Origin of the sequence: Actinomyces oris (genome assembly GCF_001937445.1) — a bacterium.
In the GTDB taxonomy this organism is placed as follows: domain Bacteria; phylum Actinomycetota; class Actinomycetes; order Actinomycetales; family Actinomycetaceae; genus Actinomyces; species Actinomyces acetigenes.
In genome coordinates this window covers 1-95,234 of the sequence record NZ_MSKS01000025.1, presented here as the reverse complement: position 1 = coordinate 95,234, position 95,234 = coordinate 1, and the positions used below count along the sequence as shown (strand labels likewise).

Annotated in this window: 72 protein-coding genes and 1 tRNA gene; 42 read left to right on the top strand and 31 right to left on the bottom strand. The window is 68.2% G+C overall.

Annotation, left to right across the window (positions count from 1 at the left end; genetic code table 11):
• The first annotated feature begins 761 nt into the window (after window positions 1-761).
• The 6 genes from BKH20_RS08140 to BKH20_RS08115 all read left to right on the top strand — a co-directional run bounded on the left by BKH20_RS08140 (window position 762) and on the right by BKH20_RS08115 (window position 8,597).
• Window positions 762-1,274: a YjdF family protein gene (locus BKH20_RS08140; RefSeq protein WP_256693100.1), complete on the top strand. Its 513-nt coding sequence runs from the start codon at window positions 762-764 to the stop codon at window positions 1,272-1,274.
• A 248-nt stretch (window positions 1,275-1,522) separates the two neighbouring features.
• Entirely contained in the window at window positions 1,523-3,409 is a 1,887-nt protein-coding gene (gene ilvD / locus BKH20_RS08135; RefSeq protein ID WP_075390633.1) for a dihydroxy-acid dehydratase, read from the top strand.
• Window positions 3,410-3,490: 81 nt separating this feature from the next.
• Entirely contained in the window at window positions 3,491-4,342 is an 852-nt protein-coding gene (locus tag BKH20_RS08130) for an ATP-binding cassette domain-containing protein (protein WP_075390632.1), read from the top strand.
• A complete protein-coding gene (locus BKH20_RS08125) occupies window positions 4,339-5,250 on the top strand; it encodes an ABC transporter ATP-binding protein (RefSeq protein ID WP_075390631.1) in 912 nt (303 codons plus the stop codon). The genes BKH20_RS08130 and BKH20_RS08125 overlap by 4 nt, the downstream gene beginning before the upstream one ends.
• 48 nt (window positions 5,251-5,298) lie before the next feature.
• Window positions 5,299-6,855, top strand: a complete 1,557-nt coding sequence (locus BKH20_RS08120) for an ABC transporter substrate-binding protein (protein ID WP_075390630.1) — start codon at window positions 5,299-5,301, stop codon at window positions 6,853-6,855.
• Window positions 6,852-8,597, top strand: a complete 1,746-nt coding sequence (locus BKH20_RS08115) for an ABC transporter permease subunit (RefSeq protein WP_256693099.1) — start codon at window positions 6,852-6,854, stop codon at window positions 8,595-8,597. Before BKH20_RS08120 ends, BKH20_RS08115 begins: the two co-directional genes overlap by 4 nt.
• A 160-nt stretch (window positions 8,598-8,757) precedes the next feature.
• Here the strand turns inward: BKH20_RS08115 and BKH20_RS08110 are convergent, their stop codons facing one another.
• Complete coding sequence (locus tag BKH20_RS08110) at window positions 8,758-9,291, bottom strand: DUF4242 domain-containing protein (protein ID WP_070661091.1); 534 nt, start codon at window positions 9,289-9,291, stop codon at window positions 8,758-8,760.
• A 459-nt stretch (window positions 9,292-9,750) separates the two neighbouring features.
• On the opposite strand from BKH20_RS08110, the gene ilvA reads away from it, so the two are divergent.
• From ilvA to BKH20_RS08095, 3 genes are all read left to right on the top strand, one after another.
• Complete coding sequence (ilvA, locus tag BKH20_RS08105; RefSeq protein WP_075390629.1) at window positions 9,751-11,316, top strand: threonine ammonia-lyase, biosynthetic; 1,566 nt, start codon at window positions 9,751-9,753, stop codon at window positions 11,314-11,316.
• 210 nt (window positions 11,317-11,526) lie between these two features.
• Window positions 11,527-12,081 carry an NADPH-dependent FMN reductase gene (locus BKH20_RS08100; protein ID WP_075390628.1) on the top strand — a complete coding sequence of 185 codons (555 nt, stop codon included), beginning with the start codon at window positions 11,527-11,529 and terminating at the stop codon, window positions 12,079-12,081.
• Between the two features lie 144 nt (window positions 12,082-12,225).
• Complete coding sequence (locus tag BKH20_RS08095) at window positions 12,226-14,220, top strand: ABC-ATPase domain-containing protein (RefSeq protein WP_075390627.1); 1,995 nt, start codon at window positions 12,226-12,228, stop codon at window positions 14,218-14,220.
• Between the two features lie 72 nt (window positions 14,221-14,292).
• Here BKH20_RS08095 and BKH20_RS08090 read toward each other — a convergent pair whose 3' ends face one another.
• From BKH20_RS08090 to trhA, 4 genes are all read right to left on the bottom strand, one after another.
• Window positions 14,293-15,021, bottom strand: a complete 729-nt coding sequence (locus BKH20_RS08090; protein WP_075390626.1) for a hypothetical protein — start codon at window positions 15,019-15,021, stop codon at window positions 14,293-14,295.
• Between the two features lie 152 nt (window positions 15,022-15,173).
• Complete coding sequence (gene msrA, locus BKH20_RS08085) at window positions 15,174-15,890, bottom strand: peptide-methionine (S)-S-oxide reductase MsrA (protein ID WP_075390625.1); 717 nt, start codon at window positions 15,888-15,890, stop codon at window positions 15,174-15,176.
• A 162-nt stretch (window positions 15,891-16,052) separates the two neighbouring features.
• Entirely contained in the window at window positions 16,053-16,538 is a 486-nt protein-coding gene (locus tag BKH20_RS08080; RefSeq protein ID WP_070661108.1) for a GreA/GreB family elongation factor, read from the bottom strand.
• A gap of 332 nt (window positions 16,539-16,870) precedes the next feature.
• Entirely contained in the window at window positions 16,871-17,581 is a 711-nt protein-coding gene (trhA, locus tag BKH20_RS08075; protein WP_075390624.1) for a PAQR family membrane homeostasis protein TrhA, read from the bottom strand.
• A gap of 366 nt (window positions 17,582-17,947) precedes the next feature.
• On the opposite strand from trhA, the gene BKH20_RS08070 reads away from it, so the two are divergent.
• On the top strand, window positions 17,948-18,772 hold the full coding sequence (locus tag BKH20_RS08070; RefSeq protein WP_075390623.1) for an undecaprenyl diphosphate synthase family protein: 825 nt from the start codon (window positions 17,948-17,950) through the stop codon (window positions 18,770-18,772).
• 208 nt (window positions 18,773-18,980) lie between these two features.
• Here the strand turns inward: BKH20_RS08070 and BKH20_RS08065 are convergent, their stop codons facing one another.
• Window positions 18,981-19,694: a FadR/GntR family transcriptional regulator gene (locus BKH20_RS08065; protein WP_075390622.1), complete on the bottom strand. Its 714-nt coding sequence runs from the start codon at window positions 19,692-19,694 to the stop codon at window positions 18,981-18,983.
• Window positions 19,695-19,820: 126 nt separating this feature from the next.
• Here BKH20_RS08065 and BKH20_RS08060 point away from each other — a divergent pair, with 126 nt between their 5' ends.
• The 4 genes from BKH20_RS08060 to BKH20_RS08045 all read left to right on the top strand — a co-directional run bounded on the left by BKH20_RS08060 (window position 19,821) and on the right by BKH20_RS08045 (window position 24,899).
• Window positions 19,821-20,348, top strand: a complete 528-nt coding sequence (locus BKH20_RS08060; protein WP_075390621.1) for a gluconokinase — start codon at window positions 19,821-19,823, stop codon at window positions 20,346-20,348.
• Between the two features lie 134 nt (window positions 20,349-20,482).
• Window positions 20,483-21,895: a GntP family permease gene (locus tag BKH20_RS08055; protein ID WP_075390620.1), complete on the top strand. Its 1,413-nt coding sequence runs from the start codon at window positions 20,483-20,485 to the stop codon at window positions 21,893-21,895.
• 338 nt (window positions 21,896-22,233) lie between these two features.
• Window positions 22,234-23,778 (top strand): DEAD/DEAH box helicase, encoded by a 1,545-nt coding sequence (locus BKH20_RS08050; protein WP_256693098.1) that lies wholly within the window; start codon window positions 22,234-22,236, stop codon window positions 23,776-23,778.
• A gap of 266 nt (window positions 23,779-24,044) precedes the next feature.
• Window positions 24,045-24,899 carry a hypothetical protein gene (locus BKH20_RS08045; protein WP_075390665.1) on the top strand — a complete coding sequence of 285 codons (855 nt, stop codon included), beginning with the start codon at window positions 24,045-24,047 and terminating at the stop codon, window positions 24,897-24,899.
• Window positions 24,900-25,239: 340 nt separating this feature from the next.
• Here the strand turns inward: BKH20_RS08045 and BKH20_RS08040 are convergent.
• Window positions 25,240-25,313 (bottom strand) — tRNA-Lys (locus BKH20_RS08040).
• A 291-nt stretch (window positions 25,314-25,604) separates the two neighbouring features.
• Here BKH20_RS08040 and BKH20_RS08035 point away from each other — a divergent pair.
• From BKH20_RS08035 to BKH20_RS08025, 3 genes are all read left to right on the top strand, one after another.
• Window positions 25,605-26,267, top strand: coding sequence for a hypothetical protein (locus BKH20_RS08035; RefSeq protein ID WP_075390619.1), 663 nt, complete (start codon window positions 25,605-25,607; stop codon window positions 26,265-26,267).
• A gap of 455 nt (window positions 26,268-26,722) precedes the next feature.
• Window positions 26,723-29,509 carry an RNA degradosome polyphosphate kinase gene (locus BKH20_RS08030; protein WP_075390618.1) on the top strand — a complete coding sequence of 929 codons (2,787 nt, stop codon included), beginning with the start codon at window positions 26,723-26,725 and terminating at the stop codon, window positions 29,507-29,509.
• Between the two features lie 12 nt (window positions 29,510-29,521).
• Window positions 29,522-30,550 (top strand): NUDIX hydrolase, encoded by a 1,029-nt coding sequence (locus tag BKH20_RS08025; RefSeq protein ID WP_075390617.1) that lies wholly within the window; start codon window positions 29,522-29,524, stop codon window positions 30,548-30,550.
• Window positions 30,551-30,665: 115 nt separating this feature from the next.
• Here the strand turns inward: BKH20_RS08025 and BKH20_RS08020 are convergent, their stop codons facing one another.
• Window positions 30,666-30,995, bottom strand: coding sequence for a cell surface protein (locus BKH20_RS08020; RefSeq protein WP_256693097.1), 330 nt, complete (start codon window positions 30,993-30,995; stop codon window positions 30,666-30,668).
• A 196-nt stretch (window positions 30,996-31,191) separates the two neighbouring features.
• Here BKH20_RS08020 and pstS point away from each other — a divergent pair, with 196 nt between their 5' ends.
• From pstS to pstB, 4 genes are all read left to right on the top strand, one after another.
• Window positions 31,192-32,265 (top strand): phosphate ABC transporter substrate-binding protein PstS, encoded by a 1,074-nt coding sequence (pstS, locus tag BKH20_RS08015; RefSeq protein ID WP_075390616.1) that lies wholly within the window; start codon window positions 31,192-31,194, stop codon window positions 32,263-32,265.
• Between the two features lie 99 nt (window positions 32,266-32,364).
• Complete coding sequence (pstC, locus tag BKH20_RS08010) at window positions 32,365-33,381, top strand: phosphate ABC transporter permease subunit PstC (RefSeq protein WP_075390615.1); 1,017 nt, start codon at window positions 32,365-32,367, stop codon at window positions 33,379-33,381.
• A gap of 1 nt (window position 33,382) precedes the next feature.
• Window positions 33,383-34,546, top strand: coding sequence for a phosphate ABC transporter permease PstA (gene pstA, locus BKH20_RS08005; protein WP_178388575.1), 1,164 nt, complete (start codon window positions 33,383-33,385; stop codon window positions 34,544-34,546).
• Between the two features lie 78 nt (window positions 34,547-34,624).
• Window positions 34,625-35,404 carry a phosphate ABC transporter ATP-binding protein PstB gene (pstB, locus tag BKH20_RS08000; protein WP_003781705.1) on the top strand — a complete coding sequence of 260 codons (780 nt, stop codon included), beginning with the start codon at window positions 34,625-34,627 and terminating at the stop codon, window positions 35,402-35,404.
• Between the two features lie 446 nt (window positions 35,405-35,850).
• On the opposite strand, the gene BKH20_RS07995 is transcribed toward pstB, so the two are convergent.
• Complete coding sequence (locus BKH20_RS07995) at window positions 35,851-36,522, bottom strand: winged helix-turn-helix domain-containing protein (protein ID WP_075390614.1); 672 nt, start codon at window positions 36,520-36,522, stop codon at window positions 35,851-35,853.
• A gap of 196 nt (window positions 36,523-36,718) precedes the next feature.
• Here BKH20_RS07995 and BKH20_RS07990 point away from each other — a divergent pair, with 196 nt between their 5' ends.
• From BKH20_RS07990 to BKH20_RS07965, 6 genes are all read left to right on the top strand, one after another.
• Entirely contained in the window at window positions 36,719-37,855 is a 1,137-nt protein-coding gene (locus BKH20_RS07990; protein WP_075390613.1) for a hypothetical protein, read from the top strand.
• Between the two features lie 303 nt (window positions 37,856-38,158).
• Window positions 38,159-38,896 (top strand): FABP family protein, encoded by a 738-nt coding sequence (locus BKH20_RS07985; protein WP_075390612.1) that lies wholly within the window; start codon window positions 38,159-38,161, stop codon window positions 38,894-38,896.
• On the top strand, window positions 38,896-40,128 hold the full coding sequence (locus BKH20_RS07980) for a YgfZ/GcvT domain-containing protein (RefSeq protein WP_075390611.1): 1,233 nt from the start codon (window positions 38,896-38,898) through the stop codon (window positions 40,126-40,128). The genes BKH20_RS07985 and BKH20_RS07980 overlap by 1 nt, the downstream gene beginning before the upstream one ends.
• Before the next feature lie 231 nt (window positions 40,129-40,359).
• Window positions 40,360-40,749: a DUF2516 family protein gene (locus BKH20_RS07975; protein ID WP_075390610.1), complete on the top strand. Its 390-nt coding sequence runs from the start codon at window positions 40,360-40,362 to the stop codon at window positions 40,747-40,749.
• Complete coding sequence (gene dtd / locus BKH20_RS07970; protein WP_075255267.1) at window positions 40,749-41,177, top strand: D-aminoacyl-tRNA deacylase; 429 nt, start codon at window positions 40,749-40,751, stop codon at window positions 41,175-41,177. Before BKH20_RS07975 ends, dtd begins: the two co-directional genes overlap by 1 nt.
• A 188-nt stretch (window positions 41,178-41,365) precedes the next feature.
• A complete protein-coding gene (locus BKH20_RS07965; RefSeq protein ID WP_075390609.1) occupies window positions 41,366-41,872 on the top strand; it encodes a DUF3995 domain-containing protein in 507 nt (168 codons plus the stop codon).
• Between the two features lie 172 nt (window positions 41,873-42,044).
• Here BKH20_RS07965 and BKH20_RS07960 read toward each other — a convergent pair whose 3' ends face one another.
• Complete coding sequence (locus tag BKH20_RS07960) at window positions 42,045-43,067, bottom strand: threonine ammonia-lyase (RefSeq protein WP_075390608.1); 1,023 nt, start codon at window positions 43,065-43,067, stop codon at window positions 42,045-42,047.
• 82 nt (window positions 43,068-43,149) lie between these two features.
• On the opposite strand from BKH20_RS07960, the gene BKH20_RS07955 reads away from it, so the two are divergent.
• The 5 genes from BKH20_RS07955 (at window position 43,150) to BKH20_RS07935 (ending at window position 48,631) form a co-directional block, all read left to right on the top strand.
• The gene (locus BKH20_RS07955) at window positions 43,150-44,073 is read left to right on the top strand and encodes a LysR family transcriptional regulator (protein ID WP_075390607.1); all 924 of its coding nucleotides are present in this window, start codon (window positions 43,150-43,152) and stop codon (window positions 44,071-44,073) included.
• A 101-nt stretch (window positions 44,074-44,174) separates the two neighbouring features.
• Window positions 44,175-45,125 (top strand): nucleoside hydrolase, encoded by a 951-nt coding sequence (locus BKH20_RS07950; RefSeq protein WP_075390663.1) that lies wholly within the window; start codon window positions 44,175-44,177, stop codon window positions 45,123-45,125.
• Window positions 45,122-46,573 (top strand): MFS transporter, encoded by a 1,452-nt coding sequence (locus tag BKH20_RS07945; protein ID WP_075390606.1) that lies wholly within the window; start codon window positions 45,122-45,124, stop codon window positions 46,571-46,573. Before BKH20_RS07950 ends, BKH20_RS07945 begins: the two co-directional genes overlap by 4 nt.
• 52 nt (window positions 46,574-46,625) lie before the next feature.
• A complete protein-coding gene (locus BKH20_RS07940; RefSeq protein WP_075390605.1) occupies window positions 46,626-47,618 on the top strand; it encodes a LacI family DNA-binding transcriptional regulator in 993 nt (330 codons plus the stop codon).
• 29 nt (window positions 47,619-47,647) lie between these two features.
• Window positions 47,648-48,631, top strand: coding sequence for a ribokinase (locus BKH20_RS07935; RefSeq protein WP_075390604.1), 984 nt, complete (start codon window positions 47,648-47,650; stop codon window positions 48,629-48,631).
• Window positions 48,632-48,733: 102 nt separating this feature from the next.
• Here the strand turns inward: BKH20_RS07935 and BKH20_RS14060 are convergent, their stop codons facing one another.
• The 9 genes from BKH20_RS14060 to BKH20_RS07895 all read right to left on the bottom strand — a co-directional run bounded on the left by BKH20_RS14060 (window position 48,734) and on the right by BKH20_RS07895 (window position 63,435).
• Window positions 48,734-49,936: a hypothetical protein gene (locus BKH20_RS14060; RefSeq protein ID WP_143224968.1), complete on the bottom strand. Its 1,203-nt coding sequence runs from the start codon at window positions 49,934-49,936 to the stop codon at window positions 48,734-48,736.
• Between the two features lie 2 nt (window positions 49,937-49,938).
• On the bottom strand, window positions 49,939-52,134 hold the full coding sequence (locus BKH20_RS14055; protein WP_143224967.1) for a hypothetical protein: 2,196 nt from the start codon (window positions 52,132-52,134) through the stop codon (window positions 49,939-49,941).
• A 165-nt stretch (window positions 52,135-52,299) separates the two neighbouring features.
• Entirely contained in the window at window positions 52,300-53,325 is a 1,026-nt protein-coding gene (locus BKH20_RS07925) for a hypothetical protein (RefSeq protein ID WP_075390602.1), read from the bottom strand.
• Between the two features lie 180 nt (window positions 53,326-53,505).
• Window positions 53,506-55,713, bottom strand: coding sequence for a hypothetical protein (locus tag BKH20_RS07920; RefSeq protein WP_075390601.1), 2,208 nt, complete (start codon window positions 55,711-55,713; stop codon window positions 53,506-53,508).
• A 70-nt stretch (window positions 55,714-55,783) separates the two neighbouring features.
• Complete coding sequence (locus tag BKH20_RS13760) at window positions 55,784-56,479, bottom strand: hypothetical protein (protein WP_256693096.1); 696 nt, start codon at window positions 56,477-56,479, stop codon at window positions 55,784-55,786.
• A 398-nt stretch (window positions 56,480-56,877) separates the two neighbouring features.
• Window positions 56,878-59,040 carry an MFS transporter gene (locus BKH20_RS07910; protein ID WP_075390600.1) on the bottom strand — a complete coding sequence of 721 codons (2,163 nt, stop codon included), beginning with the start codon at window positions 59,038-59,040 and terminating at the stop codon, window positions 56,878-56,880.
• Window positions 59,041-59,148: 108 nt separating this feature from the next.
• Window positions 59,149-60,099, bottom strand: coding sequence for a YncE family protein (locus BKH20_RS07905; protein ID WP_075390599.1), 951 nt, complete (start codon window positions 60,097-60,099; stop codon window positions 59,149-59,151).
• Window positions 60,096-62,162: a hypothetical protein gene (locus tag BKH20_RS07900; protein ID WP_075390598.1), complete on the bottom strand. Its 2,067-nt coding sequence runs from the start codon at window positions 62,160-62,162 to the stop codon at window positions 60,096-60,098. The genes BKH20_RS07905 and BKH20_RS07900 overlap by 4 nt, the downstream gene beginning before the upstream one ends.
• Before the next feature lie 19 nt (window positions 62,163-62,181).
• Entirely contained in the window at window positions 62,182-63,435 is a 1,254-nt protein-coding gene (locus BKH20_RS07895; protein ID WP_256693095.1) for a hypothetical protein, read from the bottom strand.
• Between the two features lie 148 nt (window positions 63,436-63,583).
• Between BKH20_RS07895 and BKH20_RS07890 the strand changes: the two genes are divergently transcribed.
• The 6 genes from BKH20_RS07890 (at window position 63,584) to BKH20_RS07865 (ending at window position 70,499) form a co-directional block, all read left to right on the top strand.
• Complete coding sequence (locus tag BKH20_RS07890; RefSeq protein ID WP_075390596.1) at window positions 63,584-64,303, top strand: DUF6803 family protein; 720 nt, start codon at window positions 63,584-63,586, stop codon at window positions 64,301-64,303.
• Between the two features lie 31 nt (window positions 64,304-64,334).
• Window positions 64,335-65,051: a response regulator transcription factor gene (locus BKH20_RS07885; RefSeq protein ID WP_003787392.1), complete on the top strand. Its 717-nt coding sequence runs from the start codon at window positions 64,335-64,337 to the stop codon at window positions 65,049-65,051.
• A 50-nt stretch (window positions 65,052-65,101) separates the two neighbouring features.
• On the top strand, window positions 65,102-66,157 hold the full coding sequence (locus BKH20_RS07880; RefSeq protein ID WP_075390662.1) for a sensor histidine kinase: 1,056 nt from the start codon (window positions 65,102-65,104) through the stop codon (window positions 66,155-66,157).
• Between the two features lie 57 nt (window positions 66,158-66,214).
• Window positions 66,215-67,699 carry a multicopper oxidase family protein gene (locus tag BKH20_RS07875; RefSeq protein ID WP_017177248.1) on the top strand — a complete coding sequence of 495 codons (1,485 nt, stop codon included), beginning with the start codon at window positions 66,215-66,217 and terminating at the stop codon, window positions 67,697-67,699.
• Between the two features lie 187 nt (window positions 67,700-67,886).
• Complete coding sequence (locus BKH20_RS07870) at window positions 67,887-68,141, top strand: hypothetical protein (protein WP_075390595.1); 255 nt, start codon at window positions 67,887-67,889, stop codon at window positions 68,139-68,141.
• A 45-nt stretch (window positions 68,142-68,186) separates the two neighbouring features.
• The gene (locus BKH20_RS07865) at window positions 68,187-70,499 is read left to right on the top strand and encodes a copper-transporting P-type ATPase (protein ID WP_075390594.1); all 2,313 of its coding nucleotides are present in this window, start codon (window positions 68,187-68,189) and stop codon (window positions 70,497-70,499) included.
• A 25-nt stretch (window positions 70,500-70,524) separates the two neighbouring features.
• On the opposite strand, the gene istB is transcribed toward BKH20_RS07865, so the two are convergent.
• From istB to BKH20_RS07810, 12 genes are all read right to left on the bottom strand, one after another.
• A complete protein-coding gene (gene istB, locus BKH20_RS07860) occupies window positions 70,525-71,409 on the bottom strand; it encodes an IS21-like element helper ATPase IstB (RefSeq protein ID WP_276565254.1) in 885 nt (294 codons plus the stop codon).
• Window positions 71,337-72,980 (bottom strand): IS21 family transposase, encoded by a 1,644-nt coding sequence (istA, locus tag BKH20_RS07855; protein ID WP_075390593.1) that lies wholly within the window; start codon window positions 72,978-72,980, stop codon window positions 71,337-71,339. The genes istB and istA overlap by 73 nt, the downstream gene beginning before the upstream one ends.
• A 139-nt stretch (window positions 72,981-73,119) precedes the next feature.
• Window positions 73,120-73,641 (bottom strand): hypothetical protein, encoded by a 522-nt coding sequence (locus BKH20_RS14690; protein WP_256693093.1) that lies wholly within the window; start codon window positions 73,639-73,641, stop codon window positions 73,120-73,122.
• A 129-nt stretch (window positions 73,642-73,770) separates the two neighbouring features.
• Window positions 73,771-75,225, bottom strand: coding sequence for a hypothetical protein (locus tag BKH20_RS07850; protein WP_256693092.1), 1,455 nt, complete (start codon window positions 75,223-75,225; stop codon window positions 73,771-73,773).
• A 19-nt stretch (window positions 75,226-75,244) separates the two neighbouring features.
• Complete coding sequence (locus BKH20_RS07845) at window positions 75,245-76,495, bottom strand: hypothetical protein (RefSeq protein WP_256693091.1); 1,251 nt, start codon at window positions 76,493-76,495, stop codon at window positions 75,245-75,247.
• A gap of 35 nt (window positions 76,496-76,530) precedes the next feature.
• Complete coding sequence (locus tag BKH20_RS07840; RefSeq protein ID WP_075390591.1) at window positions 76,531-78,639, bottom strand: hypothetical protein; 2,109 nt, start codon at window positions 78,637-78,639, stop codon at window positions 76,531-76,533.
• 35 nt (window positions 78,640-78,674) lie between these two features.
• Complete coding sequence (locus BKH20_RS14050; RefSeq protein WP_143224966.1) at window positions 78,675-79,817, bottom strand: hypothetical protein; 1,143 nt, start codon at window positions 79,815-79,817, stop codon at window positions 78,675-78,677.
• 32 nt (window positions 79,818-79,849) lie between these two features.
• Entirely contained in the window at window positions 79,850-81,895 is a 2,046-nt protein-coding gene (locus BKH20_RS07830; RefSeq protein ID WP_075390590.1) for a hypothetical protein, read from the bottom strand.
• A gap of 36 nt (window positions 81,896-81,931) precedes the next feature.
• Window positions 81,932-82,942, bottom strand: coding sequence for a hypothetical protein (locus BKH20_RS07825; protein WP_081381657.1), 1,011 nt, complete (start codon window positions 82,940-82,942; stop codon window positions 81,932-81,934).
• A 165-nt stretch (window positions 82,943-83,107) separates the two neighbouring features.
• A complete protein-coding gene (locus BKH20_RS07820) occupies window positions 83,108-85,261 on the bottom strand; it encodes a hypothetical protein (protein WP_075390588.1) in 2,154 nt (717 codons plus the stop codon).
• A 35-nt stretch (window positions 85,262-85,296) separates the two neighbouring features.
• Window positions 85,297-85,989 carry a hypothetical protein gene (locus BKH20_RS07815; protein WP_081381656.1) on the bottom strand — a complete coding sequence of 231 codons (693 nt, stop codon included), beginning with the start codon at window positions 85,987-85,989 and terminating at the stop codon, window positions 85,297-85,299.
• A 476-nt stretch (window positions 85,990-86,465) separates the two neighbouring features.
• Complete coding sequence (locus BKH20_RS07810; RefSeq protein WP_075390586.1) at window positions 86,466-88,568, bottom strand: hypothetical protein; 2,103 nt, start codon at window positions 88,566-88,568, stop codon at window positions 86,466-86,468.
• A 965-nt stretch (window positions 88,569-89,533) separates the two neighbouring features.
• Between BKH20_RS07810 and BKH20_RS07805 the strand changes: the two genes are divergently transcribed.
• From BKH20_RS07805 to BKH20_RS07790, 4 genes are all read left to right on the top strand, one after another.
• Window positions 89,534-90,166, top strand: a complete 633-nt coding sequence (locus BKH20_RS07805) for an SRPBCC family protein (RefSeq protein ID WP_075390585.1) — start codon at window positions 89,534-89,536, stop codon at window positions 90,164-90,166.
• A 178-nt stretch (window positions 90,167-90,344) separates the two neighbouring features.
• Window positions 90,345-92,945, top strand: a complete 2,601-nt coding sequence (locus BKH20_RS07800) for an ATP-dependent Clp protease ATP-binding subunit (protein WP_075390584.1) — start codon at window positions 90,345-90,347, stop codon at window positions 92,943-92,945.
• 652 nt (window positions 92,946-93,597) lie between these two features.
• Window positions 93,598-94,971, top strand: a complete 1,374-nt coding sequence (locus BKH20_RS07795; RefSeq protein WP_256693090.1) for a hypothetical protein — start codon at window positions 93,598-93,600, stop codon at window positions 94,969-94,971.
• On the top strand, window positions 94,968-95,234 hold a 267-nt coding region (locus BKH20_RS07790; RefSeq protein WP_218638159.1), incomplete at its 3' end, for a hypothetical protein. The genes BKH20_RS07795 and BKH20_RS07790, both read left to right, overlap by 4 nt.

Below are 95,234 nucleotides of genomic sequence, written 5' to 3'. Positions count from 1 at the left end.
CGGGCCTTCGCGCGGGCGCCGGATAGAGCTCGATGTTTGAGGTCATGACGTTGGTGACGTGTGATGGGACCCAGGTGGCGGGGGCTGGGCGCGGCAGACGACGCAGGGTCGGAGGCAGCTGTGGCGGTGGTTCCACACCGCGACGGCGCCGGGCTCTACCACCAAGAACCCCGGACTCACTCCCGCGCGGCCCGGTGTCCACAGCGCTGACATGAACAAACCCGACGTCGACACGCCCGGCGCAGATCGTTGGAATCCTGCGGTTCTTCTTCGGCGTGCGGCGCCGGTGCGTCTGTGATGTCAGCGCTGTGGACACCAGCGACCTGCCAGGACCCGTCAGGCCTCTTCCCTCGGCTCATCGTCGCCCCCAGGACGACCAGCACCATCCCGGAATCTTGTCTGAGTGAGTGTCTCAGAAGTCATGACACTCGTTGTCTCACAAGTGAGAAGCCAGCACAGCACCCCAAGATACGACCTGGCGCCCTACAGTGCGAACGCGCCTCGGTATACGGTGCCCCGGGGCTGCGATCGCTGCGATAACCTGGGGGCGGCGCGCTCGCGCCACACCCGGTAGCACGAACTGCACGGTCCGGAGGAAGTCCGGATGACGCCGTCGGGGCCGCAGGCCCCGGATCCGCCCAGACCTTGTCGTGGGCGAGCGACAACCAGGCGTTCGTCACCCCGGGGACGCCGCTTATCGGGTGTCACGGGGACTCCTGCTGCGCCGGGTGCGATCACTCGCACCCGAAGGAGCCCTCCCCATGTCGCACATGCCCGCCTCGGACAGCCGGGCCCGCGTCCCCGCCAGTATCTCGGCCCAGTTCACTCTCTACTTCGATGGCCGCTTCTGGGTCGGTGTTCTTGAGCTTCACGAACGCTGTCGTGGAGCTGACTCGAATGATCAGGTAGGCGCTGTGCGAGCTGCGCGGCACGTCTTCGGGGCCGAGCCCACCGACGTCGAGCTCTACGACTTCCTCCTGGCCCGCAGCGGTGAGCTCATTGACCGCGCCGCAGAGTCTCCTGCGGTGCCGGCCTCCCGGCCGGCGGGCTCATCGTCGGCTCGTCGCCCCAACCCCAAGCGCGTTGCCCGGCAGGCCGCCAAGGAGGCGGCCCGGACGCGCCCATCCACCGCCGCGCAGGCCGCCCTGGCCGCCGCCCGTGAGGAGACCGAGGCCCGTGCCTCCCGTGACCGGAGTCGACGTCGTCGCCAGAAGGCGGATGAGGACTGGGCTCGACGTCGTCAGCGGGCCAAGCGCCGTCACCGCGGCCGATGACGCAAGCCCGCTGTTCCGCAAATCGCGGCGGTGAGGGCGGCCCTCCGGAGACGCGGGACGACGGCCCGCGACCGCGCCGGGGCGGCCTTGGTGCGTCTCAGCGCGTCTCAGGGACAGGAAGCGGAGCGGCGCCGGGAGCCAACGAGGGCTACGCTATGGCAACACGGCGTCGTGAAGCGCTGGCCATCCCCCTGAGGCCGGCTCCTAGCGACGCCGTTCCAGTCCGTCTGCCCAAGAAGGAGCCACTCATGCCGCAGTACCGCAGCGCCACCTCCACCCACGGCCGCAACATGGCGGGCGCCCGTGCACTGTGGCGTGCCACCGGCGTCAAGGACTCCGACTTCGGCAAACCGATCATCGCCATCGCGAACTCCTTCACCCAGTTCGTCCCCGGGCACGTGGGCCTGCGCGACGTCGGGCGCCTCGTGGCCACCGAGATCGAGGCCGCCGGCGGCCTGGCCAAGGAGTTCAACACCATCGCCGTCGACGACGGCATCGCCATGGGCCACGACGGCATGCTCTACTCCCTGCCCAGCCGCGACCTCATCGCCGACTCCGTGGAGTACATGGTCAGTGCCCACTGCGCCGACGCCCTCGTATGCATCTCCAACTGCGACAAGATCACCCCCGGCATGCTCATGGCCGCCATGCGCCTCAACATCCCGACCATCTTCATCTCCGGCGGTCCCATGGAGTCGGGCAAGATGACCGCCGCCGACGGCACCACCCGCAAGCTCGACCTCATCGACGCCATGATGGACGCCGCCGACCCCACCGTCACCGACGAGACCATCAACGCCATCGAACGCCTGGCCTGCCCCACCTGCGGCTCCTGCTCGGGCATGTTCACCGCCAACTCCATGAACTGCCTCACCGAGGCCCTTGGCCTGGCCCTGCCCATGAACGGCACCCTACTGGCCACCCACGCCGACCGCGGCGAGCTCTTCAAGCGCGTCGGCCACCAGATCGTCGAGATCACCCGGGCCTACTACGAGCACGACGACGCCTCCGTCCTGCCGCGCTCCATCGCCACCAAGGCCGCCTTCGAGAACGCCATGAGCCTGGACATCGCCATGGGCGGCTCCACCAACACCGTCCTGCACCTGCTGGCCGCCGCCCAGGAGGCCGAGGTCGACTTCACCATGGCCGACATCGACCGCCTCTCGCGCAAGGTCCCCCACCTGGTCAAGGTCGCGCCGTCAACGCACCTCTACCACATCGAGGACGTCCACCGCGCCGGCGGCATCCTCGGCATCTTCGGCGAGCTCGACCGCGGTGGGCTGCTGGAAACCACCACCCCCAACGTTCTGCGCACCACCCTGGGCGAGGAGCTCGCCGCCTACGACATCGCCCGCCCCGGTCCCGACGGCGTCCCCGGCTCCCAGGTCAGCGAGGAGATCCGCACCGGCTACCTCGCCGCCCCCGCCGGTGTGCGCACCACCGAGATGTTCTCCCAGGCCTCCCGCTGGGAGTCCCTCGACACCGACCGCGCCGCCGGCTGCATCCGCGACATCGAGCACGCCTACTCCGCCGACGGCGGCCTGGCCGTCCTCTTCGGCAACATCGCCGAGAAGGGATGCATCGTCAAGACCGCCGGCGTGGACGAGTCGATCCTGACCTTCTCCGGGCCCGCCGTCGTCTTCGAGTCCCAGGAGGACGCCGTGGCCGGGATCCTCGGCAAGCAGGTGAAGGCCGGCGACGTCGTCATCATCAGCCACGAGGGACCTCGCGGCGGCCCCGGCATGCAGGAGATGCTCTACCCGACCACCTACATCAAGTCCATGCACCTGGGCAAGGAGTGTGCCCTGCTCACCGACGGGCGCTTCTCCGGGGGCACCTCCGGGCTGAGCATCGGCCACGTCTCCCCGGAGGCCGCGGCCGGCGGGCTCATCGGCCTGGTGCGCAGCGGCGACATCATCGACATCGACATCCCGCGCCGCGCCATCTCCGTGCGCCTGAGCGATGAGGAGATCGAGCGCCGCCGCGTCGAGGAGGAGGCCCGCGGCGAGGCCGCCTGGACCCCGCACGTGGACCGCCCCCGCAAGGTCTCCGCGGCGCTGCGCGCCTACGCGATGCTCGCCACCAGCGCCGACCTGGGCGCCGTGCGCGACCTCAAGCGCCTCGGGATCAAGTAGCCCGACAGGGCCGGAGGGGCCGGCCCGGGTTGACCAACTGCATAATTGAAGATCGCTGTCACTCGCGCCTAGGGTTTGCATATGACAATCGTTCTCAGATCGCTGGTGGTGCGCTCGTGCGGCACGACGCTGGTCAACGGCGTCTCCCTCCGCCTCGCCCCCGCAAGCCGGACCGCCCTGGTCGGCGCCTCCGGAGCGGGCAAGTCCCTCACCTGCGCCGCGCTCGCGGGCACCCTCCCGGCCTCGCTGGAGGTCGCCGGCTCCCTGACCGTTGAGCCCGATGACGCCGACGCAGGCAGCGACCCGCGCGCGAGCTCCGCCCCAGGAGGCGAGGCCAGCAGTGTCAACCTGCTGGGGCTGCCCGCCGCCCGCCGCCCCCGGGGCAGCCGCATCGCGCTGGTCGCACAGGACCACTCCACCGCCCTGCACCCGCTCATCGCGGTCGGCCGCCAGATCGCCCTGGCCTCCCAGGCCGCCGGACGCACCCGGGACGAGGCCCGCCAGCGCGCCTCCGACTACCTCTACGCCGTCGGGCTCGACGAGTCCTTCGCCGACCGTGTCCCCGGGCGCCTCTCCGGAGGCCAGCGCCAACGCATCAGCCTGGCCCTGGCTCTGGCCGCCGAACCCGTCCTCATCATCGCCGACGAGCCCACCACCGCCCTCGACGTCGTCGCTCGAGCCGAGATCCTCAGGCTCCTGACCTCCCTGACCAGCCTGCCCGAGGCCCCCGCCCTGCTCCTCATCACCCACGACCTGCCCGCTGCCGCCACCTGCGAGAACATCGCCGTCCTCCACGACGGCGCCATCATCGAGTCGGGGGACACCCGCTCCGTCCTGACCCGCCCCGAGCACCCGGTCACGGCCGCCATGTGCGAGGCCAGCGCCGAGGAGACCATCGACGGGGCCCTGGCCGCAGCGGGAGCCGCCGCATGAGCGGATTTGAGACCCATGGCCTGAGGCGCTCCCACCCGGGGGCGGGCGGCGAGTGGCGCGAGGTGCTGCACGGCGTGGACCTGCGCCTGGAGCCGGGGGAGAACGTGGCCCTCATCGGACGCTCGGGATGCGGCAAGACGACGCTGCTGCGCGCCCTGCTGCTGCTCGACTCCCCGGGACCGGAAGACGCCGGCGAGATCCTGCTCGACGGCGAGCTCGTGCGCCGAGGCGGCGCCCGAGCGCTGCGGGCCTTCCGACGGGCGGTGCAGTACGTGCCCCAGGACGCCGCCGCCACCCTCCACCCGCGCCGCTCGGTGCTGGCGCAGGTGAGCACCCCGCTGCGTACCTTGGGGGCAGTGCGTCATCGCGATGACGCCGATGCACGGGCTCGGCAGGTGCTGGAGAGGCTCGACATTCGCCGCGAAATCTGGGAGAGCCGGCCCCACGAGATCTCCGGCGGCCAGGCGCAGCGAGTCTCCATCGCCCGGGCCCTGGCCCTGGCCCCGCGCTACCTCCTGCTCGACGAGCCGGTCTCCGGGCTCGACCCCGCCCTGCGCCGCCAGACCCTCGACCTGCTCGCCGTCATCGAGGCCGACCCCGAAGCCGGCACAAGCGAGGCCGACCCCGACGCCAAGGCCGGCGCGAGTGGTGAGGCTGAGCCCGCCCCGGCTGCTTCCGGCGCCCGGCCCGCCCCGGCTGCTTCCGGCGCCCGGCCCGCCCCAGCCCTGCTGGTGGTGTCGCACGACCTGGCCGCCGTCGCCCGCGTCTGCCAGCGGGCCCTGGTCATGGACGGCGGCGCCATCGTCGAGGACGCCCCCATGCGCCGCCTCCTCACGCGTCCCACTCACCCGGCCACCCGCGCCCTGCACGACGCCGTCCCCACCCTGCCGACCGCTGCCACCGACTGACGACATCCCCGACCGATGACACCCCGACCCAGGCCCAAAGGAGCATCCATGTCCACGCCCGCCCCCGCCGTCACCCGCCGCCAGGTCCTCGCCGCCCTCGGCATCGGCGCCGGCGCCGCCGCCATCGCCTCCTGCTCACGCAGCTCCTCGGGCGACGGCCGCATCCGCCTGGCCATGTTCCACGCCCCCGAGAGCAAGCTCAACCCGCTCACCAACGACGGCTCCAAGCTCGTCCGCTGGTCCTGCGCCGAGAGCCTCACCACGCTCAACGCCGACGGCGACGCCCAGGAGCTGCTCGCCACCTCCTGGAAGCGTGAGGGCGAGACCACCTGGCGCCTCACCCTGCGCGAGGGCGTCACCTTCCACGACGGCACCGCCCTGAGCGCCGAGAACGCGGCCGCCGCCCTCACCTTCGCCGCCACCGCCGCCAAGCCGCCACGCGTCCTGGACGGAGTCAAGCTCACCGCGAAGGCCGACGGCAAGGACCTCCTCGTGACCACCGCGGCCCCCGACCCCCTCATGCCGCAGCGTCTGTCCAGCCCCCAGCTCGTCATTCTGTCCCCGGCCGCCTACCCCGGCTCCTCCGACGGCGCCATCGACCCTGTCGGCCACGGCACCGGCGCCTTCATCCTCAAGCAGGCCAACGGCTCCTCCGGCGCCACCCTGGAACGCAACGACACGTACTGGGGCACGAAGGCCACCGTCCCCGGCATCGACGTCACCTATGTGCCCGACGGCGCCGCCCGCGCCAACGCCCTGCGCACCGACACCGCCGACATCGTCGAGGCCGTCCCCGTCGCGCAGGCTGGCAACATCGATAAGAACCTCCTCCACGAGGTGTCCACCCCGCGCACCTCCACTCTCTACCTCAACACCCGCTCCGGTCCCTTCGCCGACCCCGCCCTGCGCGCCGCCGCCCGCAACGCCGTCGACCCCGCCGCCCTCATCAAGACCGTCTTCGAGGGCCACGCCGACTCTCCCGTCGGACTCCTGGGGCCGGCCGTACCCTGGGCCGCCGAGCTGCGCGCCTGGAAGAAGGAGACCTACCCCGGAGCCTCGGGCGCGGCCGCCACCGGCAAAGTCCCCGGCGCCACCGCCGCCGGGACCGTCCCCGCCGGCACCGCCATCACCCTGGCCTCCTACACCGACCGCCCCGAGCTCGGTGAGATGGTCCCCCTCCTGGCCCAGCAGCTCGAGGCCGCCGGTTTCAAGGTCACCCAGGACGTGCGCGAGTACAACCAGATCGAGTCCGAGGCCCTGGCCGGAAAGTTCCACGCCGTCCTCGTGTCGCGCTCCACCGTCCAGGACTCCGGCGATGCCGTCGCCTACATGACCGCCGACTTCTCCTCCTCCGGCTCCTACTCCATGAGCGGCCTGCACGATGAGAAGGTCGACGCCGCCATCTCCAAGGCCGCCGCCACGCAGCCCGGCGACGAGCGCCGCAAGGCCATCATGGCCGCCGAGCAGGCCATCCTCGTGACCGGCGCCGCCATCCCGCTCGCCCACGAGCGCGTCATCCAGGGCGAGGCCGCCGGGGTCACCGGCGCCCAGCGCGACCCGGACGAGCGCGTCCTCATCACCTCGGCCACGACCGTGAAGAAGTGAACGGCGTGCTCACCCGGGCCGCCGGGCGCCTGCGCACGGGCGACCTCGTCACCGCCGTCTCACGCCTGCTCGCCCTGGCCTGCCTCGTGGGTTTGGTGGGCGTGCTGCCGTGGCTCTCGGGCAAGGACCCTGCCCTGACGATCCTGCGCGCCACTTCCTCCGACCGGGAACCCACGCCGGAGGTCCTGGACTCCATCCGCAGGAGCATCGGGATCGACGGCGGCCCCCTCCGCGTCATCGGGCACTGGCTGGCCGGGGTGGTCCGCGGCGACCTGGGCCGCTCCTGGGTCTCGGGGGCCGACGTCGGCCCGGACGCCGTGGACGCCTTCGGGGTCTCCCTGAGCCTCATGGCCGCCGCGCTCGGCGTCGGAGTCATTGTGGCCGCCGCCCTGGTGCTGCCCGCCCTACGAGACGGGTTGCGAGGACGCCCCCGGCCCCGCGGCGGTGCTGCCTCCGCGGTCCTCATCTCCCTGCCCGAGTACGTCCTGGCCCCGATCCTCATGCTCGTCCTGGCCGTCTACCTCAGGATCCTGCCGCCCTTCGGGTGGGGCAGCCCCGAGAAGGTCATCATGCCGGCCCTCAGCCTGGGCCTGCCCACCGGCGGCTACCTCGGCGGACTCGTCTCCGACGCCGTCACCGCCACCTTCTCCGAACGTTGGGTGGCCACCTGGTCCACCGCCGGCATCCGCGGGTGGACCCTGGCCGCGGCCGTCCTGCGGCGGGCCCTGGTGCCACTGACCGGGCAGGTGGCGCTCGTCGTCGTCGCCCTGACCGGGGGAGCGGTCGCCGTGGAGAAGATCTTCGCCGTCCCCGGGCTGGGCCGCGAGCTCCTGGACGCCGCCTCCGCCCAGGACGTGCCCGCGCTCCAGGCCCAGATCCTGCTGCTGCTCGCCCTGGCGCTGGCCGCCGGCGTCATCGCCGGGGCGGCCCGACGCCTCCTCATGGGGCGGGCCGCCGGGGCGGGCGGGCTGACGGCCCCGCCCCCGGTGGAGCACCCGGGGCGGGCCGCCCGCGTCATCGCCGTTAGCGGCGCCGCCCTGCTGGCCCTCATGGTGGCCGTCGGGATTCGGCGCGACCCCTACGCCGTCGTCGCGGACAAGCTCGCAGCTCCCAGCGCCGCCCTCCCGCTGGGCGCCGACTCGCTGGGGCGCGACGTGCTGGCGCGGGTGGCTCACGGGGCCGTGTCCACCGTGAGTGGCGCCGTCATCGTCACTGTGGTCTGCTTCGTCATCGCCATGCTGGTGGGGCTGGCGCCGCGGGCGGCCACGGGGTTCATTGAGGTCGCCAACGCCGCCCCGCCGGTCCTGGCCGGGCTCATCGTCGCCGGGGTCTCCGGGCCCAGTGCCACGGGTGCCGCCATCGCCGTGGCCGGTGTCGGCTGGGCGCCTCTGGCCTCCCACGCCGCCGGGCTCGTCGCCGAGAACCGGCAGCGCCCCGACGTCCTGCTCGCCCCGGTCCTGGGGGAGGGGCGCGTGCGGATCACCCTGACCCGGGTCCTGCCCGCCGTCGTCGGCCCGCTGGCGCGCCACGCGGCCCTGAGGCTGCCCGGCAAGGCCTTGGCCCTGGCGGCCCTGGGGTTCCTCGGCCTGGGCGCCCAGAGCCCCGCACCGGAGTGGGGGCTGGTCCTGTCCGACGCGCTGCCCTACATCGAGCGGGCCCCCTGGGCCGTGGCCACGCCCGCCGCCGCCCTCGTGGTCCTGTCGATGACGTCGGTGGCCGCCTCCCGCAGCATGCGGCGATAAGACCGCAGAGACCGCAGGAGCCGCTGAGTCCTCGCGGCAGCGTTCCGGCTCCGGCCCGGCCCAGGCCAGCCGCGAGGGGCTGCGCCGTCGGGCACAGACAATGAGGCGGGCGCCAACCGCGCAATGGGGGTGGCGCCCGCCTCGTCGACGGATCGGGACCTCAGCCCTCCAGGGCGTGGAGGCGGTCGATCGGGGTGGAGACGGCCTCACGGGCGCGCACCACGGCCTCCTCGTCGGGGGCGTCGTAGAAGCACAGGCACTTGACCGTGTCCTCACGCACGTAGGTGCGCAGGAAGCTCACCTCCGGCACCTGGGCGTACTTGGGGGAGTTGGCCTTCTTGCGCGCCAGGTAGGTCTCCATGGAGATCTCCTCGGGGATGTCCCACTCCACGAGGTAGTCGGCCTTGCGGGCCAGGGCGCGTACGTCCTCCAGGTCGGCGCCCACGAGGCGGACCTCGTCGGGGCCGGTGACCTCGGCGTCGGCCGCAGCGGACCGGACGGCTTCGGTCAGGCCGGCGACGTCGTCGGAGGCGAGCTCGACGATGGTGAAGATGCGTTCGTGGCTGGCGGTGACCTGTGACTCCAGGACGGAGGCGCCGGCGGCCTCAACGGCCTGGGAGACCTGGGCGATGAGGGCCTCAGCGGCCTCGCGCGACGGGGCGGTGGGGACGAGCTCGAAGAGCTGGAGCGACATGGCGGCTCCTTTCCGTAGGGTGTGCATACCAACCTTGCGGTACGCCCGAATTATTCCCGCCGGCTCCGGTGAACTGATGACCTGCTCGCTCTGCGGACACACATAGGCGTGAGTGTTTCCAGCTATAGGCAGGAGTGGGAGGTGCTGGTTGCCAGTGCTGGTGAGAGCCTCCTTCCGGCTCTGTGTCCAGCCGTGCTCAGCGGATCTTGGCGCCCCGGGCGCGTCGGTGGGCTGAGCAAGGCTGCCTGGCGGTTTCACCGAGCCAGTTCGTGAGGCGGTCAGCCTGAGAATGTCCAAATCGGTGACAAAGACCTGAAACAGGTCCAAGGCGTCAGACAAGAACCGCATGATTCCGCGGTTCCATCAGCGGCCTGATCGAGCCGCAGGCTCCTTTGTCACCGATTTGGACATTCCGAGCCCTTCATCGTGATCGGCGGCCCGCCCGTTACGCTGTCACTCGTGAATGAGCTCGACAGCGTCAGCAGCAACGGAACCCCGGCCTGGGACAGCGCCCGCTACCTGCGGGAGATCCTCAAGGCCCCCGTCTACGAGGCGGCCGAGCACACGCCCCTGCAGGAGATGCCTGCCCTGTCGGCCCGCCTGGGCAACACCGTCGAGGTCAAGCGCGAGGACCTCCAGACCGTCCACTCCTTCAAGATCCGCGGCGCCTACAACGCCATGCGCTCCCTGAGTCAGGCCGAGCGCGAGCGCGGCGTCGTCACCGCCTCGGCCGGCAACCACGCCCAGGGCGTGGCCCGCTCCGCCGCCCTGCTGGGGATGAGCGCCATCATCGTCATGCCCACCGTCACCCCCCAGATCAAGGTCGACGCCGTTCGCGCCCTGGGCGGCGAGGTCCGCCTCCACGGGGACAACTTCGACGCCGCCAAGGCCGAGGCCACCCGCCTGGCCGAGGTCGAGGGCCTGTCCTACATCGCCCCCTTCGACGACCCCCGCGTCATCGCCGGCCAGGGCACCATCGGCCTGGAGCTCATCCAGCAGGACGCCCACCTCGACCGCGTCTTCGTGCCCGTGGGCGGCGGCGGGCTGGCCGCCGGTGTCGCCGTCCTCATCAAGCAGCTCATGCCCGGGATCAAGGTCATCGGCGTCGAGCACGAGGAGTCGGCCTGCCTCAAGGCGGCCCTGCTGGGCGGGGAGCCCATCACCCTGCACCACGTGGGACTGTTCGCCGAAGGGGTGGCCGTGCGCCGCATCGGCGAGGAGACCTTCCGCATGTGCCGGGCCCTGCTCGACGACGTCGTCACCGTCTCCTCCGACGAGACCTCCGCCGCCGTGCGCGACATCTTCGACGACGTGCGCGCCATCTCCGAGCCCTCCGGCGCCCTGGCCCTGGCGGGGCTCAAGCGCTACGTCGCCGAGCACCACCTGTCCGGCGAGCGCCTCTCCTTCGTCCTGTCCGGCGCCAACCTCAACTTCCACCAGCTGCGCTACATCTCCGAGCGCAGCGAGATCGGTGAGCAGCGCGAGGCCATCCTCGGGGTCACCATCCCCGAGGAGCAGGGCTCCTTCCTGCGCTTCGCCTCGGTCCTGGGGGCCCGCTCGGTCACCGAGTTCAACTACCGCCTCTCCGCGGCCCGCGCCGCCACCGACCCCGCCCGCATCTTCGTGGGCGTGCGCACCGCCCGCAGCCAGGAGCGCGCCGAGATCGTGGCGGACCTGGAGGAGGCCGGCTACGAGGTCATCGACCTCACCGACGACGAGCTCGCCAAGGTCCACGTGCGCTCCATGATCGGCGGGCGCGCCACCCCGGGCGTGCCCGAGCGCCTCTTCTCCTTCCTCTTCCCCGAGTCGCCCGGGGCGCTGGTCCACTTCCTTCAGGTGCTGGGGACCCGCTGGAACATCACCCTGTTCCACTACCGCACCGACGGCGCCGACTACGGCCGCATCCTGTGCGCCTTCGCGGCTGGGCCCGACGACGTCGAGTTGACCGAGCACATGGACCGCCTCGGCTACTCCTATAACGAGGAGACCGCCGACCCCGCCTTTCGCTTCTTCCTGGCCCGATAATCCGTGACGAGTTCGCGGCGCCGTCCGCCCTCACCGGAAAAGCGGGGACGGGTGGGCTGCGTTGTGGCAGGTATCATGCAATAAGGGGTCGCTCTCTCTGTCGGAATTCCCATAAGGTTATTGGTAAATCAATTGTCGCGGCCGGGTGCGCCATAGGAGTCTTCGCCTGACGCTGACCCCGCCCCGGCTCATCTCGACCAGGAGAAAAGCATGACCCGTCTTGCCGTCGTCGTCGGTTCCGTCCGCCCCAACCGCGTGGGTGGCACCATCGCCCAGTGGGTGGTCGACCAGGCCAACGAGATCGAGGGCGTTGAGGCCGAGATCGTCGACATCGCCTCCTTCAACCTGCCCCTGTTCGCCGAAGAGATCCCCCCGCGCATGGCCGTCCCCAGCGACTCGGCCGGCGCCGCCTTCGATGAGACCCTCAAGTCCTTCGACGCGCTGATCTTCGTCACCCCCGAGTACAACTTCTCCATCCCCGGCGCCCTGAAGAACGCCATCGACTTCCTCCAGCCTGGCGCCGTGGCCAACAAGGGCGTGGGCGTGGTCGGCTACTCCTACAGCGTCGGCATCCGCGCCGTCAGCCACCTCCAGCAGATCCTCCAGGGCATGGGTGCCACCGTCGTGGCCTCCAACGTGTTCCTGTCGCTCAACACCGACTTCGCCGACGGCGCCTTCTCGCCGGCCGCATTCCACGACGCCGAGGTCCCGGCCATGGTGCGCGACGTCGTCGCCCACTCCGATGCCCTGGCCTCCCTGCGCTGAGGACGTCGAGCTCGGTCGTTCGGCTGAGCCGGAGGACGCCAGTCCGTCACGTCGCCGTCGGCGGTACCTGCGGGTGCCCCGGCGGCGACGTCGTTCGTGCCGGGGCTACCGGGGCGTGGCATAGCGGGTGGGTAGGGTTTCCCCATGACTGAGCGCAGCGAGCGAGGCGGTTCCCGCCGGGACGACGGGGGCGGATACGGCGACCGCGGCTACCGGGGAGGCTCCGGCGGCGGTGGGGGCCGCGGGTACCGGGATGGCGACCGCGGCTACCGAGGCGGCTCCGGTGGCGGCCGGGGCGGAGACCGTGGTTACCGAGGCGGCTCCGGCGGCAGCCGTGGTGGTGACCGTGGCTACCGGGATGGCGAGCGCGGCCGCTCGCGCCGGGTCTATGACGACGAGCCCCGCGACGGCCTCCTGGCCGACCTCGTCGGCCACCTCCACGCCCTCGACGGACGCTCTTACGCCGCCTACAAGGCGATCGTCGGACGCTACCGGGCGCCCGCCGGCTGGTTCCTGCACATCGACCGCGTCCAGTCCGACCCCTACGCCCCGCCCACGCGCATCCACGTGGACGTGCCCGCCGACCTGCACGGCCTAGAACTGCTCGACGAGGCCGACCTGCTGGCCGACGCAGACCGCCGCCTGGCCGTGGGTGACTTCCTCACCCGCGAGCTGCACGCGGGCTTCCGCGGCACGGCGCTGTCCATCGCTTCCCCGGGCCAGGAGATCCTGCAGCGCTCCAGCATCATCCTGCGCCCCGACGAGAAGAGGGGGGGGACCGGCTGGGTGCTGGAGGTCCGCGCCCGCCTGGCCCTGCCCGCCCAGGGCCGCTCCATCCAGGGCCACGAGGCCTCCCGGATCGTGGGGCGCGACCTCGTGCGCGAGCTGGAGGAGGCCATGGACCTCACCGGTGAGCGGGGTGACCGGCTCGTGCACCACGTCGCCGCCCTCGAGGACCACCGGGCCCTGACCGCGACAGTGGCCCGCAACGGCTGGGTGGCCTTCCTCGCCGACGGCTCCGTCCTGCCGCGCCGCTCCGGGGTGAGCGACGATCCCCTGGACGGCGGCGTTCCCCTCCAGGCCCCCGAGTCCATGGCCGCCACGGTCGAGCTCCCGCACGCCGGGACGGTGCGCGGCACCGTCATCGAGGCGGGCGTCAACGTCATCGTCGGAGGCGGCTACCACGGCAAGTCCACGCTGCTGAGCGCCATCGAGCGCGGCGTCTACCCGCACGTGCCCGGGGACGGGCGCGAGCTCGTCGCCACGGTCCCCGACGCCGTCAAGGTGCGGGCCGCCGACGGGCGTGCCGTGACCGGCGTCGACCTGACCCCCTTCATCTCCCACCTGCCGGCCGGGCGCGACACCGCCTCCTTCACCACCCGCAACGCCTCGGGATCCACCTCCCAGGCCGCCTCCATCGTCGAGGCCGTCGAGGCCGGCGCCACGACGCTGCTCCTGGACGAGGACACCTCCGCCACGAACCTGCTCATCCGCGACTCGCGCATGCGCGAGCTCGTGGCCGCCGAGCGCGAGCCCATCACGCCCCTGGTGGACCGCATCACCGCGCTGTTCCGCCGGCGGGGCGTCTCCACGGTCATGGTGATGGGCGGCTCCGGGGACTACCTGGACGTGGCCGACCGGGTCCTGCTCATGGACGCCTACCACCTGCGCGACGTCACCGAGCAGGCCCGCCGGGTCGTGGCCGACCAGCCCCGGCCCCTGACCGGCCTGGAGGACTTCGCCGAGCCGCGCCAGCGCGTCCCCGAGCCTGCCCCGCCACGCACCCGCCGGGGGCCGGTGCGCACCCGCGCCCACGGCACCTCCACCCTCGTCCTGGACCGGGAGGACATCGACATCTCCGACGTCGGAGGCGTCACCGACCCGGGTCAGGCCGAGGCCATCGCCTACGCCCTGCGCGCCCTGCTGGAGCAACGCTTCGACGGGGTCTCCCCACTGCGCGAGTGCCTGGACGACCTCGAGGCCCTGCTCGATGAGGAGGGCCTGGACGCCCTGACCGACGAGCGCGAGCGGCCCGCCTTCCTCGTGCGGCCCCGCATGGTCGACGTCGCCGCGGCCGTCAGCCGCTACCGCAAGCTCGAGCTGGCCGGCCGCACACACACTTCGACCGAATCTTCATAAACGACCCGGAGCCGCGTCGATTTTGAAGTTTTGGTCGAAGTGAGCGGGCTGGCGGTGGCTGCGCGGCTCGCGCTAAGCGGCTGAGCCGGCCCGGTACTCGGTGCGGTACTCGCTGGTGCGGGTGTGGATGAGGCGGGGGATGGAGATGGTCTTGTCGAAGCTGCCGTCGCGGTAGCCGGCCTGGAGGTTGAACAGCACCATGAGCCGCAGCGCCATGGGGTTGCTTGTGCGAGCCACGCGCCGCAGCGTCGAGACGGGCATCTTGCGCAGGATGCCCGCGATCTTGCCGGCGTCACGCCAGTTGGCCCGCACCGACGGGACGTTAAGACGGTTGAGGGCCTCGACCTCGCGCAGGAAGAAGTCGGCGCCCTCCCTCTCGGCCGCGCGCCACCAGCCGGCGCGGTAAGTGGCCTCGAGCTGCTCGACGGCGTCGCACAGGGCGTCGTAGTCGACGCCGACGACCTCGGTGCGCAGCCCCTCTGCCCGGATCCGCTCCAGGGTGGCGTGTGCCAGCGGCAGGATGGCCCGGGCGACGTCGTCGACGGCGTTGTTGCGGGTGAGGCGGTCGGCCTCCGGCAGGGGCTTGCCGTCACGGGGCAGGCGCGCGTCGACCTCCTCCAGGTGCGCGACAGAGCTGCGCAGGTCGCCGGTGAGGCGGGCGGTAGAGCGTGGGACCCCCATGGCGATGAGCAGCTCGGTCGCGGCGCGCCACTGGAAGTCTGTGTCCTCAGACCAGTGGGGCTGCGAGGCCGCCCCCGCTGGAGACCGGTCCAACGGGGTGCTCGTCTGCTGGCTGCTCATCGGGGTTGAGCCTCCTGTGGTGCGCAGGGAAACAGGTCTGGGTGTCGTGGGCGCTCACAGCCGGGAGTGCTGGCCGGCGACCGGGGGACAGCATCTCAACGCAACGTGTGAGAACGCTGGTGATTGACCCGTCAATGGCTGGGGCGGCGCCCTCAGGCCAGCGCGTCTCCGGGGGCCAGGATGTCGGTCTGGGCGGGAAGGTCCGTGATGCCGACCGGGCAGGTCACCCCGTTGGGGCCGTGGTTGCAGTAGCCGCTGGGGTTCTTGTACAGGTAAGCCTGGTGGTAGTCCTCGGCCAGGTAGTAGGGGCCGCCGAACTGAGCCGGCGCGTCGTCGGCGTCCTCAATGGTGGTCACGCAGGTGCCCAGGCCCAGGCGAGTCAGCTCGCCCTGGAAGGCCTCGCGGATCCGCACGGCCGCCTCGCGCTGGGCGGGCGTCGTCGTCCACACCGCCGAGCGGTACTGGGTGCCGACGTCGTTGCCGTGGCGGTTCAGGTGCGTGGAGTCGTGGTTCTCCCAGAAGGTCTTGAGCAGGGTCTCCCCGCCCTCGCCGCAGACGGCCGGGTCGTAGACGACGCGCACCGTCTCGGCGTGACCGGTCGCCCCGGTGCACACCTCCTGGTACGTGGGGTTGGGCGTCTGGCCGCCCATGTAGCCAACCGACGTCGAGACGACGCCGTCCTGGCGCCACAGGATCCGCTCCACGCCCCAGAAGCAGCCGGCCGCTAGGTAGATGACCCGACTGCCCTCGGGCCACGGCCCGTCCAGGGGCGTCCCCAGCACCGGGTGGTCTCCGGGGGCGGGCAGGACCGGCGTCTCGCGGCCGGCCGGCGCCGATCCGCTGAGCGAGTGACGAAGGGCGTTGAGCATGAGAACACGGTACTGCGCGAGGTCCCCATTCCCGCCCGCGCTTCACTGACCGCGAGGAGTGGTCGGGGTGGAGACATCGAGCCGGGCATTTCTCGCGGTGCCCAACGGAAATTCGGTAGGGCTACGCGAAAAATGCCCGGCTCGGTGGAAGGGGAAAGGGAGTCAGACCCGCTCGACCTTGACGATCTCGGCCTGGATCTTCCGGCCGGTGGGGGCATCGTAGGAAACGGTGTCGCCCGCACGGTGCCCCATGAGGGCCTGGCCCAGTGGGGCGTCAGGGGAGAAGACCTTGACGCCGTCGGGCACGTCCGCGGTGATCTCCTGGCCGCCCAGGGCGAAGACCTGCTCCTTGCCGGCCACCTTCGCGGTGACAATGGTGCCGGCCGAGATCGAGCCGTCGTCGGCAGCCTCGCCGATCTGCGCGTTCTCCAGGGTCTCCTCGAGCTGGATGATGCGCGCCTCGTTGAGCCCCGCCTCCTCGCGGGCGGCGTGGTAGCCGGCGTTCTCCCGCAGGTCACCCTCCTGGCGAGCCGCCTCCACGCGCTGGGCGATCTCCTTGCGCTCGGTCGTCTTGCGGTGCTCGAGCTCGGCGGACAGCCGGTCGTAGGCCTCCTGGGTGAGCCAGGTTCCCTGTGACTGTTCGGACATGGGTCCTCCTTGGATGACTGGTGCTGGTCGCTCGGCAGCCGGTCGGGTTACCTTGCGACGACGATACCCGGCGGCTCCTTACAGGGCCGACCGGGTTTGAAGCGCGAGTCTACGCCGCAGCCTGAGGGAATGCTGTGTGGTTGGCGAAAGGTGCTGGAGTATTCCGGGGCTGCGCTCGGGCGGCGAGGCGGGCGAATCCGTGCCAGCCCGCCTGATCGACGTCGTTGTGAGGTTTGGGGACTCGGCGGGAAAAGTGGGCGGCTCGACGGCGTGGTGGGCCGTGCGTCGGACCGGTTGCCTCAGCGGCCGCCTCCCGCAGCCCGCCGTCCCCGCTAGCGCAGAACCGCCAGGAAGCAGGCCACGCACTGGCAGGCCCATGCGGCCACGGTGCACACGTGGAAGATCTCGTGGAAGCCGAACCAGCGCGGCGAGGGGTCGGGCGTCTTGCGGGCGTAGACGACGGCGCCCAGCGTGTAGGTCACGCCGCCGGCCACCAGCAGCCACACGACCGCGGGGCCGCCTGTCCGCCAGAACTGCGGCAGCAACCAGACCGCCACCCAGCCCAGGATGATGTAGAGGGCGGTGGTGAACCAGCGTGGGGCGTGCATCCACAGCAGGTTCGTGGCCGTGCCGATCGCGGCCCCCGCCCACACGATCCCCAGGACCAGAGTGGCCGTGCGCGTCGGCAGCAGCGCCGCCGACAGGGGCGTGTAGGTGCCGGCGATGAGCAGGTAGATGTTTGCGTGGTCGATCCGCCGCAGCGTGGCCGCGACCTTCGCCGGCCAGTGCCCGGTGCCGATGTGGTAGACGCCGGAGTTGGCGAACAGCAGCAGCGAGCACGTCAGGTAGACGGCGCAGGCCCACTTCAGGCCCGCTCCCGGGGCCAGCACCGTCAGCACGATGCAGGCCGCCAGGGCCAGTGGCGCGGTACCGGCGTGGATCCACCCGCGCAGCCTCGGCTTGACGGCGGCGATGACGCCCTTGGCGCTCGCGGACGCGGAGCGGCGCGAGGCCGGCGGCGTTGAAGGCGGTGTCGGTGACATGGGCGTGAGCGTCCTTCTGGCTGGTGTGGGCTGGGACCAGGGGCGATTCTGAACCTTACGACTCCGTAGGTTACGTGAGCGTAGGTTGTGGTGGTAGCGATCCGGACGGCGATGTGACGCGGCAGGCACGTTCGTGCGCGTCAGGAGGTCCCCGGCCGTCGTCGTGAGAGCCGGTGCGGCCTGGCGTCCAGGCATGCCTCCGTTGTGCCCCGGCAACTTTGGGTGAACCTGATGGCCGGATTTGACCTGGCTGTTAGCCGACTCGTCCAGCGCGAGAGGGGCGTCGCGCGATAGCGTTGGGGGTGGCCCCGCGCCGTCGGGCCCCGTCCCCCAACAACCCGACCGAGGAGCCCCGAGGAACACGGCATGGCAGGCGACAACCTCCTCTACGACATCTATGAGCGACGGCTGGCTGCGCGCATCGACCCGGCCACGGTGCCCCACCACGTGGGTGTCATCCTCGACGGCAACCGGCGCTGGGCCAAGTCCATGGGCTTCGGGGCCGCGCAGGGACACAAGCGCGGCGCGGACAAGATCGAGGAGTTCCTCGGGTGGGCCGAGCAGATGGGGGTCCAGGTCGTCACCCTGTGGCTGCTGAGCACCGACAACCTCTCCCGCGACCCGGCCGAGCTCTCGCCCCTGCTGGACATCATCGCCCACGCCGTCGACGAGCTCGCCGAGACCGGCCGCTGGAGCCTGCGCCTCGTGGGTGCCGTCGACCTCCTGCCCGAGCCTCTGGCCGAGCGCCTGCGCGCCGCCGTCGTCCGCTCCCGGCCGGCGAGTGCGGAGGCCTCTGGGGCAGGCGGGTCGGCGGGCGAGGCTGCCAATGCCGCGGCCGGGGACCGGCGCATGCAGGTCAATATCGCCGTCGGCTACGGGGGCCGGCAGGAGATCGCCGACGCTGTGCGCGAGCTGCTGCGCGAGCGGGCCGCCGCCGGGGCGAGCCTGGAGGAGGTGGCCGCATTGCTCAGCGAGGAGGACATCACCGAGCACCTCTACACCAAGGGTCAGCCCGACCCCGACCTGGTCATCCGTACCTCGGGTGAGCAGCGGCTCTCCGGGTTCCTGCTGTGGCAGTCGGTGCACTCCGAGTACTACTTCTGCGAGGTCAACTGGCCGGCCTTCCGGCGTGTGGACTTCCTACGGGCGCTGCGCGACTTCGCCAGTCGGGAGCGCCGCCTGGGCAGGTAGCCCGCCTCATTGTGTGGCCGTCGGGGGCGGGTTTGGGTCCTCAGGTGTCACGAATGGCGACTTTTCCGTCGGTTCTGCGGTCCTCGTTTCCGGGGCGCGCCGTAAAACCGCTGGTCACAGCGTTGGCGGGGCGCCGCATCGAGTGCTTGCACAGTGAATAGTCGCCCGTAGTGACACATTGGCCGATGCGGGCGTGCGCTGGCGGGGATCAGGCCTCGAGGAAGCCGCGCAGGCCGCGTTCGAGTAGGGCGCTGCGCACCTCGGCAACGAGGTCTCGCATGGAGGACTCCGCCGCTGTGGCGTCCCCGGTCGCGATCGCGCTGGCGACTCGCTCGTGGAGCTTGAGCGCCTCAGGTTGAGGCACTTGTACCTGGCCGGTGAGTCTGGCTCGCCCGGAGAGCACCTCCGCGACGACGTCGGTCAGCGCCTTGAAGGTGTCGTTGTGGCTGGCTTCCAGGATGAGCCGGTGGAAGGCGATGTCGTCGTCGAGGTAGGAGGCGACGTTTCCGGTGGTTCCCTTGGCTCGGATTGTGGCAGCCAGCGCCAACAGGCCGGAGCGCTGTTCCTCGGTGGCTCGGCGGGCGGCCGCTGCGGCGGCGACCGGCTCGATGGCGGCGCGCAGCTCGGTCAGGGCGCCGAGTGTGGGGCCGTGCGGGTCGGCCTCGAGCTGCCAGCGTATGAGCTGAGGCGCCAGAGCTGACCAGTGCTCGCGTGGTTGAACCGTAATGCCCACCCGACGTCGGGAGGCGACGATGCCGACGGACTCCAAGGCGTGGACGCAGTCGCGCGCCAGTGTTCGGGAGACGCCGTAGCGGGACTGGATCGCCTCCAGCGTCAGGCTCTGGCCGGGAGTCATCTCCCCGGTCACGATGGCGCGCCCGAGGGAGTCGAGGACGTCGCGACGTCGGTCGGTGGGGGACATGGATGTGCTCCCGGAGGGTGGTGCGAGATGTCTGTGGGAGATGCTATCCGACCCCTTTTAAAGGTACTATGTTTGAGGTAGATTGGTCGTATCAGTTCACGACAAAGGCGTCATCAAGGAGCAGACATGAGCCGATCCGTTGAGCACCTCGTCCTCATGGGAGTCTCCGGCTGCGGCAAGACCACGGCCGCGATCAACCTTCACAACGCACTGGGTTGGCCCGTCGCCGAGGCCGACGACTTCCACCCCAAGGTCAACATCGACAAGATGAGCCGCGGCATCGCCCTGACCGACGAGGACCGCTGGCCCTGGCTGGAGTCCATGCGCGACTGGATGAGTGAGCGCGCCGCCGACGGCGTCAAGACGATCGTCACCTGTTCCGCGCTCAAACGCTCCTATCGCGACCTGCTCTCCAGCGCGCAGGGGCGGGTCTTCTTCATTCATCTGCTCGCCCAGGCCGATGAGCTCCAGGAGCGCATGGCTCACCGTGAGGGGCACTTCATGCCCCTGAGCCTGTTGCCTTCCCAGTTCGCCGCCCTCGAGCCCCTGTCCGACGACGAGGACGGCGTCACCGTGGTCTCGCAGGCGACGCCGGAGGAGACCTTCGAGGCGATCCTCACCGCACTCGAGCAGGCCTCGTCCAACGCCGTGTGAGCATCGTTCCTTGCTGACGATCGCCGGCGTCCATGCCAACCAACCAGCGCGCCGTGCGCGGTTCTCCGGCCCGCTGAACCCGGCACACGTACACCCCGTCCTCACCCCACCTCCCAATGACAACGGAGACAACAATGACGTTCACTCTTCCAGCTCAACCGGTTGCGCTGCCGGCCGCCGACGCCGTGAGTCACACTGACAACCACGCGCAGCTCATCGCGGCCGCCCTGCTCGGCATCGCCTCGATCATCGTGCTCATCGTCTGGCGCAAGATGCACCCCTTCCTCGCACTGACACTGGGCTCAGCGGTCCTGGCCGTCGTCGCCGGCATTCCGCTGGCCGATACCTTCACCGCATTCACCAAGGGGATGGGCTCCACCATCGGCGATGTGGGCACCCTCATCGCCTTCGGGGCGATCATCGGCCGTCTCCTCATCGACTCCGGCGGTGCCGACCAGATCGTCGACACGGTTCTGGCCCGTACTCCCGGCCCTCGCCTTCCCTGGGCGATGGCGTTCATCGCCTTCGTCGTCGGCATCCCGTTGTTCTTCGAGGTCGGCATCGTTCTGCTCATCCCCGTGGTTATGATCGTCGCTCGGCGCTCCCACCAGTCCCTCATCCTGCTGGGCGTGCCCGCCCTGGCCGGTCTGTCTGCGCTCCACGGCCTCGTGCCGCCGCACCCCGGACCGCTCATTGCTATCAACGCCGTCAAGGCCGACCTGGGGCTCACCCTCGGACTGGGGCTGCTGGTCGCCGTGCCCACGGTCATCATCTCCGGACCCGTCGCGGCCCGATTGATGGCCAGGTGGGTGCCGATTGAGGCCCCCGAGCCGCTGGGGGCCTCGGACGAGGAGCATGAGGGGCTGCGTCCCTCCTTCGCGACCTCCATCATGGTGATCCTGCTGCCCGTAGGACTCATGCTTCTGCGCACCGTCGTCGAGACCCTCGTCCCCGAGGACAGCGGTAACCCGGCAGTCCACACGGCCCTGTTCGTGGGCAAGCCGATCGTCGCCCTGCTGATGACGGTTCTGGCCGCCATGTACCTCTTCGGGGCCCGCCTGGGGCTGAGTGCCGACGACGTCAGCGGGCGGGTCGGGGCCTCACTCGGGCCCATTGCTGGAATCCTGCTCATCGTCGGAGCCGGGGGAGGATTCAAGCAGACCCTCGTCGACTCAGGGATCGCCGGCATCATCGCCGCATGGATCCAGCAGGCGGCCGTGCCCGCGCTCCTGGCCGGATGGCTTGTCGCCGTCGCCGTGCGCCTGGCCACCGGGTCGGCGACAGTGGCCACCATCACCGCGGCCGGGATCATGGCGCCGTTGGCCAGCCACATGCCGCAGACCGAGGTCGCCCTCCTCGTCCTTGCGATCGGTGCCGGCTCCGTCTTCCTCTCTCACGTCAACGATGCCGGCTTCTGGCTGGTCAAAGAGTACTTCGGGATGACCGTGGGGCAGACCTTCAAGACCTGGTCGCTGATGGAGACGATCCTGTCCGTGGTCGCGATGGCCACGATCAGCCTCCTCGCACTCGCCCTGGGAGTCTTCTGAGGGGTCCTCAGTGTCACGAATGGCGACTTTTCCGTCGGTTCTGCGGCCGTCGTTTCCGGGGCGCGCCGTAAAACCGCTGGTCAGGGCGTTTCGATGCTGGCTGCGGCGAGTGCCTGCACAGTGAATAGTCGCCCGTAGTGACACATTGCGGGATCTCGGGCAGGATGGCTCCCTGGTCCGGGCGCTGCCCGGCCTGGCTGGTGCCCCGGTCCCGGCGCGCGTCGACTCACCTGACGCCTCGCGCCGTCGAGCCGCGTACGCCGGCACCTCACGCACCGACGCGCACGCCGCCTGCGACACGCGCCGGCGTGCTCGCGGTCCCAAACGACAGGATCCTCGTGGCCGCACACCGCACCTCCGCCTCACACCGCTTCGCCTTCGGGAAGATCCCGGCTGCGGGAGAGGCCACCTTCACCGACCTCGGCGTGGACTCAGACCTCGCCGCCGACCTCGACGCCCGCGGCTTCACCGCGCCCTTCCCCATCCAGGCCGCCACTCTGCCCGACACCCTCGCCGGGCGTGACGTGCTCGGTCGCGGCCGCACCGGCTCGGGCAAGACCCTGGCCTTCAGCCTGCCGCTCGTCCAGCGCCTGGCGCCGCAGGACAAGGCCCGCCCAGGCCACCCCATCGGCCTGGTCCTGGCGCCCACCCGTGAGCTCGCCCTCCAGATCGCCGAGGTCATCGAGCCCCTGGCTCGCGTCGTCGACATGGATGTGACCACCATCTTCGGTGGGGTCTCCGCCAAGCCCCAGGAGAAGGCCCTCAAGGCGGGTGTCGACGTCGTCGTCGCCTGTCCCGGCCGGCTCCTGGACCTCATGGGGCAGGGACTCGTCAGCCTCGACGAGGTCGAGATCACCGTCCTGGACGAGGCCGACCACATGGCCGACCTCGGCTTCCTGCCCAATGTCCGCCGCATCCTGCGCGCCACCCCGCAGCGCGGCCAGCGCCTGCTGTTCTCCGCGACCCTGGACAACGGCGTGGACACGCTGGTCAAGGAGTTCCTCCACGACCCGCTCCAGCACTCCGTGGACCCCTCGACCTCGCCGGTGGACGCCATGACCCACCGCGTGTGGATGGTCGCGGACAAGACCGCCAAGGACGGCATCGTGCGGCGCCTGGCCTCCGGGCAGGGGCAGCGCATCCTGTTCACCCGCACCAAGCACCTCGCCCGGCGCCTGGCCCGCAAGCTCGTCCAGGCCGGGATCCCGGCCGTCGAGCTGCAGGGCAACATGAGCCAGAACGCGCGCGAGCGCGCCATGCGGGCCTTCTCCACCAGGCAGGTGCACGTCATGGTCGCCACCGACATCGCCGCCCGGGGGATCGACGTCTCCGGCGTCGAGCTCGTGGTTCACGTCGACCCGCCCGCCGAGCACAAGGCCTACCTGCACCGCTCGGGCCGCACCGCCCGCGCCGGGGCTGCCGGGAGCGTCGTCACCCTCGTCCTGCCCGAGCAGAAGCACGATGTGCAGGTCCTGCTCAAGAAGGCGCGGATCCGCGCGGACATTGAGCGTATCCGGCCCGACGACGACGCCGTGGCCGCCCTCGTGGGGCAGGTTGCCGAGGCCGTCGCGCTGGAGGACATGCCCGAGGGTGTGGCCATCAAGGGTGGCAGCCCCAGTGGGCGGGCCTCCACCGGGCGTCCGGGCCACGGCCACGGCGAAGCGGGGCACGGCCGGTCCGGTCGCGGGGCCAAGGGTGGTCAGGGCGGCCGCGGAGGTCGCAGCGGGGGAGCGCACGGTGGACGCGGCGGGCACGCCGGGAACGGAGGGCGCGGCGCGAAGCGGCGCGGAGGGAGCAGTGAGCGGGGCTCCGGGCTGGCCTCCGGCCGGGGCGGTCGCAGCGGCGGTGGTCGTGGGCGCGGCTCCCGCGGCGAGCGGGGCTAAGAGCGGCCAGGGTAGTCAGGGCAGCCCCGCTTGAGGCGTCGCGTGAGGCGGCATTCGGCGCGCGCCCTTGGGTGTTGAAGGCGCCGTGCTCCCGCGCTGAGCCCCTATCCACCTTGGTTCGTGTCGTCGTCGGTGGTGCGATTCGGGCCTCGCGCCGACCGGGCGGAACCGGGATGCCGGTGCTACCGTCGAGTGGCTGACGGCGATCAGGAAGGTGGGTGGACAGCGTGGCGGCGCACCTTTCGCGGCGAGCCCTGACCGGCGTGATGACGGGCCTCATCCTGGCCGGCTGCGCTTCTCGGGGGGTGCAGCAAGCGGCAACGCACTCGACTCCGCCCTCGCACCTGCACTCACGCGGGGCCGGCGTTGCGCCGAGCCTGCGGCCGACGCCGGGAGACCTGTCGGTTCCTGCCGCGTTCTCCTACACCGACGACGAGGACGAGACCTCCGACTGCATCTTCTACGCGGCCACGGACGTGCCGGTCGGACTGGTCGTCTACCTCGACGGCGACGGGCAGCCCTTCCACAGTGAAGGGAATCTGGACCGGGGCGAGAGGTCCCGCGGTGGCCTGGCCGGCGCCGGGGGAGTCGTCGAGGCGGCGAGCGCTCGCGGGTACGACGTGGTCTCGGTGCGTGCTCCCGGAGACGACGGAACCTGGTGGCTGGAGGATCAGGATGGCAAGGTCCACTACCTGGAGCAGGCGCTCGACTACGTGGTCGCCGGGTGCGGCGCCACCACGGATCGAGTCTGGCTCGTGGGCTACTCCGGCGGCTCGGAGTTCATCAGCCAGTGGTTCTTCCCGGCCTACGCCGAGCGCATGGCGGGCGGGGGCTTCCTGCTTTTCGGGGGCGGCGACGCGCCTGAGGAGAAGGCGGCCTTCTCCTCAGGCGCCAAGGAACGGCTCTCGTTGAACTGGGTGACCGGAATCCGTGACGTGCCCGCCAACAGCCTCGACGGATTCGATGGCAGCGGGCACGCCCGCAACAGCCTGGCCTACTACCGATCGGCGGGCTTCGGTCACACCTGGAGCGAGTGGCCCGACGACAACCACGGCAGCATCACCGAGAAGTTCGGCAGCTACGTCGGTCGCGTGCTCGACGCCGCTGCAAGCGGAAAATGACCAAGCTGCCCGGGAGGTTGGGCGTGAGTCTCCGGAGCGGTCCGCGATCCTCAAGATGCGGTCCTCAGGGCCGGGTATGTCCTGTGGCTGCGTGAGCTGTGCTTGCATCCGGTTACTTGGGCTGGCGTCGATCATGCCCGGCTCGACATGAGCGAGTTCTCCCGTCCCCGCTGGGCGGGGCGTCCAGTCCACGTGGATCGGTGTCACCTGAGCTCACTTGATGCCATCAACCATCACGCAGCCCGAAACCATGTGCTGACAGGGCGGCAGGCTAGCGCCGCTGCCGGCGCCCCGGACGTGAAAAAGGCCCCGGTCCCTGGTGGGGCCGAGGCCGGCGGGGTACCCCCTGTGGGGCTCGAACCCACGACCTTCGGATTAAAAGTCCGCAGCTCTGACCAACTGAGCTAAGGGGGCGTGCCGACGGCCGGAAACAGAGTCCAGACGCCATCGGCAGGGGCCAGCATAGCCGGACAACCGACCGCCGTGTCGAACCGGACTCACCATCGCCCTCCGCGATCCGGATGGTCGCGCCCGCTCGGCACCGCCCACGACCCCGTCTCGTCGCCCGCCGGTGCGTCTCCCGGCTCCCTGAGCCCTCCGCGCCGCCGTCGGCCGGAAGTGAACCGGTGGGGGGCGCCCGTGCTCCCGCGAGACAATGGGTCTGCGCGTCGTCGCCGGCGCGCCCGCACCGCGTGAGGAGTCCCCATGGCCCGCCAGTTCCACCGCCCCGCCCGGCTCGACCCCGAGGCCGCCGAACAGATCGAGGGCAGCACCGACACCGCCGTCGCCTCCGAGCTCGCCCACCGCGCCGCCCAGGCGCTCATCGGCGGCTTCCCCGGCAGCGAGACCGAGGGCGACCCCATCACCCGCTCCGGCATCGTCGCCGCGGTCGCCACCAACGGCATCGACGACATTGCCGAGCTGTGGGCCGACTCCCCGGCCACTACCCTGCCCGGCACCCTGTGGCGCCTGTTCCTCGTGCGCGAGTGGATCCGCCGCGACCCCGAGCTCGTCGCCCGCCGCTACGCCACCGTCGTCGACCTCACCGAGGCCGACGACACCACGAACGCCCGCCTCGAGTCCGTCCTCAGCGAGGCGCGCCCCGTGCCCTCCCCGACCGACCTGCGCGAGCGCCTCGACGCCGTCCTGGCCGGCAGCGTCGAGGGCTCCGTCACCGAGATCGCCCCGCTGCTCAGCGCCACCGCCGGATTCCTGCGCGCCCTGGCGGCCGGCTCCAACCCCGTGTGGATCGAGGACGACACCGACGAGCTCGCCGACCGCGTCACCCGCCGCGACTCCGCCCTCCTGGCCACCGCCGACGAGCTCACCGACGCCGCCCGCCGCGCCGCCGCCGGACTCCTCGACTGAGAGGGCCTTGCGCAGGGGCTATCCGGGCGCGAGATGTCCAAATCGGTGACAAAGGCCCGAAGCAAGCCTCCGTGGACGGATCAAAACCGCATGATTCCGCGGATCTGTTGAAGCCGTGAAGAGTGCGCAAGCTCCTTTGTCACAGATTTGGACACCACCGGCACCATCGGCGAGATCATGAACGCTGCATCGCGCAGTACCCAATGTGCATCGCCGCCTCTGGGGCAGGAGAACTGGCGCTCGGATTCGGTTGCCGAACAGCCGCTGCGCGAGGACTGAATCGCCGTGAGGAATATAGGGGAGCGTGCCGCACGCGATGGGGAGGAGTGCGCAGCGGGGTCGCCTATCGGCCATGAGTCCCTAAGAACGGGCGGGAGCGGCGACGCCTCGCATCATTGCCGAACTGGGGCGGACCCCCGCCCCACAAGGCTGCCCGGACGTGGGACCATGTGGCCATGACCAACGACGCGCCCCACTCCGCCCCCACGCCGCTCTCCCGCTTCCTGGGCGGGTGGATGCGTCACCCCAACCCTCAGGAGCCCGGGCAGGTGACCGACGACGCCGAGGCGACCGAGGCTGCCGAGATTGTCGAAGCCGTGGAAGCCACGGAGGCCGCCGAGTCGGCGGTCTCGCCCGAGGCCGCGAGCGCCGACGGGCCGGCCGTTTCCGCCGAGGTCGCCGGCCCCGACGAGCCCGAGGGCGCCGAGGAGACGGTCGAGGAGGAGCACGTCATCGAGGTCGCCGACCCGCGCGACTTCGCCGACGACTCCGGCCCCCAGTACGAGGACGAGGACTTCGACGACATCGTCGACGGCGAGGAGGCCCCCGCCCCCGGCCCCATCGGCACCGCGACCCCCGCCATCGCCCCCTCCTCCATCACCTCCGCCAGCTCGCACTCGGCCCCGTCCGCCGCCGAGGCCCAGGCGACCCCGTCGACCACGGCGCCGGGGGACCGGGGCCTGCCCGCTCCCGGCAGCGACCCCCGCTCGGGCCCCGCCGCCGGCTCCGACAGCGCCCCCTCCGCTGCCTCCTCACAGAGCTCGGCCGGCGCGACCGGTGCCAGCGCCGCGGCCGACGTCGCGGCCTCGGCCGCCTCCGCCGACACCGCTCAGGCGGACCCCGAGGATCTTCTGCCGCCCCTGGAGTCCTTCAAGAACCGCTTCATCGACCGGGAGCTGACCTGGCTGGACTTCAACGAGCGCGTCCTGGAGCAGGCCGAGGACCACACCCTGCCCCTGCTGGAGCGCGCCTGGTTCCTGGCGATCTTCTCCTCCAACCTGGACGAGTTCTACATGGTGCGCGTCGCCGGGCTCATGCGCCGCATCAAGGCCGGCATCACCCCGGTGCGCGCCTCCGGCCTGGACGCCAACCAGGTCCTGGCCCAGGTCACCAGCCGTACCAAGGAGCTCACCGCCCGCCAGGCCGCCCTCTTCCAGGAGGACATCCGCCCGGCCCTGGCCGAGCGCAACGTGAAGATCCTGGGCTGGGACGAGCTCAACTCCGACCAGCAGGAGCGCCTGACCCGCTACTTCCGCCACCAGATCTACCCGGTCCTCACCCCGCTGGCGGTCGACCCCTCCCACCCCTTCCCCTACATCTCGGGCCTGTCCCTCAACCTCGCCGTCATCCTGCGCAACCCGCGCAGCGGCAAGGAGCACTTCGCCCGCATCAAGGTGCCCGACTCCCTGCCGCGTCTCATCCAGGTCCCCGGCCGCGAGCTTGACGCCGCGGACAAGGCCGCCGGCTGCGCCGTCATTCCCATCGAGATCGTCATCGGCCAGCACCTCGACCACCTCTTCCCGGGCATGGACATCCTGGAGCACCACCTCTTCCGGGTCACCCGCAACGAGGACCTCGAGGTGGAGGAGGACGACGCCGAGAACCTCCTCAAGGCCATGGAGAAGGAGCTCGAGCGGCGCCGCTTCGGCGACTGCGTGCGCCTGGAGGTGGAGGACACCATCTCCTCCTTCACCCGCCGTTACCTGGTGCGCGCCCTGGGCCTCAAGGGCGACGACGTCTTCGAGCTCCCCGCCCCCCTGGACCTGACCTGCCTCAACCAGCTCCACGACCTGGACATCCCCGACCTGAAGTACCCGCGCTTCGTGCCGGTGACGGCCGCGGGCCTGGCCGCCTACGAGTCCTCCTCCGCTCCGGACGTCTTCGCCGCCATGCGCGAGCACGACGTCCTCCTGCACCACCCCTACGACTCCTTCTCCACCTCCGTCCAGGAGTTCGTGGCCCAGGCCGCCGCCGATCCCAAGGTCCTGGCCATCAAGCAGACCCTCTACCGCACCTCCGGCGACTCCCCGATCGTGGACGCACTCATTGAGGCCGCCGAGGCCGGCAAGCAGGTCGTCGCCATCGTGGAGATCAAGGCCCGCTTCGACGAGGAGGCCAACATCTCCTGGGCCCGCAAGCTCGAGCGTGCCGGCGTCCACGTCGTCTACGGCATGGTCGGCCTCAAGACCCACTGCAAGCTGCTGCTCGTCGTGCGCCAGGAGTCCGACGGCCTGCGCCGCTACTGCCACGTCGGCACCGGCAACTACCACCCCAAGACCGCCCGCGGCTACGAGGACCTGGGGCTGCTGACCTGCGACCGCGACGTCGCCCAGGACCTGACCACCCTGTTCAACCAGCTCTCCGGCTACGCCCCGCGCGCCCGCTTCCGCCGCCTGCTCGTGGCCCCCCGTGGCCTGCGCGACGGGCTCGTGGAGCACATTGAGCAGGAGATCGCCAACCGTAAGGCCGGCCTGCCTGCCTGGATCCGCATCAAGGTCAACTCCATCGTCGACGAGACCGTCATCGACGCCCTCTACCGCGCCTCGCGCGCTGGGGTGCCGGTCGACATCGTCGTGCGCGGCATCTGCGGCCTGCGCGCCGGCGTCGAGGGCCTCAGCGAGAACATCCGGGTGCGCTCCATCCTGGGGCGCTTCCTGGAGCACTCGCGCATCTATGCTTTCGCGGCCGGCGGCCAGACCAAGCTGTTCATCGGCTCGGCCGACCTCATGCACCGCAACCTCGACCGCCGTGTCGAGGCCCTGGTGCGCATCACCGACCCCGCCATGGTCGAGGACCTCGAGTGGCTGGTCACCCACTGTGCCTCCGACGACGTCGCCTCCTGGCACCTCCAGCCCGACGGATCCTGGGAGCGTCGCCTCCTCGACGCCGAGGGCAACCGCCTCGAGGACATCCAGGACAGCCTCATGGCCCGGGCGCGCTCGCGCGTCAAGGGCCGGCACTGAGACGGCCGTGCCATGAGCCCCTCCAGCAAGAAGAACAGATCGCGCGAGACCGTGAAGGCCGCCGGCGCCCTGGTGTGGCGTGAGAACGGCAAGCACCTCGAGGTGCTCCTGGTCCACCGTCCCCGCTACGACGACTGGTCCATTCCCAAGGGCAAGGTCGAGTCTTGCGAGTCGGTGCGCACCTGTGCCGTACGTGAGGTCGCTGAGGAGACCGGCGTCCAGGTGATCCTGGGCCAGCCCCTCAGCCGCGTGCGCTACAAGATCGGCGACGGCTCGCGCAAGGAGGTCCACTACTGGGCCGCCCGCGTCGCCCCCGAGGCTTCGGCCGCCGTCGCCGCCCGTTGCGCCGTCAAGCCCGCCTCGGCCAAGGAGATCGACAGCGTCGAGTGGCTGCGCGTGGGGCAGGCCCGCAAGCGCCTGACCTACTCCTACGACCGCGACCTGCTCGGCGAGCTCGTCGACCTGTGGGAGGACGGCAAGCTCGACACCTGGACCCTGGTCCTCGTGCGCCACGGCCGCGCCGTCAAGCGCTCCGTGTGGAACCGCCCCAAGGAGCGGGACAAGGAGACCGACGAGGCCACCCGCCCCCTGACCCACGACCAGGGCGAGACCCGGGCCCGCGCCCTCGTCCCGATCCTGGCCGCCTACGGGGTCGGGCGCGTCATCACCAGCCCCTGGAAGCGCTGTGTGGACACGGTCGCCCCCTACGCCGCGGCCGCGGGCCTGGACTTGGAGACGGCTGGGGCGCTGACCGAGATGGCCCACGCCCAGAGTCCCAAGGGCGTGCGCTCCGTGGTCAAGAAGGTTCTTCGCGTGCGCGAGGAGCCGACGGCGCTGTGCACCCACCGGCCCGTCCTGCCCACCATCATGGGAGTCGTCTCCCAGTACGCCCCCGGAAAGCTCCTGCGCTCCGTGCCCGACCGGGACCCCTGGCTCAAGACCGGTGAGATCCTCGTGGTTCACATGGCCCGCCGCCCCCGCGGCAAGATCCGCGCCGTCGCCATCGAGAAGCAGCGCCCCGTCCTGTCCGAGGGCCGCTGATTCGAAAGGGGCGCAGACTCGAACCGATGTCTTCCCCGGGAGAACTATGGGCTCGCGGGTTACCGGGATTCTCCGGTAACCCGCGAGTTGATTCCCCTCCCGAGATGACGGACTGCTACTGGTGGGTGATGTGATCGTGCGGTAACGCCCCGTTGATCACATCCGGTTGCTGGGGCACGTGGCGGCGGGACCTGCGCCACGCCATGAAGACGAGGACGTCAAGGGCCAGGAGGCTCAGCAGTGAGGCGTGCGCGGCGAACCAGAACGGTGTGTCGTGGGGCAGCAGTTGGCTGGGGTCGAAGCCGTGCTCCTCGGCACGGTTGACCGCCGCGGTGTCGGCATTGCTCCACAGCACGAAGAAGTTGATGACCGAGGCGTTGAGTGCCGCCAGCACGGAGAAGAACGCGGGGCGTGAGGAGATCGTGAGGTTGCGGTCGTGGGTCATGTCGATGTCCTTCATCTGAAGCGGTCGTCTCCCCACCACCGTATCGAAATATGACCGTCCTCACGGGAGGTGTTTACCGGCCGTTTACCCCGGTCACCCGGAACCTTCATCCGGGGCGCCTATCGTGACCGCTGCCTGACAATCACCCGGTATCCGACTGGACCCCCGACCCCCTCTGACTGAGCGAGGAGAGCCTGTGCTCCTGACCCGTCGCGGCGCCCTGGGCGCCCTGAGCGCGGCCACCCTGACCGCGCTGACCGCCTGCGGGCGCGACGCCGGCGCCGCCGACCCCAACGCCTCCAGCGACCTGGTGGGGGAGATCCGCGGCGCGGGCGCCACCTCCCAGTCCGACGCGCAGGACGCCTGGATGAACACCTTCATGGGCGCCAACCTGCGCGCCACCGTCGACTACGCCGGCGGCGGCTCCGGGGCCGGGCGCACCAAGCTCGTCGAGGGCGCCATCGACTTCGCCGGCACCGACACCCCCATGACCGCCGACGAGATCAGCCGGATCGGCGGCGCCGTCGAGCTGCCCCTCTACATCTCCCCGATCGCCGTGGCCTACAACCTGCCCGGATTCACCGGCGAGTCCCACGTCAACATGACCGGCGAGGTCCTCGCCAAGGTCCTCTCCGGGGCCATCACCCGCTGGAACGACCCCGCCCTAGCCGCCCTCAACCCCGGCGCCGCCCTGCCCGACCAGCGGATCATCGTCGTGAGCCGCTCCGACGACTCCGGCACCACCAAGGCCCTGACCACCTACCTGGCCACCGTCGCCCCCAAGGCCTGGCCCCACGAGCCCGAGGAGACCTGGCCGCTGCGCGGCGGCCAGTCCGGAGACGGCACCGCCGGCATGATCCAGACCGTCTCCGCGGCCACCGGCACCATCGGCTACGCCGACGCCTCCAAGGTCCCCGCCACCCTGGGCACCGTCGCCGTCGGCTCCAACGGGGCCTACGTGCCCGTCTCCGCCAAGGCCGCGGCCACCGCCCTCGACGCCGCCACCCTGGGCGCCGAGGCCGACGAGACCCGCCTGCTCTACCAGCCCAGCCACGACGCCGAGGGCGCCTACCCCATCGTCCTGGTCTCCTACCTCGCCGCCCGCCTGCGCTACGACGACGCCCGGATCGCCGCCGTCGTCAAGGCCTACCTGCGCTTCGCCGCCTCCACCCGGGGGCAGGACGCCTCCGCCAAGGCCACCGGCTGCGCCCCCATCACCCGCCAGATGCGCGAGAAGATCAACGCCGCCATCGACAAGATCGCCGCCTGAGGCCGCCCGGCCGGCCACCCCGACGCCGCACCGAACCACATGACCAGCCAGCACCCACCCGCCCAGCCGCCGCCCCACACACCCCGAGGAGGGTCAGCCGTGGCCAGCACCACTCCACCGCCGTCGTCGCCGCCCCCAACGGGAGCCGCGACCGCCTCCAGCAGCGCCGACGACGCCATCATCCAGCCCGGCAAGGCTCCCGGGCAGACCGGCAACCGGATCTTCACCGGCCTGTCCTTCGGCGCCGGCACCTTCATCATGGTGGTGCTCGCCCTCGTGGCCGCCTTCCTCATCCGGGAGGCGCTGCCCGCCCTGACGGCCTCGCGCCAGACCCTGGAGTCGGTCTCCTTCATGCGTGACCGCAGCCTGTGGGGCTACGTGGCCCCGCTCGTCTTCGGAACGCTGCTGTCCTCGACCATCGCCCTGGGCGTCGCGGTGCCGCTGAGCATCGGGGTGGCCCTGTTCATCTCCCACTTCGCCCCGCGCCGCCTGGCCCAGGCCCTGGGCTACATGGTGGACCTGCTGGCCGCGATCCCCTCCGTGGTCTTCGGTCTGTGGGGCTTCCTGTGGCTGGTGCCCCTGCTCGACCCCATCAACACCTGGCTGAGCGACCACCTCGGCTTCATCCCGCTGTTCGCCGACTACACGGCCCCGGCCAAGAACATCACCACCGCCTCCCTGGTCCTGGCGGTCATGATCCTGCCGATCATCACCGCCACCATCCGCGAGATCTTCCTCCAGACGCCCACCCTCCAGGAGGAGGCCTCCCTGGCCCTGGGCGCCACCCGCTACGAGATGATCCGCCAGGCCGTCCTGCCGTTTGGCCGCTCCGGCATCATCTCCGCCTCCATGCTGGGGCTCGGGCGTGCCCTGGGTGAGACCATGGCCGTCCTCATGATCCTCTCACCCGGCATGGGGCTGAACCTGCGCATCCTCCAGGCGGGCCAGCACCAGACCATCGCCGCCAACATCGCCTCGCAGTTCCGCGAGGCCTACGGATTGAGCGTCAACGTGCTCATCGCCACCGGCCTGGTCCTGTTCATCATCACCTTCGCGGTCAACTCCCTGGCGCGGTGGATCATCGCGCGCCGCTCCGAGTTCTCAGGAGCCAGCTGACATGACGCCCACGAACGCCCCCGAGCCCACCGCCGGCGAGACTGGTGCCTCCGCGCCCAAGTCCCTCAAGGCCGCGCTCGCGGCCGCCGAGGCTCCGGCCGCCCCCGTCGACCCGCTGGCCGACCCTCCCTCCATCGAGGGCGTGCCCTTGACCTCCTACCGCCTGCCCGACTGGTTCATCTGGGCTGCGCTGGGAGCCGCCTTCGTCGTCGTCGGCGGGATCGGCCTGCTGGCCGGGTGGAGCATCGCCGCCGTCGTCACCCTGACCGCCCTGGTATGGGTGGTGGGCGCCACCGCCGTCTCCTGGGTGCGTGAGGGGGAGCGCTGGGGCCGCAACACCCTGGTGACCCTCCTCATCTACCTGTCCTTCGCCGTCGTCATGGTGCCGCTGGTCTCCCTGGTGTGGATGGTCCTGTCGGGCGGCTCGGCCCGCTTCGGCTACGACTTCCTGACCACTAACATGCGCGGCGCCGACGCCTCCAACGGCGGCTTCTACCACGGCATCGTCGGCACTCTCCAGATCACCGGGATCGCCACCCTTATCTCGGTGCCCCTGGGACTGTTCACCGCCGTCTTCCTCGTGGAGTACAACGGCGGCTGGATCGCGCGGGTCATCACCTTCCTCGTCGACGTCATGACCGGCATCCCCTCGATCGTGGCCGGGCTGTTCGCCTACTCGATCTTCCTCATCGTGGCCGGCCCCCGCTACCAGGCCGGCATCATCGGGGCAGTCGCCCTGAGCGTCCTCATGACGCCGGTGGTCATCCGCGGCGTGGAGGAGATGCTCAAGCTCGTCCCCTCCCACCTGCGCGAGGCCTCCTACGCGCTGGGCGTGCCCAAGTGGCTCACCATCGTCAAGGTCGTGCTGCGCACCGCGGTGGCCGGCATCACCACCTCCGTCATGATCGCCATCGCCCGCGTCATCGGCGAGACCGCCCCGCTGCTCATCACCGTGGGCCTGACGATCCGCACCAACACCAACCCGCTGGACGGCTCCATGTCCACCCTGCCGGTGCTCGTCTACGACCAGTACTCCCGCGGGGAGGCCGCCGCCATGGAGCGGGCCTGGGCCGGGGCGCTGACCCTCATCATCCTGGTCATGCTGCTCAACCTCGCCGCCCGCCTCATCTCCAAGTACTTCAGCCCCAAGGGCGGCCGGCGCTAGCCCGGCCGGAGCCGCCGGGCCACCCGCCCCCAGCGACCCCAGAGCCCTCAGCAGTCCACCTCAGGTAAAGGAACCGACGTGTCCAAGCGCATCGACGTCATCGGCGAGAACATCTACTACGGCGACTTCCTGGCCGTGAAGGACGTCAACGTCGTCATCGAGCCCAAGTCCGTCACCGCCCTCATCGGCCCCTCCGGCTGCGGGAAGTCCACCTTCCTGCGCACCCTCAACCGTATGCACGAGACCATCCCCGGCGCCCGCGTCGAGGGCCAGGTCATCGTCGACGGTGTCAACCTCTACGGGCCCGGCGTCGATGCCGTCCAGGTGCGTCGCGCCATCGGCATGGTCTTCCAGCGGCCCAATCCCTTCCCCACCATGTCCATCGCCGAGAACGTCCTGGCCGGCGTGCGCCTCAACAACCGGCGCATCAAGAAGTCCGATGCGGACGACCTGGTGGAGGCCTCCCTGCGCGGAGCCAACCTGTGGGACGAGGTCAAGGACCGCCTGGACCGTCCCGGCCTGGGCCTGTCCGGAGGCCAGCAGCAGCGCCTGTGCATCGCCCGCGCCATCGCGGTCAAGCCCGCCGTCCTGCTCATGGACGAGCCCTGCTCCGCCCTGGACCCCATCTCCACGCTCGCCATCGAGGACCTCATCTCCGAGCTCAAGACGGACTACACGATCGTCATCGTCACCCACAACATGCAGCAGGCCTCGCGCGTGAGCGACATGACCGGATTCTTCAACCTGGAGGCGACCGGCAAGCCGGGCCACCTCGTCGAGTACGACTCCACCGACAAGATCTTCTCCGCCCCCAGCCAGCAGGCCACCGAGGACTACATCTCCGGCCGCTTCGGCTGAGGATCGAGGGGTCAGGTGTCACGAATGGCGACTTTTCAGGCCGTCTGAGGCCGGTCTGAGCACCGCGGATTTACGTATGCGCAGGTCAGCGCATGACACGTTGATCCGGGAACTGGTGCCGCGCAGGTAAAAGTCGCCCGGAGTGACACTTTTGGGCGCCTTGCGCGACACGGCGGTGCGGTCACGAGAGGGAGGCGGGCGACAGGACGCTCAGGAGAGGGGGACGTCGGGCCGGAGAGCGCCAGTCGGCGCGAATGCCGCTCGCGGCGGCTTGAGTTGGAGCCCGGGGCCCGTCACGGCCCGACGCCGCATAAAAGTCTACAGGCCCGGGCTCCGGGCCGCGGCGGTGTCCACGCAGTGAATCCACACGGCGGACGGGCGCCTGGCCCGCCCTTGGCTGGATCTGCCCTGTCCGGGCCTTCCCGGTCTTCCCGGAACTGGTGCGTTCAGGCGTCCTCGGGGGCGTCCAGGCGGTAGCCGACGTTGCGCACCGTGCCGATGAGGTTGTCGTGCTCGGTGCCCAGCTTCGCGCGCAGGCGACGGATGTGCACGTCCACCGTGCGTGAGCCGCCGATGTAGTCCTCGCCCCACACCTCATGCAGGAGCGCGTCACGGGTCAGGACCCGCCCCCGGTTGGCGGCCAGGAACTTCAGCAGCTCGAACTCCTTGTAGGTCAGGTCCAGGATCGTGCCGCGCAGTCGGGCCGTGTAGGCGGTGACGTCAATGACGAGATCGCCCACGTCGATGCGGTCGTCGTCGACCTCGTCCACGACCGGGACATGGGCGCGCAGCAGCCGCAGCCGGGCCGACAGCTCGGCGGGCTTGGCGCCGGCCATGACGAAGTCGGCGGCGCCCCAGTCGATCTGCACCGCGGCGGCGCCGCCCTCCTCCACGATGAGGATGATGGGCGGGCAGTCCATGGGCCCGGTGAACAGCTGGCACAGAGCACGGGCGCGGGTCAGGTCCCCGCGGGCGTCGATCATGACGACGTCGGCGTTGTCCACCTCCGCGTAGGAGGACGGCATCGGGGGGAGGCACTCCACCGGGGAGTCGAGGAAGGCGGTTGCCGGCAGGACATCAGTGGCCTCACTCTCACGAGTGAACATGATGATCCGCATGGCTGCTCCTCCCGCGGCTCGCGATCTGGGCTCGCCGGCGCAGTCGAGCTGAGCAGCGGCGATACTGTTGGGACAAGTCAACCACACCTAGTCGCGGGTGAAATCCCCTGGGGCAACGACTGTCCGGATACTGACCACCCAGGAGGATGATGGGGCGGGGCTGGAGTGGGCGCCGCGGCCGCCCGGGTGTGGGACGATGTGTGCTGTGACTACCCACCATCGACGAGCCCAGCCGGCCGCGCGCACCCGCGGGGCCTCCCGCGGCTCGCGCGATCACTCCCCTGCCGCAGCCGTTCCGACGGCCGCCGGCGGCGTGGCGGACTGGGCCAGCGTCATCAGCACGGGTGACTCCGCCGTCTCGGCCGGGCCCGCCGAGTCGGAGCCCGCCGCACGCGCGACCGACTCGAATACCTCCGGTGAGTCGGCCAGCTCCTCCGGTGCTCCGGGAGCGGCCCGCTCAGCGGACTTAGGGGATGACGTCGACCTCACCGAGGACCTGGGCTACGCCACCCGCCGCGCCTCCAACCGCCCCAAGGAGCCGGGCCTGGTGGACCCGGCCTGGACCCGGCTCGCCTTCGCGGGCGTGGTGCCGTTGCTGCTGGCGGTCGGCTCGGTCCTGCCCGGCTGGGTGAGGCTGGCCCTCGTGGCCGTCCTGGTGCCGGCCGCCGCACAGGGCTGGCCCGCACTCGTGCGTGCCCGGCACGACCTGGGCGGCACGATCGTCATGACGATCAGTGGGCTGTCGGCCGCCGTCAGCGTCTACCTCCTCGACGACATGGGGGTGGCCGGCCTAGTCATGGCCTTCTCGATCCTGCTGGCTTTCGTCGGCCAGATGCTGCGGCGCGACGGCCGGCACAACCTGGTCGAGGACCTGTCCTCAACGGTGGCCGGCTGCCTCGTGGCGGTCTCCGGTTCGGCCTGGTGCGCTCTGGAACCGGGACTGGCCGACCCGGCCATTGTGGTGCCCACCTGCCTGGCGCTGTTCGTCGGCGCCGTCCTGACCGTCCTCAACGTGCGTGCCCGGATGCTGGAGGCCCTCACTGTCACGGTGCCGGCCCTGTTCGCCGGCGGCGCCGGCTACGTGCTGGCCTCGGCCGGCTTCTTCGGCCTGTCCCACATCAGCGCGACCGCGGCCCTGCAGAGCGCCGTGGCCTGCGTGGCCGTCGGCTTCGTGGCGGGGGTCCTCATGGCCTCGGGCAACCGCGTCCTGTGGACCCACCGGTGGGTGCCCGGCGGGCGGGCGGCGGTGGCCTCCGCGCTTGTGCCGATCCTGTCGGTCGGCGTGCCGGTCTACGCCATCGCCCGCCTCCTGGGCGGCTTCATCGCCGGCTGACGGCGGCCGCCCGGCCCAGCGAGGCCCCGAGGACGCCGCGTCACGGCGGCCGGATGTCCAAATCGGTGACAAAGAGGTTCCGAAGCCCTGCGGTCAAGCGAAGAAACCGCAGAATCATGCGGTTTCGTCTGGCGCGCTCAGCGCTCCTCGCCGCCTTTGTCACAGATTTGGACACCGAGGTGCCGATTCTGCCCGGATTTGCGGCTCCGGGATGCGGTGGACGCACGGGGCGCCGGCGGATCCGCGCGGCCCGGGCGGGCGGCGCGCGTGATGCGGCCTGGGGTGACGTCGTAGGCTGCGGGCATGGCATTCACGCTTCCTGACGACCTGGCCCCCGAGCTCTACCCGCTGGCCTGGCTGGCCGGCACCTGGCGCGGCTACGGCATCCTCACCTACGGCGAGACCGTGCCCGAGCAGGCCGTCTACCAGGAGATGACCTTCGACCACGACGGCGGCCCCTACCTGCGCCAGACCACCACCATCTGGACGGTCGATGCCACCCGCTCCAAGAACCTCGACTTCGAGATGCCCGGCCTCCAGGGCGCCTCCCTCCTGGCCCCCGCCCAGATCTGGTCCACCGAGACCATTTACTGGCGACCCGTCGGCCAGGAGCAGCCCGACGCCGCCGAGACCACCGACGACGCCGACACCAAGGGCTCCGGCGGTCCGCTCACCCCCGTCACCCGGCTCGAGCTCGTCTCGGCCGACCCCGCCGGCCACGTTGCCGTCTGGGAGGGCTGGATCCAGGGGCCGCGCGCCCAGGTCGGCACCCAGGCCGTGGGACGGGCCCGCACCGCCGTCCCCGTGGAGGAGATGACCCGCATGTTCGGGCTCGTGGGCGGCGACCTCATGTGGACCCAGGACATGGCCGCCTTCGGCCAGAGCGAGGTGACCACCTACGCCTCGGGCCGCCTCGGCCGCGTCGACGACGTGAATGACCCTGCCGCCCAGCCCGGCTCCGCCCTCGACCCGGCTGAGCCGGAGGGCGAGTCCTCCACCTCCTCCGCACCCGCCTCCGACGACGCCGAGCCAAACGCCTGATGCTCCCCTCCCCGCTGCTGACCCGCCCCGGCGCCGTCGCCTCCGCGCCGGACGACCCCGACCAGGCCGTCCCCGCCCACCTCGGCGACCCCGGCCGCGAGCAGTCCGCCCTGGTGGAGGGGCGCGCGGCCTGCGCCCTGGCGCGCGACGTCGTCACCGTCACCGGGCCGGATCGCCTGAGCTGGCTGACCACGCTGTCCAGCCAGGTGCTCACCGCCCTGGAGCCCGGCGACGGCGGCGCGGAGACGCTGCTCCTCGACGCCCAGGGGCACATCACCCACGCGCTCGCGGCCCTTGACGACGGCCGCACGCTCTGGCTCGTCACGGAGGCCGACAGTGGCGAGGCGCTGGCGACCTTCCTGGACTCCATGCGCTTCATGCTGCGCGTCGAGGTGACCGAGCAACCCGACGTCATGGCGCTGGGCGCCCTGGGGGAGGGCCTCGAGGCCCTGGCCCAGGCGGCGCGCGACACCGCGTCGGACGCCTCCGATTCACCGGAGGCACAGGCCGACGCCGCCGAGCCCCAGGGCTCACTCATCGGCCTGTGGCGCGACCCGTGGCCGGGTGTCGTCGAGGGCGGCACGAGCTACGACGTCGGAGCGGACCGGCCGCATCCCGGCCAGGGCTACCGGGCCGGCTTCGTCCTCGTGCCCGCTCGGAGCGTGGATGCCGTGGCGCAGGCCTTCCTCGCTGCGGGGGAGGGTCGGCGCCTGGCCGGCGCCCTGGCCTGGGAGGCACTGCGCATTGAGGCCGGCCGCCCCCGCTGGGCCCGAGAGGCCGACGCCCGCGCGATCCCCCACGAGCTGGACTGGCTGCGCACGGCCGTGCACCTGACGAAGGGCTGCTACCCGGGCCAGGAGACGATTGCGCGCACCCTCAACCTGGGCCGGCCTCCGCGCCGCCTCACCGTGCTCCAGCTCGACGGTCTCGTCGGCGACCTGCCCCGGCCGGGGGCGAGTGTGCGCATGGGGGAGCGGGCCGTGGGCGCCGTGACCTCCGTGGCGCGTCACCACGAGCTCGGCCCCATCGCCCTGGCTCTGCTGCGCCGGGCCGTGCCCGTGGGCGAGCAGCTGACCGTGGAGATCACCGAGGTCGACGAGGCCACCGGCAAGACCGTCCCCGTCGGGAGGGTTGACGCCGCCCAGGAGGTGCTGGTCTCCCCCGAGGGGCGCGCCCAGGCCAGTCCCTCCGAGCGGCCCGGCGCCGAGCTGCGCAAGGGCCTGCGACTCTGAGCGGTCCCGAGCCCGATCGGTTTCGGCTGTCCCGAGCCCGGGCCGGCTGCTCTGGGACCCGAGCCCGACGTCTGCCCGGTGACGGTCCGGGGGCTGTCACCCGCGGTGGCCAGTCGCTGTCGGCCCGAGGCTGACGGAACGGCTGCCGGCCGCTGCGTGAGGCGTCAACTGTTCTCGCTGGGCGTGGCCGCCTGTCTGGGCTCGGTGACCGGCGACCGGTAGCCTGGGCGCGTGAGCGTCCTCAATGCTGTGTCATTCTTTCTCGCCGAGGCGGTCAGGTGGAGCTGGATCGCCGCCCAGGTCGTCTCCCTCGTCATGGGGATCTGGGCGCTGGTCGACTCCCTGATGCGGCCGGCGGAGTACTACGCGGCAGCAGGCAAGAGCACCAAGCGATTCTGGAACGTGGTCAACGCGGTGGGCACGGCGGTTGTCGGCCTGCTCGGGGCCGCCTCGATGTTGGGCCTGCTGGGCGTGGTGGCCAGTGCCGTCTACCTGGCGGATGTGCGCCCGGCGCTGCAGGCGCTGGCGCCGGTGCGGGTGCGCTCCTCGATCCGTATTCCAGGGCGGGCCTCCCAGCGCCGGCCGGGGCATGGCGGGCGCGGCAGGAGCGCTCGTCGCTGATGCGCGCGGTGATTCAGCGGGTCAACCGGGCGGCGGTGCGGGTCGACGGCGAGGTGGTCGGCGAGATCACCCGGCCCGGCCTCATGGTCCTCGTGGGCGCCACGCACGACGACGGCCCCACCCAGGTGGCCACCGTGGCCCGCAAGATCGCGGACCTGCGGCTCCTGGAGGGCGAGCTCTCGGTGACCGACGCCGGGGCGCCCGTGCTCGTCGTCTCCCAGTTCACCCTGTACGCTGACACCCGCAAGGGCCGGCGCCCCACCTGGAACAAGGCGGCCCCCGGCGAGGTGGCCGAGCCCCTGGTGGAGGCCGTGGCCGAGGACCTGCGCGGGCGCGGCCTGGAGGTGGCCACCGGCCGCTTCGGCGCCGACATGAAGATCGACATGGAGGCCGACGGCCCGGTGACGATCCTCATCGAGGCCGAGTAGGGCCTGTTGCGAAACTGGGGTGAGGTGACCGCGTGTTCGTACCCTCTACCCCTCGAGCGCGCGCCCCAAGGTACGACCGCGACGTCGGCGAGAACCGGCCTGCCCCGGACATAGGCAACAGGACCTAGGCCGAAGGAGGCGACGACGATGCAGTACCGTGGCCGATGCGATGTTCAGAAGGCGCTGAGATGACGGGGCGCTCGCGGGCGGTGGTGGTCGCCATGATGCTGTGGTGGGCCGTCTTCGGCTGCATCAGCGTGTCCTGGGCGCTGGGCTCCCCATGGCTGGTCGACACGGTCCTTCAGGGTGAGGGGCTGCGGCTCGCTCAGGAGCGGCCCACCTGGTTCGTTGTGGTCGTCCTCGTCTCCGGATTGGTGAAGCTGGGGTTCGTCGTCTTCGGCTTCGCCCTTCTGCGCCCGGACGTCATCAGGGTGCCGCGCTGGATGCGCCTGGCCTTCGGGTGGGTCTCTGGAGCCTTGCTCATGGCCTACGGGATGGTCGGCTCGGCGCAGGCGATCCCGACGATCATGTCCGGAGAGCCGCTCTCCAGCTACGGTTGGTGGCGGCTGGTTCTGTGGATGCCTCACTTCTGGGTGGGCGGGATCCTGGTGCTGGCCGCGACGGTCGGCTACCTGCGCTGGAGCCGGCCCGTGGCGACCGGTCCTGCCGGGCACGTGGGCACTGCTGGGCGCTGACTCCCGTGGCGGCACGCCCCGGTCGGGCCGGTCGGCGCCGCCGAGGCAAGAGAAGAGGGCCGGGTATGCGCCCCCGACTGCGCTTCCCGGCCCTCACTTGAGTGTCACCCGGGCTGCCGCCTCGGCTCAACGGGGAGTGTTCCCCAAACCTTCCGATGGGTAGCGGCCCGGTTCAGCAGGTGAGGGCCACGTCGTCGGCGACGGCGGAGCGGCCGATGCCGGCGAGCTCGTCGTCGTCGGCGTTGCCGCCGGTGCAGACGATCGCGCAGGGGCCGCGGCGGGCGGGGTCGGCCATGAGCCCGGCCAGGCTCGCCGCGCCAGCACCCTCGGCCAGGGTGTGGGCGTGGGTGCACATGAGGCCGACAGCGCGCTGGATGTCGTCGTCGTCGACCAGGATGAAGTCGTCGAGGCTGCGCCCCAGCACGGACTGGGTGAGGGCGAAGCTCGCCCCGACGGCCAGGCCGGCCACGCGGGTGCGGCTGTGGACGGTGGCCGGCTTGCCGGTCTTCCAGGCACGGTGCGCGGCCGGGGCGGCGCTGGACTGGACGCCGATGACCCAGCAGCCGGGCGCCAGGACATCGCGTACGAGGCAGGCGCCGGCGGCTCCGGAGCCCGAGCCGACCGGGGCGTAGACGGTGCGCAGGTCGCGGTGGCGGCGGAAGAGCTCGAGGTAGACGGTGGCGTGCCCGAGCACGATCGCCGGCTCGTCGCCGGGGGAGACCATGCGCATCCCCTCGCTCAGGGAGAGGACGTCGGCGTGAGCGAGAGCGTCGCACATCGTGTCACCCTCGACGACGACGCGGGCACCCAGGGCGCGCACCGCGGCCACCTTGCGGGCCGGGGCACTGATCGGCACGACGACGGTGACGGGCACGTCGCTGCGCACACCCGCCCAGGCCAGGGACTGGGCGTGGTTGCCGGTGGAGGCGGTCACGATGCCGCGGATCCGCTCCTCGGGGCTGAGCGCCGCCATGAGCGCAACCCCGCCACGGACCTTGAAGGCGCCGGTGGGCTGGACATTCTCGTGCTTGACCGTGACCTCCACCCCGGCCGCGGCGTTGAGCAGCGGGTAGGACCAGGCGGGAGTCTCGGGCAGAACCCGTGAGACGGCCTCGTAGGTGCGCAGGACGGCGTCGAAGTCGAGGCCGGACTGGGTGGCGGCGGGAGCCTGGGGCAGGGTGTCGGTGACGGTCATGGTTTCATGATGCGGACAGTCGGAGTATCGGTCCAATGAATCTTTTGACGAATACCCATCGATACAGGACATACTTGGTGGTGTGATCGATGTGCAGCAGCTGCGGGCCCTCGTGGAGCTCTCCCGCCTCGGCACCGTCTCGGCCGCCGCCGATTCCCTGGGGTTCAGCCAGTCCACCGTCTCCCACCAGCTCGCCGCCCTGTCTCGCGCGACCGGCGCAGTCCTGCTGACGCGGGCCGGGCGCGGCGTGCGGCTCACCGAGGAGGGGCGGGCGCTGGCGGTGCGGGGCCAGGAGGTCCTCGACCTGCTGGAGCGTACCGAGCGTGAGGTCGTCTCCATGGCCCGCGCGGAGACGGGGCGCGTGCGCCTGGCCGCCTTCCCCTCCGCCGTGGCCTCCCTGGTGCCGGGGGTGCTCGACGTCGTCGGCCGGCAGTACCCGGGCCTGGAGGTCGAGCTCGTCGACGCCGAGCCGCCCGAGGCCCTCGACGCGCTGCGGCGCGGGCGGGTGGACGCGGCCCTGTCCTTCTCCTACGTCGACGACGACGCCGGCCAGGGCCTTCAGGCCGAGCACCTGCTCGACGACGTCCTCTACCTCGTCACCCACCCCGGCGGCATCACGCGCATCGCCGACGGTGCCCAGTGCCGGTGGGTGACCGGCTGCGCGCGCTGCCGCGAGGAGCTCCTCGCTGTGGGGCGGGCCAACGGCTTCACGCCCGAGACCGCCTACGCCTCCGACGACTACGTGGCCGTGCAGGCGCTCGTCGCCGCCGGGGTGGGGGCGGCCCTGCTGCCCGGGATGGCGTTGAGCGCCTACCGGCACGAGGGGGTCCAGGTGCGGCCGCTTGCCCGCGAGCAGCGGCGCGTCGAGGTGGTCACGCGTGCCGAGCAGCCCCGGCCGCTGGCCATCGACGTCCTGGTGGAGGCCTGCCGGACAGCGGCTCGCCGCACGAGCCTGCGCCGACCCGCGGTCAAGGGCACGGCAGCGACGCCTGACTCGCCCTCCTGAGCATGACGGTGCCAAGCATTGATTGACGTGGGTCACAGTGTTAAAGTCGAGTCACGCAATCGTTTGCGCAGCGAGGCGCTCAGCGGTGAAGGAAGGCAATGATGCAACGAAAGATTCTGCTCGACTGCGACCCGGGGCACGATGATGCGGTCGCCATGATGCTCGCCTGGGGCAATCCCTCGATCGAGCTGCTCGGTGTCACCACCGTGGGTGGGAACCAGACCCTGGACAAGGTGACTCGCAACGCGCTCAGCGTGGCCACGGTCGTGGGCATGCACGACGTCCCCATCGCCGCCGGCTGCCGGCTCCCCCTGGTCCGCCCCGTCGAGATCGCTCCGGACGTGCACGGCGACAGCGGCCTGGACGGCGTCGAGCTGCCGGAGCCCGCCGTGGAGCTCGATCCGCGCCACGGAGTGGATCTCATCATTGAGACGATCATGAGCAACGAGCCGGGCACGGTGACCCTCGTCCCCACCGGCCCGCTGACGAATATCGCCATGGCTGCCCGCAAGGAGCCCCGTATCGTCGAGCGCGTCCAGGAGGTTGTCCTCATGGGTGGGGGCTACCACGTGGGGAACTGGTCGCCGGTGGCCGAGTTCAACATCAAGGTCGATCCCGAGGCGGCCCACATCGTCTTCAATGAGAAGTGGCCGATCGTCATGGTGGGGCTCGACCTGACCCACCAGGCCTTGGCGACGGACGAGGTGGCCGAGCGCATCGCGGCGGTCCCCGGCAGCGTCTCGCAGTTCACGCTCGGCCTGTTCACCTTCTTCCGCAAGGCCTACCAGGACGCTCAGGGCTTCGAGTTCCCACCGGTTCACGACCCGTGCACGCTCGCCTACCTCATCGACCCCACGATCGTCGAGACCGTCAAGGTTCCTCTCGACGTCGAGCTCAACGGCTCGCTGACGACCGGCATGACGGTCGCGGACTTCCGGGCGCCGGCTCCCGGGGACTGCCACACCAAGGTCGCCACGCGCCTGGACGCCCCACGGTTCTGGGGCCTCGTGGTTGACGCGATCGACCGGATCCAGAAGGTGGTCGACGCATGAGCCTGGCAACGGCTGAGGCCAGGGCCTCCGGGGCGGCGGCGAAGAAGTCCGTCGGCGCCGTCATGACGGCCCTCCTGGTCGCCTGCTTCGCCTTCCAGCTCAACGCCTCCATGCTGAGCCCGGCGCTGGTGACCATGGAGAAGGAGCTCAAGACCACCGGGACCGTCATCGCGACGTCACAGACGGCCTTCTTCACGGCGGCGGCGCTCTTCGCGCTCTTCCTGCCCCGCCTGGGGGACATGATCGGCCGGCGCAGGCTGCTGACCTGGATGATGGTCCTGACCGCCGTGGGCTGCGTGATCTCGGCGCTGTCGGGAGTGCTTGGCTCGGTCGCGCTGCTCTTCGCCGGCCGCATCGTCCAGGGCGTGGCGGGGCCGACGGTGCCGCTGTGCCTCATCATTCTCAAGCAGGCCGTGCCGGATCCGAAGCGGTATGGGACGCTGCTGGGAGTCGTCACCGCCGTCAACGGTGGCATCGCCGGGATCGACGCCCTGGCCGGCGGGTTCCTCGCCGGACGCTACGGCTTCGCCTCGGTGTTCTGGGTGATGACAGCGGCCGCCGTCGCCGCGGCCCTCGCCGTCGCCCTGCTCACCGACGAGTCCCGGATCGACAACCCGACGCCGATGGACTGGCTGGGCACCAGCCTCCTGGTGGTGGCGGTCGGCTCGGCCCTCATCGCGATCGACCAGGCCGGCAAGCTCGCCCAGGCCAACTGGCTGCTCGTCCTGGGTCTCCTGGTGGTTGCCGGCGTGGCCTTCGTCGCCTTCTGGCGCCAGGAGTCGGCGAGCCGCCACCCGCTGGTGACCACCACCTACCTGAGGTCGCGCTCCACCTGGGCGCTTCTGCTCACCACCATGCTGACGATGACCGGGGTCTTCGCCATCATGAACGGCATCGTTCCCGCCCTCGGGCAGGATGCGGACTTCGGTGCCGCACTGGGGGCCGACGTCGTCTCGTTCTGGACGCTGACGCCCTACGCCCTGGCGGGACTGGTCATGGGGCCGGTCGCGGGCACTCTCGCCGGCCGCATGGGGTACCACCGGGTCCTTCGGATCGGCCTCATCGGCACGGTGGCGGGGCTCGGTCTTCTCCTCCTCGGGGTGGCGACTCCGCAGCCGTGGCTGCTGCTGGTCATCTCGATCCTCGTCGGCGTCACCTATGCGGGCATGGGCAACATCATGCTCAACGGGCTCGGCATCGAGCTCTCCCCGAAGGACAACCCCGGCTACCTTCCTGGCCTCAACGCCGGGGCCTTCAACCTGGGCGCCGGGATCTCCTTCGCGATCCTGTACGCGGTGAAGACCGCTGCGGGAGACGTGGGACGAGGAGCCTACGTGGCCACGATCATCGCCGGTGTGGTGCTGCTTGCGCTGGCGTTCCTCGCTTCGCTGCTGATCCCCCGGGCGGCGGCCGACGGCGAGGCACCGGCCGGGCCCGCGGGGAGCTGAGAGCCTGGAGCGGCCACGGTCGCCGCTAGGACTCGCCACGAGGTGGGAGACGATGGTTACTCAGAGGGATATTGCTCGCGAGCTGGGAGTGGCGGTGTCGACCGTCTCCAGGGCCCTGAGCGACGTGCCCGGTATCCCTGAGGCGACCAAGGAGCGCGTCCGTCAGGCCGCTGAGCGGCTGGGGTACCGCAGGGATGCGCATGCCGCCTCCCTGCGGACCGGCCGCTCGGGGACGATCAGCCTTGTCGTCGGAGCCATCGACAATCCCTTCTTCGCTGAGCTGGCCCACCACGTGGAGACGCAGGCGAATCGCCTGGGGCTGCTGTTGATGATCGCCAATGGTCAGGAGGACCCGGCGGCCCAGGAGCGGGTGGCGCTGTCGATGCTCGAGCAGCGGGTCGACGGCATGATCCTGGTGCCGGTGGGGCCTCCCACGAGCGGGTTGCAGGAGCTGGTGGCGCAGACCCCGACTGTCGCCGTGGACCGGCTCCTGCCCGGGGCTGGCATCGACTCGGTCCTGGTGGATCCCCGAGGGGCAGTACGCGAGCTGGCCGGGCACCTGCGCGACGCGGGCTACCAGCGTCCGGCCGTGATCTCAGGGCCGGACGCCACCAGTACGGGCGCCGGACGCGCTCGGGTGGTCTCCGAGGAGCTGGAGGCTGCCGGATGGTCAGGTTTCCCGGTACTGTCCTCGGCACATGACGCCTCGCAGGCTCAGGAGCGTGCGGAGCGCCTCTTCGCCGACTGCCGGCCGGATGTCCTCATCTGCGGAGGCAACGTCATCACACTCGGTGCGCTGCGTGCGATGAAGCGGCTGGGAGTCGGAGTCGGCGCCGACGTCGGAGTGGCCACATTCGATGATCTTCCGTGGTTTGATCTGATGAGTCCGGCACTGACATCCATATCGAATGACATTCCACGCATGGCGGCCGAGACGGTTCGGCTGCTGCTGCAGCGGATTGAGAACCCCGATGGGGCTGTCCAGCAGGTGGTTCACGAAGCGTCGCTCAGCCTGCGTGAGTCCACCCGCGGTCCCCGTCCGTGAATCGATGCCACATGAAAGGGAGATATCTGATGCGTACGTGTGTGCGAGCCGTTCTGGGTGACGTATCCGGCGAGGTCGCCGTCTTCGGGTCCCTCAATGCTGACCTGACGGTCCGAACGGAGCGCTTTCCCAAGCCCGGTGAGACGATCAGCGGGGAGGACCTGGTGATCCTGCCGGGAGGCAAGTCCGCGAACCAGGCGGTTCAGGCCGGTCTTCTCGGCGCTCACGTGAGGATGATCGGGGCTATCGGTGCGGACGGTCACGGCGACCTGCTCATCGAGTCCCTCCAGCGCGCAGGTGTGGACACCTCCGCGGTCCAGCGCGAGGACGTGGCCACCGGCACCGCCATCATCACCGTGGACTCCGCGGGGGACAACACCATCGTGGTGTCTCCCGGTGCGAACGGGAGGGTGGATGTCTCGACGGCGCAGCGGCACCAGGATGTTATCGGTAAGGCTCGCGTGCTGGGGCTGTGCATGGAGGTCAGCCCCGATGCGGTGGAGGCCGCGGCCCGCATTGCGCACGACGCCGGCACCTGCGTGGTCTTCAACAACTCTCCGTTCCACCCGGTGCTGTCCGCCGGGCTCCTGGAGGCCATTAATGTCCTGGTCGTCAATGAGCATGAGCTCGCCGACATGCTGAAGCCGGGTGCGAGCGATGCTGCGGCCGAGCCGGCGTGCGAGCGGGCCGATGATGCCACGGACTGGGGCGATTGCGCAAGAAGGCTGGCCGCCATGGGGATCCCGTCCGCGGTGGTGACTCTGGGGGGCCGCGGGTCGATGGTGATCGAGGGGGAAGAGATCACCCCGGTCGATCCTTTCCCGGCTGATGTCGTGGATACCACCGGTGCCGGTGACTCCTTCCTGGGCACGCTGCTGGCGGCGCTCGCCGCAGGCGCCGGGCTCAAGGAGGCGGCAGGTGCGGCCTCGGCCGTCTCCGCCTTCGCGACGACCTCCGTGGGGGCGCAGGCCTCCTACGGGGACATCGCCGCAGTCGAGCAGCACTTCGGATAAGCGCGGCTCGACGAGTGAGGTGACTCGCGGCGGCCGCAGAGTGTTGACGAGCTTCGGGGAAGCGGTGGCAGGAGACTGCCCCGCCGGGCCGCCGGGCCTAGCTCATTCGTCCTTGAACTGCTCGAGGTTCTCGGTGTGCGGGTGGCCGTCATCGGTCGAGCTGAGCCAGAAGACAGGAACGTACTCGGTCTTGCCGTCATCAGTATGTACCTCGTCCTGAACGAATACTCCAGTGCCTGTGGGTGTGTCCGAGATCCAGGCTAACTTTCCGGACACGTCCACTTTTGCGCCAGTGTCGACGTGCAGAAGATTGGACTTCTCGCTAGCCTCGGCATCATGTTCTGATTCATTCGAAGAGGTGGGCACTGTTCGTATCCACCCTCCGAACACAATCTCCCTGACGTTGGGGATTGTATTCACTACATGGCCATGGATGTCTAGCTGTGTGACCGTGGTGGTGTCTGGAAATTCTGAGACGCGCCCTTGGAGTGCTGTTTCTGAAGACAGCAGTAGTGTTGTCCTGCTGGCGCCGACCAGCCACTGATCGACGGGGATCTCGGCGGCTGGATCAGATTTCTTCTCCAGTGAGAAAACATGAAGTTTACCTCGACCGGAGCCGCCGGGAAAGAAATCCTGGGCTGTCTCTACAGCGAGGGCGTTGTTCGTTAGCGCTTGTCCGAGGACCAGGTCGGGCAACTTCTCCTGGCGAACCACGTCACCCGTTCTGGCGTCAAGAACGACGACGTGAGTGCTTCGACTGTATATAGTGATGTCAGGGTAGTTCGCATTGCTTTTATAGAACGCGGTGACGTGAAGAAGTACTGATACATGCCGTCCGTCAGGGCTGGAAATCAGTGTTCCAGAAGTACGAGAATCCATCTGGTTCTCTGGGTCCGTCAAGTAAGCTGTACTGTATGTACGTGAAGGTGTTGAGTGCTGGAACGCCCTCAGTGACTTCGCCCATTGAGGATTCTTAGTCTTCGGGTCGTAACTGATGACGGTCAACGTGGATGTGTCACCTATGCTGCCGTTGTTGTGCTGGTAGGAGAAGGTGTTGATTCCTCCGAAGGCTGTTCGCAGCTCGAACTCACTGAATCTGTAGTTGTGTCGAATTTGGAGGTCATCGTGTCGAAGTTTTTTCAAGTCAAGGTCGGTTACCGTGACTCGAGGAGCTTCAGGAGCGTACTGAGTGTCGGACGGGTAAGGAGTTAATGAGAGCGCGACCAGTGACGCTGCGGCAGTGATTTGAATGAGGTGCCGGCGATTGAGAAGAACAGAAGATGCTGTACTTTCCTGTTTTTCCATACTCATTTCCCTGTCACCCCGAAGATGCGGAACGTGCTTCCTTGAGTTGGTTTGGGGTCAAGGTAGGACGCCTCGTCAGTTCTGTCGGTGACATTGAGTGCGACAATAGTGGCCCCCGGGGTGTTCATGACAATCCTGTCGGCGGGCTGGTAATCTTCGGTGATCATTTCGTGAGGGCTGTATTTAAGGCCGTCTACGTAGGAGGATGGGGGTAAGTAGGTGGTGTTCGGAGAGAGTGGGATACTAGTCTCTGGGCTCCCATCTCCGGGCTGGATGGTGATCGCAGCCATATGTGTACCCTCGTGGAATACTGATGTGAACCCGATTCGTGCTCCGGCAATCCCGGAGTGGTGGGCAGGAGTTGATACTGTCTGTGTGGAGGGGGCAAAGATGGAGGAAACTCTTGCCGCTCCTTCTTTGTTGATCGACACTTCGAAATCATCGGATGAGGTGGCGTCAGAGGGCGGGTAGGTGACGATGCATCCCGAGGCAATTGACGCGTAGGAGTTTAGTCCTGAGGTCACTCCGAGGGGAATGGCTGTGTGGGGCTCTGATTCATGTGCGGCTGAATCCAAGGAGATTGCCTCGGCGGATGCCCCGCCATTTGAGTTCATGGACTCGGTGTTGTATCTGGCTATCCATCCGCCGATTATAGGAATATAATGTCTGCTGTAGACGGGGTCGACTACGACTTCAGTAACTTCGGACGTGACGCTCGGATCTGTATCGCGGGCAACTGTCAAAGTCGCGTGAGGGACGTAGTGGTCCCCGGAGTACTCATCGTAAGAGACGCTGAGGATAAAAGTATGATGTCCGGCTGAACCCCAGTATGTGGGCGCTGCCCTTGAATCTTCTCCGTCATGAGATGAGGGCGTCCATAGTTTTGATTTGCTGTGTAGTGAGTAGGCCGTATTCCCGTCAAGGAGGGTGGAGTCTGTCAATTGAAGTGCGCCACCGGAGTTGGTTGCCTCCAGGATGATGTCGCCAGTGAGGGCATCGAACACTACTGTTCTGGATAAGATGCCATCATCGGGGTAGTCCAGAATGGCGCTTGTCTCCATTCTTGCGGCGACATACTTCCGGTCCGGGCTGACAACCAGTCTTCCTTTCTTGTCCCGTATGTCGTCGGCTAAGTAGTGGGCTCCTGGGTGTCGGTACGACCAACGGGTCGTGCCGTCGGAAGGATTGAGGGAGGTGATTCCGTCTGCGCTCAGAACAATGGGTCCTCCAACTCCTCCGACAATGTCCATGATGTTGACGAACTCTGCACTCCAGGCGGCTTCACTGTTGAGCGATGTTGGCATCGAGGGAGTTTCAATGCTGCCAGATTTTGCTGTCGTGTGTGATTCCGTCCGATGAAAGGTGGGGACTGCTGTAAGGCCGGCGAACAGCAGTGTCGGCAGGATGGCGATGCTGAGGTAGGTTGTGCGCTGTCTAGAGCTGATGCTGATCGCTGCAGTTTTTCTTTTCTTCTTCTCGTCTCCTGCTTGACTATCGGTTGTTGGCTCGTGGAGGCGCCCCCAGTAGGTGAGGTCGCATTTGATGATCGGATTTCGGGGAACATAGTTTTGTGTGTAGTGGAGGATTGAGTTTGCCAGCAGGGCGATGGTGATTGATGCAGGAATACATGGAATGATGTTCAGGGTGGGTTGAGAAAAACCGGTGACCTGGTAGTCGTGCCACCACTTGCTAGCCGTGATGGCGGTTGCCATTAATCCGCCGATGAGGATGAGTGCTGCAGATATGCCAAGCCGCCGCCCAGGGTGACGTGACTGTTGTGGACTCAGGAGCCATCCGAATGTGGTGACGACTGCGAGACCAATTAGGTAGGCGGTGGTTCCGAGGCTGCCGACGGGGGTGCGAGGGTCCCAGGCGAGCCGAGCTCCCTCAGGCCACAGCAGGTAGATGGCGGCCGTGGAGACCAACATCGCTAACACTCCGCCCCAGCGCAGGGCGCGCAGGGCGAGGACGCCGCGCGGTGGGAAGGGCTCGCCCTCGCTCGTGCCTTCGGTCTTGCCCTCGCTGTCGGCGGCGTCGGTTGCCTCCTGGTTGGCCTCAGTGGTGTTGCGGCCGGGATGGCCCTCGGCCTCTCCTGTGTCCGGCGCCGTCGAAGTCTCGTCGCTGGAGTCGGCTGCGTCCGGCCGGGTGCTGGGATCGGTGCCGTAGTCGTCGATGTCGGCGTCGGGCGTAGGAGGCATGTCTCTATTGTGGTGACCGGATCGTGATGGGGAGGCCGAACGAGACAGAACGCTGGGGATAGTTCTCCCCCCCCCGTACAGATCGGAGCCACCGTGCCCCAGGAGGCGATCTCACGTCGCTTCGGTTGCTCCTAGTGTCACCGTTGGGGCGTCCTGGCGCTCGTCTCAGTTGTTCTTGAACTGCTCGAGGTTCTCGGTGTGGGGGTGTCCGTCGTCGGCGGCGCTGAGCCAGAAGCGTGGTGTGCCTGACTCCCGGTATCCCTTGTCGTTGACGACACCTTGGCTGACGAGGAGCCCCGGACCAGTGGGGACGCGTCGCGCCACGGCGCTATCGGTGTCCTCGTTGTAGACCGTGCCAGAGTTGGTGTCGACGACCTCCCAGTGAATTCGACCCTCATCGGGAAGATAGGTGCACCGTCTGATCCACCCGCCGAGAAGGATCTCGCTGGAGTTGGTGAAGGAGGCCAGGTGCTTGCCGTGAAGATCAACCTGCGTCACCGTGGAGGTCGTCGCGCTGTCGTGGGAGTGGGCAGGCTGCGAGGACAGGAGAAGAGAGCTCTTTCCGGAGCCTGCGAGCCACAGGCTTGTGTTGAAAGACGTCGGAGATGACGTTGTGTCCGTCAGTGAGAAGACGCTGATACGCCCCTTGCCTTTCCCCGCGGGATGGTAGGCGTCAGCTGTCTCGACGGCGAGGGAGTCGCTGGTGAGGGCCTGGCCCAGGACCAGCCCGGAGACCTCCACCGTGCGCACCGGCTTCCCGGAAACTGCGTCAAGAACGACAACGGTCGTCCGCTGCTCGGCAGGGACGACAGGTGTCTGCCGAGCGGGGCGGGGGCTGTCGTCGGCAACTTCCGGTGGACGCAGCACCAGGGAGAGGTACTTCCCGTTCGGGCTCACGGTTGCATAGCCTGCGGTACGGGAGTTGAGGACGTCTCGGGCCAGCTCCTGCGCTGACTGAACATCCATGCCGTTGTCGTGACGTCTGTAGGCTGCAATCCTCGGCGTCAGGGACATCGCCCACACGGGCTCTTTGTCAGAGGCCTCGTATCGTGCAATGAGTGTCGATTCCTGGTTCTTGGCGTTGAATGACTGGATGACGCAGATGTCCGCTCCCTGCGCGGGAAGGTAGGAGGGGTTGTGTGACCCAGGACTGCTTGTCCAGGTATGCGCCTCGTCTTGGCAGTCCTTCATCTGTTCCGCTGTGAGAGACGTTGGTGACATGGGTGGCGCCGTGTTCGAAGATGACGCACGTGAATTGGAGTGGCAGGCGGTCACCGTGAGTGACAGCAGCAGTGGAAGCGCCACCATGAACGCTGTGCTTCGATTTCTTATGAACGCCATGCTGTGTGGGATCTTAGATTTCACGTCAACCTACCCGGGGAACCCGTAGATTCGGAAAGACTGTGATGCTATGGGGAGAGTAGGGGTATTGTTGACGATGGTGAGAGTGGCTCCGGGAGTACTCATTGAGGAGATGTGGTGATAATCGTCCCGGCTGACGGCAGTGTCCTCCATGGTGGAGTTATATTCTCCTGACTTTAGCGGGTAGTAAGTTGATCCTGGCTCAATCTCTGTAAGCGGAATGATGCTGTTGTCTCCCGTTTTGATCGTGATGCGGCCATCGCCTGTGGTGATAACGGCGGTACTTCCTTCTGTTGTCTTTATGGCAGGTGCGCCGTTTTCAAGGTTCGTTGCCGTGATTCCCACTGCCGCGACGTAGTGTGGAGACTGGTTGAGCGGTGCCACCGTCATGGTGGCAGGATTGAAGACCGTTCCGATACTGCTGGATCCTTTCCATGTTGAAGACTCCTCAAGGCTCCTGATCCCGACGGAGTGTCCGTCCGGCGTCGTCGCCGGGAAGACTGAGACGGTGCCGGTGGAGAGGGATGCTGGGGCGTTGATGCCCAGCGTTGTGCCCAAGTCGAAGGCACGAGTGTCCGCACCGGGCGCCTCGCTGAGGGCGTCCAGGCTGATGGCGTGGGCTGGTCGTGCCTTCAGTTCGTCGTTCTCATGTTGCTGTGTTGGGGTGCGATCGTCGTAGACGCCGATCCACCCTCTGGCGGAGATGATCTCGCCGAATTCCTGCTCGTGAAGGGCTCCGGTAACCTTCCTGGGCTGGGAGGGGTCAGCCTGAGGTAGAACTATGAGAGAGTCGCTACCGCTATCGTATCCATAAATGAAGCTCGCGTGTCCTGCCGTGCCCGCGTAGGCGGCGACGGGATTCGGTACAGTATCTTTGTAGAGGTGGATGTCCTTGAGGTCCCACATCCGTGAGCCGTCAGTCAGGGAGTAGGCGACGGTACCGTCAAGAAGAGCTGAATCGCTGAGTTGAAATGTGTCTTCGTGGTCCTCGGTCTGACGGGGATGCTCCACAACAATCTTCCCGGTGACGGCGTCGAGCACCAGCGTCGTAACCGGCGACGTGCCATCGAGTTCACGCCATTCTGGGCTCATGGACGAGTAGATCTTCGGATCTGTGGCAACGACTGCCACGTATCGCCCGTTCGGACTGGTGATGAGTCCCATGTCCCCTGACGCGACGGGATCCGTCTCAAGTCGCCAGCTGCGGAACTCAGCGCCGGCACGGCGGTACTGCCAGCGCGCCGATCCGTCAGCGGGGTCGATCCCGGTGATCGTGTCCTTGGTGAGGAGAACGGGCCCCGCGGCGCCGCCGGCGATGTCGAGGAAGCCGTCAACATCCTTCATCCACGTCTTCTGCGCTCCGAAAGATGTGGGATAGGCGGGGAGGTGGGCATCATCGATAGCAGATGCGGTGGTCTGTATGACAGTGGGGGTGTCGGCATATGTGCTCTTCACCGTGAGGTAGGGGATACCGAAGCCTGTCACCAAGGCAATTGCGGGCAGGAGCGCGAGGGTAGCCGTGCTGAGGTGTCGAAAGGGGTGTCCTCGCAGGGCTCGGAGGCATCTCTGCCATAGGCCGGCGTCCCGAGTGTGGCTGAGCCAGAGATCCAGGTCCTCGGGAGCCGGATCGCCGCTGGGCGGCTCCTCGGTAGGGAGGACGACCGAGCGAGCCGCCCAGAGCCCGATATGCGCCATCGCGATCAACCCGCATGCGGCGATGCCCATGGTGAAAGCCAGGATCTCGCCAAGACGGACGCCGAAGGTGGCGGACGTCTCCCGCCACAGTTGCAGGACCGGAAGGCAGGCGTAGACGGTGCATGCCGCGACCGCGGCCACGGGCAGGAGCTTGAGGGCGGTGATGACACCGGTCAGGAGCCTGCTCTTCCCGGCGGTACGGTAGTAAGGCGTGGGCCATACGGATGCGCCGATGATCCACAGCACCAGCAGCGGTGCGCACCGTTTCCATGACTGAGCGACCGCTACCCGACCCACGCCTTTGATGCCGCTGCTCCAGGCGAAGAACAGGACGACTGCCACGATCAGTGCGATGACGCTGCCGGTGAGCAGAGCGCGCATGTAAGCCAGCAGGCGTGGGTGATTGCTGAGCACGGCATCGTCGTGATCGAGGGGCGCCGGAGATACCTCGGCGTCGGCACTGGCGGTCTCGTCGGCTTCGGAGGCTGAGGACGAGGTGGGCTGAGAAGACGTGGATTCCATGATGGTGCGTGGATCGTGGTGATGTCAGTGGTTCTCGAACTGCTCGAGGTTCTCGGTGTGCGGGTGGCCGTCATCGGTCGAGCTGAGCCCAGAAGACCGGCTTGTGGTCTACCGAGCTCTTCCCGGTGCGGACCACCTGGGTGATGACGAGTCCGAGGCCAGTTGGTACGCCGCGTTCGGAGACGTTCTTTCCCGTGATGTCGATCGTCCGTTTGGTACTGGGATTGACGAGTTGCTGCTCATCTGACTTCGGGTCTGCGGCCCGGTGGATCCATCCGCCGGGGTGGACGGCAGTCACTCCGGAGACGCTCCCGGTCGTGGTCCCACCAGTGTTCATCAGGGAGACGGTCGTGAGCCAACATCTACTGGGGCAAAAGTCCGGGAGAAGATTGGGGGCGAGCATGAGATCTTCCCGGGTGGCGCCCACCAGCCACTTATCGGTGGGGAAGGAGGAGGGCTGAGCGCTGGTGTCTGTCAGGGAGAAGGTGGTGATGGTTCCCTTCCCGGAGCCGGCCGGGAAATAGTTCTGCGCGGTCTCCACGGCCAGGGCGCTGTTGGTGAGCGCCTGCCCCAGGATGACCCCGGAGACCGTGGCGTTCCGAACCTTCTTGCCGGTTGTGGTGTCAAGGACGACGATATGTGTGCGTTGGTCAGCTGCCGTCTCTCCCGACTGCTGCTCGGCGGGAAGAAGGATCAGTGACAGGTACCGTCCGTCAGGACTGACGACGGCGCTCCCCGTCGACGAAAGGTCCATGTTCTCGCTCATCGCACTTTGGGTGTTGTCCGCGTATTCGGTTCTCTCCTGGTTAGCGACTGCGGGTTTGATAGAAACCGCCCACTGGAAATTATTAGTGGAACGCTCTCGACTCACCACGGTCGTTGTCATGTCGCCGGAGACGGCACCTTTCTTTCCGTTCTCGTCTGATGTGATCATGCTGACGGTGCCAACGGCCGATGACAATGGTTCGTTGTCCATGTCGTTCTTCGAATTCCGCGGCACGGTAGCATCTGCCTTCCGTGCGGTGAGGGAGGAGATGACTGGATCGCCGTTACTCTCCCCAATGCTGCACGAAACCATGGTAGGCGTGAGCGTCATGACTGCGGTGAGTGCCGTCAGTCGCCGGAGCGTGGAGAAGGCGTGGGAACTTAGAGGATGTGCGGCTCTCATTTCTGTCCTCCAACGATTCCGAATATCCGATAGGTGCTGCGGCAGGTTTGATCGTTGCCACCTGAATCGACACCACAGCTGGTGCGCAACTTATCGGTTGCGTTGAGGATGGCGATGACGGCGCCAGGTGCCCTGATAGCCTTTGAGCGGCTCGTGGAGCTGACGTCCCGGGGGATGAGAGGCTGGGCTGGAGCGTTCTCGGTGTCGGTCAGCCTCTGGGATGGCTGATATGTGGAACCGGGTGTGATGGGAATGGTCGTTCCCGATGAGCCGTCGCCGGGCCGAATGACGAGTGCGGCGGAGGTGGAGCCGTCGTCGGCCGGTACCTCAACGATGCCGGTTCGAGCGGCTGCGAGGCTCCGATCCTGTGATGCCGGGGTGACTGTGCGGGTGGAGGGATCGAAGACTGTCGCGGCTCGTGAACCCTCTGCGGGGTAGAGGATGTTCGCGTCTCGACTAATGACAGGATAGGTGACCATGCTTCCCGAGACGCGTGATGCCTCTGCGTTGATCCCCGAGGTTGCTCCTAAGGGAAAGGTCGTGGTGTCGGCACCGTCGACCTTGGCCAGTGCGTCCAGACTGATCGCCTCAGCCACAGGGTTACCCGAGGAATCGACCTTGTCGGTGTAGCGGGCTACCCACCCGTTGATGAAGACACTGAGTAGGTAATCGGTATGGTTTGATCCAAAAGGAGGTTCTGACAGAACATGCTGAACCGCAACCTTGGAGCTAGGGGCGTTCTGTGGGCAGACCGTGATGTTTACTGCCGACATCATTGAGTTGGAGGAGGCTTCCTTGGTGGAGCGGTCTTCAGACAGCCTCAGGATGAAGGAGGAGTGCCCGGCCGGACCGGAATAGGGGGCGTCGGCGCTCTCCGGGAGAGACCACATCTGGGACCCGTCGGTCAGTGAGAAAGCGGTGTCGCCGTCGAGGACTGCGGAGTCGGTCAGCTGAAGATGGCCGCCGGCACCTTGACGCTCGAAGACGAGCCTGCCGGTCAGAGCGTCGAAGACCAGGGTGGTGGCTTGAGGAGATGCGACGAATGTGGGCAGCTGGACCCGGGCGGCCACGTACTTGCCGTCAGGGCTGGTGACCAGCTCGCCTCGGCTTGAGTTCCAGCCGGCGGGGGCGTACGTCATGTGCTTGCGCTCGTAGCTCCACAGGAGGCTGCCGTCCTTGGGGTTGAGTGCCATGATGCCCTCGTCGGTCAGGAGGATGGGGCCGCCGGCGCCTGCAACGGTGGTGAGTTTGGTGGAGGAGATCTCCTTGCTCCAGGAAGCCTTCGGCGCCAGCGAGGCGGGTGGCTCCAGTGAGGCGTCGGCGGGGGCCTTGGCGATGACATGGTGGACCGGGTTGATGAGCGCCCATGTTCCAGCGATGGCGGAACCGAGCGTCAGTGCAGGCGCAATGATGAGGGCCGCGAAGTAGGCACGGATACGGCGAGGTACCCGAACGCGCTCGTAACGGGGGAGCCCCTTGTCGGTCTTCTCTCCGGTCTTGATATGAAGGCGGCGCCAGCGGCTCGGGTCATTGGGATCCCCGATACCTGCCTGGGTGGTGCGCATGCGCAGGTAGTGCAACAGTGTGCCTGCGCTCAGGAAGAGCGCGGCTGAAAGCGTCACTCCAGCCAGGGCCAGGAGGAACAGGACGGAGAATCCGGTCTCCTGATAGGTGTCCCACCACGCCAGAGTCAGAGATGCTGACGTTGTCATGCCCAGAGCCGCCATGACCGTGGTTACGATCGTTGTCAGGATAGGGCCCTTCTTCTCCCTGAAGTTGAAGAACGGCCAAACCAGTAGCCCTCCGAAGAACATGCACCACATCAGTGTGGAGGCCTTGTCCGGAATGGCGCTGCTGGCCTCCGTGAGCTCTCGGCTCAGCAGCAGCGCAGTCGCTCCGAGCACGACGGCGCCGAGGAGTCCGGCCCAGCGCAGGGCACGCAGGGTGAGGGTGCCGCGAGGTGGGAAGGGATCGGCCGCGCCGGTGCCGGTTGCGGCCTCGCTGGGCTCAGTGGCATCGCGGTCGGCGCCGTCCTCGGCTTCCCCCGTGTCCGGCGCCGTCGAGGTTTCGTCGCCGGAGTCGGCAGCGCCCAGCTGGGTACCGGGATCGGTGTCGGGCTGATCGGTGCCGTTGTCGTCAGTGTTGGGCGCTGAGGGCATGGTCCTATTGTGGTGACCGGATCGTGATGGTGAGGCGGAACGAGGCAGAACACCGGGGATAGTTCTCCCCTCCGTAACGATCGGAGCCAGCGTGCCCCAGGAGGCGATCTAACGTTGCTTCGGTCGCTCCCAATGCTTCCGGTCGGGTGCGGTGACGCCTTCAATAGTGCCGAGCTTTCGCCCCCGGGTATCGACGCGGGTGAGTGTCACCGACACGTCGTTGCTCCATCCGGTGGCCAGCGACTGAGGGGACAGGAGCAGGGCGCCGTCGTCGATTCCGGTGAGCCACTGGTCGGTGGAGAAGGATGCCGGAGCGGCGGAGGTGTCGGTCAGGGAGTAGACGGTGACCGTCCCCTTCCCGTCCCCGGCCGGGTAGTAGGCCCGGGCGGTCTCCACGGCCAGAGAGTCGTTGGTCAGCACTTGCCCCAGGATGAGCCCCGAGACCTCCACGGTGTGCACCGTCTCCCCGGTGGCGGCATCGAGGACGAGGACGTGGGTGCGCTGAGCGGCGACGTCGAGCGGGTTGCGGTCGTCGTCCGAGTCGTGAAGCACGGGCCTCATCTGCGGTGGACGCAGGACGAGGGAGACATAGCGGCCATCGGGACTGACGACGGCGTAGCCTGCCGGCCGCCAGTCGAGGAGGTCGTGGGCAACGTCCTGGGCAGAGCTGCCGTCGTCGTCGAGCCAGTTGACGACGGCCGGTGTGATCTCACGCGCCCACAGCACCGAGCCGTCTGAGCCGCGGTACCTGGCGACGATGGAGCTGTTCGCCCCCGACCGGTCCTGCCGGCTGCGTTGCGCCTTCTCCTTCTCTGTCAGTTCCTGAGCGGAGACGTGGAGGAAGTCCTCGCCGATGGGTGTGGAGTAGTAGTCAGTGCTGGTGGGAGTCTTCGAGATGCGCTCCTTGACCTGCGAGGCGCTCAGGGCGGTGGACTCCACCTGCTGCAGCTGCCAGGGGCTCGGGCTGCAGGCGCTTGCGGCCCCCGCGAACAGGACAGCCGCAGCCAGGGCCGAGCCGATGAGGCGCCGGCGACGGAGGTGAGGGCGTGTGCTGGTCATGACGAGGCTCCTGAGATGCCGAAGATACGGAAGGAGTGGGAGCCCTGGTCCGGGCCGGTGGCCATGATGACGAGGGTCGTTCCCGGCGTGCTCAGGGGGGTGAGCAGCGGATCCGACGACGGCGATGGATTATCGATGGTCCAGAAGTGCCGAATCCCGGGCGGGTAGTAGGTGGAGCCCGCGGGCACGTCCACCGTCGCCGGGGTGCGCTCCCCGCTGCTGACGCTCAGGACGCCGCCACCGCCGGACTCGGCGCGGGCGAGGCCGGCGTAGGACAGGACCCCGGCCTTCTGCGCCGAGTGGGAGACGGTCTGGGTCTGGGGGTCGAAGATCGCGGCGGTCGTAGTACCGCCCTCGAGTTCCTGGGGAGATGACGGTGTACTGCCGGCTCCGTGACCTACGGTCCGTGGAGGCAGAGTCGTCAGCGTGCTCGTGGCGCGGGAGGCAGTGAGGTTGGCTCCCGACGTCAGGCCCAGGTCATAGGTGGTGGTGTCGGCACCGGCGACGCCCGCCATGGCGTCCAGGTTGACGGCCTGCGCCGCCCAACCCTCCGGGGAGGTCTGGAAGTCGATCGGTGTGGGTGTCTGCGTGAAGGCGGCCACCCAGCCATCGACGACGAGAAGGTCGCCCCGGCCGTCGGTGAGAAGCGGGGCGCTCTCACGGCGTACCGAGGGGGCGGTGTCGGGCATGAGCGTGTAGGTTCCGTACACTCCGTCGCTGGACTCTTCCCCATCGGGGCGTCGTTGCGTGCCCCGCAGGAGGAAGGTGGAGTGACCTGCCGTACCCGAGTAGGGCCAGGTATCAGGTGAGACGGAGACATCCTCTTTGTCGATGGACCACAGTCGGGAGCCGTCGGTGAGCGAGTAGCCGGTGGCGCCGTTGAGCAGGACGGAGTCGGTGAGCTGGAGGACGCCTTCCTGCCTGAAGCCCTCGTAGGTGACGCGCCCGGTCACCGTATCGAGGACCACCACCAGGGGGTCGATGCTCATTCCCTCCGGCTGCTCGCCGTCGGTGGCATCGAGGGTCACCGCGAGGTGACGGCGGTCCGGGCTCGAGTAGCAGCGGATGAAGCGCGCGTGCTTGCGCGGATAGGTCCACCGGGTCGAGCCGTCGGCGGGATTGAGGCCGACGACGCCGTCGCTGCTCAGGACGACTGGCCCGGCAGCACCGGCCACCACCTCCGCCATGTTGTGGATGTCCTGCGACCAGGCCGCCGTCGAGGCGAAGGACCGGGGCAGTGCCGGAAGCGCAGAGGTGTCGATACTCGCAGCGGTCGACGGCGTGACCCGGCTCGCGACCAGGTGTGGGACCGTGGCCGCTGCCCCGAGGGCGAGCGGCGGAACGACGATGAGAATGACCGCGCCGAGGACGGAGCGCCACGAGGGGCGGGGCAGCCGAATCCTCCGCAGGCGATGTAGCTGCTCTGAAAAGCGCCGTTTCTTCGGCGGCGGGAAATAGGTGGCCCGGGTGGCACGAACCAGGAGATCGGTCGCCGCCAGCAGGCCCAGGCCCAGCGCCCCCACCGCCAGTGTCAGCAGTTGGTCGATACTGACCGAGGTGCTACGCAGCTGGACGTACCACAGACGAAGAAGGACGACGGCGAAGCCGCCCGAGAACACCAGGAAGCACAGCGGTTGGAAGAGGACCGTCTTCCTGACGAGTGCTCGCGGTGAGGTGGGATAGCTCTTCAAGGCAGAACGCGCGTTCTCCCTCCACTTGAAGTAGCCGGCGATCCACATGAGCACGGCCAGGCCGCCAATAAAGCCCCCGCCCCCCTTCATCGCGTCACCGGGATCCCTCATCCCGCTCTGGTAGACGAGGAACAGCACGGCCATCGCCCCGACCGCCAGGAGCCAGCCGAGGCGCAGGGCCCGTAGAGCCCGCAGCATCGTGAGGACGCGTCGCGGAGGATCGGGCACCGAGTCGTCTGAGGCGCCAACGGAGTCAGCGGCCTCGGTGGGCTCTTCGGCCTCGGCGGTCTCGGTGGCCTCGGCTGCCTCCGCCGAGCCGGCGGGTGCAGGGGACTCGGTGTCCTGGGACTGGTCACTGTGCTCATCGGTCATCGTGCTGTCTTCCGGGCCGCTACTTGCTGGTGAACTGCTCGAGGTTCTCGGTGTGGGGGTGGCCGTCGTCGTTGGCGCTGAGCCAGAAGACTGGGGTGTAGGTTGTCTCACCGCTCGCGTCAGTGCTCGTCCGGCCGACCACCAGCCCGGGTCCGGTCGGGACTCCCAGGTCTTCGACGATCGTTCCGGTGACATCCACGCTGCTTCCCGTGGAGACATTGACGACCTGCCGCGTCAGGCCCTGCAGGGCGGCGTTGAGAGAGGCCGGTTTCTCCTTCTTGCCCGCCGCTGCGAGGTTGGCCGACGCATTGACGGCCGCCGGGTCACTGACCTGCGTGACCCAGCCGCCCGGGTGCACGGCCTCAACACCCTTGATGGTTGAGCGGACCTTCCCGGAGGTATCCACCTGGGTGACGGTCGATGCGCCGGAGTTGCTTTCCGGCCCGTACGGGGAAGGCGGCTGCGGTGACAGCAGCAGCGAGTCGGTCCCGGCCCCCGCGAGCCATTGATCGGTGGCGAATGACGAGGGTGGGGAGGACGGGGCGTCCAGCCCGAAGACATGGACCTGGCCTTCCCCCGTACCTCCGGGGAAGTAGTCGTTGGTGGTCTCCACGGCCAGAGCTCTGTTCGTCAGACCCTGCCCCAGGATCACTCCGTTGAGCTCCTCCGTGCGCACCACGGTGCCGCTCGTGGCGTCCAGGACGACGACGTAGGACTCCTGTTCGGCGAGCCTCTCCTCGAGCTGCCCGTGATGCGGGGCGAGGATGAGGGAGATGCGGCGCCCGTCGGGGCTGACGACGATCTCTCCGCTGGTGCGGGACTGCAGCAGGGTTGAGACGTTCTGCTGCGGGGCGTCTGCATTCTCCAGCGCGTTGCGCGATGCGCCCGGGGGCGTGATCGCCACCGCCCACTTCAGGGCGCCGTCTGATCGGTTCCGGCTGACGAGGGTGGTTCCCACGGGCGTGCGATGGTTCTTCTCCCAGTTGATGAGCACCGTGATGGTGCTGTTCTCAGTGGGAAGCGTTGTGAAGTCGATGTCCGGGCCCGTGTTGGCGTCGGCCTCCATGCTCGTGACCTGCTCGGCGCTGAGTGCAGTGGCCTTGACGGTGACCTCCTGTGTGGCCTGGTTCGGGGCTAAGGTCAGCTGACCGGCGCAGGCGCTCAACGGGAGGGCCAGCAGTGCTGCGGCAAGGAGCAGCCGGGAGGATCGATGTCGACGGTGCGTAGGTGCCGTGGACGTGCGATGGGGGTGCCGGGCGGCTTGTTGGCTCATGACGAGGCTCCTACCAGTGGCTCTGTCAACTTCGATTGGCCCCATGGTGACGGTCTGTTCTGGCCCCATGTCTACCCGGAGACCGGCTTGACCGAATCTTCACATTCCCTTGCCCCGACCTTGGTGTGGGGCTTCGAGGCTTGTGGCCATGACCTCGAACGAGAACTCTTCCCGTACCGTGCCGCTGGTTGCCCTGGGTGTCGGCACCATCGCAGCTGCCGCCCTGGCCCTGACCGCCCCTGACCTGACCTCCGGGTCGGGGATGGAGGGCATGCCGATGACCCACTACATGGGGCTGTTGGCCGTGCGTCAGCCGTGGAACCTGCTGTTGTTCATGGCGCTTCCAGTCGTGCTGGCCGAGACGCTCGCGATCACCGAGTTGGTGATGCTGTTGGCTCGTCGGGGTGAGCGTCCGGCGCCGGGATGGGTGACGAAGGTGGGCCACTGGGCCGGGTTGCTGGCCGGGCCGGTGTGGGTGTTCATCGGCCTGCACCTGCTTATCACTGCCGTGGTTCCGCTGACGGTCAATGGTGGCTGGCGTGGCCCCGCGGACGTGATCGCTGTCCTGTCGTACCTGGCCGGTGGCGTGCCGATGCTGCTGATCAGCCTGCTGGAGGCCGAGCTCTTGGGCCGCGACGAGACCGGGCGCCTGCGCCTGCACGTGGCGATGGTGGCGGTGTTCCTGGTGGTGGCCCACGTCGCGATGATCTTCGGCATGCTCGACCCTGCCGTCATGGGCTATTCGCCGAAGGCGCCGGCCTCGGTGCAGCACGACATGGGCAGCATGTCCGGCATGAACCACGACATGGGTGGCATGACGGACATGGACCACTCGACGATGATGCCCAGCTCCGCCCCGTCGAATTGATCCCCGGCCGGGTCCGTGGTGAGGTGGTGTCATGAACAGCGCTTCTGTTGCGGCTGTACCGAGTGTTCTGGTCGTCGACGACGAGCCGGTGCTGTCGGGCACAGTGAAAAACTACCTCGAGCGGGCCGGCATGTCGGCCCAGACCTGCGGGGACGGGCTGGCCGCGCTTGACCTTGTCCGGGCCACAGCCCCCGACGTGGTGGTGCTGGACCTGGGCCTGCCGGGCATGGACGGGGTGGAGGTGTGCCGCCAGCTGCGCACCTTCAGCGACTGCTACGTGTTGATGCTCACGGCCCGCGCCGACGAGGTCGACAAGCTGATCGGGTTGTCGGTCGGCGCGGACGACTACATGACCAAACCGTTCAGCCCGCGTGAGCTGGTGGCTCGCATCCAGGTGCTGCTGAGACGCCCCCGCGCCGGAAGTACGGGCGCCACGGCCGCGGTGGTGCACCGCATCGGCGCTCTCACCCTGGACCCGTCGTCGCGTCGGGTGGAGCTCGACGCGTCACCGGTGGAGCTGACCCGTACCGAGTTCGACCTGTTGCAGGCCCTGGCGGAACACCCCGGTTGGGTGCTGAACCGCCGCCAGCTCACCGACGCCGTGTGGGGCGAGGACTGGGTCGGCGACGACCACCTGGTCGACGTGCACATCGCGCACCTGCGCAAGAAGCTCGGTGACGACCCCTCCCAGCCCCGGTTCGTGCAGACGGTGCGCGGCGTCGGCTACCGGATGGGCCAAGGGCAGTGATGCCGCGCAACCCGCGCGGCAGTTGGGGACGCCGACTGCTGTGGACCCAGATGGCCGTGGTGGCGGCGATGGCCGCCACCACGGTGCTGACGGCACTGCTGGTCGGCCCGGCATGGTTCCGGATGCACATGCTCGAAGCCGGCCATGCCCAGCCCGATGTCGTCGAGCACGCTCAGCAGGCCTTCCACGACGCGGGCCTGGTGTCACTGGCCGTGGGTCTGGGCACCGCGATGCTCGCCGCCCTCGGGGTCGCCACCGTCCTCAACCGGAACCTGTCGCGCGGGGTCGAAGCCCTCGTGGACGGCGCCCAACATGTCGCCGCCGGACACTACGACCAACCCGTCATGATGACCCCGGCCAGCCCCGAGCTGGCCCAGGTCGCTGACGCCTTTAACCACATGGCCAGCCAGATCGCCTCCACGGAGCAGACCCGACGACGCATGCTCACCGACCTGGGCCATGAGCTGCGCACCCCGCTGGCCGCCACCCAGGTCACCCTCGAAGGACTGCAGGACGGTGTGGTCGACTTCACCCCCGCAAACGTCGAGATCCTGCTACGGCAGAACCAGCGGCTGGCCGCCCTGGCCGCCGACATCTCTGAGGTCTCCCGCGCCGAGGAAGGCCGCATCCCACTGTCGTTGAGCCACCAGGACCTCGACCAGATCGTGACGGCCAGCGTCGCCGCAGCCCGGCACGCCTACGACGCCGCCGGGGTGACGCTGCACGCCCAGACCGTTCCCGGCCTGCGCGTCGACGTGGATGCCGCTCGCATCGGGCAAGTCCTGGACAACCTGCTGCGCAACGCCCTGCAACACACGGTGGGCGGCAACCGGGTCGAGGTCGCGATGAGACACGAGCACGACCGGGCCGTGGTCCGCGTCACCGACAACGGCGTCGGCATCCCCACCGAGGCCCTCACCCACGTCTTCGAACGCTTCTACCGCGTCGAGGACACCCGCACTCGCGACGTCGACGGTGGAACCGGTGTCGGCCTGGCGATCTCCAGGGCCATTGCCCGCGCCCACGGCGGTGACCTGACGGCCCACAGCGACGGCCCTGGCCACGGCGCAACCTTCGCGCTGACCCTGCCCACCGTGACTTCTTGACCAGATCTTGACCAACCCCTGCCGGGGGCTTCATCCGGGCCCGACAGGCTCAAGGACATGAACACACTTTCCCGCCGCCACGTGCTGTTCACCGGTCTCGGCCTGGCCTCGGCAGGGGCCTTGAGCGCCTGCGGCGCCAAGAACACCCCGGCCGCAGCACCCGCCGCGCCGAACTCCCCATTGACGATCCCCAGCCAGACGCCGCTGGTCGCAGCCCCCGGCACGAAGACCGTCAACCACGTCCTCACGCCCCGGCCGGTCACCCTCGATCTGGGCGGCGTCACGGCCAGGACTTGGGCCTACGACGAGACCCTCGACGCCCCCGTCCTGCGGGCCCGCGCCGGAGACCTGCTGCAGGTCCGCGTCGAGAACAAGCTTCCCACCAGCACCTCCGTCCACTGGCACGGCATCGCGCTGCGCCAGCCAAGCGACGGCGTGCCCGGCGTCACCCAGCAACCCATCGAGGCCGGCAGCAGCTTCACCTACCAGTTCGTCGCCCCCGACCCCGGCACCTACTTCTTCCACCCCCACACCGGGGTGCAGATCGACCGCGGCCTGTACCGGCCGCTGGTCATCGACGACCCCGCTGAACCCGGCCGCTACGACCACGAGTGGATCATCACCCTCGACGACTGGGCCGATGGCGTGGGCACCTCACCCGATGACATCCTCGCCGCGTTCAAGGCCCAGAACGGCACCGTGTCCAGCGGCATGAACCACGACATGGGCGGCATGGACCACGGCATGTCACCCTTGGGTGACGCCGGGGACGTCACCTACCCCCACTACCTCGTCAACGGCCGCGTCCCCGCCGCGCCCCGCACCCTGACCGCCAAGCCCGGGCAGAAGGTACGACTGCGCGTCGTCAACGCCTCCTCCGACACCATCTTCAAGCTCGCCCTGCAGGGCCATCGACTCACCGTCACCCACACCGACGGGTTCCCTGTGACCCCCACCCAGGCCAGCGCCGTCTACCTCGCGATGGGAGAACGACTGGATGCGACCATCACCCTCGGCGACGGCGTGTTCGTGCTGCAGGCCGCGCCCGAGGGCAAGAAGGGCACCCCGGCCCGCGCCATCGTGCGCACCGGCTCCGGCAACGTCCCGGCCCCGGACACCCGCATCGCAGAACTCGACGGCAAGGCCCTGCTGACCACCCAGCTCAAGCCCGCCGACAGCGCCCGACTGCCCGACCGCAAGCCCGACACCACCCTCGACGTGGCACTCAACGGCCAGATGAAGCCCTACGCGTGGGGCCTCAACGGCAAACGCTTCGGCGAGGACACCCCACTGGCGCTCAGCCGCGGCCAGCGCGTGCGGCTGCGGATGACGAACATGACGATGATGGCCCACCCCATGCACATCCACGGCCACACTTGGGCCCTGCCCGGCAGCGACGGGCTGCGCAAGGACACCGTCCTGATCCGCCCCATGGAGACCGTCGAGGCCGACCTGCAGGCCGACAACCCCGGCACCTGGATGCTGCACTGCCACAACATCTACCACGCCGAACTCGGCATGATGACGACCCTGCGCTACTGACATCTCCCGGCCGATGTCGGCCACCCACGCCTGCCCTGATGGCGCGGCTGCCCCCTTGCGGCAGCCTCACCATCGCCGTCTTCAGAGCTTGACCAGACCTTCACCAAACCTCGCGAGCTCATTGACCTCGCCCCGTCACCGTGGAAGTGGAAGGAAAACCCCTTCCCCGAGCAGACAAGGACACGCCATGTACACGAGCCCCGACCAGGCCCCCACCAGCACCACCCACCAGCACGGCAACTCCCACCAGCACGGCAAGTCCCACCACTGGATGCACCTGCTGATGTGCGCACCGATGCTGCTCGTGGTCGCCGGCTACCTGTGGGCCGGACGTGCCAGCCTCGCCGCCGGCGGTGTCCTGGCCGCCCTCGTGCCCGCCATCAGCTGCATGCTCATGATGTGGCTGATGATGCGCATGATGGACCACGGATCCCAGCACTGACCACCGCCCGCCATCCACCGGCAGCACCGTCTCGAGGAGCAACCCATGAACCACCCGGCAGCCACCGCCACCCACGACCACACCACCCGCTACACGTGCCCGATGCACCCCGAGGTGACCAGCGACCACCCGGGACGCTGCCCCAAGTGCGGGATGTTCCTGCAACCCGCCGACGGTGGGGACGCGCCGGCCGCACAGCACCACGACCACCAGCACCCCACCGGCGAGCCGGCGGTGGTGGCCGGTGCGGTCGCTGCAGGGGACTGGACCTGCCCGATGCACCCCGAGGTCCGCAGCGACGGCCCCGGTGACTGCCCGATCTGTGGCATGGCGCTGGAGCGGGTCTCGGCCGGGCTCGACGACGGCCCGAACCAGGAGCTCGTCGACATGCGTCGCCGGTTCCGGGTGGCGGCGGTGCTGAGCGTGCCGCTGGTGGCGATGGTGATGGTTCCCATGGTGCTGGGGCGTGCGCTGCCCGGCAGCGTCGCGCCGTGGCTCGAGCTGGCCCTGTCGACGCCGGTGGTGTGGTGGGCTGGGTGGCCGTTCTTCGTGCGCGGCGCGAAGTCGGTGGTCAGCCGTCACCTGAACATGTTCACCCTGGTGTCGTTGGGTGTCGGTGCCGCGTGGCTGTACAGCGTGGTCGCGGTGCTGGCGCCGGGGTTGTTCCCGTCCGGGATGCGGGCGATGGACGGCCGGGTCGGCACCTACTTCGAGGCCGCGGCAGTCATCATCACCCTGGTGCTGCTCGGCCAGGTCCTCGAGCTGCGGGCCCGCGACCAGACCTCCGGTGCGATCCGCACCCTGCTCGACCTGTCACCGGCCACCGCGCACCGCATCGGGGCCGACGGCACCGAGACCGACGTGCCGGCCGCCGAACTGCAGCTGGGCGATCGGTGCCGGGTGCGGCCGGGCGAGAAGGTGCCGGCCGACGGCACCGTGGTCGATGGTCACGCGTATGTGGACGAGTCGATGATCACCGGCGAGCCGGTTCCGGTCGACAAGAGCCCCGGTGACCGGGTCATCGGCGGCACGATCATCCAGGGCGGCAGCCTGGTGGTGGAGGCCACTGGCCTGGGCGCCGACTCGACCCTGGCCCGGATCGTCGACCTGGTCTCCCAGGCGCAGCGGTCCCGTGCTCCGATCCAGGGACTGGTCGACAAGATCTCGGCGGTGTTCGTGCCGGTCGTGATTGCCGTCGCCCTGGCCACCTTCGGGTTGTGGCTGGCGATCGGGCCGCAGCCGCGGCTGCCGTTCGCGATCGTGGCCGCCGTCAGCGTGCTGATCATCGCCTGCCCGTGTGCGCTGGGTCTGGCCACGCCAATGTCGATCATGGTCGGGGTCGGGCGCGGCGCCAGCGAGGGCGTGCTGGTCAAGAACGCCGAGGCCCTCGAACGACTGCAGAAGGTCGACACCGTCGTCGTCGACAAGACCGGTACCCTCACCCAGGGCCGCCCCAGCCTGGTCGACCAGCAGGGCGTCGACGGCCACGAGGACGCCCGGACACTGCTGCTCGCCGCGGCTGTGGAGGCCGGCTCCGAACACCCCCTCGCCAGGGCGGTGGTCGATGCTGCCCGCCAGACGGGACGCACGGTGCCGGCGGCCAGCGATTTCGCCGCCCACCCGGGTGGCGGTGTCAGCGCCATCGTCGACGGTCAGCACGTGCTCGTCGGCAGCCCCGCCTTCCTGGGCAGCCAGCACGTCGACACCCATGCCCTGGACGCCGTGGTGGAGGCCTACCGTCGCCGTGGCGCGACCGCGATCGTCGTGGCCGTCGACGGCAGGCCCGCCAGTGTGCTGGCCATCGCCGACCCGCTCAAGGCGACCACCGCCGGCGCGATCGAGGACCTGCGTCGGCGCGGGATGAAGGTCGTCATGCTCACCGGCGACAATGCCACCACCGCCCGGGCCATCGCCGACGAGCTGCGCATCGACCAGGTCGTCGCCGACGTCCTGCCCGACCAGAAGCACGGCCACGTGCAGGCCCTGCAGGCCCAGGGCCACACGGTCGTTATGGCCGGCGACGGCGTCAACGACGCCCCCGCCCTCGCCGTGGCCGACGTGGGTGTGGCCATGGGCACCGGCACCGACGTGGCCATCGAGAGCGCCGACGTGACCCTGCTCGGCGGTGACCTGGCCGCCCTGGTCAAGGCCCGCGACCTGTCGGTCGACACGATGCGCAACATCCGCCAGAACCTGGTCTTCGCGTTCGTGTACAACGTGTTCGGTATCCCGCTGGCCGCCGGCGCCCTCTACCCGACCTTTGGCTGGCTGCTGTCGCCCGTCATCGCGGCCGCCGCCATGGCCCTCAGCTCGGTCAGCGTGATCACCAACTCGCTGCGGTTGCGCCGTCACCGCTGACCCCAAGAGCCCAGCCGGTCGTTGTTCACCCCATCACAGATGCCCGGGCTCGGGTGTGGGCGAGGCGGTAGGAGTTTGTGCCGGTTTCGATGATGGTGGCGTTGTAGGTGAGGCGGTCGACGATTGCTGCGCACAGGCGGGGGTCGGTGAAGGTGTCGGTCCAGGCGGAGAAGGACTGGTTGGAGGCGATCGCGATGGCGTTCTTCTCCTCTCGTTCGGTGAGGACCTGGAACAGCAGTTCGGCGCCTCGCCGGTCGAGTTCCAGGTAGCCGAGCTCGTCAATCACGAGGAGGTCGACGCGGCCGTAGCGGTTGATGGTCCTGGTGAGTTGTTTCTCGTCGGCGGCTTCGACGAGCTCGTTCACGAGCCGGGTGGCGAGGGTGTATCGGACGCGGTAGCCCTGCTCGGCGGCGGCGGTGCCGAGCGCGATGAGCAGGTGGGACTTGCCGGTGCCGGAGTCCCCGATCAGGCACAGCGGGTCGCCGCGGCGGATCCAGTCGCCGGTGGCGAGCTCGTTGATGGTGGTGGGGTTGATGTTGGGGTTCGCGGTGAAGTCGAAGTCGGCGAGCCATTTCTCGCGGGGGAAGCCGGCGCTCTTGATGCGACGCAGGGTGGAGCGGCGGTCGCGGTCGTCGACCTCGGCCAGGAGGAGTTCGGCGAGGAAGCCCTGGTAGGTGAGTTGTTCCTTGGTGGCGGCCGTCACGGCGTCGTCGACGACGGCGCGGATCGTGGGCAGCCGAAGCCGGCGGCAGGCTTGGTCGATCGCGGCCTGCGCGGCTTGCTCGGTGAGGCCCTGACGACGGCGAAGGCTCTCGGGACGGCTGGTGCTGGTGGTGGTTATGGGGTTCCTGTCGGGGTGTGGTGGTGAGTCTCGGCGGGGGCCGGGGCGGGATCGGGTTGGCGTCGGCACAGGAGTTCGTCGTAGGCGGTGACGGTGGGCAGGGGCCGGGTGTCTTCGGGCAGGTGCGCGATGACCTGGTGCGGGTTGGTGGGGCGTCGGGGTGGCAGGTTCACGACCGTCCCGCCCCTGGTCTGGCTGGCTGGGGCGGGTGTGTGGGTGGTGGCATGGCGGCGGGCTTCGACGGCGACGACGTCGGGGCTGATCGCGCCCACCGACAGGGCCGAGGTGATGCCGGCGATCACCGCGTCGGACGGGAGGGATCGGTGGAGCAGGAGCACGTCGATCAACGCTTGGGTCCCGGCCACGTCGCCGCTGGTCTTGCGGGCCGCGGCCCAGAACGCGTCGTGGGCCGCGGTGAATGCTCCGGCGGCGCGGGCCTGCGCGAGGGCCGTGGAGCCGGGGAACGCGCCGGGCTTGTGCCGCAGCACTTCGAGGTAGTGGTCCAGCTCGACCCGGGTCACGCCACGGGTGCCGAGGCGAGGGTGGGTGGCGAGGACGGTGCGGCCCTCGAATACGACCACGCACGAGGCCCGCAGGGACACGCGGACGCGTTGGCCGATGAGGTGCGCGGGGACGGAGTACTTGACCATGCGGACGGTGATCAGGGCGGAGCGGTCGACGCGGGGGTGGAGGATCAGGCCGGGGTCGAAGTCGTCGGCCGGCAACGGTGCCAGGTGGGGCAGCTCGGCGTGGTGGTCCTGCCCGATCGTGTTGGCGTGGCCGGTGATGCGGCGGGTGTTGTCGTCGTGCTCCCAGGCGCGGATCTTGTCGTTGAGTTCGTCCAGGGTGGCGACTTCGGGCATGGGGGTGAGGTGGTTGCGGCGGAACCATCCGACCTCGCCCTCGACGCCGCCTTTCTCGTGGGCGCCGTCGATGCCGGGCTGGCAGTAGAACGCGTCGAAGCCGTAGTGGGAGCGGAACAGCACCCAGCGTTCGTTCTCGTCGCGTAGCCGGTCGCCGCCGTGGATGACCTGGACGACGGCGGAGGTGAGGTTGTCGTAGCGGATGTGGCGGGTGGGGATGCCGCCCAGGGCGTGGAAGGCCTCCTGTCCGCCGGTCGGGTAGACGCGGTGGATGGCCTTGCCGGAGTGGGACAGGCGGTAGACGAACATGTGGCACTTGGTCTTGACGCCGTCCAGGATGACGTAGACCTCGCCGAAGTCGACCTCGGCCTCCGCGCCGGGGGCGTGGTCCTGCGGCACCATCGCCTCCACCCGGCGCCCGGCCTCCAGATCGATCTGCGTGCGCCTGACCCGGACGTAGTCCCGCACCGTGGAGTAGGACAGGTCGGTGGCGCCGTGCTCGTCGCGCAGCCGGGCCAGGATCCTGGTCGCGGTATGGCGCTGCTTGCGCGGCGCGGTCAGGTCATAGGTGAGCATCTCGTCGATCGCCGGCTTGTACGGGTCCAGGCGCGGTGCTGTGCGGACCGGTTTCTTGCGGGGTGGGGGTTCGGCTGCGGCGAGTGCCTGGCGGACGGTGCGGCGGTGGACTCCGTGTTTGCGGGCGAGCTCGCGGATGGACAGGCCATCGACTCGCGCGTCGTGGCGGATGTCGGCGTACAGCTGCACTCGTGATCCCATCTTGGCTCCCTTGCCCTCGCGACTGGTTCCCAGTGATGGGGACCAGCGTGAAGGGGTGGGGCCAGTTCAGACCGTCAACACCCCGGCAAGTCGCACGCGGGGCCAGATCAGGCCGTCACAACGGGGCCGAACCAAGCTGTCACAACCATGCCAGTCCGTAGAGACGAAGGCGTGTGCCGGTGGTCTGACTCTCGTAGGTGGGGCGCAGAAGGACGACGGTGACACCCGGCGCGCTGAGTGCGCTGATGTCGTCGTTACCTCCTGGTGTATTGACGGAGAAGTCGTCAAGGCCGGCGTTGGGACCGCCTGTTCGTGGATCGAAGAAGACTGTGCCTTTCTCCAGGGGGATGGAGGTGGCTTTCGACTTGTCTCCCGACTGAAGGCTGATGCGTCGCTGCCCGTCGTCGGCCCGGGTGACCCCGACGGCGGTGACAAGCCCCGGGTCCTGGGAGGCTGCCAGCACAGCACGTGTCCTGGGGTTGAAGGTGGTGGCGACGGTGGACCGGTCCTTCCAGGCATCGGGGATGCGACTCTCGTTCGGTTCGACCGGGTCGGGTGCGGTCTCCGGCAGGACGGCCAGTCTCCCGGAAAGGTGGGACGCCATCGGGGCGATGCCGAGGGTCTGGCCCAGGTCGTAGGTGTGGGTGTCGGTGCCGGGCACCTTCGCCAGGGCGTCAAGGGAGACGGCCTGGGCGCGGTGGGCCTTCGTGTAGTCCCAATCGATGTCGGTGGACTCGTCCTTCGTGGCGTCGGGGTAAGTGACCGTCCAGCCCTCGACGATGAGCGGCTCCTAGTTGGCGAAGGCGATCAGAACATCCCTGACGACTCCACGGGGGTTGGTATCCGGGACGAGCGTGAGACGGCCGATCCCGTTGTGGCTTCCTCCACTGTGCTCCTCCGTGAGAATGAGGCTGGCGTGCCCCGCTGTACCTGTGTACTGGCGGTCCTCCTCGGAGAGATCGAGGTCGACGTCGCCGAGCTGCCACATCACGGAGTCGTCGGCCAGCGAGTAGACGGTGCTGCCGGCCAGGAGGACGGAGTCGGTGAGCTGGACGGCCTTGCCGTCGTGGAAGTGCTCGTTGGTGACCTGTCCGGTCACGGTGTCCAGGACGATGGTGAGGGCCGATTCCAGACCGTAATCGCCGTTGGAGCTCTTGCTTTGGAACTCCAGCTCCCCGAGCGTCAGGGCGACGTGGCGCCTGTCCGGGCTGGTGATGAGGTAGGGACGCTCACCAAGGACGCCGTTGACACGTCCCCCGTACTGGGCGAACTTCTTGCCTTGGCGGTGGTAGTCCCAGCGGATCTTCCCGGTGGAGGGATCCAGGCTGATGAGGCTGTCATCGGTGAGGACGAGGGGTCCGGCGGCCCCTGCGGTTGCGTCCAGCGCGGAGGGGATGTCGTGGGTCCAGGTCACCTGAGACGGGAAGGAGTTCGGGTAGGTGGGCAAGGTGGCGGGGGCGGCCACAGGGATCGGGCGGGGCCGGTCCCAGTTGTGGGCGAGGTAGGCGCTTGCGCTGAGCACGAGGGTCGGGGCCAGGAGGATTACCACCAGAACGATGCGCGGCCCCCAGGAGCCGGCGCTCCGGAGGTGGGCGGGTAGGAGGAGACGAGCGGACCTGGCACGCAGCCGTGAACGGAGCGAGGAGGCCTGTGCGACCTCGGGGAAGAAGGAGCGGGTGACGCGCTGGAGAAGATCGAAGGCGAAGAAGGAGCCCAGCCCCAGGGCCGCCATCGCGAAGGCGAGTAGCTCGCCGGCGCTGGCGTCCAGCGGCATAAAGATGTCGTGCCACAGGCCCAGCGCGCCTCCGGCGCTGAGCAGGCCGCAGGTGGCCACCCCGGCAACGGGCAGGAGCCGCTTAATGATGCGCCGGCAGGACTTTGCCCGATGCCGCCAGTCGACCCAGTACTCGGCCGGCTCCTCCCAGGCGAGAATGCCGATCCCCCACAGGACGAGCGCCGTGACCAGCGGCGCGAGACCGAGGTAGAGGAGCACCCAGCGCATCGTCAGATCAGTGCGCCACGCCAAGTAGAGGCCGGCCGCCACGAGGACGGTGAGCAGGGCGCCGACCTTCAACGCCCAGAAGAGGCCCTCGAACCGCCGCGACCAGACCCGTCGGCGCTCCTGGGGCGTGCGAGGGCGCCGACGGCGGGCAAGGGCTGATAGTGAGGAGTAGGGATTCTCTGAGGTGAGGGGAGTGGGAGCCGCGAGAGGCTCCGTGTCCTCTCCGGGGCGCTGATCGGTCATCGTGCTGTCTTCCGTGCCGCTACTTGCTGGTGAACTGCTCGAGGTTCTCGGTGTGGGGGTGGCCGTCGTCGTCGGCGCTGAGCCAGAACTGCTGGGGGTTGCCGTTGCCGTCGGCGGCCTCATGGCTGATGAGCAGGCCGGGGCCGGTGGGGACACCGACCGATTCGGCCCTTCCTCCCGTGAGGTCGTGCGTGCTTCCCGAGTTCAGGTCGACGATCTGGGTGGGCAGGGCGTCCCAGGCTGCTCGCGTCTGGTCATCGTCCTTCCCTGCGGTGCTGGCGGCGAGTGTGGCCGCGGCGGCAGGATCGCTGAAGCGTTGAAGCCATCCGCCGGGATAGACCCGATTGACACCGGTGATGGTTCTGCGCACTGTGCCGTCCGTACCCATCTGGGTCACCGTGAACGGGCGGAACCGGGTGCTCCGGTCGTTGCCGGTGGTGGGGGAGTACGGGGACAGGATGAGTGAGTCCCGGGAGGCGCCGATGAGCCAGTGGTCACTGGAAATGGTCGATGGCTTGCCCGCAAGGTTGCTCAGCGGGTAGACGGAGATGACTCCCTGACCCTCGGCTCCCGGGTAGTAGTTCTGGGCGGTCTGGATGGCCAGGCTGTCGTTAGTGAGGACCCGACCCAGGATCAGCCCGGAGACCTCCACCGAGCCCTCGAGCGTGCCCGTCTCGGCGCTGAGGACGACGACGTAGGTGCGCTGGGCCGAGAAGTCGTCGTCCTGAGCCGTCCGGTGCGGTTGGAGAATGAGCGAGATGTGCTGCCCGTCGGGACTGACGACACCCACGCCGGAGGACTCCTGCTTGAGAAGGTCGTAGGTCTGCGTCTGGGTGGTCGAGTCGCGGTCACCGTCGCCCAGGTCTCTGGTTCTAAAAATGGGGTGATTGAGGCGCATCGCCCACTGAAGGGTCTTGGTCTTCGGCTCGTCGTCGGTGCTCCCAGATTTGTCGCTGGTGACGACTCCTGAGGGCAGAGAACCATCATCGGATTCGGGTAGTGAGTTTTCCGCGCTGACCGTTCCGTAGCGGGTGTGCAGGTCGCGGACATAGACGGAAGAGAAGTGCTTCCGTTCGGACTCCACCTGATCTGCACTGAGCGGGGTGACGGAGACTCCCGCCGACGACGTGGTCGCTGCAGGCTTCGGGGTCGAGGAGCCGCAGCCTGACAGTGGCAGTGAGACGAGGAGCGCTGCCACTAGGGCGCGGGCGGCGCGGCTCGCCGCCGAACCGGTGCGGTGACGGGGCATCGACGGCATGGGGGTGGGCATGGGGCTGGGCTTCGTCGCGTGTGTCGTGTGGCGCATCATCGGGCTTCACTTCCCACGGCGTAGATGCGAGAGGTGCCGGTATACCGCGTGCCTGTCCGAACCATGATGATGGTGGCGCCGGGAGTACTGACTGCGGTCACCAGACTGTCTTCATGGTTGCCGTCGGCCAGTACCAGATCCTTGAGCTGAGGGTTGTAGAGCTTGTCTCCCGGCGGAGCGAATGTTGTCCCCGGCGCCAGGGGGATTGATACGCCCGATGACCCGTCTGCGGGCTTGACAGTGATCCGCCCCTCGACGGCTTCACCGACGGCGGTCTGGGTGATGCCGACGGAGGCGGCGGCCAGTCCCGGCGTCTTAGCCGCTGCCGTCACCTCACGTGTCCGAGGGTTGAAGACGGAGCCGACAGTGCCGGAGGCCTCCCACAGGAAGCGGTCCGAGCTGGAGTACTTCTTCTCAGGCTTCTCGGCTGGGAGGGGCGGGAAGGTCACGAGGGCTCCGGCCTTCATGGAGGCGATGTCGTTGACCGCAGAGGTCATGCCGAGGTTATAGGCCCGAGTGTCTGCTCCGGGAACACCGGCCAGGCCGTCGAGGCTGACGGCCTGGACCTCCCGGTCCTGCGGATCGTTATCCCTGGACCACGACGGCCTGGACTGTTTCCCACGAGGTTTGTCAATGACCATCCAGCCGTCGATCACCAGAGGATCATCCGCCTTGCTGTAGTCAAAGTCGATACGTCCGTCTGACCGGGGCGTGAGGGTCGGGAGCTCATGGGTGGCGGTGGGATCATTCTGCGGGACCGCAACGTCATGGTATGTCGCGGGGCGACTCAGGACGAAGGCCGAGTGACCGGCTGCGCCGGAGTAGGCGGCCTGAGCGGACTGAGAACCTGAGGCTCCGTCAACGCTGAGCTTTCGAAGGTCCCACATGGTTGACCGGTCCTTCAGCGAGTAGGCGGTGGTGCCGTAGAGGACCGCCGAGTCGGTCAGCTGGAGGGGACTGTCGCCGCGCCAGTCGAAGACCGTTGCCCCGGTGATCGTGTCGAGCACGACGGTGGCCTTCGGCGTCGAAGGACTGAGATTTCCGTCCGTTCCGGTCATGGACGTGTAGACGACCGGCTCTTCGAATCTCATCGCCAGGTAGCGGCCGTCGGGGCCGGAGATGACGTCTGTCGCGGTTGCTCCCTTACGCTGGTAGCTCCACCGGTTTGAGCCGTCACGGGGGTCGAGCCCGGTGGCTCCATCTGAGGTGAGAACGATGGGGCCGGCGGCTCCGGCGACCACGTCCTGTCCGCTCGCCAGATTCTTGGTCCACATCTCCTTCGAGGCGAAGCCGGTGGGATACGCCGGCAGCTGGTCGGCGTTCACCGACGGGCCCGTGGACTGAGTGATGGTGGGCCGGTCGGACGTCGTCGGGTGGCCGAGGTAGGGCACGGCGAAGGAGGCGACGAGCGCCACGACGGGAACGAGGGCGAGCAGGGCGCGAGGGCCCAGGGTCCGGAGGGAGGAGCGCCACGGTCGCCGCAGCAGATCGCGCAGGTCGTGTATCCGCTCCGAGATCGGATTGGGAACGTAGAGCGACTCGTCGGCATAGGGCTCGAACAGAGCGCGCAAGGCCCGCAGAAGAATGTCTGTGGACAGCAGCATGGCGAAGGCGGCGACACCCATGATGTAGGCCAGGGCCTCGCCCAGGCTGACCGCGTAGGTGGAGAACACGAACCTCCAGAGACTGACGATCGGGAGGACGGCGTACACGGCAGCAGCCGGGACCAGGACGGCGGGCAGGAGCATGAGCGCTGAGCGGGCCGCGGTCAGGACCCTGTTGCGCATGCTGCGGCTGTCATGGCGCGGCTCGGGCCAGAGGACGACCCCGCACGCCCACAGGAACACGGTCAGCGCCAGCCCCTTCCAGGACAGCAGAGGGAGCTTGAGCAGCACCTTGGCGATCCCGCTGCCGTAGATGACGCAGAGGGCGGCCGCGGCCACCATGCCGAGGAAGCAGCCGAAACGCAGCGACGTCAGGGCAGCGATGATGCGCTGATGGCGGCGCCTGCGCCGGTTGAGGGCCGCATCGGCCTGGTCGGCGCTGTGGCCGTAAGCGGAGGGGGACTCGTCGATGGGGTGGTCGACGTCGGCGGCGCGTGGCATGGCGTGAGGGTCTTTCTTTGTGGGCCGGTTGGGCGCTACTTGGTGGAGAACTGCTCGAGGTTCTCGGTGTGGGGGTGGCCGTCGTCGGCGGCGCTGAGCCAGGAGACCGGCACCGACGGCGAGCTCTGCTTGTCGGGATCGGTTCTCCTCATCACGAGAAGCCCAGGACCGGTGGGCAGCCCTGTCTCCTGGGCGTGCTCGCCGTTGAGGTCGGTGGCGGCTCCGGTGTCGACATCGACCACCTCTCGTGCTGCCTGCGCAGGCTCCTTTTCGTCCTCACCATCGGGGGCGGGATCCTTGTACCTCTCGACCCAGCCTCCGCGGTAGACCCTGTCTGCATGTGTGATAGTAGCCAGTTTGTGACCATTCGTGCTGATACGGGTCAGGGTGAAAGGACCGCAGGGACTGCTGCACATGTCGTAGTACAGCGGTTGCGTTGACAAGAGCAGGGAGTCCCGGCCGGCTCCTACGAGCCACTGATCGGTGGGAGTTGTGGTGGGGGAGGCAGAGCCGGAAAGTGGGACGGCGGTGATGGTGCCTTTGCCCTCCCCAGAGGGAAAGTAGGCGTGAGCGGTCTCGACGGCGAGGTGATCGTTGGTGAGGGCCTGCGCCAGGATGAAACCGGAGAACTCCCGGGTGAGGACGGTATTCCCGGTTCTGGCATCGAGAACGACGACGTAACCGCGTTGCTGTGAGGCCAGTTCCACAGTGCTCGACTGATCGGTGAGCTGCGGCTCTGCCTCCTGCTTCCGAGTCACCTGTAACGCGAGAGAGACGTAGTTCCCATTGGGACTCACGACGAGTGCGCCGACAGCTGTCGACATCAGTCGCCCTGTCAGGCCGTGGTCTGAATAGTTCGACCACGAGATGCTGCTGTCAGGGGCATTGGTCAGGCTGATGTCGAGGGCCCATTGAGGTGTGTACTCTGTGGAGTTGATGCTTGCAACCGTGAGGATGTTGCTTTTCAGGGCTGTTGAAACATGCGTCCCGCCGTTGGTGGGGGTGGATGGCGTATCGAGCTCATCGACGTTTTTCAGGGTGCGCGAGGTGATCGCGAGAGACTCGTGAGCGGGGTGTGAGCTGCGAGGGGTGCAGGCGGTCAAGGAAAGCGTCAGGGTGACGGCGATGGCGCACAGTGCGATGAAGAACGTGTGTGGTGTGGCGCCGACAGGAGGCACGAAAGTGAGTGCTTCTCGGGGGTGCTTGCCCATCATTTCCCTCCCGTGATGCCGTAGATCCTGACGTACTGTGACGCCCCATCTCCTGGAGGTGCGGCGTTCAGAGTGACGAGTGTGACGCCAGGGGTGTTCACTGCCGACAGGTAGGAACCGCCGGCGTGCGCAACCGCCAAGTCGTTGAGTTTCGCGTTGGAGGGGTCGCCGGTCCCCGGCGCGTAGAACGTTGTCCCGGGGGCGATGGGCAGGGACGCGGAGTGGCCGTCAGGGGTGCGGGCGGTGATCTGACCACCGGGGTTCGTCTCTGTTGCCCGGGAGGTGATGCCGACGGCGATACCAGAGATTCCTGCCGACTCTCGAGCGGGTTTCACTGCCTTGCTGTGCGGGTCGAAGACCTGCCCGACCGACGGCACTCCGTCCCAGAACTCTCTGAAGTCAGGAAACCTGTCGGCGTTGTTGGGTGGTGGGCTCGATGGCAGCATCGCCAGTGTTCCTGATGCGTAGGACGCCAGAGCATTGACGCCCAGCGTGACGCCCAGGTCGTAGGTCTGGGTGTCGGCACCTGGCACGCCGGCCAGGCCGTCAAGGTTCGCCGCGTAGGCATGGCCGGTCTCAGTCATGGTGGTGGCCCGTGACCACGCATTGTTGTCGAAGGAGGCAACCCATCCGTCGATGACCACCACCCGCCCTAGATGGTTCTCGAGCAGGTTGGGAGCGGGAGTGATCTGGTCTGGGTGTGCCTGCGGGATGAGGGACAGATGCAGGTCCTTGCCGGTCTCGATGAGAAAGGACGCATGCCCGGCCGTACCGATATAGGCGCCCGTTCCGAGGGGCGGCACCTGAAGCCCGGCACTCTGGAAGTCCCAGAGCTTGGTGTCCTTGTCCAGCGAGTAGACGGTTGTGTCATCGAGCAGGGCACTGTCCGTGAGCTGGAGTGCCCCTCCTGCGCTGACGTGCTCGTGAGTCACTTTGCCGGTGACGGAGTCGAGCACCAGGGAGACGTAAGACTGGACGTCCTGGCGGTCCGGGCTGCCCTCATTCTGTTTCCCGCCGTTGATGATGACACCTGGGCCGCTCAGGCGCAGGGCGATATGGCGGTGGTCGGGGCTGGTGATGAGGTAGATATTGCCCAAAGAATGTGGGAGATACTCCGAAACTAGCGCGGAGTACACGGCGCCATCACGCTGGTACGTCCAGCGAACGGAGCCGTCCTTCGGGTTGAGCCCCATGAGGCCGGTCGTGGTGAGGACCACGGGGCCGGCGGCGCCGCCGACGACGTCGAGCATCCCGTCGACGTCCTTGCTCCATGCGGCCTGAGAGCCGAGAGTGGAAGGGAGCGACGGTAGCTGCGAGTCGCTGATGGGCGCCGCGGTCGTGTGGTGCACGGGGGCGGCCCCGCGGTAGTGCGGGACCGCAGCAATGCCCGTCAGGACAACAGATGGCAGAAGGATCAGAGCGCCTGTAGCAGCAACCGTGCGCCGGCTGAGCGGCGCCGGCCTGAGTGTTGGGACCCAAGGGCGCCGGCCACGGCCCCGGTTGTTGGGGGCTGATTCACGAGGGTGACATGCTCGGATCCCCCGGAGAACGGCGTCGCATGTCGCCAACAATCCAGTGGCGGCCAGACCGAGGGCTACGGCCAGCAGCTCACCGACAGGAAAGCCGGCGTCCAGGACCTCACGCCACAGCAGGATGACCCGCCAGACGGTGTAGCCCGCACAGCCCGCGATGCCCGCCGGCAGGAGGATGAGGGGGATCTTCGGTGGCTTGGGGGTGCCCACGTTCTGCTCCGCCCACTCACTGAAGCTCTTGGTGCAGATGGCGGCGCAGGCGGCCCAGAGCCCGACGGCGATGAGAACCGGATACTGGCACTGCTTGCGCAGCGGAGTGAACATGTGGGACAGGCCGATACCCCACAGGAAGTACAGCCCGACGGCGGTGGCCGATGCGAGCAGAAAACCGACCCGAAGCGCCCTCAGGATGCTGGTGAGGCGCTTGGACCATTCGCGACGGTGCTGACGAGCAGGGGGCTCTGCGGCGGCGCCAGTGTCGGCATCGGCTGGGTGCTCGGCGGTAGGTGGCATGGCGTGAGGGTCTTTCGTCGCGGGGAGGCTTGGGTACTACTTGGTGGAGAACTGCTCGAGGTTCTCGGTGTGGGGGTGGCCGTCGTCGGCGGCGCTGAGCCAGAACTGCGGGGTGAAGGTGATCGTGCCGTTCTCATCAGAACTCTTCTGACCGATGACGAGTCCCGGCCCCGTGGAGACACGGTGCGTCCACACGCGGTCGGCGTCATCGTCGTAGACCGCTCCGGAGTTGGTGTCCACCACCTCGCGGTGAAACCGCTTCTCGTTGGACAGGTACGTGCTTCGACGCACCCACCCGCCCAGGATGATGCCGGAGGAATCCGTGAAGGTGGCGAGGTGCTTGCCGTGAAGATCGACCTGCGTCACCGTTGAGGTGGAGATGCTCCTGGCGTCAGGAGGCTGCGAGGACAGAAGTAGAGAACTCTTTCCGGAGCCTGCGAGCCATAGGCTGGTGGGGAAGGACGTGGGGGAGGCGGATGGCTCTGTCAGCGAGAAGACGCTGATGCGTCCCTTGCCTTTCCCCGCGGGATAGTAGGCGTCAGCGGTCTCGACGGCGAGTGAGTCACTGGTGAGGGCCTGACCCAGGACCAGCCCGGAGACTTCCACTGTACGTACGGGCCTACCGGAGGCTGTGTCGAGCACAATGACCGTCGTGCGTTGAGCGGCCAGGTTGAACGGCGTCTTCAGAAGTCGTCCGGGATGATCCTCTTCCGCCTCCGGGGGACGCAGCACCAAGGAGATGTATTGTCCGTTCGGGCTGACGGTCGCGTATCCAGAAGTGCGCGCCTGGAGGATGTTTCCCGCCTGCTGTTGTGCCGAGTACATGTCGCTTTCATAGTCGGTGAAGTCGGCGGCCTGCGGGGATACTGATACTGCCCATTGGGGATCGTCGTCGGGTGCGTCGAACCGGGCGACGAGTGTCGAGTCGTGGCCTTCTGTGTTGAATTGTCTGGTGATGCAGACGACTGCGCCCTTCACAGGAAGATATGACGGCCCGTTGTACTTGCCCTCCTCAAGGCAGCTCTGTTTCTCCTCTGTGGAGAGCATCGCCGATGAGAGGGATGTTGCGGTTGTCGGAGCAGGTGCGGTGGGCTGTGTGTGACAGGCGGCAAGTGTGGAGATCGTCAGTAGAGCGAGTGCGGCACAGGCGGTCCTACTCTTCCGTATGGTTCGCAGAGCTGTGTGTGAGTGATTCTGTGATTCCATGTCTACCTACCCTGGAATGCCATAGAGCCGGAAGGCGTGTGATCTGAAAGTGAATTCTGGTGAATCATCGAGGATGGCGATGGTGGCTCCGGGGGTGCTGAGTGCGGAGATAGTCGGAGGGTAGGTGTGTTCGCCTGCTAAGGGTTCTAGGCTGGAGTTGTAGGATAATGGTGGTCGGTAAATGGATCCTGGTTCGAGGTCGCATACGGGGATGATGCTGCCATCGCCCGTCTTGATCGTGATCTGACCATCGCCCGTGCTTGCCTCCGGGAGATGACGTGATGCTGTTGCGGGCTTTCCATCCTCTGGGTCGGTCGTGGTGACCCCTACGGCTGCGACGTAGTGGGGTGCCTGCCCAAAGGATGTTACCGTCATGGTGGCTGGGTCGAAGATCGTACTGACGGCGTTGAATCCTTTCTGGGTGAAGATGTCCTCGTAGTCCTCATCGCTGTCAATCCTTCCAACCGGCGAGCTGTCGGGGAGCACGGACAGCGTTCCGGTGGGGAGTGATGCTGCGGCGTTGATTCCCAGGGTCGATCCCATGTCGAAGGTGCGGGTGTCCGCGTTGGGTGCCTCAGCGAGGGCGTCAATGCTGACTGCGTGCGCGCGACGTGCGGTCGGTGGATCGTCCTTGACGTTTCTCTCGGCGTGGTCGTCGTAGATGCCGATCCACCCCTGCGCGGTGATGACCCGGCGCGGCTTGCGCTCGTGGAGTACGCCAGCGACTTTCTTCGGGTGAGACGGATCGGATTGCGAAATCACAGTAATTGCGTCGCTTTCGTCGATACTTTGAAGAATGAAGCTGGATTGGCCGGCTGTTCCTATGTGTGTTCTGTCGGAACTACCACTGCTTTTGACGCGCAGTTTCCTGAGATCCCACATCTGTGATCCATCGCTCAAGGAGTAGGCGACCGCCCCGTCAAGGAGCGCTGAATCGCTCAGCTGAAGTGTATCGTCATGGTCGTTCACGTCTTGGGGGTGCTCCAGCACCGCCTTCCCGGTGACGGCATCGATGACGATCGTTGTCCTCGGGGACTCACCTTTCAGGGGCTTCGGTTGTGACGTCAGTGACGTGTAGACGACAGGGTCGTCAGCAATCGCTGCCACGTAGCGGCCATTCGGGCTGGTGATGAGACCCTGATTCCCTGATGCAACAGTATCTTTGGAATCCGCCCCGGTCTGGAACTGCGAGCCGGCCCGGCGGTACTGCCAGCGAGTCGAGCCGTCGCTTGGGTTGATGCCGGTGATGGTGTCATTCGTGAGAAGAATCGGGCCAGCGGCCCCACTGACAATATCGACGAGGTCCTCGACATCCTTCACCCAGGCCTTCTGAGACCCGAAGGATGTGGGGTAGGTGGGTAGCTGGGAGGCCTTAAGTTCGGAGCTTGTCGTCTGCGTGATGGTGGGGGTGGAGGCGTGCGTGCTCTTCAACGTGAGGTAGGGGATGGCGAATCCGGAGACCAGAGCAATGGTTGGCAGGAGCGCGAGAGCCGTGGTGAGAGGGCTGAGAAAAGATGGGGTTTTCGGGCGAGGGCGGTGCCTGTGGGAAGTGGCGTCCGTAGGGTGGGTCGGCTTGGAATCCGAATCTTCAACGGTAGCCTCGTCATCCAAGGGAGCCTCGTCGGAGACGAAGGAAGAGCGGAAGGCATTGAGGGACATGTGAGCCATGGCGATCAGCCCGAATGCGGTGATGCCCATCATGAGGGCAAGCAGCTCCCCGAGGCGGACGCCGTAGGTGGCTGCGATTTCCTGCCACAGATCGAGGACCGGAAGACAGGTGTAGACGATCCATGCCGCAACGCCCGCCACTGGAAGAAACTTGAGAACGGTGAAGGCGCGTGTGAGAAAGTCGTGCGTGTTGTCGGTGGTGCGGTAGTCGGAAGGATCCATCCAGCAGACCATGCCCACTAGCCAGAGCGGAACAATGAGCCAGAACCGGCTCCATGAGCGGCCGAGCGCTATGTGTCCCACGCCCTTGATGCCGCTGTTCCAGATGAAGTACAGGGCGACCGCTGCAAGCAAGGCGAAAACGCCGCCGGCGAGCAGAGCTCGCAGAGCGGTGACGGTGCGCTGAAAGCGTTGGTTGCGATGCTCGAGTGCTGCGGCGAGCTGGTCATCGGTGGCCTCGTCTGCGGCTTCGAGATCGGCGGTAGGTGGCATGGTGTGCGGCCCTTCGTCGCGGGGAGGCTTGGGTACTACTTGGTGGAGAATTGCTCGAGGTTCTCGGTGTGGGGGTGTCCGTCGTCGGCGGCGCTAAGCCAGAACTGCGGGGTGGAGGTGGTCTTGCTGTTCTGGCCCTCACCGGTGGTGGTCTCCCGGGAGACGAGGAGCCCTGCAGCGGTGGGTAACGCGACCTCCTCTACCTTGAGTCCCGCGACGTCGGTGGTGACGCCGGAGTCAAGGTGGACCAGCTCGGTGGGGGTGGACTGATCCGTGCTGTCGGTGCCGTCCTTGACCCGTCCGACCCAGCCGCCCCGATAGACGTCGGTCACGCCGGTGACTGTTCCGACGACGTCGCCGCTCTCGCTCAGGCGGGTCAGCGGTTGAGCGCCGAAGTGCCCTTGGCTCATGTTGGACGGCGCCAGCAGCAGGGAGTCCTGGGTGGCTCCGACAAGCCACTTGTCCGTGGGGATCGTGGCCGCCTTGGCCGTCGGCTTGGCCAGGGAGTACGTGGTGACGGTGCCGTGACCGTCCCCGCCGGGGTAATAGCTCTGGGAAGTCTCTACGGCCAGGGTGTCATTGGTGAGCACCTGGCCCAGGATCAGCCCCTTGACCTCCTCAGTGCGGACAGTCCTTCCGGTCTCGGTCTCGATGACGAGGACGTAAGCACGCTGGTCTGCGACGGTGAAGTCCCGATTCTCCTCCTGTGCCTCGTAGGGATCGAGCATGTCAGCGGGGCGTAGAAGGAGAGACGCGTGACATCCGTCAGGACTGACGACTGCGTATCCGGATGTCGACTCGAGAAGCTGACCTTCGGCGGCCATCTGAGGTGTCGTTGTCTTCCCTGAGAGCATGTCAGCAACAGAAGGAGTGATTGTAGTGGACCACACAATAACTCCCTCCGTATTGTGTTTTACTAATGTTGTCTGACCGTTGTGGGTGTCGTACATGCTGAGCGGGCCACTATTGGTCGGAAGTGGGGCGACGCCGGAGTGGCTGAAGTATTCTCCCAGTTCGACATTCTTGGCTTCACCGGTACTGAGTGAAGAAGCTGAGGGGGTCGATGCCGTGGAGGGGGTGCTGGTGATGGGGAAGCATGCTGCTAGTGATGCCATCCCAAGGGAAAGTGACATCAGCGCGCCGGTGATGCGCAGAAGGTGGCTCGAGTGTTGCCTGCTCGAGCGGAGGATGTTGTCGGCGACTCTCATTGCTGTGTGGCCTCCGTGATCCCGTAGAGGCGATAGGACCGGCTCTCAAAATTGGGGCGCGCGGTGGGGTTGAGGATGATGATGTTCGCTCCTGGTGCGTGAAGTGCAAAGATGTCTGTGAAGTGACTGAGGGTGACAGCCATCTCCTTCATGTCAGGGTTGTATGTTGGATAGCCTGGGGGGTAGAAGACGCTACCTGGCGAGATAGGGAAGGAGGTTTCGGCGTCGTTGCCCATGGAGGAGATTTTTATCTCGGCGCCGGCGGACGATCCTGTGCTGGTAGATGAGATTCCGACTGCTCGAATGAGGCCTGATGTCTGACTGGCCGACAGTGTTGTCTGTGTTGAGGGGTCGAAAATCGTTGAGATAGTGGTGGAGTTATCCCAATCAGGAAAATCGTCATGGTCGCCAATGCTGCGTGCCGGCGGGGGCAGCGTTGCCGGGAGCATGACGATTTTCCCGGTGGTCAGTGATGCTGGGGCGTTGATGCCGGCGCTTCGGCCGACATGATGAGTGGGTGCGCTGGTGCTGCCTGGCTTCGCAAGTGAGTCGAGGTCGGCGACATGCATCTGCCACCCCAGGTCGTCGGAGCCGTTAGCAGTTGTGGGGGTACCGTCACTGAAGATGGCCGTCCACCCACCGATCACCAATGGGAGCGCCTGATTCCCCATGAGAGGGACTGGGGGAGTGGCGTGAACCTGGCTGGGGTCGTCCTGGGAGATAAGGGACAGGCTCCCGTACTGCAGGATGCCTGTGCCATCCACGCGGTCTTCGGAGTGTCCCACAATGAATGTTGAGTGTCCGGCAGTCCCGAAATACCTTTCTCGCCCTCCCTCTTCGATGCTGACGCCAAGCTTCTTCAGATCCCATTTCTCGGTCTTGCTGCCGAAGGTGTAGATCTTACTTCCGTCCAGGATCGCAGAATCGGTGATCTGAAGGGTTCCGTCGTCGGAAATATGGTCATTGACCACTTGGCCGGTGATGGTGTCCAAGACGATTGTGATCGTTGTCTGGTCAGTGATTGGAAGGTTCTTCACCTTGCCGGGGCCGGAGATGCGAAAGGCGATGTGCCGGCGGCTGGGACTGACTACAAGCGTGCGAGCGTATTTCTTCCCCGCTTGTTTACCTATGGGGTCGAGGAATGTCTCGTATGTGGCACCCTTTCTCGCGTAGCTCCATAAGGTGCTTCCGTCAATGGGGTTAATTCCTGTGACGCCGTCGGATGTATGGACGACGGGGCCGGCGGCCCCCGCCACAATGTCCAGGACGTTGTCGATGTCCTTGACCCAGGCCGGCTCGCTGGCCATGGAGGTGGGGTAGGCGGGAGGAGTCTTGGCGACTGATGGGGGAGTGAGCTTCTGGACGGCCTTATTACGTCGGCTCAGCGGGACGGCCGCTGCGCCGGCAAGGAGGACGGAGGGGGCCAGCACCAGAGCGGCACGTGCGAGCGTCCGACGTCGCGGGCCCTCGGGGTACTGATCCGGCCTTCTGGGCTTCCGGAGGCGTCTCCACCATTTCCGCTGGTAGAGCTCCGGAGGCAGCACGGCGGCCCGGAGCGTGCGAATAAGAATGTCGGTGATGCTCAGGAGTGCCAGTCCCGCCGTTCCCGCGGCGATGGCAATGAGGTCCACGGTGTTGATCCCGGTGCGGGAGAGTACGGAGGACCACGTCGACAGACACTCCCACATCATCCAAACGGCGAACACTGCGATCCCACTCATCGCCAGGACGGCGACCGCAGTGCGTATCACGGCGATGGGGGAGCCGTGGACGGGGTCGCGGAACCTCGAGGGCCGAGGGCGGATGATGCCGGTCGCTATCCAGAAGGCGCCGATCGCGGCAGGGGGCATGCCCCACAGGGGGGCGGTGCGAACGCCGCTCGGCCAGGCGAAGAAGAGCGCAACAGCTCCGATGACGCTGAGCAGCGCCCCGATTCTCAGCGCCGGCAGGACGGGCAGTAGACGTTGCGCGATATCCGCGACCCCTCGCTCGGCCTCCCGTGCTTCGGTGTCAGCGGCCTGACCGGTGCGCGTGTTGTCGTGGTCGGTCGGCGCAGTGTCGTCATGGCCGGCGTCGGCGGGAGAAGGCACGGGAGGCATGGCCTCCATTGTGGTGGGCCGTCTCGGATTGTGCGGCAGAGTATGTGGGGCAGTTCTTCCCATGCCGCTCGAATGGTCTGGCTTCACGGCGCACGCAGACGCGCCGACGCCGTCTCTGCCGCCGCGGTCGTACCTTGGGTCTCGCGTTCGTGCCTTGGGTCTCGTGTGCTGTCTCCTCACTTCTGAGACATTTGAGTGTCATGACTTCTGAGACACTCACTCGGGCGGGAACCCGGGGCAGGCCGGTGGTCCAGGAGGCGAGGGTGAGGTCGAAGGGAAGAGGCCTGACAGGTCGTCGGTGTCCATGGTGCTGACATCAACCCCGCATCGGTGCTGCATACCGAAGAAAGACCGCAGGATTTCAACGATTCCCGCTGGGTGCTTCGACGGCAGGCTCGTCAATGTCAGCGCTGTGGACACCGGGTCGCGCAGGAGTGAGTCCATGGTTCCTACCGCAGAGCCCGGCGCCTCCGCCACAGGTCCGCCCCCTGCCCGCTGCCTGCGCAGGGGCCCGGAGGTCATGGTTCGACGCCGGCCCCGCCCAGAACTGGCTCGAGATGGCCCGAGTCGGCCTGCTCCATGAGGGTCGGGATCTACTGGCCAAGGGTTGTGCGTACTGCACGAAGGCCCTACCTACCTCCAGTACCCCCAACCCTCCTTCAGTAGAACCCCACCCTCGTGCAGTGCATCCAGACGACGACGGCAGCCACCACAGTGACCGGGGCAACCTCCTCCGGCAGGCTGAAGCAGCAGCTCTCCCAACCGGCAGGCCCACCCCACCGGTGTCTCAGATGTCATGACATCCGAAACTCTCAGAAGTCATGAGACAACACAGTGCCTTGGGTCTCGCGTTCGGGGGTTAAGGGTACGAACGCGAGACCTACCCTACGAACGCGACCGGTGGGGCGGGGCGTCGGGCGGAGGCTGAGCCTGCGAAGACGACGATGGACGGGGATCATGGCCTCATGAACTGCTCGCACCATCGTCTGGCCCTCCTGACAACCACCGGTGCCGGCCTCTGTGGAGCGCTGGTGCTGGCTGCCTGCGCCGCCCGTCCACGCGGGGACGACTCGCTCCCGCTGCCCGGCGACGACCTGGTGCCCGAGGCGACCATGATCGAGACCCACCAGATCGACATCGACGCCCCGGTAGCCGCGGTCTGGCCCTGGCTGGTGCAGCTGGGGTACGAGCGCGGCGGCTTCTACAGCTTCGATCTGCTCGAGCGTCTGGCGGGTGTGGGCATCACCAACGCCCGACGCATCGAGCCGCGGTGGCAGGATCTCGCCGTCGGCGACCGGGTGTATCTGGCCGCCGACGCCGCCCTGACCGTCGCGCGTCTCGAACCCGAGCGCTGCCTCGTCCTGTCCTCCGACGGCGGCGCCGCGCCGCCCGGGGCGGGCATGGACTTCGACTTCTCCTGGGCCTTCGTGCTCGACGAGCTTGACGCTCCCCGCTCCGGTCGCTGCCGTTTGCGGATCCGGGAGCGCTACCTACCCCACCGGAGCGCGACGACGGCGGTGGTGTGGGCGGTGCGCCCCGTCGCCAGGTTCATGACCCGGGGGATGATGTGGGGCCTGCGCAGGCGCGCCCAGGGCTGAGTCGACCCGGCTCAAGGCTTACTCACGCCTACCGCGAACAGGGGCATGGCCCAGGCGTCGGCCTGGTTAGCCTTGTCAGCACGTGCTCTCAGCGCCATCTCTCCGCGGCGCTGCGACATCCCTCGCCACCACCGGACGAGCGGTCCTGCACTGAGCGCGTGCCGAGGAGGAATTACTGATGTTTGAACGCTTTACCGACCGCGCCCGTCGCGTCGTCGTGCTCGCGCAGGACGAGGCGCGGGCCCTGAACCACAACTACATCGGCACCGAGCACCTCCTTCTCGGCCTCATTCACGAGGGCGAGGGGGTGGCCGCCAAGGCGCTGGAGTCCATGGATATCTCCCTGGACGCCGTGCGCAACCAGGTCATTGAGATCATCGGCGAGGGGCAGTCCGCCCCCACCGGTCACATCCCCTTCACGCCGCGCGGCAAGAAGGTCTTCGAGCTCTCCATGCGCGAGGCCCTCCAGCTCGGCCACAACTACATCGGCACCGAGCACCTTCTGCTCGGCCTGCTGCGCGAGGGTGAGGGCGTGGCCGCCCAGGTCCTGACCAACCTCGGCGGGGACCTGTCCAGCGTGCGCCAGACCGTCATGCAGATGCTCTCCGGCTACGAGGGCAAGGAGACCGTCAACGCCGGCGGCCCCTCCAAGGAGGGCACGCCCTCGGGCAGCGCCATCCTGGACCAGTTCGGCCGCAACCTCACCGCCGCCGCCCGCGAGGGCAAGCTGGACCCGGTCATCGGCCGCAAGAAGGAGATGGAGAGGGTCATGCAGGTCCTCTCCCGGCGCACCAAGAACAACCCCGTCCTCATCGGGGAGCCCGGCGTGGGCAAGACCGCCGTCGTCGAGGGCCTGAGCCAGGCCATCGTCCACGGTGACGTCCCCGAGACCCTGCGCGACAAGCAGCTCTACTCCCTGGACATGGGCTCGCTCGTGGCCGGCTCGCGCTACCGCGGTGACTTCGAGGAGCGCCTCAAGAAGGTCCTCAAGGAGGTGCGCACCCGCGGCGACATCGTCCTGTTCATCGACGAGATTCACACCCTCGTTGGTGCCGGTGCCGCCGAGGGCGCCGTCGACGCCGCCTCCATCCTCAAGCCCATGCTGGCCCGCGGCGAGCTCCAGACCATCGGGGCCACCACCCTGGACGAGTACCGCAAGATCGAGAAGGACGCCGCCCTGGAGCGCCGCTTCCAGCCGGTGACCGTCGACCAGCCCAGCATCGAGGAGACCATCGGGATCCTCACCGGCCTGCGCGACCGCTACGAGGCCTTCCACCGCATCGTCATCACCGACGAGGCCATCGAGGCCGCCGCCAAGCTCGCCGACCGCTACATCAACGACCGCTTCCTGCCGGACAAGGCCATCGACCTGGTCGACGAGGCCGGTGCCCGCCTGCGCATCCGCCGCATGACCGCCCCGCCCGAGCTGCGCGAGATCGACGAGAAGATCGCCGAGGTCAAGCGGGAGAAGGAGTCGGCCATCGACGACCAGGACTTCGAGCGCGCCGCCTCCCTGCGCGACGACGAGCGTCGCCTGGCCGACGAGCGCGCCGCCAAGGAGAAGGCCTGGAAGTCCGGCGACCTCGACCAGGTCGCCGAGGTCGACGAGGCGCTCATCGCCGAGGTCCTGGCCATGTCCACCGGCATCCCGGTGGTCAAGCTGACCGAGGCCGAGTCCGCCAAGCTCCTCAACATGGAGGCCGAGCTCCACAAGCGCATCATCGGTCAGGACAAGGCCATCGAGGCCCTGTCGAAGTCGATCCGCCGCACCCGTGCCGGCCTGAAGGACCCCAAGCGCCCCGGTGGCTCCTTCATCTTCGCCGGCCCCACGGGCGTCGGAAAGACCGAGCTGGCCAAGGCCCTGGCGGAGTTCCTGTTCGACGACGAGGACGCCCTCATCCAGCTCGACATGTCCGAGTTCGCCGAGAAGCACACGGTCTCGCGGCTCTTCGGCGCCCCTCCCGGCTACGTCGGCTATGACGAGGGCGGCCAGCTCACCGAGAAGGTGCGCCGCCGGCCCTTCTCCGTGGTCCTGTTCGACGAGGTCGAGAAGGCCCACCCGGACATCTTCAACTCCTTGCTGCAGATCCTGGAGGACGGGCACCTCTCCGACGCCCAGGGCCGCGTGGTCGACTTCAAGAACACCGTCATCATCATGACCACCAACCTCGGCTCCAAGGACATCGGCAAGTCGGTGGCCACCGGCTTCCAGTCCACCGAGTCCGGCGCCATGGACTACGAGGAGATGAAGGCCCACGTCAACCGCGAGCTCAAGCAGCAGTTCCGGCCCGAGTTCCTCAACCGCGTCGACGACCTCATCGTCTTCCCGCAGCTGACCAAGGAGGAGGTGCGCCAGATCGTCGACCTCATGATCGCGCGCCTCGACAGGCGCCTGGCCGAGCAGCAGATGACCATCGAGCTGACCGAGGCCGCCAAGGAGCTCCTGGCCGAGCGCGGCTTCGACCCGGTGCTCGGCGCCCGCCCGCTGCGCCGCGCCATCCAGCGCGACATCGAGGACGCCCTGAGCGAGAAGATCCTCTTCGGGGAGATCGAGCGGGGCCAGAAGGTCATCGTCGACGCCGAGGGTGAGTCCATCCTGGGTGAGTTCATCTTCCGCGGCGAGCCCTGGGAGCAGGGCGAGGCCGAGGTCGCCGCACTGCGTGAGGCTGAGAATGCCGCGGCCGGCGGTGGGACAGGGGCCTCCAGCCCGCTGCGCATCTCCTCGACGCCCATCAGTCGTGGCGGCGGCGCCTCACCGGCCGCCGAGCCCGGGCGCTGACCTCACCGGGTCCAGTCCCCTTATCAGTTCCATACGATGGGCCGCAACCTCACTGGGGTTGCGGCCCATCGTCGTCGCTGCACAGCGGGGCCCTCGGTCTGCAAGACGCGTTGGCGTGAACTGCAGGGGAGGCGGCGGGGCCGCCTTGCTCCCGCCTCCATTTTTCCAGGCGGCTCCCATGAACTTGAACGCATGAGTGTGCGGGATGCGGTTCGCAGTTATGAATATGCACGGGACTCTGGCTCGGTGTCGCCGCAAAGGATGGAAATGAAAATTGAATGAAATCTGAGCGAAGCAAGAGAATGTTCTGAGAGTTTGGCCTGACTGTCTCATGTCTGTCCTCTGCCGGATACAGTGGAGTGACGATCCGTCGAAAGTCGTCCCTCCGACGTGGTCGATCGGTGTCGTCACCCCGCCTTGTGCGGGGCCGTCTCAAACGTCTTTGCCCCTACTCGTCCTCACTGTCCGTACCTGTCCGCCCTCATTCAGACTGCCGCGACGCTCCTCGATCGCGGCGCCGGAATGTCCGGCTCGGATCGCCCGTGCGTGCTCACGCATTCTTGGTGCCGCTACTCCCATGACCCAACTCAGATACGAACCGCGACATTTCCACCAGCATCGTTTTCCGCGACTGCGGACCGCTAACGCTGCTGTGACCCTGAGCGTCCTCGGCGTGGTGGCGGCGGTACTGCCCTGGATCGGCTGGCCGAAGCAGGTCACTGTCGGTGTCCTGGTCCTCACCGTCCTCATCGGGCTGGGGCTGGTGACGGCGCCGCCCACCCGGGCGCTCAAGCGCGGCGGCATCGCCCCGGGTGCTCGTTGGCACTGGGGCGCGGCGATGCTCCTGGGCATGTCCCCGGCGATCCTGCTGGGTCTGAGCTTCCCCGTCGTGTCCCAGAAGATGGCTGCCAGCACGGTGGGCGGCACGGGCCTGCCGGTCATCGTCCTGAGCGTGTCGGTGGCGGTGCCCTGGCTCAGCCAGATCATCGGCACCCCCGTCTACCGGCTCCTGGGCGACTCCATCGGCCGCGGTCCGCGGGCGGTCCTGGAGCGCTACTGCTCCATCTGGCCGGCACTGTTCCTGTGGGCGCTCCTGCCCACGGCGCTGGAGATCCTCGTCGTGGCCGCCGTGACCGGCTGGAACCCGCACGTCCTGGGCGTCCACACCGCCCTGCTCCTCCTGCACGTCATCTTCGTGCAGTCACTCATCGTCGCCGACGTCGCCGGACGACGCCGCCTGTGGTCGGTGGGCTGGCTCTGCTACGCCGTCGCGCTCGTCGCCGAGCCCACCTGGTGGTACCTGCCCCCGCTGATGGGAGCCCTCAGCCAGCTCCTGTCCATGGGACGCTCCCTGGGCAGGATCCTGCGGCCCCGCGGGGTTGCCACCGGCATCCTCGTGCAGGACATGCTCCGCGGCGCGATCCTGGGGGGAGTGCTGTGGTCAGACAAGTTCTTCCTCTTCCTGGGCGCCGGTCGCGACTTCGACGTGGCGCTGGTCTACCTGTGCCTCCAGCCCGCCGTCGTCGCCTACTGCTACTACTTCGCGGTCACCGCGCCGCGGGTCAACACCGAGATCGCCCTGTTCCAGACGGTTCTCAAGCGTGAGGGCATGACCAGCCTGCGCGAGCGCGGGCGCACGCTGCGCCGGCTGCTGGACGCCAGCCTCATCCGCGCCTGCATCGTGGGGGCCGCCGGCGTCATCGTCGTCGTGTGCTCCATGGCGCTCATATCCTCCGAGCAGGTCCCGCTGGTCCTCGAGGTGTGCCTGTCCTCGATCCTGTTCACGGTGCTGACGCTCCTGAGCTACGAGATCGACCACATCGGAGACTCGACCACCGCCCTGCTCCTGTCCGGCATCCACGTGGCGATCGCCGCGGCCCTGCTGCTCAAGGTGGCCGACGCCGCCGCCTACCTGCCGCTGGCCGGTGTCGACCTGGTGCTGTGCGCGCTGGGGCTGCTGCTCTACCGCAAACGGTGGGTCGCACCCGAGTACTCCTTCTTCTGGGGAAAGGCCATGTCCTGGTGAGCTCGTCATCCTCCTTCCGCGCCCGCCTGGAGAGCCTCCCGCTGCGCTACTCGGCTCCCGCCGGCGGCTACGCCCCGATGCCCAGCCCCGACGACGCCCCCGGCATCGGGGACCGGGGCGAGGAGACCGGCCCCAGGATCAAGGTCGGCCCCGACGGCTACGGCGTCGTCGTCACTACTGGCGGCGCCAGCGCCCCGAGCGGTCCCTCGGCCGCCACCCCCTCCGCCGGCTCACCCACCGTCCCGCCCGCCACTGAACTGCCC

Coding starts and splice junctions, on each gene's coding strand:
- BKH20_RS08140 (WP_256693100.1), top strand. CDS start 762: ATGTCGCACATGCCCGCCTCGGACAGCCGGGCCCGCGTCCCCGCCAGT.
- ilvD (WP_075390633.1), top strand. CDS start 1,523: ATGCCGCAGTACCGCAGCGCCACCTCCACCCACGGCCGCAACATGGCG.
- BKH20_RS08130 (WP_075390632.1), top strand. CDS start 3,491: ATGACAATCGTTCTCAGATCGCTGGTGGTGCGCTCGTGCGGCACGACG.
- BKH20_RS08125 (WP_075390631.1), top strand. CDS start 4,339: ATGAGCGGATTTGAGACCCATGGCCTGAGGCGCTCCCACCCGGGGGCG.
- BKH20_RS08120 (WP_075390630.1), top strand. CDS start 5,299: ATGTCCACGCCCGCCCCCGCCGTCACCCGCCGCCAGGTCCTCGCCGCC.
- BKH20_RS08110 (WP_070661091.1), bottom strand. CDS start 9,291: ATGTCGCTCCAGCTCTTCGAGCTCGTCCCCACCGCCCCGTCGCGCGAG.
- BKH20_RS08100 (WP_075390628.1), top strand. CDS start 11,527: ATGACCCGTCTTGCCGTCGTCGTCGGTTCCGTCCGCCCCAACCGCGTG.
- BKH20_RS08095 (WP_075390627.1), top strand. CDS start 12,226: ATGACTGAGCGCAGCGAGCGAGGCGGTTCCCGCCGGGACGACGGGGGC.
- BKH20_RS08090 (WP_075390626.1), bottom strand. CDS start 15,021: ATGAGCAGCCAGCAGACGAGCACCCCGTTGGACCGGTCTCCAGCGGGG.
- msrA (WP_075390625.1), bottom strand. CDS start 15,890: ATGCTCAACGCCCTTCGTCACTCGCTCAGCGGATCGGCGCCGGCCGGC.
- BKH20_RS08080 (WP_070661108.1), bottom strand. CDS start 16,538: ATGTCCGAACAGTCACAGGGAACCTGGCTCACCCAGGAGGCCTACGAC.
- trhA (WP_075390624.1), bottom strand. CDS start 17,581: ATGTCACCGACACCGCCTTCAACGCCGCCGGCCTCGCGCCGCTCCGCG.
- BKH20_RS08070 (WP_075390623.1), top strand. CDS start 17,948: ATGGCAGGCGACAACCTCCTCTACGACATCTATGAGCGACGGCTGGCT.
- BKH20_RS08065 (WP_075390622.1), bottom strand. CDS start 19,694: ATGTCCCCCACCGACCGACGTCGCGACGTCCTCGACTCCCTCGGGCGC.
- BKH20_RS08060 (WP_075390621.1), top strand. CDS start 19,821: ATGAGCCGATCCGTTGAGCACCTCGTCCTCATGGGAGTCTCCGGCTGC.
- BKH20_RS08055 (WP_075390620.1), top strand. CDS start 20,483: ATGACGTTCACTCTTCCAGCTCAACCGGTTGCGCTGCCGGCCGCCGAC.
- BKH20_RS08045 (WP_075390665.1), top strand. CDS start 24,045: ATGACGGGCCTCATCCTGGCCGGCTGCGCTTCTCGGGGGGTGCAGCAA.
- BKH20_RS08035 (WP_075390619.1), top strand. CDS start 25,605: ATGGCCCGCCAGTTCCACCGCCCCGCCCGGCTCGACCCCGAGGCCGCC.
- BKH20_RS08030 (WP_075390618.1), top strand. CDS start 26,723: ATGACCAACGACGCGCCCCACTCCGCCCCCACGCCGCTCTCCCGCTTC.
- BKH20_RS08025 (WP_075390617.1), top strand. CDS start 29,522: ATGAGCCCCTCCAGCAAGAAGAACAGATCGCGCGAGACCGTGAAGGCC.
- BKH20_RS08020 (WP_256693097.1), bottom strand. CDS start 30,995: ATGACCCACGACCGCAACCTCACGATCTCCTCACGCCCCGCGTTCTTC.
- pstA (WP_178388575.1), top strand. CDS start 33,383: ATGACGCCCACGAACGCCCCCGAGCCCACCGCCGGCGAGACTGGTGCC.
- BKH20_RS07995 (WP_075390614.1), bottom strand. CDS start 36,522: ATGCGGATCATCATGTTCACTCGTGAGAGTGAGGCCACTGATGTCCTG.
- BKH20_RS07990 (WP_075390613.1), top strand. CDS start 36,719: ATGTGTGCTGTGACTACCCACCATCGACGAGCCCAGCCGGCCGCGCGC.
- BKH20_RS07985 (WP_075390612.1), top strand. CDS start 38,159: ATGGCATTCACGCTTCCTGACGACCTGGCCCCCGAGCTCTACCCGCTG.
- BKH20_RS07980 (WP_075390611.1), top strand. CDS start 38,896: ATGCTCCCCTCCCCGCTGCTGACCCGCCCCGGCGCCGTCGCCTCCGCG.
- dtd (WP_075255267.1), top strand. CDS start 40,749: ATGCGCGCGGTGATTCAGCGGGTCAACCGGGCGGCGGTGCGGGTCGAC.
- BKH20_RS07965 (WP_075390609.1), top strand. CDS start 41,366: ATGACGGGGCGCTCGCGGGCGGTGGTGGTCGCCATGATGCTGTGGTGG.
- BKH20_RS07960 (WP_075390608.1), bottom strand. CDS start 43,067: ATGACCGTCACCGACACCCTGCCCCAGGCTCCCGCCGCCACCCAGTCC.
- BKH20_RS07950 (WP_075390663.1), top strand. CDS start 44,175: ATGCAACGAAAGATTCTGCTCGACTGCGACCCGGGGCACGATGATGCG.
- BKH20_RS07945 (WP_075390606.1), top strand. CDS start 45,122: ATGAGCCTGGCAACGGCTGAGGCCAGGGCCTCCGGGGCGGCGGCGAAG.
- BKH20_RS07940 (WP_075390605.1), top strand. CDS start 46,626: ATGGTTACTCAGAGGGATATTGCTCGCGAGCTGGGAGTGGCGGTGTCG.
- BKH20_RS07935 (WP_075390604.1), top strand. CDS start 47,648: ATGCGTACGTGTGTGCGAGCCGTTCTGGGTGACGTATCCGGCGAGGTC.
- BKH20_RS14060 (WP_143224968.1), bottom strand. CDS start 49,936: ATGGAAAAACAGGAAAGTACAGCATCTTCTGTTCTTCTCAATCGCCGG.
- BKH20_RS14055 (WP_143224967.1), bottom strand. CDS start 52,134: ATGCCTCCTACGCCCGACGCCGACATCGACGACTACGGCACCGATCCC.
- BKH20_RS07925 (WP_075390602.1), bottom strand. CDS start 53,325: ATGAAGGACTGCCAAGACGAGGCGCATACCTGGACAAGCAGTCCTGGG.
- BKH20_RS07920 (WP_075390601.1), bottom strand. CDS start 55,713: ATGGAATCCACGTCTTCTCAGCCCACCTCGTCCTCAGCCTCCGAAGCC.
- BKH20_RS13760 (WP_256693096.1), bottom strand. CDS start 56,479: ATGAGCGAGAACATGGACCTTTCGTCGACGGGGAGCGCCGTCGTCAGT.
- BKH20_RS07910 (WP_075390600.1), bottom strand. CDS start 59,040: ATGCCCTCAGCGCCCAACACTGACGACAACGGCACCGATCAGCCCGAC.
- BKH20_RS07905 (WP_075390599.1), bottom strand. CDS start 60,099: ATGACCAGCACACGCCCTCACCTCCGTCGCCGGCGCCTCATCGGCTCG.
- BKH20_RS07900 (WP_075390598.1), bottom strand. CDS start 62,162: ATGACCGATGAGCACAGTGACCAGTCCCAGGACACCGAGTCCCCTGCA.
- BKH20_RS07895 (WP_256693095.1), bottom strand. CDS start 63,435: ATGAGCCAACAAGCCGCCCGGCACCCCCATCGCACGTCCACGGCACCT.
- BKH20_RS07890 (WP_075390596.1), top strand. CDS start 63,584: ATGACCTCGAACGAGAACTCTTCCCGTACCGTGCCGCTGGTTGCCCTG.
- BKH20_RS07885 (WP_003787392.1), top strand. CDS start 64,335: ATGAACAGCGCTTCTGTTGCGGCTGTACCGAGTGTTCTGGTCGTCGAC.
- BKH20_RS07880 (WP_075390662.1), top strand. CDS start 65,102: ATGGCCGTGGTGGCGGCGATGGCCGCCACCACGGTGCTGACGGCACTG.
- BKH20_RS07875 (WP_017177248.1), top strand. CDS start 66,215: ATGAACACACTTTCCCGCCGCCACGTGCTGTTCACCGGTCTCGGCCTG.
- BKH20_RS07870 (WP_075390595.1), top strand. CDS start 67,887: ATGTACACGAGCCCCGACCAGGCCCCCACCAGCACCACCCACCAGCAC.
- BKH20_RS07865 (WP_075390594.1), top strand. CDS start 68,187: ATGAACCACCCGGCAGCCACCGCCACCCACGACCACACCACCCGCTAC.
- istA (WP_075390593.1), bottom strand. CDS start 72,980: ATGGGATCACGAGTGCAGCTGTACGCCGACATCCGCCACGACGCGCGA.
- BKH20_RS07850 (WP_256693092.1), bottom strand. CDS start 75,225: ATGACCGATCAGCGCCCCGGAGAGGACACGGAGCCTCTCGCGGCTCCC.
- BKH20_RS07845 (WP_256693091.1), bottom strand. CDS start 76,495: ATGCCCACCCCCATGCCGTCGATGCCCCGTCACCGCACCGGTTCGGCG.
- BKH20_RS07840 (WP_075390591.1), bottom strand. CDS start 78,639: ATGCCACGCGCCGCCGACGTCGACCACCCCATCGACGAGTCCCCCTCC.
- BKH20_RS07830 (WP_075390590.1), bottom strand. CDS start 81,895: ATGCCACCTACCGCCGAGCACCCAGCCGATGCCGACACTGGCGCCGCC.
- BKH20_RS07825 (WP_081381657.1), bottom strand. CDS start 82,942: ATGCTCTCCACAGAGGAGAAACAGAGCTGCCTTGAGGAGGGCAAGTAC.
- BKH20_RS07820 (WP_075390588.1), bottom strand. CDS start 85,261: ATGCCACCTACCGCCGATCTCGAAGCCGCAGACGAGGCCACCGATGAC.
- BKH20_RS07815 (WP_081381656.1), bottom strand. CDS start 85,989: ATGCTCGATCCCTACGAGGCACAGGAGGAGAATCGGGACTTCACCGTC.
- BKH20_RS07810 (WP_075390586.1), bottom strand. CDS start 88,568: ATGCCTCCCGTGCCTTCTCCCGCCGACGCCGGCCATGACGACACTGCG.
- BKH20_RS07805 (WP_075390585.1), top strand. CDS start 89,534: ATGAACTGCTCGCACCATCGTCTGGCCCTCCTGACAACCACCGGTGCC.
- BKH20_RS07800 (WP_075390584.1), top strand. CDS start 90,345: ATGTTTGAACGCTTTACCGACCGCGCCCGTCGCGTCGTCGTGCTCGCG.